The sequence below is a fragment of the [Actinomadura] parvosata subsp. kistnae genome, assembly GCF_900323885.1.
GTDB lineage: Bacteria > Actinomycetota > Actinomycetes > Streptosporangiales > Streptosporangiaceae > Nonomuraea > Nonomuraea composti.
In genome coordinates this window covers 1,165,001-1,278,799 of sequence record NZ_OOHJ01000018.1, presented here as the reverse complement: position 1 = coordinate 1,278,799, position 113,799 = coordinate 1,165,001, and the positions used below count along the sequence as shown (strand labels likewise).

Annotated in this window: 106 protein-coding genes, 2 tRNA genes and 1 pseudogene (1 of these 109 running past the window's edge); 61 read left to right on the top strand and 48 right to left on the bottom strand. The window is 71.3% G+C overall.

The annotated features are described in order from the left end of the window. The 3 genes in view from mshB to KIS93_RS25915 are tightly spaced (at most 11 nt apart) and all read left to right on the top strand, a layout consistent with a single transcriptional unit that may run on beyond the window. Positions 1-459, top strand: partial view of an N-acetyl-1-D-myo-inositol-2-amino-2-deoxy-alpha-D-glucopyranoside deacetylase gene (gene mshB, locus KIS93_RS25925; RefSeq protein ID WP_080045233.1) — the 3' portion only. It extends 447 nt beyond the left edge of the window; the window shows 459 of its 906 coding nt (coding positions 448-906); the start codon falls outside the window, past its left edge; the stop codon is at positions 457-459. An 11-nt stretch (positions 460-470) separates the two neighbouring features. Then, positions 471-896 (top strand): DUF6113 family protein, encoded by a 426-nt coding sequence (locus tag KIS93_RS25920; protein WP_080045234.1) that lies wholly within the window; start codon positions 471-473, stop codon positions 894-896. A gap of 9 nt (positions 897-905) precedes the next feature. After that, the gene (locus KIS93_RS25915) at positions 906-1,400 is read left to right on the top strand and encodes a flavin reductase family protein (protein WP_230465795.1); all 495 of its coding nucleotides are present in this window, start codon (positions 906-908) and stop codon (positions 1,398-1,400) included. A 50-nt stretch (positions 1,401-1,450) separates the two neighbouring features. Here the strand turns inward: KIS93_RS25915 and KIS93_RS25910 are convergent, their stop codons facing one another. Next, positions 1,451-2,371 (bottom strand): hypothetical protein, encoded by a 921-nt coding sequence (locus KIS93_RS25910; RefSeq protein ID WP_155129103.1) that lies wholly within the window; start codon positions 2,369-2,371, stop codon positions 1,451-1,453. A 75-nt stretch (positions 2,372-2,446) separates the two neighbouring features. Between KIS93_RS25910 and KIS93_RS25905 the strand changes: the two genes are divergently transcribed. Then, entirely contained in the window at positions 2,447-2,866 is a 420-nt protein-coding gene (locus KIS93_RS25905) for a hypothetical protein (protein ID WP_080045236.1), read from the top strand. A 37-nt stretch (positions 2,867-2,903) separates the two neighbouring features. On the opposite strand, the gene KIS93_RS25900 is transcribed toward KIS93_RS25905, so the two are convergent. From KIS93_RS25900 to KIS93_RS25865, 8 genes are all read right to left on the bottom strand, one after another. After that, entirely contained in the window at positions 2,904-5,390 is a 2,487-nt protein-coding gene (locus KIS93_RS25900) for a penicillin acylase family protein (protein ID WP_080047498.1), read from the bottom strand. An 85-nt stretch (positions 5,391-5,475) separates the two neighbouring features. Next, complete coding sequence (gene cysS, locus KIS93_RS25895) at positions 5,476-6,840, bottom strand: cysteine--tRNA ligase (RefSeq protein ID WP_080045237.1); 1,365 nt, start codon at positions 6,838-6,840, stop codon at positions 5,476-5,478. Between the two features lie 20 nt (positions 6,841-6,860). Continuing rightward, complete coding sequence (locus KIS93_RS25890) at positions 6,861-8,705, bottom strand: sigma factor-like helix-turn-helix DNA-binding protein (protein WP_080045238.1); 1,845 nt, start codon at positions 8,703-8,705, stop codon at positions 6,861-6,863. Positions 8,706-8,753: 48 nt separating this feature from the next. After that, on the bottom strand, positions 8,754-10,574 hold the full coding sequence (locus tag KIS93_RS25885) for a UvrD-helicase domain-containing protein (protein WP_080045239.1): 1,821 nt from the start codon (positions 10,572-10,574) through the stop codon (positions 8,754-8,756). A gap of 5 nt (positions 10,575-10,579) precedes the next feature. After that, on the bottom strand, positions 10,580-12,745 hold the full coding sequence (locus KIS93_RS25880) for a hypothetical protein (protein WP_080045240.1): 2,166 nt from the start codon (positions 12,743-12,745) through the stop codon (positions 10,580-10,582). 226 nt (positions 12,746-12,971) lie between these two features. Then, a complete protein-coding gene (locus KIS93_RS25875; protein WP_080045241.1) occupies positions 12,972-13,748 on the bottom strand; it encodes a class I SAM-dependent methyltransferase in 777 nt (258 codons plus the stop codon). Positions 13,749-13,915: 167 nt separating this feature from the next. Continuing rightward, the gene (locus KIS93_RS25870) at positions 13,916-14,920 is read right to left on the bottom strand and encodes an ABC transporter substrate-binding protein (protein ID WP_246005367.1); all 1,005 of its coding nucleotides are present in this window, start codon (positions 14,918-14,920) and stop codon (positions 13,916-13,918) included. Between the two features lie 11 nt (positions 14,921-14,931). Then, a complete protein-coding gene (locus tag KIS93_RS25865; RefSeq protein WP_080045242.1) occupies positions 14,932-15,168 on the bottom strand; it encodes a putative acetyltransferase in 237 nt (78 codons plus the stop codon). Positions 15,169-15,274: 106 nt separating this feature from the next. Between KIS93_RS25865 and fdxA the strand changes: the two genes are divergently transcribed. The 3 genes from fdxA (at position 15,275) to KIS93_RS25850 (ending at position 17,547) form a co-directional block, all read left to right on the top strand. Further along, positions 15,275-15,601 (top strand): ferredoxin, encoded by a 327-nt coding sequence (gene fdxA, locus KIS93_RS25860; protein ID WP_080047500.1) that lies wholly within the window; start codon positions 15,275-15,277, stop codon positions 15,599-15,601. A gap of 104 nt (positions 15,602-15,705) precedes the next feature. Further along, positions 15,706-16,776: a succinyldiaminopimelate transaminase gene (gene dapC, locus KIS93_RS25855; RefSeq protein ID WP_080045243.1), complete on the top strand. Its 1,071-nt coding sequence runs from the start codon at positions 15,706-15,708 to the stop codon at positions 16,774-16,776. 111 nt (positions 16,777-16,887) lie between these two features. After that, a complete protein-coding gene (locus tag KIS93_RS25850) occupies positions 16,888-17,547 on the top strand; it encodes a DUF4178 domain-containing protein (protein WP_230465797.1) in 660 nt (219 codons plus the stop codon). Between the two features lie 6 nt (positions 17,548-17,553). Here KIS93_RS25850 and KIS93_RS25845 read toward each other — a convergent pair whose 3' ends face one another. Further along, a complete protein-coding gene (locus tag KIS93_RS25845) occupies positions 17,554-18,408 on the bottom strand; it encodes a hypothetical protein (protein WP_230465798.1) in 855 nt (284 codons plus the stop codon). Between KIS93_RS25845 and KIS93_RS25840 the strand changes: the two genes are divergently transcribed. The 6 genes from KIS93_RS25840 (at position 18,407) to KIS93_RS25815 (ending at position 23,325) form a co-directional block, all read left to right on the top strand. Then, positions 18,407-19,240 carry a 2,3,4,5-tetrahydropyridine-2,6-dicarboxylate N-succinyltransferase gene (locus KIS93_RS25840; RefSeq protein WP_080045244.1) on the top strand — a complete coding sequence of 278 codons (834 nt, stop codon included), beginning with the start codon at positions 18,407-18,409 and terminating at the stop codon, positions 19,238-19,240. The genes KIS93_RS25845 and KIS93_RS25840 overlap by 2 nt on opposite strands. Then, the gene (dapE, locus tag KIS93_RS25835) at positions 19,240-20,295 is read left to right on the top strand and encodes a succinyl-diaminopimelate desuccinylase (RefSeq protein ID WP_080045245.1); all 1,056 of its coding nucleotides are present in this window, start codon (positions 19,240-19,242) and stop codon (positions 20,293-20,295) included. The genes KIS93_RS25840 and dapE overlap by 1 nt, the downstream gene beginning before the upstream one ends. Before the next feature lie 239 nt (positions 20,296-20,534). After that, entirely contained in the window at positions 20,535-21,332 is a 798-nt protein-coding gene (locus tag KIS93_RS25830) for an LOG family protein (protein ID WP_080047503.1), read from the top strand. Between the two features lie 11 nt (positions 21,333-21,343). Then, complete coding sequence (locus KIS93_RS25825; RefSeq protein WP_080045246.1) at positions 21,344-21,928, top strand: LOG family protein; 585 nt, start codon at positions 21,344-21,346, stop codon at positions 21,926-21,928. Positions 21,929-22,021: 93 nt separating this feature from the next. After that, positions 22,022-22,777 (top strand): hypothetical protein, encoded by a 756-nt coding sequence (locus tag KIS93_RS25820; protein WP_080045247.1) that lies wholly within the window; start codon positions 22,022-22,024, stop codon positions 22,775-22,777. Positions 22,778-22,806: 29 nt separating this feature from the next. Then, complete coding sequence (locus KIS93_RS25815; protein ID WP_230466613.1) at positions 22,807-23,325, top strand: DNA-3-methyladenine glycosylase I; 519 nt, start codon at positions 22,807-22,809, stop codon at positions 23,323-23,325. Here the strand turns inward: KIS93_RS25815 and KIS93_RS25810 are convergent. Both KIS93_RS25810 and KIS93_RS25805 read right to left on the bottom strand, forming a co-directional pair. Further along, positions 23,285-25,543, bottom strand: coding sequence for a polysaccharide lyase 8 family protein (locus KIS93_RS25810; RefSeq protein ID WP_222107626.1), 2,259 nt, complete (start codon positions 25,541-25,543; stop codon positions 23,285-23,287). The two genes, KIS93_RS25815 and KIS93_RS25810, sit on opposite strands and share 41 nt — an antisense overlap. Positions 25,544-25,637: 94 nt before the next feature. After that, positions 25,638-26,432, bottom strand: coding sequence for a PaaX family transcriptional regulator (locus KIS93_RS25805; protein WP_230465799.1), 795 nt, complete (start codon positions 26,430-26,432; stop codon positions 25,638-25,640). A 159-nt stretch (positions 26,433-26,591) separates the two neighbouring features. On the opposite strand from KIS93_RS25805, the gene KIS93_RS25800 reads away from it, so the two are divergent. Beyond that, positions 26,592-26,759: a DUF3117 domain-containing protein gene (locus tag KIS93_RS25800; RefSeq protein ID WP_020545024.1), complete on the top strand. Its 168-nt coding sequence runs from the start codon at positions 26,592-26,594 to the stop codon at positions 26,757-26,759. 101 nt (positions 26,760-26,860) lie between these two features. Continuing rightward, positions 26,861-28,264 carry a leucyl aminopeptidase gene (locus KIS93_RS25795; RefSeq protein ID WP_080045250.1) on the top strand — a complete coding sequence of 468 codons (1,404 nt, stop codon included), beginning with the start codon at positions 26,861-26,863 and terminating at the stop codon, positions 28,262-28,264. On the opposite strand, the gene KIS93_RS25790 is transcribed toward KIS93_RS25795, so the two are convergent. Beyond that, positions 28,254-28,892 (bottom strand): O-methyltransferase, encoded by a 639-nt coding sequence (locus tag KIS93_RS25790; RefSeq protein WP_080045251.1) that lies wholly within the window; start codon positions 28,890-28,892, stop codon positions 28,254-28,256. The genes KIS93_RS25795 and KIS93_RS25790 overlap by 11 nt on opposite strands. A gap of 173 nt (positions 28,893-29,065) precedes the next feature. On the opposite strand from KIS93_RS25790, the gene sigE reads away from it, so the two are divergent. From sigE to KIS93_RS25770, 4 genes are all read left to right on the top strand, one after another. Beyond that, on the top strand, positions 29,066-29,698 hold the full coding sequence (sigE, locus tag KIS93_RS25785) for an RNA polymerase sigma factor SigE (protein ID WP_080045252.1): 633 nt from the start codon (positions 29,066-29,068) through the stop codon (positions 29,696-29,698). 1 nt (position 29,699) lies between these two features. Further along, positions 29,700-30,227 carry an anti-sigma factor family protein gene (locus KIS93_RS25780; protein WP_168021482.1) on the top strand — a complete coding sequence of 176 codons (528 nt, stop codon included), beginning with the start codon at positions 29,700-29,702 and terminating at the stop codon, positions 30,225-30,227. A gap of 165 nt (positions 30,228-30,392) precedes the next feature. After that, complete coding sequence (locus KIS93_RS65640; RefSeq protein WP_080045253.1) at positions 30,393-32,306, top strand: S1C family serine protease; 1,914 nt, start codon at positions 30,393-30,395, stop codon at positions 32,304-32,306. 562 nt (positions 32,307-32,868) lie between these two features. Further along, entirely contained in the window at positions 32,869-33,216 is a 348-nt protein-coding gene (locus tag KIS93_RS25770) for a sec-independent translocase (RefSeq protein ID WP_155129106.1), read from the top strand. An 85-nt stretch (positions 33,217-33,301) separates the two neighbouring features. Here the strand turns inward: KIS93_RS25770 and KIS93_RS25765 are convergent, their stop codons facing one another. Further along, positions 33,302-34,438 (bottom strand): Mrp/NBP35 family ATP-binding protein, encoded by a 1,137-nt coding sequence (locus tag KIS93_RS25765; protein ID WP_080045255.1) that lies wholly within the window; start codon positions 34,436-34,438, stop codon positions 33,302-33,304. A 159-nt stretch (positions 34,439-34,597) separates the two neighbouring features. Between KIS93_RS25765 and KIS93_RS25760 the strand changes: the two genes are divergently transcribed. Then, the gene (locus KIS93_RS25760; RefSeq protein ID WP_080045256.1) at positions 34,598-35,080 is read left to right on the top strand and encodes a MarR family winged helix-turn-helix transcriptional regulator; all 483 of its coding nucleotides are present in this window, start codon (positions 34,598-34,600) and stop codon (positions 35,078-35,080) included. Here KIS93_RS25760 and KIS93_RS25755 read toward each other — a convergent pair. Both KIS93_RS25755 and KIS93_RS25750 read right to left on the bottom strand, forming a co-directional pair. Next, positions 35,049-35,531 (bottom strand): DUF1003 domain-containing protein, encoded by a 483-nt coding sequence (locus tag KIS93_RS25755; protein ID WP_080045257.1) that lies wholly within the window; start codon positions 35,529-35,531, stop codon positions 35,049-35,051. The two genes, KIS93_RS25760 and KIS93_RS25755, sit on opposite strands and share 32 nt — an antisense overlap. Further along, the gene (locus KIS93_RS25750; RefSeq protein WP_329607675.1) at positions 35,521-36,732 is read right to left on the bottom strand and encodes a magnesium transporter MgtE N-terminal domain-containing protein; all 1,212 of its coding nucleotides are present in this window, start codon (positions 36,730-36,732) and stop codon (positions 35,521-35,523) included. The genes KIS93_RS25755 and KIS93_RS25750 overlap by 11 nt, the downstream gene beginning before the upstream one ends. 96 nt (positions 36,733-36,828) lie before the next feature. Between KIS93_RS25750 and KIS93_RS25745 the strand changes: the two genes are divergently transcribed. Continuing rightward, positions 36,829-37,776 carry an EamA family transporter gene (locus KIS93_RS25745; RefSeq protein WP_080045258.1) on the top strand — a complete coding sequence of 316 codons (948 nt, stop codon included), beginning with the start codon at positions 36,829-36,831 and terminating at the stop codon, positions 37,774-37,776. Here the strand turns inward: KIS93_RS25745 and KIS93_RS25740 are convergent. Then, the gene (locus KIS93_RS25740; protein ID WP_230465800.1) at positions 37,760-38,128 is read right to left on the bottom strand and encodes a hypothetical protein; all 369 of its coding nucleotides are present in this window, start codon (positions 38,126-38,128) and stop codon (positions 37,760-37,762) included. The two genes, KIS93_RS25745 and KIS93_RS25740, sit on opposite strands and share 17 nt — an antisense overlap. A 38-nt stretch (positions 38,129-38,166) precedes the next feature. On the opposite strand from KIS93_RS25740, the gene KIS93_RS25735 reads away from it, so the two are divergent. Next, a complete protein-coding gene (locus tag KIS93_RS25735; protein WP_080045260.1) occupies positions 38,167-39,099 on the top strand; it encodes an HpcH/HpaI aldolase/citrate lyase family protein in 933 nt (310 codons plus the stop codon). On the opposite strand, the gene KIS93_RS25730 is transcribed toward KIS93_RS25735, so the two are convergent. Then, positions 39,089-39,643 carry a DUF6529 family protein gene (locus KIS93_RS25730; RefSeq protein ID WP_080045261.1) on the bottom strand — a complete coding sequence of 185 codons (555 nt, stop codon included), beginning with the start codon at positions 39,641-39,643 and terminating at the stop codon, positions 39,089-39,091. The two genes, KIS93_RS25735 and KIS93_RS25730, sit on opposite strands and share 11 nt — an antisense overlap. Beyond that, entirely contained in the window at positions 39,640-40,329 is a 690-nt protein-coding gene (locus KIS93_RS25725; protein ID WP_155129109.1) for a hypothetical protein, read from the bottom strand. Before KIS93_RS25725 ends, KIS93_RS25730 begins: the two co-directional genes overlap by 4 nt. A 190-nt stretch (positions 40,330-40,519) precedes the next feature. Here KIS93_RS25725 and KIS93_RS25720 point away from each other — a divergent pair, with 190 nt between their 5' ends. The 3 genes from KIS93_RS25720 to KIS93_RS25710 all read left to right on the top strand — a co-directional run bounded on the left by KIS93_RS25720 (position 40,520) and on the right by KIS93_RS25710 (position 44,873). Next, a complete protein-coding gene (locus KIS93_RS25720; RefSeq protein ID WP_186404437.1) occupies positions 40,520-41,413 on the top strand; it encodes a CPBP family intramembrane glutamic endopeptidase in 894 nt (297 codons plus the stop codon). A 347-nt stretch (positions 41,414-41,760) separates the two neighbouring features. Beyond that, on the top strand, positions 41,761-42,195 hold the full coding sequence (locus tag KIS93_RS25715) for a hypothetical protein (protein ID WP_186404436.1): 435 nt from the start codon (positions 41,761-41,763) through the stop codon (positions 42,193-42,195). Beyond that, positions 42,147-44,873 carry a beta propeller repeat protein gene (locus KIS93_RS25710; RefSeq protein WP_186404435.1) on the top strand — a complete coding sequence of 909 codons (2,727 nt, stop codon included), beginning with the start codon at positions 42,147-42,149 and terminating at the stop codon, positions 44,871-44,873. The genes KIS93_RS25715 and KIS93_RS25710 overlap by 49 nt, the downstream gene beginning before the upstream one ends. Before the next feature lie 55 nt (positions 44,874-44,928). On the opposite strand, the gene KIS93_RS25705 is transcribed toward KIS93_RS25710, so the two are convergent. Next, positions 44,929-45,327 carry an NUDIX hydrolase gene (locus KIS93_RS25705; protein ID WP_080045265.1) on the bottom strand — a complete coding sequence of 133 codons (399 nt, stop codon included), beginning with the start codon at positions 45,325-45,327 and terminating at the stop codon, positions 44,929-44,931. 47 nt (positions 45,328-45,374) lie between these two features. Here KIS93_RS25705 and KIS93_RS25700 point away from each other — a divergent pair, with 47 nt between their 5' ends. The 3 genes from KIS93_RS25700 to KIS93_RS25690 are packed head-to-tail and all read left to right on the top strand — an operon-like array spanning position 45,375 to position 47,695. After that, on the top strand, positions 45,375-46,028 hold the full coding sequence (locus KIS93_RS25700) for a DUF6758 family protein (protein ID WP_335673904.1): 654 nt from the start codon (positions 45,375-45,377) through the stop codon (positions 46,026-46,028). A 40-nt stretch (positions 46,029-46,068) separates the two neighbouring features. Next, the gene (locus tag KIS93_RS25695) at positions 46,069-46,791 is read left to right on the top strand and encodes an MBL fold metallo-hydrolase (protein ID WP_168018438.1); all 723 of its coding nucleotides are present in this window, start codon (positions 46,069-46,071) and stop codon (positions 46,789-46,791) included. 28 nt (positions 46,792-46,819) lie between these two features. Beyond that, entirely contained in the window at positions 46,820-47,695 is an 876-nt protein-coding gene (locus tag KIS93_RS25690) for a RecB family exonuclease (protein WP_080047507.1), read from the top strand. Positions 47,696-47,699: 4 nt separating this feature from the next. On the opposite strand, the gene KIS93_RS25685 is transcribed toward KIS93_RS25690, so the two are convergent. The 3 genes from KIS93_RS25685 to KIS93_RS25675 all read right to left on the bottom strand — a co-directional run bounded on the left by KIS93_RS25685 (position 47,700) and on the right by KIS93_RS25675 (position 51,917). After that, complete coding sequence (locus tag KIS93_RS25685) at positions 47,700-48,599, bottom strand: oxygenase MpaB family protein (protein ID WP_080045267.1); 900 nt, start codon at positions 48,597-48,599, stop codon at positions 47,700-47,702. A 13-nt stretch (positions 48,600-48,612) separates the two neighbouring features. Further along, positions 48,613-49,503 carry an alpha/beta fold hydrolase gene (locus KIS93_RS25680; protein ID WP_080045268.1) on the bottom strand — a complete coding sequence of 297 codons (891 nt, stop codon included), beginning with the start codon at positions 49,501-49,503 and terminating at the stop codon, positions 48,613-48,615. A 476-nt stretch (positions 49,504-49,979) separates the two neighbouring features. After that, entirely contained in the window at positions 49,980-51,917 is a 1,938-nt protein-coding gene (locus KIS93_RS25675; RefSeq protein ID WP_222107625.1) for a DEAD/DEAH box helicase, read from the bottom strand. A gap of 351 nt (positions 51,918-52,268) precedes the next feature. Here KIS93_RS25675 and KIS93_RS25670 point away from each other — a divergent pair, with 351 nt between their 5' ends. Further along, complete coding sequence (locus KIS93_RS25670; protein WP_080045269.1) at positions 52,269-52,913, top strand: ferritin-like fold-containing protein; 645 nt, start codon at positions 52,269-52,271, stop codon at positions 52,911-52,913. Positions 52,914-53,724: 811 nt separating this feature from the next. On the opposite strand, the gene KIS93_RS25665 is transcribed toward KIS93_RS25670, so the two are convergent. From KIS93_RS25665 to ligD (KIS93_RS25645), 5 genes are all read right to left on the bottom strand, one after another. Continuing rightward, entirely contained in the window at positions 53,725-53,958 is a 234-nt protein-coding gene (locus KIS93_RS25665; protein WP_080045270.1) for a DUF3107 domain-containing protein, read from the bottom strand. Positions 53,959-54,046: 88 nt separating this feature from the next. Then, complete coding sequence (locus KIS93_RS25660; RefSeq protein WP_168018435.1) at positions 54,047-54,667, bottom strand: TetR/AcrR family transcriptional regulator; 621 nt, start codon at positions 54,665-54,667, stop codon at positions 54,047-54,049. A gap of 225 nt (positions 54,668-54,892) precedes the next feature. Then, positions 54,893-55,099 carry a hypothetical protein gene (locus KIS93_RS25655; protein WP_080047509.1) on the bottom strand — a complete coding sequence of 69 codons (207 nt, stop codon included), beginning with the start codon at positions 55,097-55,099 and terminating at the stop codon, positions 54,893-54,895. Between the two features lie 43 nt (positions 55,100-55,142). Next, positions 55,143-56,015, bottom strand: a complete 873-nt coding sequence (gene ligD, locus KIS93_RS25650) for a non-homologous end-joining DNA ligase (protein ID WP_080045272.1) — start codon at positions 56,013-56,015, stop codon at positions 55,143-55,145. Continuing rightward, positions 56,012-56,914, bottom strand: a complete 903-nt coding sequence (ligD, locus tag KIS93_RS25645) for a non-homologous end-joining DNA ligase (RefSeq protein ID WP_230465801.1) — start codon at positions 56,912-56,914, stop codon at positions 56,012-56,014. Before ligD (KIS93_RS25645) ends, ligD (KIS93_RS25650) begins: the two co-directional genes overlap by 4 nt. Before the next feature lie 61 nt (positions 56,915-56,975). On the opposite strand from ligD (KIS93_RS25645), the gene ku reads away from it, so the two are divergent. Continuing rightward, entirely contained in the window at positions 56,976-57,875 is a 900-nt protein-coding gene (gene ku / locus KIS93_RS25640) for a non-homologous end joining protein Ku (protein WP_080045274.1), read from the top strand. Between the two features lie 650 nt (positions 57,876-58,525). After that, complete coding sequence (locus KIS93_RS25635; protein WP_080045275.1) at positions 58,526-58,840, top strand: hypothetical protein; 315 nt, start codon at positions 58,526-58,528, stop codon at positions 58,838-58,840. Positions 58,841-59,692: 852 nt separating this feature from the next. Here KIS93_RS25635 and KIS93_RS25630 read toward each other — a convergent pair. Continuing rightward, a complete protein-coding gene (locus tag KIS93_RS25630; protein WP_080045276.1) occupies positions 59,693-59,995 on the bottom strand; it encodes a hypothetical protein in 303 nt (100 codons plus the stop codon). A gap of 426 nt (positions 59,996-60,421) precedes the next feature. After that, positions 60,422-60,763 (bottom strand): hypothetical protein, encoded by a 342-nt coding sequence (locus tag KIS93_RS25625; protein ID WP_186404434.1) that lies wholly within the window; start codon positions 60,761-60,763, stop codon positions 60,422-60,424. A gap of 228 nt (positions 60,764-60,991) precedes the next feature. On the opposite strand from KIS93_RS25625, the gene KIS93_RS67600 reads away from it, so the two are divergent. Further along, entirely contained in the window at positions 60,992-61,114 is a 123-nt protein-coding gene (locus tag KIS93_RS67600) for a hypothetical protein (protein ID WP_268966916.1), read from the top strand. Positions 61,115-61,326: 212 nt separating this feature from the next. Here the strand turns inward: KIS93_RS67600 and KIS93_RS25620 are convergent, their stop codons facing one another. After that, positions 61,327-61,626, bottom strand: coding sequence for a hypothetical protein (locus tag KIS93_RS25620; protein ID WP_080045277.1), 300 nt, complete (start codon positions 61,624-61,626; stop codon positions 61,327-61,329). A gap of 158 nt (positions 61,627-61,784) precedes the next feature. Here KIS93_RS25620 and KIS93_RS25615 point away from each other — a divergent pair, with 158 nt between their 5' ends. From KIS93_RS25615 to KIS93_RS25575, 9 genes are all read left to right on the top strand, one after another. Further along, positions 61,785-62,684 (top strand): alpha/beta fold hydrolase, encoded by a 900-nt coding sequence (locus tag KIS93_RS25615; RefSeq protein ID WP_080045278.1) that lies wholly within the window; start codon positions 61,785-61,787, stop codon positions 62,682-62,684. Between the two features lie 44 nt (positions 62,685-62,728). Continuing rightward, a complete protein-coding gene (moeZ, locus tag KIS93_RS25610) occupies positions 62,729-63,910 on the top strand; it encodes an adenylyltransferase/sulfurtransferase MoeZ (RefSeq protein WP_080045279.1) in 1,182 nt (393 codons plus the stop codon). 38 nt (positions 63,911-63,948) lie between these two features. Further along, positions 63,949-64,668, top strand: coding sequence for a hypothetical protein (locus KIS93_RS25605; RefSeq protein WP_230465802.1), 720 nt, complete (start codon positions 63,949-63,951; stop codon positions 64,666-64,668). Further along, on the top strand, positions 64,662-65,879 hold the full coding sequence (locus KIS93_RS25600) for a S8 family serine peptidase (RefSeq protein ID WP_080045281.1): 1,218 nt from the start codon (positions 64,662-64,664) through the stop codon (positions 65,877-65,879). Before KIS93_RS25605 ends, KIS93_RS25600 begins: the two co-directional genes overlap by 7 nt. A gap of 56 nt (positions 65,880-65,935) precedes the next feature. Continuing rightward, positions 65,936-66,838 (top strand): hypothetical protein, encoded by a 903-nt coding sequence (locus tag KIS93_RS25595; protein ID WP_230465803.1) that lies wholly within the window; start codon positions 65,936-65,938, stop codon positions 66,836-66,838. Continuing rightward, positions 66,832-67,986: a S8 family serine peptidase gene (locus KIS93_RS25590; protein WP_080045283.1), complete on the top strand. Its 1,155-nt coding sequence runs from the start codon at positions 66,832-66,834 to the stop codon at positions 67,984-67,986. Before KIS93_RS25595 ends, KIS93_RS25590 begins: the two co-directional genes overlap by 7 nt. 38 nt (positions 67,987-68,024) lie before the next feature. Beyond that, positions 68,025-68,384, top strand: a complete 360-nt coding sequence (locus KIS93_RS25585) for a hypothetical protein (RefSeq protein ID WP_080045284.1) — start codon at positions 68,025-68,027, stop codon at positions 68,382-68,384. Then, positions 68,372-68,686: an MGMT family protein gene (locus KIS93_RS25580; protein ID WP_080045285.1), complete on the top strand. Its 315-nt coding sequence runs from the start codon at positions 68,372-68,374 to the stop codon at positions 68,684-68,686. Before KIS93_RS25585 ends, KIS93_RS25580 begins: the two co-directional genes overlap by 13 nt. Positions 68,687-68,931: 245 nt before the next feature. Continuing rightward, positions 68,932-71,679 carry a CDP-glycerol glycerophosphotransferase family protein gene (locus tag KIS93_RS25575; RefSeq protein WP_080047510.1) on the top strand — a complete coding sequence of 916 codons (2,748 nt, stop codon included), beginning with the start codon at positions 68,932-68,934 and terminating at the stop codon, positions 71,677-71,679. A gap of 13 nt (positions 71,680-71,692) precedes the next feature. Here the strand turns inward: KIS93_RS25575 and KIS93_RS25570 are convergent, their stop codons facing one another. Both KIS93_RS25570 and KIS93_RS25565 read right to left on the bottom strand, forming a co-directional pair. Next, positions 71,693-72,319 carry an NUDIX domain-containing protein gene (locus KIS93_RS25570; protein WP_080045286.1) on the bottom strand — a complete coding sequence of 209 codons (627 nt, stop codon included), beginning with the start codon at positions 72,317-72,319 and terminating at the stop codon, positions 71,693-71,695. Positions 72,320-72,397: 78 nt separating this feature from the next. After that, the gene (locus tag KIS93_RS25565) at positions 72,398-72,985 is read right to left on the bottom strand and encodes a class I SAM-dependent methyltransferase (RefSeq protein ID WP_268967028.1); all 588 of its coding nucleotides are present in this window, start codon (positions 72,983-72,985) and stop codon (positions 72,398-72,400) included. On the opposite strand from KIS93_RS25565, the gene KIS93_RS25560 reads away from it, so the two are divergent. After that, the gene (locus tag KIS93_RS25560) at positions 72,971-76,207 is read left to right on the top strand and encodes an ATP-dependent helicase (RefSeq protein ID WP_230465804.1); all 3,237 of its coding nucleotides are present in this window, start codon (positions 72,971-72,973) and stop codon (positions 76,205-76,207) included. The genes KIS93_RS25565 and KIS93_RS25560 overlap by 15 nt on opposite strands. Continuing rightward, positions 76,201-79,482, top strand: a complete 3,282-nt coding sequence (locus KIS93_RS25555) for an ATP-dependent helicase (protein WP_080045289.1) — start codon at positions 76,201-76,203, stop codon at positions 79,480-79,482. The genes KIS93_RS25560 and KIS93_RS25555 overlap by 7 nt, the downstream gene beginning before the upstream one ends. On the opposite strand, the gene KIS93_RS25550 is transcribed toward KIS93_RS25555, so the two are convergent. Genes KIS93_RS25550 through KIS93_RS25535 form a run of 4 tightly spaced genes read right to left on the bottom strand, consistent with a single transcriptional unit; the run spans position 79,442 to position 84,766 of the window. Next, entirely contained in the window at positions 79,442-80,509 is a 1,068-nt protein-coding gene (locus KIS93_RS25550) for a type III PLP-dependent enzyme domain-containing protein (protein WP_155129114.1), read from the bottom strand. The two genes, KIS93_RS25555 and KIS93_RS25550, sit on opposite strands and share 41 nt — an antisense overlap. A 26-nt stretch (positions 80,510-80,535) precedes the next feature. Next, positions 80,536-82,152 carry an IucA/IucC family protein gene (locus tag KIS93_RS25545; RefSeq protein ID WP_080045291.1) on the bottom strand — a complete coding sequence of 539 codons (1,617 nt, stop codon included), beginning with the start codon at positions 82,150-82,152 and terminating at the stop codon, positions 80,536-80,538. A gap of 2 nt (positions 82,153-82,154) precedes the next feature. Then, positions 82,155-83,630, bottom strand: coding sequence for an IucA/IucC family protein (locus KIS93_RS25540; RefSeq protein ID WP_080045292.1), 1,476 nt, complete (start codon positions 83,628-83,630; stop codon positions 82,155-82,157). Then, a complete protein-coding gene (locus KIS93_RS25535) occupies positions 83,627-84,766 on the bottom strand; it encodes an ATP-grasp domain-containing protein (RefSeq protein ID WP_080045293.1) in 1,140 nt (379 codons plus the stop codon). Before KIS93_RS25535 ends, KIS93_RS25540 begins: the two co-directional genes overlap by 4 nt. A gap of 148 nt (positions 84,767-84,914) precedes the next feature. On the opposite strand from KIS93_RS25535, the gene nudC reads away from it, so the two are divergent. Beyond that, positions 84,915-85,886 (top strand): NAD(+) diphosphatase, encoded by a 972-nt coding sequence (nudC, locus tag KIS93_RS25530; RefSeq protein WP_080045294.1) that lies wholly within the window; start codon positions 84,915-84,917, stop codon positions 85,884-85,886. Between the two features lie 6 nt (positions 85,887-85,892). On the opposite strand, the gene KIS93_RS25525 is transcribed toward nudC, so the two are convergent. Continuing rightward, complete coding sequence (locus KIS93_RS25525) at positions 85,893-86,141, bottom strand: glutaredoxin family protein (protein ID WP_080045295.1); 249 nt, start codon at positions 86,139-86,141, stop codon at positions 85,893-85,895. A 73-nt stretch (positions 86,142-86,214) separates the two neighbouring features. Next, on the bottom strand, positions 86,215-87,117 hold the full coding sequence (locus KIS93_RS25520; RefSeq protein WP_230465805.1) for an alpha/beta hydrolase: 903 nt from the start codon (positions 87,115-87,117) through the stop codon (positions 86,215-86,217). A gap of 153 nt (positions 87,118-87,270) precedes the next feature. On the opposite strand from KIS93_RS25520, the gene KIS93_RS25515 reads away from it, so the two are divergent. The 4 genes from KIS93_RS25515 (at position 87,271) to KIS93_RS25500 (ending at position 91,077) form a co-directional block, all read left to right on the top strand. Then, complete coding sequence (locus KIS93_RS25515; RefSeq protein ID WP_080045297.1) at positions 87,271-89,319, top strand: ATP-dependent DNA helicase UvrD2; 2,049 nt, start codon at positions 87,271-87,273, stop codon at positions 89,317-89,319. 106 nt (positions 89,320-89,425) lie between these two features. Continuing rightward, a complete protein-coding gene (gene tesB, locus KIS93_RS25510; RefSeq protein WP_186404432.1) occupies positions 89,426-90,295 on the top strand; it encodes an acyl-CoA thioesterase II in 870 nt (289 codons plus the stop codon). 114 nt (positions 90,296-90,409) lie between these two features. Next, positions 90,410-90,676, top strand: a complete 267-nt coding sequence (locus tag KIS93_RS25505; protein ID WP_080045299.1) for a hypothetical protein — start codon at positions 90,410-90,412, stop codon at positions 90,674-90,676. A 131-nt stretch (positions 90,677-90,807) separates the two neighbouring features. Next, on the top strand, positions 90,808-91,077 hold the full coding sequence (locus KIS93_RS25500; protein ID WP_080045300.1) for a WhiB family transcriptional regulator: 270 nt from the start codon (positions 90,808-90,810) through the stop codon (positions 91,075-91,077). 795 nt (positions 91,078-91,872) lie between these two features. Here KIS93_RS25500 and KIS93_RS25495 read toward each other — a convergent pair. Next, positions 91,873-92,466: a hypothetical protein gene (locus tag KIS93_RS25495; RefSeq protein WP_186404431.1), complete on the bottom strand. Its 594-nt coding sequence runs from the start codon at positions 92,464-92,466 to the stop codon at positions 91,873-91,875. A 680-nt stretch (positions 92,467-93,146) separates the two neighbouring features. On the opposite strand from KIS93_RS25495, the gene KIS93_RS25490 reads away from it, so the two are divergent. Then, on the top strand, positions 93,147-93,857 hold the full coding sequence (locus tag KIS93_RS25490) for a TetR/AcrR family transcriptional regulator (protein WP_186404430.1): 711 nt from the start codon (positions 93,147-93,149) through the stop codon (positions 93,855-93,857). Positions 93,858-94,237: 380 nt separating this feature from the next. Here KIS93_RS25490 and KIS93_RS25485 read toward each other — a convergent pair whose 3' ends face one another. From KIS93_RS25485 to KIS93_RS65635, 3 genes and pseudogenes are all read right to left on the bottom strand, one after another. Further along, positions 94,238-95,572, bottom strand: a complete 1,335-nt coding sequence (locus KIS93_RS25485; RefSeq protein WP_080045304.1) for an ABC1 kinase family protein — start codon at positions 95,570-95,572, stop codon at positions 94,238-94,240. Between the two features lie 78 nt (positions 95,573-95,650). Beyond that, positions 95,651-96,148, bottom strand: a complete 498-nt coding sequence (locus KIS93_RS25480) for a hypothetical protein (RefSeq protein ID WP_168018398.1) — start codon at positions 96,146-96,148, stop codon at positions 95,651-95,653. A 966-nt stretch (positions 96,149-97,114) separates the two neighbouring features. Further along, a pseudogene (locus tag KIS93_RS65635) lies at positions 97,115-97,330 on the bottom strand (ThiF family adenylyltransferase); the annotation flags it as partial. A 764-nt stretch (positions 97,331-98,094) separates the two neighbouring features. Between KIS93_RS65635 and KIS93_RS25470 the strand changes: the two are divergent. The 3 genes from KIS93_RS25470 (at position 98,095) to KIS93_RS25460 (ending at position 100,038) form a co-directional block, all read left to right on the top strand. Continuing rightward, positions 98,095-98,874 (top strand): enoyl-CoA hydratase/isomerase family protein, encoded by a 780-nt coding sequence (locus KIS93_RS25470; protein ID WP_080047511.1) that lies wholly within the window; start codon positions 98,095-98,097, stop codon positions 98,872-98,874. 67 nt (positions 98,875-98,941) lie between these two features. Continuing rightward, the gene (locus KIS93_RS25465) at positions 98,942-99,457 is read left to right on the top strand and encodes a M48 metallopeptidase family protein (RefSeq protein ID WP_222107624.1); all 516 of its coding nucleotides are present in this window, start codon (positions 98,942-98,944) and stop codon (positions 99,455-99,457) included. After that, a complete protein-coding gene (locus KIS93_RS25460) occupies positions 99,454-100,038 on the top strand; it encodes a glycosyltransferase family protein (RefSeq protein WP_080045305.1) in 585 nt (194 codons plus the stop codon). Before KIS93_RS25465 ends, KIS93_RS25460 begins: the two co-directional genes overlap by 4 nt. A gap of 147 nt (positions 100,039-100,185) precedes the next feature. On the opposite strand, the gene KIS93_RS25455 is transcribed toward KIS93_RS25460, so the two are convergent. The 3 genes from KIS93_RS25455 to KIS93_RS25445 are packed head-to-tail and all read right to left on the bottom strand — an operon-like array spanning position 100,186 to position 102,969. Continuing rightward, entirely contained in the window at positions 100,186-101,172 is a 987-nt protein-coding gene (locus KIS93_RS25455; RefSeq protein ID WP_080045306.1) for an endonuclease/exonuclease/phosphatase family protein, read from the bottom strand. 31 nt (positions 101,173-101,203) lie between these two features. After that, a complete protein-coding gene (locus KIS93_RS25450) occupies positions 101,204-101,767 on the bottom strand; it encodes an NUDIX hydrolase (protein WP_418113635.1) in 564 nt (187 codons plus the stop codon). Continuing rightward, positions 101,764-102,969, bottom strand: coding sequence for a zinc-dependent metalloprotease (locus KIS93_RS25445; protein ID WP_080045307.1), 1,206 nt, complete (start codon positions 102,967-102,969; stop codon positions 101,764-101,766). The genes KIS93_RS25450 and KIS93_RS25445 overlap by 4 nt, the downstream gene beginning before the upstream one ends. A gap of 133 nt (positions 102,970-103,102) precedes the next feature. On the opposite strand from KIS93_RS25445, the gene KIS93_RS25440 reads away from it, so the two are divergent. The 9 genes from KIS93_RS25440 to KIS93_RS25400 all read left to right on the top strand — a co-directional run bounded on the left by KIS93_RS25440 (position 103,103) and on the right by KIS93_RS25400 (position 112,877). Further along, positions 103,103-104,176 carry an NAD-dependent epimerase/dehydratase family protein gene (locus KIS93_RS25440; protein WP_080047514.1) on the top strand — a complete coding sequence of 358 codons (1,074 nt, stop codon included), beginning with the start codon at positions 103,103-103,105 and terminating at the stop codon, positions 104,174-104,176. Between the two features lie 18 nt (positions 104,177-104,194). Next, positions 104,195-104,620: a molybdenum cofactor biosynthesis protein MoaE gene (locus tag KIS93_RS25435; protein ID WP_080045308.1), complete on the top strand. Its 426-nt coding sequence runs from the start codon at positions 104,195-104,197 to the stop codon at positions 104,618-104,620. A gap of 10 nt (positions 104,621-104,630) precedes the next feature. Continuing rightward, the gene (locus KIS93_RS25430) at positions 104,631-105,677 is read left to right on the top strand and encodes a YlbL family protein (protein ID WP_080045309.1); all 1,047 of its coding nucleotides are present in this window, start codon (positions 104,631-104,633) and stop codon (positions 105,675-105,677) included. 128 nt (positions 105,678-105,805) lie between these two features. Beyond that, on the top strand, positions 105,806-108,769 hold the full coding sequence (locus tag KIS93_RS25425) for a UPF0182 family membrane protein (RefSeq protein ID WP_080045310.1): 2,964 nt from the start codon (positions 105,806-105,808) through the stop codon (positions 108,767-108,769). A gap of 56 nt (positions 108,770-108,825) precedes the next feature. Further along, positions 108,826-108,902 (top strand) — tRNA-Met (locus tag KIS93_RS25420). A gap of 110 nt (positions 108,903-109,012) precedes the next feature. Then, positions 109,013-109,089: transfer RNA gene (locus tag KIS93_RS25415), tRNA-Met, on the top strand. Positions 109,090-109,185: 96 nt separating this feature from the next. After that, positions 109,186-109,653: a group II truncated hemoglobin gene (locus tag KIS93_RS25410; protein WP_186404429.1), complete on the top strand. Its 468-nt coding sequence runs from the start codon at positions 109,186-109,188 to the stop codon at positions 109,651-109,653. Between the two features lie 9 nt (positions 109,654-109,662). Further along, positions 109,663-112,212 (top strand): DUF4118 domain-containing protein, encoded by a 2,550-nt coding sequence (locus tag KIS93_RS25405; RefSeq protein ID WP_186404428.1) that lies wholly within the window; start codon positions 109,663-109,665, stop codon positions 112,210-112,212. After that, on the top strand, positions 112,209-112,877 hold the full coding sequence (locus tag KIS93_RS25400) for a response regulator (RefSeq protein ID WP_080045311.1): 669 nt from the start codon (positions 112,209-112,211) through the stop codon (positions 112,875-112,877). The genes KIS93_RS25405 and KIS93_RS25400 overlap by 4 nt, the downstream gene beginning before the upstream one ends. Positions 112,878-112,887: 10 nt before the next feature. Here the strand turns inward: KIS93_RS25400 and KIS93_RS25395 are convergent, their stop codons facing one another. Together KIS93_RS25395 and KIS93_RS25390 are read right to left on the bottom strand one after the other, a co-directional pair. Further along, positions 112,888-113,061, bottom strand: a complete 174-nt coding sequence (locus tag KIS93_RS25395) for a hypothetical protein (RefSeq protein ID WP_230465807.1) — start codon at positions 113,059-113,061, stop codon at positions 112,888-112,890. Between the two features lie 169 nt (positions 113,062-113,230). Next, positions 113,231-113,629: a hypothetical protein gene (locus tag KIS93_RS25390; protein WP_080047515.1), complete on the bottom strand. Its 399-nt coding sequence runs from the start codon at positions 113,627-113,629 to the stop codon at positions 113,231-113,233. Between the last annotated feature and the right edge of the window lie 170 nt (positions 113,630-113,799).

Genomic DNA, 113,799 nt, shown 5'->3' with positions numbered 1-113,799 from the left:
GCGCACCGGGTTTCGCGCAGGGCGTTCGAGCTGGCGGCGAAGCCGGGCTTCGGCGAGGGTGAGCCGTGGCAGATCGCGAAGTTCTACCACACGGCGGTCGCGCGCTCGGTGCTGCGGCGCGGCGCCGACGCGCTGCGCGAGGCCGACGTCGAGTTCCAGGTGGAGAACGTCGACGACATGCCGTTCGGCAGCCCCGACGAGGACATCACCACCGAGATCGACGCCCGCCCCTGGATCGGCAACAAGGTGGAGGCGCTGCGCGCGCACGCCACGCAGGTCACGGTCCGGCCCCCCTGGTACGCGCTGTCGAACAACATCGGCCAGGAGGTGCTGGGCGTCGAGCACTACACGCTGGCCATCGGCGTCCCCGGGGCGCCGGTGCCGGGCCCGCCGGTGGACGCGGGCGGCCTCGGTGAGCCGCACAACCGCGAGAACGATCTCTTCGCGGGCATCCACTAACCTCATTCGACATGGAACATCGCAGCCAGGCCGAGTCGGCGCTGGGCGGGGCGGCGTACGGCATGCTGTTCGTGCTCGGGGTCGTCATGGCCGTCGTGGGCGGGTTCACGCATCCCACGTGGCAGGTGGGCGTGATCCCGGTGGCCGCGATCGTCTGGGTGCTGCTGCTGTTCGGGGTGTGCCTGGGGGCGGGCAGGCTGATGCGGGCCAGGCTCGGCGCCATGGTGACGGCGCTCGGCTGGCTGCTGGTGACGATGCCGTTCACGCTGGAGCTGGGGATGGGGGACCTGGTGATCGCGTCCGGTCCTCCCGGGTACGTCTACCTGTACGGGGGTTTGCTGGCCCTCGTTGCGGCCTACCTGCTTTCGCCCTCCTCGGGAGGGGGATCGTGGCTTTTGCGGGGGTACCCCTCCGAAAAACCAGACGTAGAGGCATAAAGTAGCTAGGTGCATTTCATCGAGCGGCACGTGGATCCGGGTACGTACCGGAGAGTCATCGGCCGCTTCGCCACCGGTGTCGCGATCGTGACGACCAGGCTGGGCGACGTCGATCACGCGATGACGATCAACTCCTTCACCTCCGTCTCCCTCGACCCGCTGCTCGTGCTGTTCTGCGCGGAGAAGGTGGCGCGCTTCCACGACGCCGTGCTCGAAGCCGGCGTGTGGGGCGTGTCGATCCTGCCGGCCTCCATGGAGGACGCCTCGCGCTTCTTCGCCCACCGGGGGCGGCCGTTGAACGGGCAGCTCGCCCGGTGGCCGCACCACCGGGGGGAGTCGGGGGTGGCGCTGTTCGACGGGGCCATCGCCACCGTGGAGTGCGCGACCACGGCGGTGCACGACGGCGGCGACCACTCGATCGTGGTGGGTGGGGTGACGGCGCTGGGCACGCCGTCGGAGGGGGCGCCGCTCCTCTACCACGACGGCCGCTACAAGTCGTTGTGAGCATGGGCCGGGCCAGGCACGCGGCCTGGCCCGGGTGAGAGGTCGCGGCCCTACTGGGCGGCGGGAGTGCTCGCCGACTCCGACGGCGTGGCCGTCGCGGTGTCGGTGGGAACGCTCGTGTCGGTCGGGGTCGGGGTCGGGGTCTCGTCAGTGGGTGGCTCCACCGGAGTCTCGGACGGCGGCGGACAGGTCGGGATCTCCGAGGGAGTGTCCGTAGGAGTTTCCGTGGGCGACAAGGTGGGCGACACAGTGGGAGACACGGTGGGAGACACAGTGTCGGTGGGGGTCTCGGTGACGGTGGGCGTCGGAGTCGGAGTCGGAGTGGGCTCCACGGACGGGGTGAGGGTGTCCGTCGGCACTCCCGACGGCGGAAGGGTGTCCGTCGGCTCGACGTACGGCTGACAGGTGAACGTCTCCGTGACCGTCGGCCCCGGCTCGGTGACGGTGACCGTGGGACCTGGTTCGGTCACCGTGACCGTCTCGCGGACGGTGACGGTCGGCAGCGGCGCCATGCTGACCCCGGCCTGCCCTTTCTTCTTGTACGTGCCCCGGCCGAGCCGGGTGGTGGCGTTCGCGTCGCCTCCGACGACCATGAGGTCGACGCTCGCGGTCTTGCACGTCCTCCTCTTGCACACGCGCTGGTCGACGTTGAAGAACGCCGCCCCTTCGTAGGTGACCGAGACGGCGAGGTAGGAAACGCCTCTTCTCTTGACCACCCGGGTCTCGGCGGTGTAGTCCCCGTCAGTAGGGGACGGTGTCGCCGTCGGGGTGGTGGTCTCGGTGGGGGTTGGCGACGGCGACGTGGAGGGCGGCGACGTCGAGGGGTCGCCGGCTAACGCTGCCTGCTGTGCGTGGAGAGGAGTGTCGGTGAATCGTAGGGAATCGGTCGCTGACGTCTGGGTGATCGCGACTCCGCCGGCTCCTGCCAGTGCGACGGTGCCGAGCAGCGCGCCCAGGATGGAGAATCTCATAATCCTGCTCTTGTGGGAGATTTCAGGACGGGGATCATTATTCCGACTTGTCAAGATTGGTCAAGACTGAGACGCATGAACAGGCGCTTCCGGTTCCGGCGGGCGGTGAATTACGTCAACCTCTCCACGCCCCTCGGCCTGCTGATCGCGATCGTGGGCGGCGCCTCCAAGGTGCCCGGCCCCAACGGCCTCATCCTGGCCTTCGGCTACCGTTACCGCTTCCCGATCGCGGGGGCGTTCACGGTCGGAAACGTGGTCCTGACCAGGAGAGACACCCTCGACGACCGGCTCGTCGTGCACGAGGGGCGGCACGCCACGCAGTGGGCCTGGTGCCTCGGCCTGCCGATGCTGCCGCTCTATCTGCTCGCCATGCTCGGCTCGGTGATCGTCTGCGGGCACCAGGCTTCGTACAACGTTTTCGAACGCCTGGCCGGTCTGGACGACGGCGGCTATCCGCACCAGCGGCTCTGGTGGCGGCGACGCGGGGGCTCTTGACGGCCTAAAAACCCCCGAATATCGGACGTCCGTAAAGTCAGGGAGTCAGTTTCAGCGTGTGCACGGCGGCCTTCTTGACCGATTCCGGCTTCGTGTACATCGGCAGCATCTCCCCCCGCGCCCACGCCTCGGCCTGGTCCCAGTAGTTGTCGTGGAAGGCGTGCCCGGAGGCTCCCGTGAGGTTGATCCACCGGGACTTGTCCAGGTCCGACAGGTCGACGACCATCCGCATCGACGGCACGGCCGTGACCGCGTAGCCGTTCTGGACGTTCCAGCCCGTGGCGTCCACCGCGTCCTTGCCGCCGCCGACCGGCAGTGGCCCCCGGTTGAACAGCGCCTCCACCGGCGCGATGCCGGACGTGCCGAGCGAGCCGTTGACCAGTTCGAGCTGGTGCAGGTCGCCCCAGCGCCACGCCTTGACGTCCTCGCCGAGCCGCTCGGCGAGCTCCTGGTGGGCCGAGGCCATGGCCTGGCGGAGGATGTCGTCGCGCCGCTCCGTGACGTTCTTCGTGGTGACGTCGTCCCAGAACGGGTCGTCAGGGGTCTCCAGGAGCCGCCTGACGACCTCGTACCAGCGGTCGCCGCCCGTGGGGCGGGCCGCCTCCGGCAGGTCGTCGTCGAACGTCAGCGTGAGCAGGTGCCGCCAGACGGCGTTGAAGTACGCGGCGGGCGCCGAGCCGGCCGGCTGCGTGCCGTCCCACGACCTCAGCAGCTCCCTGGCCTGGACGGACGGGCCCGCCAGGTCCACCTCCATCAGGGCGGGGACGAGCGTCTGCGCGAAGCCGTTGGAGCTGTCGCGCTGGATCTCCTCCATGGTGGCGGCGTCGATCGGGCCCTTCCTGATGGCCTCCTTGATCAGGGTGCGGATGCGTTCGGAGCGGTAGCCGTAGGACCAGTCCTTGGTGAGCAGCGGTTTGTAGCGGTCGGGGGCGATGACGGCGTTGTTGGCGGTGACGATGAAGCCGTCGGCCGGGTCCTCGACCGAGGGGAGCTGGTCGTAGGGGATGGGGGCGGCGTTCCAGTCGTACTCGCCGGTCCAGCCGGGCACGGGCCAGGTGCCGTCGCCGTTCGCGCGCACGGGGATGCGGCCGGGGGCCTGGTAGCCGATCTTTCCGGTGGTGTCGGCGTAGATGAGGTTCTGGGCGGGGACGTCGAACAGGGACGCGGCGGCCTTGAACTCCTGCCAGTCGCCCGCCTTGTTCAGCGCGAAGATCGCGTCGACCGTCCTGCCGGGCGTCAGCGCCGTCCACTGCAGCGCCACCGCGTTGGCCTCGCCGCTGGGCCGGGCGCTGGGGATGACCTCGTTGATCAGGGGGCCGTGCCGGGTGCTCCTGACGGTGATCGTGACGGTCTTGCCGCCGGCCACCTTGATCTTCTCCTGCCGGGTCTCCAGCGGCAGCCGGGAGCCCTTGTAGAGGTAGGTGTCGCCGTCCACCTGCTCAAGGAAGAGGTCGGCCACGTCGGGGCCGAGGTTGGTGAACCCCCACGCGATCTTGTCGGTCTGCCCGATGATCACGCCGGGCACGCCGGAGAAGGTGAACCCGGTCACGTCGTACGGGCACGTCTCGGTGATCTTGCGGCAGTGCAGCCCCGCCTGGTACCAGACGGACGGGAGCTGCGCCGACAGGTGCGGGTCGTTGGCCAGGAGCGGCTTGCCGCTGGTGGTGTACTCGCCGGAGATCACCCACGAGTTCGACCCGAGCCCGGCGCGGTCGGCGGTGCCCAGCGCGTTGGGCACGTCCGCCAGCGTGCCGGCGGCGTCGCGCAGCGCGCGGTTGCCGCGCAGGCGCGGCTCGGCCCGCTGGTCGAAGCGGCCCTGCGCGAGGGCGCCCTCGTTGACGATCGGGAGGTGCCGGTCGAACGGGTAGCCGGGGTAGAGCTGCTCGACCCGCTCCTTGGGCAGCCTGGTCAGCGCCAGGGCGCGGTCGATCTCGTCCTCGACGTTGGAGCGCAGGTCCCACGCCATGGCCTTCAGCCAGGCCACGGAGTCGACCGGCGTCCACTTCTCCGGCGTGCCGCCGCCGCCCTGGAGCTTGAGGATGGAGTACTCGAGGCTGCGGTCGGAGGCGTTGGGGTTGGCGGTGAGCCAGGCGTTGACCCCCTTGGAGTACGCGTCGAGGTAGCCCTGGGTCTCCTCGGCCAGGTCCGGCAGCTCCCGCTCGGCCACCCTGCGCCAGCCCATGGTGCGCAGGGCCTTGTCGTTGTCGAGCGTGGAGGCGCCGAACAGCTCCGACAGGCGCCCGGCGGTCAGGTGGCGGCGGAAGTCCATCTCGAAGAAGCGGTCTTGGGCGTGGACGAAGCCCTGGGCCATGAACAGGTCCGCCGCAGAATCAGCATAAATGTGGGGGATCCCTGATTTATCCCGATAAATCTCGACGTTACCCGTCAGACCTGGGAGCCGCAGCGTCCCGTCCACCTGCGGGAACGACTTCCGCACGGTGTAGACGACAACCCCCGCCAGCACCAGGGCCAATGCGAGAACAACGGTCAACACCCGGGCCGACCACCGCAACGGCCACGGCATCCACGCGTAGGGTCGCACCGCCACCTCCTTCATGCCGAACTGGCATCAAGTCTGGCAGTTCGTGATCACTCCTCCGGACGCCCGCTCAGGCCCACGTCTGCCCCTCCGGCGTGTCGGATACCCGCACCCCCAGCTCGGCCAGCTCGTCGCGCAGCCGGTCGGAGGCGGCGTAGTCCTTCGCCGCGCGCGCCCGCTCCCGCGCCTCCAGCAGCTCGGCGGCGCCCGGCGGCAGCACCTTGGGCCGGCCGATGTCGATCGACAGGTCGAGCCCCAGCACCTGGTCGAGATGCAGGAACGTCTCGAACTTCGCCCCCGGCGCCACCGACTCGTCGCGCTCCAGCTCCCGCAGCACCCGCAGCGCCGCCGGGGTGTCGAGGTCGTCGTCGAAGGCCGCCTCGGCCCGGTCGACGTGCTCCTGCGACAGCGGCGCGCTGACGGACTCGGCCCACTCGGCCACCCGGGAGCGCCACCTGCGCAGCGTGCGGTCGGCGGCCTTCAGAGTGTCCCACGTCAGGTTCATCTGCTGGCGGTAGCGGTGCTCCAGGAACGCCATCCGCACGGCCAGCGGGTCGAGCCCGGCCGCCACGACGTCGGACAGCAGCACCACGTTCCCCGTGGACTTGGCCATCTTCTGGCCGTCGAAGAGCAGGTGCTCGCCGTGCACCCAGTGGTCCACCACCTCGTGGCCGGTGGCCGCGTTCGACTGCGCCCGCTCGTCCTCATGGTGCGGGAAGCGCAGGTCGATGCCGGCCGTGTGAATCTCGAAGCGCGAGCCGAGATAGCGCAGCGACATGGCCGAGCACTCCACGTGCCAGCCGGGGAAGCCGCGCCCCCACGGCGCCTCCCAGGTCAGCTCGCCCTCGCCGGGCTTCCACAGCGCCCAGTCGGCGTGGAAGCGCTTGCGCGCATCGACCGCGTCGATGCGGTGGGCGGGCTTGAGCGCGTCGAGCCGGTTGCCGGAGATCTCCCCGTAGGAGGGGAACGTGCGCACGTCGAAGAACACCGACCCGTCGGGCACGGTGTAGGCGTGGCCCTGCTCGACCAGCTTGGCGATCAGCTCGATCATCAGGTCGACGGTCTCGCTGGCCCTGGGCATGTGCTCGGGCGGCCGGAGGTTGAGCGCGGCCGTGTCGGCCCTGAACGCCTCCTCGTAGTGGCGGGCCAGCTCCAGCGGCGAGCGCCCCTCGGCCCGCGCCCGCAGCAGGACCTTGTCCTCGCCCGCGTCGGCGTCGTCGGTGAGATGGCCGACGTCGGTGATGTTCTGGCAGGCCACGACCCGCACCCGCCGCCGCTCCAGGACCCGTCTGATCAGGTCGGACAGCAGGTACGTGCGCAGGTTGCCCACGTGCGCGTGGCGATAGACCGTGGGCCCGCACGTGTACATCCGCAGCGCGCGCCCGGCGGCGATCTCCTCGACCTGCCTGGCGCGCGTGTCGTAGATCCGCAACATCTGCCGAGCTTAGCCCGGCGTCATCCGCCCAGGAAACCGAGAATGTCGCGGTCGCCGCGCTCGCGCAGCCTGGCCAGGATCTCCTCGCGCGTCGCCGTGTCGGGCAGCCCGATCCTGGCCCCGATCAGCCGCAACCCCTCCATCTCGGAGCTGACGGGCGCGGTGTAGCCGAACAGGTAGAGTGCCCGGTTGATCGGCGGCATGTTGACCGGCGCGGCCGGCAGGTAGCGGGTCAGCAGCTCCCCGCCGTCGGACACGGTCAGGAAGACGTGGTCGCCCTCCTGCGCCTTGTACTCGGCCAGGACGTTGCGGATCGAGCCCATCGTGGGCTGGTTGTGCCAGCTGATCACCACGTCGCCGGACGGCGCGGACGCCGTGAGCTGCCCGCCCGGCGCCATCCCCAGGTACGCCGCGAACCCCGTGGGCAGCGGCGACCCGGAGCCGCGCAGGTGCTCGGCGTTGACGTCCACGCGGTGCCACCAGCGGCCGTCGCGGGAGCGGAAGCTGCGCCGCGTCTCGGAGACGTCCTTGCGCGGCTGGTACGGCTCCGCCTCGCCGCCGGGCGCGGTGCCCGCCACCCTGATCCAGCCCCGCTGCGTGCGCTCGAACCCGGGCCCGCCCGAGTACGCGCGCACCGAGCTCTCGCTCACGTCGTAGCGGGAGGTCAGGTTGGCCACGATCGTGCTCACCGACGCCTCGCCGCCGGCCCGCTCGATCTCCCTGGCGATCATCTCCCTGATCCCCAGGTACTCGTCGCCGCCCCACCTGGTCAGCCCGTACTTGTTGCGGTCGACCCGGCGGAAGCGCTCGTCGGCGGTGAGCTGGTTGCGGATGCCGACCAGGCTGTAGTCCTCGCCGATGCGCTCCTGGATCTCCTCGGGCGACAGCGGCGCGCCCGCCACCGCGAGCACCGCCTCGGCCTTCTCGTTGATGCTGCGCGGCCACGGCACCACGTGCTGGCCCAGCACGCGCAACTGCGGCACGGCCAGGATCCACCGCTCGGCGACGTCCTCGCGCACGCCGAGCTGCGCCACCATGGACACGGCCTCGCCGAGCGGGTGCGGCCCGTCGGCGAAGAGCTGGCGCGTCTTCTCCCTCAGCTCGTCGGCCCCGCCCGCCACGAGCCAGCCGTCGGCCTGCTCGTAGCCGGTCAGCAGCGTCCGCACGAACCGCCACGCGGGGATGCCCAGCGTGCGCAGCTCGGTGCGGTGCCACGGAACGGTGGCCTGGAGGTCGTCGGCCGGGGCCGCGGAGCCCAGCCGGCCGCGCAGCCAGGCGACGTGCGCGACCAGGGCGGCCGCCTCCGGCCTGCTCAGCCAGGACTCCACGTGGTCGCGCAGGTCGCGCTCGATCTGCCTGATCCGCTCCCGCGTCACCGAGAACCGCTGCGCCAGCTCGTCCAGCGTGGCCCGCTGCGTGGCGTACAGGCGGTCGCGGGCGATGGCGCGCTGCCGGTCGTCCAGCGCGCCGAACAGCTCGTCGATCAGCTCGGGCAGCGGCCGGTCGGGCCTGGCCGGGGCGGGCACCGCCTCAGGGGCGGGCTCGAGCAGCCGCTCGAACACGCCGCTGAACAGTTTCTGCACCACGTCCTTGCCCAGCGTCTCCGGGGTCCGCTCGGCCTCGGCGGGGTCGGAGAAGCGCAGCAGCGGCAGGATGTCGCCGAGCATGAGATGCCCCCAGAAGGCCACCGCCAGGTCGGCCAGGTGGCCGGCGACGGCCGGCGCGCCGACGATGGCGCACACGCGGTCGAGGGGGATCGCCTGCCACCAGGCCTCGGGCAGCTGGGGCTCCTCCACGATCGGCGCTATCAGACCAGGGGAGGTCCAGCGCAGGGGTGGCGCGAGGTCGCTCAGGCTGAGGTTCATTGAGGTCCAACCGGCAAAGGGAAGATATCCGCAGTTCAGACTATGTGATCAGAGGGGTAGAAACGGGCTGCCTCTTCCGGAATGGGAGATATAGAGCATCGAACGCGCCCGGGTGCAGGCGACGAACAGTATGCTCCGTTCGCGTTGCAGCGCACGAGCCCGCGCGTACGGCTCGTCCGGCGGCGGCTCGGGCACCACGCCCTCCGCCACCCCGATCAGCGCCACCCGCTCGAACTCCAGGCCCTTCATGTGCTGGAACGTCGACGCCCGCACGTCCAGGCCGCGCAGCGCCCGCTTGGCGTCGCGGACCAGCCGCTGGTTGCGGGCCCCCACGGCGATCTCCCGCGCCGGCACGCCGTCGGCGAGCCAGGCGTCGATCGTGCCGCGCAGCCCCGCCAGCTCCGCCTCAGGCGTGTCGTACGCCCTGACCACCGGCCGCTCGCCATGACGGGTCGCGCTGAAGGCCGACAAGTCGGTCACCCCCGTGACCAGGCCCGGCGAGGGGCCGCCGCCGCGCAGCCGTACCGTGAAGGACAGCAGCTCCTGCGGCAGCCGGTGGGAGCGGTCGAGCGCGTGCTGCGCGGCGGGGATGCCCACCGCGCCGAGCGCCACCTTCGTGTCGGTGACCCGCTGGTGCGGGTCGCCCACGATGAACAGGTCGTCGCGCGCCCGCGGCACGGCCGCCCGCAGCAGCCGCCACTGCGCCGGGCTGACGTCCTGTGCCTCGTCCACAACCATGTGACGGTACGGCTTGCGCCCCGGATCCACATCGTCGAGCAGATCACCTGTCGTGATCGACAGCAACCTGAGCGCGTCGTCCGTGAGCTGAGCCAGCGAGCGCGCCCCCCGGCCCACCAGCGCGGGACGGTGGCCCTCCGCGGCGGCCACGATGCGCACCGCCAGGCGCTCGGCGTTGTCCACCTCGACCCGCTTGCGCACGACCTCGTCCTCGATCAGCACGTCCAGCTTCGCCGACAGCTCCTCCACCAGGCTCTGCGAGAACGTGACCAGCAGCACCGGCCCCGACCCGCGCGCCGCCAGATGGGCCGCCCGGTGCAGCGCGACCATGGTCTTGCCGGTGCCCGCGCCGCCCACGACCAGCACCGGATGCTCGTACCCGGCCGCCCTGGCCAGCCGGTGCTGCGGCGGGTACAGGAACGTGCACCACGCCGGCGCCTCCAGCACCCGGTCCAGCGTCACCTTGTCCGAGACGAACACCGCCCGGTCCGGGCTGCGCAGCAGCGCCGCGTACAGGTCCTCCGTGTCGATCGGGCCCTCGTCCCGGTCCACGGCGCGCCAGGCGTTCAGCTCCCGCCACGCCTCCGACAGCGTCCCGCCCCTGGCCAGCACCGCCAGCGGGACGTACTGGGTGGGCGGCAGCAGCGGCTCCAGCGCGGCCACGTCCGCCTCCGTCGTGATCAGGCGGAACAGCGGCAGCGCGTGCCCGTCGAGGCCCAGCCCCAGCAGATCCCCGTCGCAGATCGGCGCGAACAGCCGACCTGACCTGGCCGAACGCCGTAACGCCGGCTCCACCCGCGCCAGCGCCTCGTCGTCCCACTCCTCGACGACGCCGATCGCCGGGTTCACGCCATAGCGGTGGCGGCGGGCGAACGCCCACGCCTCCGGGTCCGGCAGCAGCGTGCGCAGCCAGTACACGTCCCGCTGCCGCACCACCACCCCGCGATGGCCCTCGGCCAGCCGCAGCGTCGCGACCCGCGGATCCCTGGCGCCCCGCACCCGCTCCGGATGCGGCGCGCCCGACACGTTCAGCAGGAACCGGCGCAGCGCGACCACGGCGTCCCTGCGCACCGGCTGGGCCAGTGCGCTGAGCTCCCTGGGAAACTCAGGGCCGATCGCGAGCCGCGGCACCCGGCTCAGTCCAAGAGCTCTAGCAGGTCGCGATCCCCGCGTTCACGGAGCCTGTCGAGCAGGTCGGGCAGGACGACCGGGCCCGCCATGCCGATCCTCGTGGCGATCACCCTCGCCGCCTGGTCCCTGGTGCCGCCCGGAGCCGTGTACCCCACCAGGCGCAGCGCCTTGGTGATCTTCTCGGCGCCCTGGGCGGCGACCGGGAGGTGCCTGGCCCGCAGCACCCCCTCGTCCGACAGCGTCAGGAACAGGTGGCCGCCCTCACGGGCGCCCACGTCCACCAGCAGCCGCTCGATGCTCAGCAGCGTCGGCCGGCCGTGCCACGTCATCGTCAGCTCGCCCGCGGCGCTGCGCACCGTCCTGCTCTCGCCCGGCGACAACCCCAGGTACGACGCGAACCCCGTCGGCAGCACGCACTCGCCGCCCGCGAGCTGCTCCGCCGTCACGTCGATGCGCAGCCACCAGCGGCCGTCCGGCTGCCTGAAGCAGCGCTGCGTCTGAGAGACGTCCTTCAACGGCTGGTACGGCTGCTCCTGCTCGCCCACCGGCGGCGGCTGCTGGAACGGCTGCTCCTGCTCGCCGTTCACCTCCTGCACCGGCGGCACCACCGGCGTGAACGCCTGGAACTGCGGCGGCCCAGGAGGCGGGGACGGCGTCAGCCCCACCGGGCCGAACGCCGACGGCACCAGCTCCACCGGCGGCTGCGGCTGCTGCTGGTACGGCTTGCGCTGCGGCAGCGGCGGCGGCGGGAGCTCCTGCTGCACGGGCACCGGCACCGGCGGCGGGGGAGGCGGCGGGGCCAGCGTCGTCAGCACGAACTGCCACGCCGGGACCTCCAGCGCCTGGATCTCCACCTTGTGCCAGTCGGCCGCGTCGATCACCTGCTCCTTGGGAGCGTCCGGGCCCAGCGTCCGGACCAGCTCCTCCAGGTGCGCCCGGTACGGGGCCGCCTCGTCGCTGGCCAGCCAGCGGTCCAGGCGGTCGCGCAGCTCGCTCTCCGTGGCGATGATCTCGGCAGGGGGCACGGCGAACAGCTTGGCCAGTTGGTCCACGGCCGACGGCTCGTCTGTGAACACCCGGTTCTGTGCCACGGCCCAGCTCTTGTCGTCGAGCCCGGCGAACGCGGCCTCGATCAGGTCCGGCAGCGACCGCTTCCGCTCTTCCGGCTCCTGCTCGTACGCCGCCTGGACGGCCTCGGCCTCCTCGGCGGCCGGCTCGGGGGCGGGCTCGTCGGCGGCGTCCAGGACCGGCTCGGGCTCCGGCTCGGCCGCCTCGTCGGCCACCGGCTCCGCGTCGGCGTCCAGGACCCGCTCGGCCTCCTCCGGCTCCTCCTCGTCGAGCGTGGCGCTCTCCTGGTGCAGGACGGCCTCGTCCCGCCCGGCGTCCTCGCGCGGCGCGTCCTCGCGCGGCTGGGCCTCGTGCGGCGGCTCGTAGGGCTCGCGGTAGTCCGCGTCGAGCGCGTCACCGGCGTAGGCGGCCTGGGCGGCGCCCTCGGCGCGGTGCTCCGCGACGGGCTCGACCGGCTCGGCGATCTCGGCGGGCTCGACGCCACGCTCCACCTCGCCGACGGCCTCGGCGGCGTGCTCAGCTTCGTCACCGGCCTCGTCGGCCGCCTCGTGGGCGTGCTCGGCTTCGAGCTCGGGGCCGATCTCAGGGTCGGCTTCGGCGGCTTCCGGAGCGGCGTGGTGCTCCTCGGCGGCCTCCTGGGCGTCCTCGGGCTCCCGGGCGGGCTCCTCGGCGCTCTCAGCGCCGTGCTGGGCGGCGACGGGCGGCGGAAGCTCCTCTTCGCCCGCCCCCACGCGTTCCGGCGCGGCAGCGGCCGGCTCAGCCTCGCCGGCGGCGTACAGGGGGGCGGCGGGTGCGGAGGCGGGGTCGCCGTGGGGGTGCGCCAGGCGTACCAGGACGGCGGAGAACAGCGTGTTCAGCACCGGCCGCGCCTGGATGAAGGGCTGGTCCACCAGCTCCCGGCTGGTCAGGGCGAGCAGCCCGGGCCACGACCCGGCGCGGTCGAGCGCGATCGCGACGGCGGGCTCGTCGGCCTCCTCCGGGTCGAGGACGTGCAGGGCCGGCAGGACGTCGCCGACCGCCGCCGCCGGCCAGTGCTCGAGGGCGATCTCCGTCAGCAGCTCGCCCAGGGACTCGGGGCCGATCGCCGCGAGGACGCGCGGCATGGGCAAACTGCGCCACCACGCATCCGGCAGGTCCGGCTGCCCGGTGAGTAGCGTGATCGTCGACGAGTCGCTCCACCTCAACGGTGGTACGAGGTCGCTCAGGCAGAAGTTCATCCCGTTCCGTTCACCAGCCCCTCACGCCGCCGCAGCGGTGCAGCCATAATCTCGCCGCCCACGGAACAGACCATAGTCCGGCAAATCAGCCCTACGCATCATGCTCGACGCATCAACGCCGAACAGCGGCAAAGCGTAGACGCACGTAGTCGGCCATCCAGCCACTCTCCCTGCGAAGTGCGGGCGCGGCCAGTTCGTTCACGCGCCCGAGCAGGGGCTCCACGATCTCGGGGGGAAGCCCTTCGAGCACCGAGGAGGCGAACATGCGCACCCAGTCGGCGGCCCCGCCGGGGCACTCGTCCAGGGGAGTGGGCCGGTCGAAGTACTCCAGCAGCCTGACCACGAACCCCTCCTGCTCGAGACGGCGGGCGTACTCGGCAGGCGTGGGAAAGTACCACGGGAGGTCGGGTTCGCGCAGGCCGTACTCGCGCCAGGCGGTCAGCATCGCGGTGGTCAGCTCGGCGCAGTTGCCGGCCCCGCCCATTTCGGCGACGAAGCGCCCGCCGGGCTTGAGCGCCTCGCGGACGCTGGCGATCACGGCGACGGGGTCGCGGCTCATCCAGTGCAGCGCGGCGTTGGAGAAGACCGCGTCGTACGGGTCCACGACGGTGAAGTCGTGCCCGTCACCGATGATGAAGTTCATGCCCGGATACTGGGCGAGCGCCTTCTCGATCATGGCGGCGGAGCCGTCGATGCCGAGGACGTCGGCGCCTCTGAAGGCGATCTGCGCGGTCAGCACCCCGGTGCCGCAGCCGAGGTCGAGCACGCGCTCGCCGGGCCGCGGGTCCAGCAGGTCGACCAGTGGCGCGCCCTGCGTCGAGACGTAGCCGAAGCTGCTGTCGTAGGCGCGACTGTTCCACCGCTCCAAGCTCGGTGTGTCGTATCGCAAGACGATCAGCTCACATTCGATCAGACATCGGGCCCCCGTGGCCGTGCTGTCTGCTCACTTTAGAGCCTGATCGTCCCTACGACATATCAAGTCACTTCGGACTCATCCCACGCTCTTCGCCCATTCCTTCTTGATGTACGCCTTCGCGGCGTCGGCCTGGGGGATCGTCATGAGCACGGGCGGCCCGGGGCCTTGGGGAGTTTGGCGGCCTGCTCGGCGTCGAGCGTGCCCTTCATGAGCATCGCCTCGCCGCGCGCGGGTCGGGCGAAGCCCTTCTGGAGCAGGTTCTGGCCCTCGTCGGAGAACAGGAACTCCTGCCAGAGCCGGGCGGCGGCGGGGTGCGGGGCCGCCTTGCTGACGGCCTGCACGTGGTAGCCGCCGAGCGCGGAGTCGCGCGGGATGGTGACCTTCCACGCCTCGGGGTGGTGGGCGCCGCGGGCGGCGTTCAGGTGGTCCCAGGCGACGATCACGTTGGCCTTGGCCGGGTCGGTGAGCCGGCCTTCCTGCTTGAGCTTGGCGAACAGGGCCACTCCCTGGTCGGGCTTGGGCACGCCGGCGCGCAGCGAGGCCGCCATGACGCCGTCGAACGCGGCGGCCGAGCGCAGGGGGTCGCCGTCGAGCGCCACGCGGTAGCCGGGCTTGAGCAGGTCGGCGAAGGTGGCGGGCGGCTTGACGGCGCGCGGGTCGTACCCGATGGACATGTAGCCGCCGTAGGCGGCGTACCAGGCGCCGGCGGGGTCCTTGACGTGGTCGGGCAGGTCCTGCCAGCCCTGCACCTTGTACGGGGCGAAGCGGTCGGCCCGGGAGACGGCGACGTCCATGGTGAGGTCGAACACGTCGGGCCTGAGCTTCGGGGCGATGTCCAGCTCCCGCGCGCTGCTGGCGCCGGGTTCGAGCTGGTTGACCTTGATGTCGTACTTGTCGGCGAAGGTGTCGATGACCTCGCCGAAGTTGACCCAGTCGCGGGGCAGGCCGATCACGTTCAGCTCGCCCTCGCGCCGGGCGGTCTCGGCCAGGCGCTCCATGGTGCCGAAGCCGGCCTTCATCGAGGTGGCCTGGGCGTTGACGGGCGGCAGGTTCCTGGTCTCGGTGGTGCTGGAGCCGGTGGACGACGCGCCGCATCCGGCGCTGGCGAGGATGGCTGCTGCGGCGGCGCAGGTACGTACAGTCACACAACGAATACTTACTGTTGCATTCGCCCAGGTCGAGGAGGCGCGGCCGGAACCACCTTGGCGGCCACGAGGCTCTCTTCGGGGATCGTCACCACGGTGCCGTCCTTCTTGCGAACTTCGAGCACTCCGTCCGCCCACGACACGAGGATTCCCACGGCGTCCCGGAACCCGCCGGGAACCCTTCTTCGCGTGGTGATCCGTGCGCCGATGTCCTGGCTTGTAACGGCGATCACGAGGCGTGCGACCACGAGTTTGCCACCCTCCGTTTCGGCCAGCCAGCAAGCACGGCAATACTAGGGCGTAGCAAACCGCGGTCAGAGTCATGCCATGGTGCTGGAGAAGAAGGAGCTCGAGGTGACCTACGTCATCGCGCAGCCTTGCGTGGACGTCCTGGACAAGGCGTGCATCGAGGAGTGCCCCGTCGATTGCATCTACGAGGGCGAGCGCATGCTTTACATTCACCCCGACGAGTGCGTGGACTGCGGCGCGTGCGAGCCTGTGTGCCCCGTCGAGGCGATTTTCTACGAGGACGACCTTCCCGAGCAGTGGAAGGACTTCTACAAGGCGAACGTGGACTTCTTCGAGGACCTCGGCTCGCCCGGCGGGGCCTCCAAGGTCGGCAAGATCGACAAGGACCACCCGGTCGTGGCGGCGCTGCCGCCGCAGGGCGAGGACCACTAAGGCAGTCCCGATCGACGCCGTGCACGGGGGCATCCGGCGGATGCGCCCCGTCCGCACGGTCGCGCCCGCGCCCCTCGTACGGCGACGCAACACCCTGGAGAATCGTGAACAAGCTGCCTGACTTCCCCTGGGATCGGCTGGAGCCGTACAAGGAGCGCGCGCTGGCACATCCCGACGGCATCGTCGATCTGTCGATCGGCACGCCCGTCGACCCCGTGCCCAGGATCGTCCAGGACGCGCTGGCCCAGGCGGCCGACAGCCCCGGCTATCCCTTCACCCACGGCACCAAGGCGCTGCGCGAGGCCGCCGCCGGGTGGCTGCGCCGCCGGCACGGTGTCACGGTCGAGCAGCAGGACGTGCTGCCGCTGATCGGCTCCAAGGAGTTCGTGGCCTGGCTGCCGACCTACCTGGGCGCGAAGCGGGTGGTCTTCCCCGAGCTGGCCTACCCGACGTACGACGTGGGCGCCCGGCTGGCGGGGGCGGTCGGCACGGCCTCCGACAGCACGCTGGCGCTCGGCCCCGAGCCGGTCGACCTCGTCTGGGTCAACTCTCCCGGTAACCCGACGGGGCGCGTGCTGCCCGCCGAGCACCTGCGCAAGGTCGTGGCCTGGGCCCGCGAGCGCGGCGCGGTCGTGGCCTCCGACGAGTGCTACATCGAGCTGGGCTGGGAGGAGCAGCCGATCTCGATCCTGCACCCCGACGTCTGCGGCGGCTCCCACGAGGGGCTGCTGGCCGTGCACTCGCTGTCCAAGCGCTCCAACCTGGCCGGCTACCGCGCCGGGTTCGTGACCGGCGACCCCGTCCTGGTCAAGCGGCTGCTGGAGACGCGCAAGCACGCGGGCATGCTGATGCCGCAGCCCGTGCAGGCGGCCATGACGGTCGCGCTGTCCGACGACGAGCACGCCGACCGGCAGCGCGAGGTGTACGCCGCCCGCCGCGCCCTGCTGCGCCCGGCGCTGGAGAAGGCCGGCTGGAGCATCGACCACTCGACGGCGGGCCTGTACTTCTGGGCGTCCAACGGCGAGAGCGCCTGGGACCAAGTGGGCAAGCTCTCCGAAATCGGCATTTTGGTCGCGCCGGGCGAGTTCTACGGATCGGCAGGTGGACGCCACATCCGCATTGCCGTCACCGCCACGGACGAACGGATCGGTGCGGCGGTGCGCCGCCTCCAGTAGGATCGCCCGTCATAACGGGCCGGATCCCGATCCGTCCGCTTATCCATGAATGAGCGTATACATCAATAAGGGCTGACGCCGAGGCAGACCGCGAGTGGAGCGAGCTGATCGATGAGCATGACCTCCATGGTCGTACTCGGGCTGAGCATCGCCACCGTCCTGCTGCTGCTCGGGGCCTTCTGGGCCACGTTGCGGCAAGACAGGAAGGGCCGCCGTACGAGCGCGCCGCCTGCCGAGGTCGCTGCGATCGAGACCCCGCTGGCGGCGCCGGTGAGCGCCCCTGGCCATGTCGGCACCGACTACACCGACCCTCGCACGATCCGGATCGGCGACCGGATCGAAGTGCTCGGAGCTCCGCAGCGCGTGCTCGGCGCCATGCACATCTCCTGGCAGGGGCAGCAGTGGACGGAGTTCCTGCTGCGTGACGGCTCGCGGCGGCTCCAGTGGCTCTCGGTCGAGGTGCGCGCGGGCGACCCGCCGCACCTGGAGGTGCAGCTCTGGAACGACGTCCCCACGCAGGGCATGGTGCCGGCCAAGAGCATGCTCATCATGGAGGGCGTGGAGTTCTTCCCGATGGACCGGGGCACGGCCGCCTTCCGCAGCGAGGGCGACACGGGCAACCCCGACAGGGGGCTGCTCGACTTCGCCGACTACCGGGCCTCCGACGGGCGGCTGCTGTCGTTCGAGCGCATCCAGGGCGGCTCGTGGACGGCGAGCTACGCGCAGCCGCTGCCGCCGGGCTCCATCTCGATCATCCGCCGCGCCTCCTGAATCCGGCTACGCCAGCTCCACCTTGCGGGCGCCGGCCGCGCCGCCCTGCCGCCAGCCGACGGCCTCGAAGTCGTTGACCCAGGTGGCGCCGTTGTAGCCGACCTTGGTGAGCGCGTACTTCTCGGCGTGCGCCACCGACCAGGCGGCCACCAGCCAGCCGCGCTTCTTCGTGGTGATCGCCGTGCTGCCCAGCGCCCGGGCGAGCTGCTTGCGGGCCTCGGCGGTCTTCGGCTGCGGGACGGGCGACTTGCCCGGCGGGTACCAGCAGTGCACGGCCTTGGGCACCCGCCCGGTGAAGGCGGCGGCGAGGATCTTCGCGTCCGTCTCGTGCGGCGCGTACGCGTAACCGCCCGCCGAGCGCTGCACCGCCTGCGCCGCCTCCGCCAGCGGGATCTTCCGGTAGTTCTTGACCTTGACCAGCGCGGCGAAGAACTTGTTCGTGGCGTAGACCGGGTCCATCAGCTGCTTCTTGGTGCCCCAGCCCTGCGATGAGCGCTGCTGGAACACGCCGACCGAGTCGCGGTCGCCGAACTCGAGGTTCTGGATCTTCGACTCCTGCATGGCGGTGGCGTAGGCGATCACCACGGCCCGCTCGGGCAGCTCGCGGCGCGCCGCGACGGCCGCGATGGTGGCGGCGATCTGCGCCTGCTCGGGCAGCAGCGTGCGGACGCCGTCGGGGGTGGTCACCGAGCAGAACGCCTCGGGCGGCTGGGCCAGGGGCGTGCGCTTCAGCAGTTGGTACAGGCCCACGGAAACGCCCACGGCGAGCACGACGACGATGATCGCGATGGTGATGACTCCACGGGAGAAGCGCAGGCGCACCCTGAAGAACCTACCCGGCCGGATAAGCTCCGAGGCCATGAGTCAAGTGAGCACCTCGTCACCGATCCCCTCCGTGGTGGACGAGTTGTGGGAGCGCCGCGCGGAGCTGACCCCGGCCGACGCCGAGGCGCGGCACCTGGTGGTCGCCGCGGTCGACCTGCTCGACAAGGGCGAGGCCAGGGTCGCCACGATCGTGGACGACGAGGTCGTCGTGGACGAGCGGGCCAAGCGCGCCATCCTGCTCAGCTTCACGGTGCTGGGCCTGGCACGTTCCCAGGTGGGCGACTTCCAGCACCACGACAGGCATCCGCTGAAGAGCTCGTTCGACGGCGTGCGGGTGGTGCCGGGGGCGATCGCGCGGTGGGGGTCGTACCTGGCGCCGGGCGTGGTGCTCATGCCGTCGTTCACGAACATCGGCGCGTACGTGGACGAGGGGACGATGGTGGACACCTGGGCCACGGTCGGCTCCTGCGCCCAGATCGGGAAGAACGTGCACCTGTCCGGGGGCGTGGGCATCGGCGGCGTGCTGGAGCCGCCCAACGCCGTGCCCGTCGTGATCGAGGACGACGTGCTCGTCGGCAGCCGGTCGATGGTCGTCGACGGCGCCAGGATCGGGCGGGGCGCGGTGGTCGGCGCGGGCACGATCCTGTCCGCGTCCATGCCGGTGATCGACACCGAGACGGGCGAGGAGCTCGGCCGCGGCCGGATCCCCCCGTGGTGCGTGGCCGTGACGGGCACGCGGATGAAGGAGTTCCCCGGAGGCACGTTCGGCCTGCCGTGCGTGCTGGTGATCAAGCGGCTGGAGCCGGGGCGGCGGCACGACAAGGCGGCGATCAACGAGACGCTGCGCGCACATGGAGTGAACACCTGATGCTCGACCTGACCCAGGACGTACGCGACCTGACCGCCGCCATCGTGGACATCGAGTCGGTGAGCGGCGCCGAGAAGGCGCTGGCCGACGAGGTCGAGCGGGCCCTGTCGGCGCTGCCGCACCTCACGGTGACCCGCTCGGGCGAGACGGTCGTGGCCCGCACCGAGCAGGGGCGCCCCGAGCGGGTGCTGATCGCCGGCCACCTCGACACCGTCCCCACCGCCGGAAACCTGCCGAGCAGGGTCGAGGGCGACCTGCTGTACGGGTGCGGCACCTCCGACATGAAGGCCGGCGTCGCGGTCGCGCTCAAGCTGGCCGCGACCGTGCCCGCGCCCAACAGGGACGTCACCTACGTCTTCTACGACTGCGAGGAGGTCGAGGCCGAGCGCAACGGCCTGACCAGGGTCGCCAGAGACCACGCCGGGTGGCTGGCGGCCGACTTCGCGGTGCTGATGGAGCCCACCGACGGCGTGATCGAGGGCGGCTGCCAGGGCACGCTGCGCGCCGAGGTCACGGTGACCGGCAAGCGGGCGCACAGCGCGCGCTCCTGGTTCGGGGTCAACGCCATCCACGGCATCGAGCCGGTGCTGGCCAGGCTGAACGCGTACGAGCCGCGCCGGCCGATGGTCGACGGGCTGGAGTACCACGAGGGGCTCAACGCGGTCGGCGTGCGGGGCGGGGTCGCCGGCAACGTCATCCCCGACCTGTGCGTGGTCACGGTCAACTACCGCTTCGCGCCCGACCTGTCGATCGAGGACGCCCAGGAGCACGTGCGCGAGGTGTTCGACGGGTTCGCGGTGAGCTTCGTGGACGCCGCCCCCGCCGCCAGGCCGGGGCTCACGCATCCGGTGGCGGCGGCCTTCACCGCGGCCGTCGGCGGCACCCCGCGCGCCAAGCTGGGCTGGACGGACGTCGCCCGCTTCTCCGCGCTGGGCGTCCCCGCCGTCAACTACGGGCCCGGGGATCCGAATCTGGCGCACCAGCAGGGCGAGTACGTGTCGCTGCCGAAGATCGTCGAGAGCGAGCGGGCGCTGCTGCACTGGCTGACAAAATGAAAGTGGCCCTCCTCGCCGGCCATTTGGCGGGGAAGACCACTTTCAGTCCCGAGCAGCACCCTCATGCGGTTAGACGCGAGGGAGTCGAAATTCGGTTCCACGTATTTTTCAAGATTTTTTAGGACCTCGTTTCGCCCGTGCTACCTGCGGTTTCGTCCGGAGGGGGCAGTCTGGGCAGCCGGACGGGCAGGGAGACGGGCGGAAACCGGCCGTACGAGAGAAGGGCTAGCGTGATCGACATGGAACAGAACCGCCGGGAACGCCGTCAGGGCCAGGCCGTCGTCCGGGGCAGTCTCGTCCCCACCTCCACCCACGACCAGCGGCTGCTGGCCCGGCAGGGGTCCTCCGACTGGGTGCACATGGACCCGTGGCGGGTGCTGCGCATCCAGGCGGAGTTCGTCGAGGGCTTCGGCCAGCTCGCCGAGCTGCCGCAGGCCGTGACCGTCTTCGGCTCCGCCCGTACCAGGCCCGACTCGCCCGAGTACAAGATGGGCAGGGAGCTGGGCAGCGCGCTGGCCGAGGCGGGCTACGCCGTGATCACCGGCGGCGGCCCCGGCGTGATGGAGGCGGCCAACCGGGGGGCGCGCGACGTCGAGGGCGCCGTGTCCGTCGGGCTCGGCATCGAGCTGCCCTTCGAGCAGCGCATGAACGACTACGTCGACCTCGGCATCGAGTTCCGCTACTTCTTCGTGCGCAAGACGATGTTCGTCAAGTACTCCTGCGGCTTCATCGCGCTGCCCGGCGGCTTCGGCACGCTCGACGAGCTGTTCGAGGCGCTGACGCTGGTGCAGACCCACAAGGTCACCTCGTTCCCCGTGGTGCTGATGGGCTCGGAGTTCTGGGGCGGGCTGCTCGACTGGATCAAGGGCTCGCTGCTGAGCACCGGCAAGATCGCGCCCCAAGACCTCGACCTGATCAGCGTCACCGACGACGTGGACGAGGCCGTCCGCATCATCGTCGACGCCGACCTGGCCCGCTCCAAGCAGCGCGAGGAGGAGATCGAGGCCGCCGCGGCCCAGACCGCCGAGCCCCAATAGGGTTTGCCGACGTGAACATCTGCGTCTTCTGTGCCTCCAGCCTGACCATCGACAAGAAGTACATCGAGCTGGCCGCGACCGTGGGCACCGAGCTCGCCAAGCGCGGCCACACGCTGGTGAGCGGCGGCGGCTCGATCTCCTGCATGGGCGCGGTCACGGCGGCGGCCCGCGCCGCCGGCGGCCGCACGGTCGGCGTGATCCCGCAGGTCCTGGTCGACATGGAAGTGGCCGACGAGGAGTCGGACGAGCTGATCGTCACCGAGGACATGCGCGAGCGCAAGGGCGTCATGGACGCCCGCTCCGACGCGTTCCTCGTGCTGCCCGGCGGCATCGGCACGCTGGAGGAGCTGTTCGAGATCTGGACGGCGCGCGTCCTCGGCATCCACGAGCGCCCCCTGGTGCTGCTCGACCCGTGGGGCCTGTACGACCCGCTGAAGCGGCTCGTCGAAGGCATGTACGACGAGGGCTTCACCCGTCCCGACGTCTTCGACGCGATCTCCTGGACCTCGACCGTCGACGAGGCGTTCGCCGCGCTCGAATCGCGCACGCAGCCGGTGCGGCCGAGCGTCGCCGAGCTCGGCGAGGCCACCGGCTGACCTGGGCGGGGGCCACGCGCAGGCGGTAAGCGCGAAATGCACGACTTGCGGTGGACCGCAGAATGCGGTCCATCGTGTGAGTACGATGCCAATGTGCTGGTCATACTCGCCATCGCCGCCATCGCCATCCTGGCCTGCGTGGTCCTGGTCTCCCTGGGCAGGGGCGGTGAGCTGACCGAGTTCCCGCCCGACGTGCCGCCGCTCGACCTGCCCGACGCCGGTCATCTCACGGCGGTCGACTTCATGGCGCTGCAACTGCCGGTCAACCTGGTCGGCTACCACACGCAGAGCGTCGACGAGACCCTGCGCCGCGCCGCCGGGGCGATCAGCGCCCGCGACACCCGCATCGCGGTGCTGGAGCAACGCGTCTCCGAGCTGCTGTCCAGCCGGCTGCACGCGCGCCAGGAGATCTACGCCGCGCCCGGCGCGGGGCCGCGCACCGAGCACCAGCCGGAGCCGCCCGCCGTGCCGCGCGAGCTGCCCGATTCGGGCGACCCGGTGTCGGTGAGCGGCACGTCCGTCGACTGGGAGGGCGGCGGCGCGGAGCTGACGCACCTGCCGGAGGAGCCGGAGTGGCGCCTCCCGCGGACGGACGCCGAGCCGGCGCCGAACGGCAAGGCCGCGGCCGAGCCCAAGTCCGAGGATGAGCCCAAGTCCGGGGATGAGCCCAAGGATCAGGACGAGCCCCAGGACGAACCTGAGGCCGAGCCCAAGGACCAGCCCGAAGACCAGCCCGAAGACCAGTCCGAAGACCGGGACGAGCCCAAGGCGGAGGAGTCCGACGGCGGCTCCGCGACCGATGACGAGCGGCCCGCCGTGACCGCCAAGGAGGGTGACGAGCGCCCGTGACCGAGCCGATCCGCTGCACCTGGGCGGGCATGGCCGACCCCATGTACCTGGCCTACCACGACGAGGAGTGGGGCCGCCCGGTCAAGGGCGACGACGCCGTCTTCGAGCGCGTGTCGCTGGAGGCGTTCCAGTCGGGCCTGTCGTGGCTGACGATCCTGCGCAAGCGGGAGAACTTCCGCGCCGCCTTCGACCGCTTCTCGATCCCGAAGGTGGCCGCGTACACGGAGGCGGACGTCGAGCGGCTGCTCGCCGACGCCGGCATCATCCGCAACCGCGCCAAGATCGAGGCCGTGATCGGCAACGCCAGGGCCGCCCTCGACCTGCCCGGCGGCCTGTCGGAGCTGGTGTGGCGGCACGCCGACCCGGGCGCGCCGGTGCCGCGCACGATGGCCGACGTGCCCGCCGTGACGCCCGGCTCGAAGGCGCTGGCCAAGGAGCTGAAGCGGCACGGCTTCAGGTTCGTCGGCCCGACCACGGCCTACGCGCTGATGCAGGCGATCGGCCTGGTCAACGATCATCTCGAGGGCTGCGTGGCCCGTAGTCGCTGAGCTCCACGCTGTGCGAGCGCCCGAGTGACCCGCCGACCTTCACCGCGATGACGGGTTTCTTGCCGGTGCGCACCGTGACGGTGTCGTCGGCGCGGATGACCCCGCCCTGTGAGCGGCTCAGCGTGAGCGTGATGACGTCCGCCGTCCTGGTCGGGTCGGCCACGGCCAGCACGAGCCGCCCGCTCGACCGGCGCGCCATGACCACGCACGGCTGGTCCACCTCCACGATCCAGGCGCTGCCCGCGGCCCAGAAGGTGGCGCCGAACATCGAGCGCGTCTGCACGGCCTGCAGCTCCGGCGTGTTGGACAGCACCCGCACCGGGCGGGCCCCGCGGAAGTTGCGGGTGCGGCCGCGGGTGGCGCCCGGCAGCAGCGCGTACGCGTAGCGGGCGGCCACGGGGTCGACGCCGTGGTCGAACCAGAACGTCACGTAGCGCCGCGTGACGGGCTCGAAGGAGCCCGCGGTGTCGTCGCCGGTGTTGATGTCGCGCCAGCGGCCCGTACGCGTCTCCACGAGCATCCTGGCGCCCTCGAACACGTATCCGCCGACCCCGGCCAGGTGCACCCAGCCGTCGCCGATGTACGGCTCGTCCTCGATGGCGCGGTTCTCGATCACGGTCTCGACCGTGCGGCCGTCGGTGGCGGTGATGCCGCTGCCGAGCGCGAGCACGGCCGATTCGAGGAAGAACCACGACTTGCGGGCGCGCAGGCTCACGCCGTCGCCGATCAGCTCCATGGCGCTGACGCCGTGCCGGCCGCTGAGCACCACGCCGCCCGCCCAGGGGGTCGGCGGGCGGTGGACGCGGAAGTCGAGGTCGTCCCGGGGGCGGGGGTCCACCGTGATGCCGGGCAGCCGGTACGGGTCCACCGTCGGCCAGAAGTCGTGCCCGTAGTGGCCGAGGTCGCCGGTGTAGAGGGAGGTCATGCCGTCGCCGGTGTACCAGCCGTGCCGGTTCTCGCCGTTGATGGCCTCGTACGCGGCGGTCCGCTCCGAGGACATGCTGATCGCCACCGACCAGCCGGACCGCCGGTGCACGACCCGGTCCATCTCGGGGAACACGAAGTGCCCCTCCGTGGCGGGCACGGCCTCGACGCTCTTGTCGTCGAGCACGGCGATCGCCCGCCGGGTCTCCGCCACGCTCGCGTGCTCCAGGTAACGCAGGGACTCGCCGCGCTGGATCCACCCCTTGGCCAGGCCCCTGAACCTCCCGCGGTACGGCTCCGGCGCGCTGTCGGCCAGTAGCAGCACCGCCCCGATCGCCCGGTGCCCCGCCACGCTGTCGGGGAAGGCCTGCCGGCTGGTGGCGCGGCCCCTGACGGTGTCCATGAGCAGGCCGTCGTGGATGAACGGCGCGAAGGAACGCTCCACGGCGTCGAGCACCACCCGCCGTCCCGGATCGGAGATCGCCCACGGCGAGCCGTGCAGCAGCGCCAGGGTCTCGGCGACCGCGATGAGCAGCGACAGGCCGTACGAGCCCGTGTAGGCCACCACGTCGTGCTGGATGAACGAGCCGTCGCGGCGGAAGCCGTCGCCCGATTCGGCGTAGCCGAACACGCTGTGCCGCCCGCCGTCGCGTACGTCGGACAGCCCGTCGCGGGCGAGGGCCAGCTTGCCCGCGTCGCGGCCCGCCACGCCGCGGAAGGCGACGATCGCGGCCTTGTCGGCCCGGTTGGCGCCGCTCTCGCTGGCCTCCGGCCAGCCGGCGCGCCGGTCGGCGTCGGGGCAGAACCGGTCGATCGCCCCCAGGTAGGCGCGCAGCCTGCCCGCGTCGAGCCGGTCGCCGAGCAGCACGCACGCGCGGCTCAGCTCGGCGGGCGTGCCGATCTCCCAGAACCACCAGTTGCCGGTCTCGGGCAGCCGCTCGTTGTAGTGCCCCTCGTACAGCAGGTCGAGCGCCTCGATCACCTTCGACGCCACGGCGTCGTCGCCGTGCTGGGCGGTGCCGGGCGTGGCCCACGCGGTCACGATGGCCCGCAGCCGCCCGTAGCTGCCGGTCACGTTGCCCGGACGGCCTTCGAGCGGGAGGTCGGGCCAGATCAGGCCGGGCACCATCTCGGCCAGCCAGGTGGCGGCCCGTTCGCTGAGCGCGGCCAGCGGCCGCTTGTAGGACGGGTCGGTGACGTCGAGGTCCCCGCCGGTGAGCAGGGTCACGGCGGTGGAGCGGAGGGCCTCGAAGTCGTGCGGGGCCGGCGAGCCCGAGGCGTCGGAAGAGCGCATGCCGCTAGCTTGGCCCATGGAAGCGTGGTTGATCAGTTACTCAGCGTTGAATGTCGGCATCTCTTTTCGGCGGCATCTCTTTTCGGCGGAGCGCTCACAGCTCCTTGTCCACGAACGCGGCCGCGGCGGGCAGAAGCCTCGCCGCCTCCTGCTCGAAGAACGCCCTGGCCTTCTCGCCCGGCCAGCCCGCGGGCAGCAGCTCGGGCGGCAGCCCCGGGTCGCGGAACAGGAAGTTGCGCCAGCCGTGCACCAGCCGGCTGCGCGTGGCGAACACCTGGTCGTCGGGCGCGCCCTCCGGCAGGCTGCTGACCAGCGTGACCGCTTCGGCGTGCCACTGCTCGTACGCCTCCCCGATGGCGGACAGGTCCCAAGCCCTGGCGACCAGCTCGCGCGGGTCGCCCTCCAGCGCCGCGTCGAACCGGTCGGCCCGCACCCCCTCGCCTTCGAGCAGGTTGTCCAGCTCGATCGACGAGCGCGGGCCGATCCAGGTGGTCTCCGACAGCGACGCGTACCCGAGGAACGTCAGGTCGGCCCTCAGCCGCTCCCGGCGCGGCCGCTCCTTCGCCGGCTCGAAGACGATCACGTGCCAGCGGCCGTGCCAGGTGAGTGTCCCGGCTCGGTAAATTCTGAGCGCGGCCTCATCAAGCCGCCTGACGCACTTGGGAGTCAGCCCGTAGCCCGCCCCCTGGGGCAGCCGCAGCGGCCGCAACCACCCCTGGCGCACCATGCGCGAAACCGCCGTGCGCACGGCGGGAGCCGCGATTTCCAGGGGTTTCATCAGCCGGACGAGCGCGGCGACGGACGCCTGGCCACCGCGCGAGCGCAGATGGTCTCCGTAGAGGTCGAACAGAGCGGCGCGAGCGTGCACGAAGTCCAGTTTGGACGTCATCGCACGCCTCGACAACGCATTCTGGGAGGAGATCGTTACCCATGAGGGCTCTCGATGCGGGAGAATAGGACATCACAGAAGACGTGAATGCGCCGACCACCCCCTCGGGAGGTCGGAAATCGCGGGCCGCGGGAGCCCAAGGCAGGAAGGGATGCACGCATGGCGGCGATGAAGCCGCGGACCGGCGATGGTCCGCTCGAGGTCACCAAGGAAGGGCGCGGCATTGTCATGCGGGTCCCCCTGGAGGGTGGCGGCCGGCTCGTCGTGGAGATCTCCGCCGACGAGGCAAAGGCGCTCGGCGAGGCGTTGAAGAACGTCGTGGGCTGAGAGCTCCCGAAAGACAACTCGTGTTCCACGACCCTGGCGTATGACCGGCGCCAGGGTCGCTGACGTTTCAGCGGTCGCCGACGTTCCGAGGAGAGATTCCCGTGCCGATTGAGACCACTGCGACGGTGGTCGCCGACGTTCCCGCCGACGCCGAGCTGCTGGCCGTGCCCTACGACGCCGATCTCAGCCCACGGGTCGAGCTGCCCCTGCCGGCGCCCGGCCTGCTGGCGCACTACGAGGCCAAGGGCGAGGCGGGCGAGATCGTCGAGGTTCCGGTGGCACGTGACGGCGCGGTGGGGCGGATCCTGCTGTACGGCGTGGGCGACGGCTCGCCCAAGGCGCTGCGCACCGCCGCCGCGGCGCTCACCAGGAAGGTCAAGGGCCGCGACACCCTCACCGTGATGGTGCCGGGCGGCGATGTCACCCCGTTCGTGGAGGCGGCGCTGCTGGCGGCGTACACGTTCAGGATCGGCGGCGCGGGCAGGAAGCCCGTGCGGGCGCTGGCGTTCGCGGGGGCGGACGAGGAGCAGGTGCGGCGGGCCGAGACGGTCGCGCGGGCGGTCGCGCTCGCCCGCGACCTGGCCAACACGCCCGCCTCCGTCAAGAACCCCGCGTGGCTGGCCGAGCGGGCCGCCGAGAGCGGCGTGCCGACCAAGGTGTGGGACGAAGAGGAGCTGCGGGCCGACGGGTTCGGCGGCATCCTCGCGGTGGGCAGGGGCTCGGCCAGCCCGCCCCGCCTCATCCAGCTCTCCTACACGCCCGAGGGGCCGGCCGAGCGGCACGTCGTGCTGGTCGGCAAGGGCATCACGTTCGACTCCGGCGGCCTGTCGCTCAAGCCGACCGCCAACATGAAGCTGCAGAAGACCGACATGGCCGGCGGGGCCGTCGTCATCGCCGTGCTCGGCGCGCTGGCCGCGCTCAAGGCGCCCGTACGCGTCACCGGCCTGGTCGCGGCAGCCGAGAACATGCCGTCCGGCACCGCCCAGCGGCCCAGCGACGTGATCACCCACTACGGCGGGCGCACCGTCGAGGTGCTCAACACCGACGCCGAGGGCCGCCTGGTGCTGGCCGACGCGCTCGCCTACGCCGACGCCCGGCTCGACCCCGACGCGGTCGTGGACATCGCCACGCTCACCGGCGCCATCACGGTGGCGCTCGGGCCCCACGTCGGCGCCGTCTACTCCTCCGACGACGTGCTGGCCAAGCAGCTCGTCGAGGCCGGGCAGGCCGCCGACGACCGGCTGTGGCGGATGCCGCTGGTGGAGGACTACACGCCCGCGCTGGAGTCGCCGATCGCCGACCTCGCCAACGTCGAGGCCGGGTCCACGTTCGGGGCGGGCTCGATCACCGCGGCGCTGTTCCTGCGCGAGTTCGCCGGCGACCGGCCGTGGGCGCACCTCGACATCGCCGGGGTCGGCCGCAGCACCGTGGACGACGGCGTGCTCACCAAGGGCGCCACGGGCTTCGGCGTCCGCGTGCTGCTGGAGTGGCTGACTAAGAGCTGATCTTGACGGCGGCCAGCAGGCCGTCGCCCAGCGGCATCAGCACCGAGCGCAGCCGCTCGTCCGACTGCACCAGCTTGCCCACCTCGCGCAGCGCCACCGTCTCCGAGTCGCGTTGCGCGGGGTCGGCCACCCGGTTGTGCCACAACATGTTGTCGAAGGCCACGATGCCGCCCACGCGCAGCAGGCGCACCGCCTCGGCCAGGTAGTCGGCGTACTCGTAGGTGGCGCCGTCGGCGAACACCATGTCGTAGCCGCCGTCGGACAGCCGCGGCAGCACGTCGAGCGCGCGGCCCGAGATCAGCCGCACCCGGCTGCCGGAGAAGCCGGCCTCCGTGAACGCCTGCCTGGCCAGCCGCTGATGCTCGGGCTCGACGTCCACGCTCGTCAGCGTGCCGTCCGTACGCATGCCGCGCAGCAGCCACAGCCCCGAGACGCCGCACCCCGTGCCGACCTCGACGACGGACTTGGCGTTGACGGCGGTCGCGAGGAAGCACAACGCCGCCCCTGCGCCGGGAAGGATGGGCGTCGCACCCATCTCCAGCCCGCGCTGCCGCGCCGCGTGCAGGATCTCATCCTCGTGATGGAACTGCTCCGCATAGGCCAGAGTGGCCTCCACCGGAGTGGTCATCGGCCTCCTCCCCCCACTTTCGTGCGATTGGTCCGCGAGATTGGCACCGATCGCAGCCTAGGGGAGACACGCCAGGACGGGAACTCAGGAGGGACCTAAGGCGTTGCAGGTTTAAACGGGCTTTGCCGGTCCGGAAGGCAGGCAGTGCGCACGAAGGGACGAAACCAGGCACTATGGCGGTAGCGGTGGTCCCAGAGAGAGGAGTTCTGGTGGACGAAAGCGACCACCAGACTGATACTCCCGTGTCGTCTGATTGGACTCCCCCCACGTGGGAGGAGGTCGTGCGGACGCACTCCGCACGTGTGTATCGGCTGGCGTACCGGCTGACCGGCAATGTCCACGATGCCGAAGACCTCACGCAGGAGGTCTTCGTCCGGGTTTTCAGGTCGCTGTCGAGCTACACCCCCGGCACGTTCGAGGGGTGGCTGCACCGGATCACGACGAACCTGTTCCTCGACATGGCGCGGCGCAAGCAGCGCATCAGGTTCGAGGGTCTCGCGGACGACGCGGCCGAGCGGCTGCGCGGTCGTGAGCCGTCCCCGGCGCAGGCGTTCGACGACGCCCACCTGGAGCCCGACATCCAGGCCGCCCTCGACGCGCTCGCCCCCGAGTTCCGGGCCGCGATCGTGCTGTGTGACATCGAGGGCCTGTCTTACGAGGAGATCGCGGCCACGCTCGGCGTCAAGCTGGGTACGGTCCGAAGCCGTATTCACCGTGGCCGGGCGCAGTTGCGGGAGGCGCTCGACCATCGGGCCCCCCGTAATACTCAACTCCCCCCGACCGTGATCCGTGGGGAGGAAGTCTGATATGTCCCATCTTGGAGAGCGTGTTTCCGCGCTGGTGGACGGAGAGCTCAGCCACACCGAGCGCGAACGCGCGCTCGCGCACCTGACTTTCTGCGCTGACTGCAGGCGGGAGGTCGAGTCGGTACGCGCGCTCAAGACGCGCCTGCGCTCGCTCGACGGCCCCGCCATGCCGACCGACCTGACGATGTCCCTGCTCCGGATGGCGGAGCCGGGCGGGCCGCTGCCCCCGAGGGAGCGCCCTTTCCCCACCCGTACGTTCGGGGGAGTGCCCATCCCTGGGCCGCACACCATCGCGCCCCTCGACAACCGCCCGCGCCGGGACGCCACCGGTGGGGCCTCGGGCCCTGGCCGCGGTGGTAGGCGGCGCTCGGCCTACGTGGCGGTCGGGGTCGTCTCGGCCGCCGTGGCGATCGGCACCTTCTTCGCCACCACCGGCATCGGCCAGAACAACCCGGCGCCGCCGGTTGAACTGTTCCAGCAGCAGGCCCGTACTACGCCTACGAACGGCTCGTCGACCGCCACGCCTTGACCCGGTCATGCCGGGGAGCAAACGGTTGGCGTAGTCGGCGGCGCGCGGGGCATACGATCTGGGTTCGGGAATTGTCACAAGCAAGTCCTGACAAAAGCTTTATAGCCCTCGTATGCCGCAAGAGCGAGGATTGCGGTGGCCGAGCCAAGGAGTGGTGAGACTTAGATGACCGACGAGACGCGGTCCACCGAAGGACGCACACCGTCGGACTCCCCCGAGCCACAGGGGCGGCCGGACTTCCTACCCGCTGACGACAGGCCCGAACACGACGGCAGGCGGCCCGAGCCGCCCGCCTCGTTCGGCACCACGTGGGGCGACCCGTCCGGGCGCCCCGAGGGTCAGGGCTCGCCGCCGCAGGAGTCACGCCCGTACGAGCCGTCGTACGGGCCTTCTTACGGCACCCCCGGCCCCGCGCAGACCGGCCCTCAGCCCGGCCCTCAGACCGGCCCGCAGTCCGGCCCGCCGTCGCCGGGCGCACCGTCGTTCGGCCCGCCACCCAGCGGCGGCACCCGCCCCTCCTTCGGCCCGCCAACACCTTCGTACGACAACACCGGCACCGGCCCTTCCTTCGGGTCGCCTGCGTCTCCTTACGACAACAACGGCGGCAGCGGCTCTTCGTTCGGCCCGCCGGACGGCACTCCGACGCGCTCGTACGACAACAACAACGGCGGCAGCGGCCCGTCGTTCGGCCCGCCTGACGGGACGACCCGCGCATACGACAGCCCGTCGTTCGGCCCGCCGGACGGGACGACCCGCGCATACGACAGCCCGTTCTTCGGCTCGCCCGACAGCGGGGCCCGCTCCTACGAGGGCCCGCCGTTCGGCGGCTCACCCACGTACGGAAGCGGCAGCGGAGGCGGCCCCGCTCAGCCGCCACCCCCTCGCCAGGCACTCGGGATGGGCCCCGGCTGGGCGCCACCCCCTCCCGGCGGCACCGGCGCCGCCAAGCGCGGGCCCGGCACCGGCCTGCTCATCTCGATGGCCGTGGTCATCGCCCTGGTGGCCTCGGTGCTCGGCAGCGTGGGCACGTACCTGCTGACCAAGCCCAGCAGCGGCAACGACCCGTCCTACAGCCTCGGCCCGCTCCCCACCGGAGCCACCAGCCGCGAGCCCGACTCGGTGGCGGGCGTGGCCGCGCGGGTGCTGCCCAGCGTGGTCTCGCTGGAGGTCGGCAACGGCAGCAACACCGAAGGCGCCACCGGCTCCGGCTTCCTCATCAAGAACGGCTACGTGGTCACCAACAACCACGTGGTCTCGCTGGCGGCCAACGGCGGCGAGATCCGGATCATGTTCAACAACCGCAAGACCACCACGGCCCGCATCGTCGGCCGCGACCCGGGCTCGGACCTGGCGGTGGTGAAGCCGGAGGAGACGTTCGGCACGCCGGAGATCACCCTCGGCAACTCCGACCAGGTCGTCGTCGGCGACCCCGTGATCGCCATCGGCTCCCCGCTCGGCCTGACCGGCACCGTGACCACCGGCATCGTCAGCTCGCTCAACCGCCCCGTCATCGCCGGCGACGAGACGGGCACCAGCTCGGAGGAGCCCGCCTACATCAGCGCCATCCAGACCGACGCCGCCATCAACCCGGGCAACTCCGGCGGCCCCCTCGTCAACGGCAGGGGCGAGGTCGTCGGCGTCAACTCGGCCATCGCCACCCTGGGCCGCTCGGTGAGCAGCCAGAGCGGCAGCATCGGCCTCGGCTTCGCCATCCCCGTCAACCAGACGCGACGGGTCGCCGAAGAGCTCATCACCACCGGCAAGGCCAAGCGCCCCAAGATCGGCATCGTCCTCGACAAGGACTACCGGGGCCAGGGCGTCCGCATCGCCTCCGAACCGGCCGGCGGCCAGCAGCCCGTCACCAAGGGCGGCCCCGCCGACCAGGCCGGCCTCCAGGCCGGCGACGTGATCCTGGAAATCGACGGGCTGGCCCTCCAGGACGGGAACGAGCTGATCGCCCTGATCCGCAGCAAGACGCCCGGCTCCAAAATCAACATCAAGTACCAGCGCGCCGGCCAGGAACGCACCGCCACCCTCACGGTGGTAGCCGAAGACGAACCCACCCCCACCCCCTCCTGACCCCTACCTGCTCTTCCGCCTGTCCGCGCCGCAGCGGGGCCCTTGTGCCCGGCTGCGGCGCGGCCCGCTTTCCAGGCGGTTTCACCACCGCGCCCCCCGCCTAACCTCACGCCCACCGCGCCTGCACCCGGCCCCGCGCCCCTCGCGCCCCCGCGCTTGCGCCCCGCGCCGTGGGTCTCGGCTGAGCGCGGTTTGCGTTGCGCCGGGCTCCGCCGTACGGCGCCTCGCCGACCCGGCGCTCGGCGGCGGCGCGTCGTGCGTCGCATCGCGCCCAGTCCTCGCGCCCCAGTCCTCGCGCCTAGGCACCCGCGCCTAGGTACCCGTGCGCGGGCCCTCTCGCCCCGGCCCCTCGCCGCGGCTCCCGCGCCCAGGCCCCGCGGGCGCGTGTCTCGGGTGTTGGGCTGTACTCGCGCCAAAGGGTGGTCGGGGGAGGTGTGGGGGTGATATGACCCGGGGGAGACGACCGACCTACCCGATGGAGCCCTTAGTCTGTGGATAGGCCGGGGTTGTCCTCGGAGAGGTTTGACTGCGGTAGGAGCTCACGGTGTTCGGACTCGGGTGGATGGAGATCGGGGCGCTGATCGTGATCGCGCTGCTCGTCTTCGGTCCGGAAAGACTGCCGCAGGCCGCCGCGCAGGCGGGCAAGACGCTGCGGAACCTGCGCCGGATGGCCAACAACGCGCGGGACGACCTGAGGGCGGGCCTGGGGCCGGAGTTTCAGAACTTCGATCCGGCCGACCTGAATCCGCGGAACTTCGTTCGCAAGCATCTTCTCGACGATCTCGAGGACGACTGGAACGACAACAAGCGGCGCGAGCTGGAGCCGGTCGCGGCGGCCCCGTACGCGCCTGAGCCGGTCGATGAGCTCGGGTTCGGGGAGTTGCCGCCCTACGACTCCGAGGCGACCTGACAGCGCCTCATGCGGCGTCCTGCAAGCCCCTGAAGCCGACGAGCCCCCTCCCGGGAAGGGAGGGGGCTCGTGGCGTGAAGAGGGGTCAGCGGCGCGGGGCGAGGCCGAGTTGGAGGCCCTTCAGGCTGGAGGAGCGCTTGCTCAGGCCGGAGGCGATCTTCCTGAGCTCGGCGGCGGCCGGCGAGTCGGGGTCGGTGAGGACCAGCGGCTTGCCTTCGTCGCCGCCCTCGCGCAGCCGCATGTCGATCGGCACCTGGCCGAGCAGCGGGACGCGGGCGCCGAGGGTGCGGGTGAGGGCGTCGGCGACGGTCTGGCCGCCGCCCTCGCCGAAGACGGCGATGCGTTCGTCGCAGTGGGGGCAGGGGAGCCAGGCCATGTTCTCGATGACGCCGGCGACCTGCTGGTGGGTCTGGGCGGCGATGGAGCCGGCGCGTTCGGCGACCTCGGCGGCGGCCATCTGCGGGGTGGTGACGACGAGGATCTCCGCTCCGGGCAGCCGCTGGGCGACGGAGATGGCGATGTCGCCGGTGCCGGGGGGCAGGTCGAGGAGGAGGACGTCGAGGTCGCCCCAGTAGACGTCGGCGAGGAACTGGTGCAGGGCCCGGTCGAGCATGGGGCCGCGCCAGACGACGGGCGTGTTGCCCGGCGGCTTGAACATGCCCACCGAGATGACCTTGATGTCGTGGGCCACCGGCGGCATGATCATGTCCTCGACCTTGGTGGGCCGCTCGGCGGCGCCCAGCATGCGAGGGATGCTGTGGCCGTAGATGTCGGCGTCGACGATGCCCACCTTGAGGCCGCTGGAGGCCATGGCGGCGGCGAGGTTGACCGTGACGGAGGACTTGCCGACCCCGCCCTTGCCGCTGGCCACCGCGAACACGCGGGTGAGCGACCCCGGCTGGTTGAACGGGATCTCCTTCTCCGGCCCGCGGTCGCCGCGCAGCTTGGTCTGCAGCGTCTTGCGCTGCTCGGCGCTCATGACGTCGAGCTCGATCTGGACGCCGGTCACACCTTCGACCTTGGAGACCGCGGTGGTGACGTCGCGGCTGATGGTGTCCTTCATGGGACATCCGGCCACGGTGAGGTAGACGCCTACGCGCACCGCCCCGTCGGGAGCGATCTCGATGTTCTTGACCATGTCGAGGTCCGTGATCGGGCGACGGATCTCGGGGTCGATGACGGTGGCGAGTGCCGCCGTCACGAGTTCCTGGGTTGGTGCCATCGAAGTCTCGGCACGAGGGAGTGCCGTCCCTCCTTTGTCGGTATATGTGTGACAGGCGCTGGACGCCAGCGAGGATGCCCCTCCATGGTATGAACCGAAGCCCGCGCTGGGTTAATCCGCACTGTTAGATGTCTGTGCAACAACGTCTAAGGTTACTCCGTGAGTCTTCTGCGCGACGAGAGCCTGACCGCCGAGGAGCTGGCGGTCTGGCGCATGTTGCAGCGTGCGCAGGTGCGCATCACGCGCCACCTGGAGAGCGAGCTGCTCGTCGCGCACGATCTGCCGCTGGCCTCGTACGAGGTGCTCGTGCAGCTCGCGGAGTCGCCGCGGCGGCGGCTGCGCATGAACGACCTGGCCGACCGGGTGCTGCTCTCGCGCAGCGGCCTGACCAGGCTCATCGACCGGTTGCAGCGTGACGGGCTGGTGGCGCGCGAGGCGTGCGCCGACGACGCGCGCGGCCTGTTCGCGGTGCTGACCGAGGCGGGCGCGGCCCGGCTGGCGGAGGCGACGCCGACGTACCTGCGCGGCATCAGGCGGCAGTTCCTCGACATGCTGGACGCGGGGGAGATCGCGCGGGTGCGCGTGATGCTCGCGAAGCTCGGGGACGAGGTCAGCGGCCCGGCTCCGGCCCGGTCCCCTTGAGCTCCTCCAGCAGCCGGCCCAGTTCCGAGCGCAGGTAGTCGCGGGTGGCGACGTCGTTCAGTGCCAGGCGCAGGCCGGCGATCTCGCGCGTCAGGTACTCGATCTCCGCCTGGTTGCGCTCGGCGGCCTCGCGGTCCTGCTCGTACTGGATGCGGTCGCGGTCGTCCTGCCGGTTCTGGGCGAGCAGGATGAGCGGCGCGGCGTAGCTGGCCTGCAGCGACAGCATCAGCGTGAGGAAGATGAACGGGTACGGGTCGAACTTCCAGCCGGCCGGCGCGGCCACGTTCCAGATGACCCAGACCGCGACGAACACGGTCATGTAGACGATGAACCGGGCGGTGCCGAGGAAACGGGCGATCTGCTCCGACAGGCGGCCGAACGCCTCGGGGTCGTAGTGGGGGCGCAGCGTGCGGCGCAGCTCCCTGGGTTGGTCGAGGCGGTCAGTCGTCATGCTCGTCGGCCCTCTCGCGCCAGTCCTCGGGAAGCATGTGGTCGAGCACGTCGTCGACCGTGACGGCGCCGACGAGGTGGCCCAGCTCGTCCACGACGGGGGCGGCGACGAGGTTGTAGTTGGCCAGGTAGTAGGTGACCTGCCGGAGCGTGAAGTGCGGCCTGATCGGGTCGATGGAGGGGTCGAGCACGGCGCCGAGCAGCGTGGACGGCGGCTCGCGCAGCAGCCGCTGGAAGTGCGTGACCCCGAGGTAGGCCCCGGTGGGCGTCTCGGTGGGCGGCCGGGTGACGTAGACCTGGGCGGCCACGGCGGGTGTCAGGTCCTGCTGCCTGATGTGGGCGAGCGCCTCGGCGACGGTGGCGGTGGGCGGCAGGATGACGGGCTCGCTGGTCATCACGCCGCCGGCGCTGGTCTCGGGGTAGGTGAGCAGCCGTCGTACGGGCGCGGCCTCGCCGGGCTCCATCAGCGCCAGCAGCTCGGCCGCCTGGTCCGCGGGCAGGTCGTGCAGGAGGTCGGCGGCGTCGTCGGGGCCCATCTCCTCCAGGACGTCGGCGGCCCGCTCGGGCTCCAGCGTGCCGAGGATGCCGATCTGGTCGGCGGGCGGCAGCTCCTCCAGGACGTCGGCCAGCCGGTCGTCGTGCAGCGCGCGGGCGATCTCGATGCGCCGCTTGCTGGGCAGGTCGTGCAGCGCGCTGGCCATGTCGGCGGCGCGCAGCGACTCGAACGCGGCGATCAGCCCGGCCGCCCCCTGGTCCTGCTGCAGCGTGTCGAAGCCCGACACCTCGCCCCAGTCGACCGTGCGCGGCTCGCGGCGCCGCTCCTTGTGGACGGCGACCTTGGTGATCTCCCAGGTGGACGGCTTCATCTCCTCCATCGCCACGTCGTAGACCGTCACGGGCTCGTCGCCGACGCGTACGGTCAGGTCGAGCATCTGGCCGATGACCAGCGTCTCGGTGGCGCGTTGCTCGAACCTGCGCATGTTGAGCCGCCCGGTGAAGACGACGGACCCGGCCTCGATGCGGCGTACCCGGGTGATGGGCAGGAACACCCGGCGGCGCGGCTGCACCTCGACCACGAGGCCGTGCACCTGGGGGCGGCGGCCGATGCGCAGCCCGACCACCACGTCTCTGACCCGGCCGATCTGGTCGCCGGCCGGGTCGAAGACCGGGGTCCCGGGGAGCCGGGCCACGAAGATCTTCACGTGGCCAGGCTAACAGCGCCACCCCGTTGCACCCCGAACGCCCGGCGTGTCAGTATCAAACCTGCTTAATGGTGATTACGTATCAGGCGGTGTGCGATGAGGTATGCGGGGCTCGCGCTGGCGTTCGTGTCGTCGTGCTGTTTCGCGTTCTCCGGGCCCATGGCGAAGTACCTCATCGCCGCCGGGCTGGCGCCGATCGAGGCCGTGTGGACGCGGATGGCGGGCGCGGGGCTGCTGCTCCTCGCCGTGCTGGCCGTCGTCCGGCCGCGGGCGCTGCGGATCCCCAGGTCCAGGTTGCCGTTCTTCGCCCTGTACGCGATCATGGCGGTGGCCGGCGTACAGGCGCTGTACTTCGTGGCGATCACCCGGCTGCCGGTGGGGGTGGCGCTGCTGCTGGAGTTCATGGCGCCGGTGATGGTGGTGGCCTGGGTGCGGCTCATCCGCAAGGTACGCCTCGCCCGCGCCGCGTACCTTGGCGCCGTCATCGCGGTCGTCGGGCTCGCGATCGTCGTCGAGGCGTGGCAGGGCCTGCGGCTGGACGCGCTGGGCCTGCTGCTCGGCCTGCTCGCCGGAGCGTGCTGCGCCGGATATTTCCTGATGAACGATAGCTTCGGCGACGACGTCGACCCCCTCGGCCTGATCGCCTGGGGCATGGCCGGCGCGGCCCTGGTGCTGATCCCGTTCGCCCGGCCGTGGAACATCCCGTGGGACGCCTTCACCGTCACCGCCGCCCCCGAGGGCGGGCTGCGGCTGCCGGTGCTGGGGGCGTACCTGTGGATGGTGCTGATCGCCACCGTGATCGCGTACATCCTGGGCGTCAACGCCGTGCGGCGGCTGTCGGCCGCGGTGGGGGCCACCGTCGCCTCGCTGGAGGTCATCGGCGGCGCCGTCGTGGCGTGGGCGCTGGTCGGCGAGACGCTGGGCGTCTTCCAGATCGTCGGCGGCCTGCTCGTGCTGTCGGGCGCGCTGCTCGCCCAGACCGCCACCTCCAGCGCTCAGCCCGCCGTGATCGAGGAGCCCCAGGCCGTCACCGCCGCGGGGTGAGCCGCCAGACGGTGGACTCGCGGGCCCAGCGCTCGGTCAGGTGCTCGCTGTCGCGGGCGTTGAGCCGCTCCTTGGCCAGCACCGCCACGGCGTCGGCCGCCGCGGCCTGGTCGACGGCCGACACCGCGGCCTCGAACTCCACCAGCCTGGCCCCGTTGTCCTTGCTGCGCAGCGTCACGTGCACCCGGTCGAGGCCGTCGAGCCCGGGCAGCCGCTGCTCCTCGCCGCCGGTCACCAGGTAGATAGCGCCGTCGTGCCAGGCGTGCCACGCCAGGCGGGGGCGGTCGAGGGTGAGCCAGAGGATGCCGGACTTCTTGGCGCCCTCCTCGATGGCCGTCATGTCGTCGCTCACGGATCCGACTGTAACCGGCGGCCCAGTAGCGTGTCCGCATGCGCTCACGACGTTCTGTGCTCGCCGTGCCAGGCAGCAACCCCCGGTTCCTGGAGAAGGCCCAGACCCTGCCCGTGGACGAGGTCTTCCTCGACCTGGAGGACTCCGTCGCGCCGCTGGCGAAGGAGGAGGCGCGGGCCAACATCGTGGCCGCGCTGCGCGAGGGCGACTGGTCCGGCAAGACCCGCGTGGTCAGGGTGAACGACCTGACCACCCAATGGACGTACCGGGACGTGATCGAGATCGTGGAGGGGGCGGGCGCGTACCTCGACTGCGTGATGCTGCCCAAGGTGCAGGACCCGACCGAGGTCGTCTGGCTCGACACGCTGCTGACGCAGATCGAGAAGACCATGGGGTACGAGGTGGGCCGCATCGGCATCGAGGCGCAGATCGAGAACGCCCGCGGCCTGGTCAACGCCGACGCCATCGCCGGCTCGTCGAAGCGGCTGGAGACGCTCGTGTTCGGCCCCGCCGACTTCATGGCCTCGATCAACATGCGCACGCTGGTCGTCGGCGAGCAGCCGCCCGGCTACGTCGAGGGCGACGCCTACCACTACATCCTCATGCGCCTGCTCATGGCGGCCAGGATGCACGACCTGCAAGTGATCGACGGCCCCTACCTGCAGATCAAGGACGTCGAGGGCTTCCGCAGGGTCGCCCAGCGGGCCGCGGCGCTCGGGTTCGACGGCAAGTGGGTGCTGCACCCGTCGCAGGTGGACGCGGCCAACGAGGTGTTCTCGCCGGCGCAGGAGGACTATGACCACGCCGAGCTCATCCTGGAGGCGTACGAGTACTACACCACGGTGGAGAAGCGCGGCGCGGTCATGCTGGGCGACGAGATGATCGACGAGGCGTCCAGGAAGATGGCGCTCGTCGTGGCCGCCAAGGGGCGGGCGGCCGGGCTGAGCCGGACGAAGAGCTTCACACCTTGATGCCGATGGCGGTGAAGAACCAGAACGCCGACGTCAGCCAGATCCCCACCAGCGCCGTGAACGTCAGCCCGCCGAGCACCGGCAGCGTCCAGCCCGGCGTGTCGCGCTTGGGCAGGGCCAGCATCTTCGCGGTGAACACGCCGTAGAAGAAGCAGCCGAGCAGCGAGTGCGCGAGCACGCGCGGCACGTCGTACTGGAGGCCGAGGGCGTACAGGCAGTGGAAGGCGACGGGGATCGTGAGCACGAACGCCAGCCGCCCCGACCAGCGGTGCACGGCGGGCGGGATCGTGATCCCGAGCTTGCCCCACATCGACAGGGCGGAGACCACCTGCACGATCGCCAGCACGAACGCGCCGGTGGTCAGCCACGCCTTCATGGGCAGGGCGGCGGAGAAGCCGGCCACGCCGACGGCGTAACCGGTGGGCGTGTGCGCGCGCCCGTACACGCCGAGGGCGAGCACGACGAGGCCGCCGGCGAGCAGCGGCACGAGGAGCGGGACCAGGCTCGGGGGACGATGCTGCTGTTGCTGGTGGATGGCGGTCATTGCATCTCCTCGATGAAGCCGTCGACGTCCTCCGGGCTGACGGTGGTGCCGTCCACGGTCACGGGGGCGGTGGGCCGCTCGCTGTCGAGCCGCGGGATGGCGACCTGCTGCTCGCCGAGCGCGGCGGCGCCGACCTGGTAGTAGCCGCCGTCCGGGTTCTTGATCACGATCCAGCCGGCGCGCAGCTTGGCGCCCCTGACCAGGGCGGTGGCCCGGTACAGGCCCGACGGTTTGACCACCGTGGGCGCCACGAAGTCCCACTTCCTGCCGCCGACGGACACCCAGCCCTTGGCCCGGCCGCCGCCCAGCTCGGCCGTCACCTTGGCGCCGGCGTTCGCGACGCCCTTGAGCTGGAGCTCGCCGCCGGACTCCGAGCCCTTGAACCAGGCTTCGCTCCTGCCGTCGCAGAAGTAGCCGACGGCCTTGCCGTTCCTGATGGAGATGGCGATGAGGGCGCCGTTGCCCTTGACCCGGCCGCCGTAGTCGGCCTTGGCGATCTTCTCGGGCTCCGTCTTGGACGGGGAGGGCGAGGCCGCCGCGCTGCTCTCCTCCGACGGGGGTGCTTGGGCGGCGGTGCCCGCGGCCGTTTCCTCGGCCGCCGGTGTCGCGATGGTGCTGGCGACACCGAGCCCCACGGCGAGCACTGCTCCCGCCGCGAGGGTGATGACAGGTCCCAGCCTTGACATGGACTGCTCCCAGGGTCGAATTGCCGTACGACTCCGAGCATCCGCCTAAAACGGCGGGCCGTCTGTGAACTAATGCGCATCAAGCGGACAGAATGGAGCCATGCAGGAAAATCCGGGGTCTCCATTTCCGCACGGTACGCCGGCGGCCGAGTATCCGTATCCAGCGCAACCGCCGTCCTGGTTCGTGGCCGTGCCGCGCGGGGTCACGTTCGACCGTCTCGCCGCGATCTCGGGGGTGCGGCCGTGGCGCGCGATCGTCGGCACGCTGATCGTCGCCGCCGGGTTCCTGGGGATCGGCGTCGTGGTCGTGGTCGCCTTCATGCTGGGGACGGAGCTCTTCGGCCTGCCCGAGGCGGTGGACCAGGCCGGGATACCGAGGGGCAACGCGTACGGGCTGGCCATGACGCTGCTGTCCATCGCGCCCGTGCTGCTGCTCGTGCTCGGCACCGCCGCGCTCGTCCAGCGGCGCCGGCCGGGGACGGTCTCGTCCGTGGCCGGGCGGCTGCGCTGGTCGTGGATGGGGCAGTGCGCGGCGGTGGCCGTGGTGGCGCTCGTGCTCGGGCAGGCGGCGCAGTGGCTGGCGCTGTCGGCCGCCGGGCTGGACTCCGGGATGTTCGGCTGGGGCGGATGGGCGGCCTTCCTGCCGCTGCTCATCGTGATCCTGCTGCTGGTGCCGTTCCAGGCCGCGGCCGAGGAGTACGTCTTCCGCGGCTGGTTCATGCAGGCCGTCGGGGCGCACGTGCGCAATCCCGTGTGGGGGATACTGATCGGGTCCGCGTTGTTCGCCTCGCTGCACGGGTATTCATGGGCGGGGCTGGTCGACGTGTTCTCGTTCGGGGCGGTGATGGCGTGGCTGGCGGTGCGCACCGGAGGGCTGGAGGCGCCGATCGCGCTGCACGTGGTCAACAACGTCGTGGCCTTCGGCATCAGCGCGGCGGCGGGCGATCTCCAGGACGCGCTGGACCAGGGGAAGTCGCCGGTGCCGTGGCAGGCGTTGGCGGGGACCGTGGTGCAGCTCGGGGTGTATGCGTTTGGTGTGATGTATCTAGCCAAAAAGCAGTCAATCAAGACTATTTCGGAATAAATCCGGCGCGAGGTGCGGGGAATCTCCCTAGAGAGGTCTCGTAATTCCGGCTGAGACATGCTGGTCTGGATGCTGTCGGGACGGCGCGGCCACCCCCCTGCCGCCCCTGGAACGGTCCGCGCACGCGGCCCTCGAACCACCTGTACGACGAGCTCGACTAGGAGGTACGGCGCGTGGCCTCCGGCCCCAGCGAACCCCCGCCACGGCGACCGCCTGAAGACGACGACCCTCGCTCCGAGGGCAGGTCGGACCCCCAAACCCCGCCAGAAGAGCCCAGGATCAGCCACTCGCCGCCCGGCCCCACCGACGACCGGGCCAGAGGCTTACCGCTGTCCTCCCCTTGGGGCATGCCGCCGTTCGCCGCCCCCATCCCCGGCGACGAGCCGCAGGAGCCGCCCAAGGGGCGCCGGCCGTACGCGTCGCCGACGGGGGAGCCCGAGGACGAGCCGCGCCGCCGGCCCCGCCGCATCGTCAACCGGCCCGACAAACTGGTCGCCGGCGGCCCACCCCGCCCCGACCCTTCCGCCCCGCAGGAGCCCCGGCCCGGCCCGGTCCCTTCCGCTTCGGACGAGCCCCGGCCCGACGCCGCCGTCCCGGGCGAGCCCCGGCCCGACGCCGCCGTCCCGGGCGAGCCCGGCCCGACCCCGCCGTCCCGGGCGAACGCCGGCCGGACGCCGGCGAGGTGCCCCCGCCCCGCCGCGAGGCCGCCGCCGCACAGGCGGAGGTGCCCCACGTGCCCCGGCCGCGGCCCGAGGGCGACGCGGCCCCGCCTCCCGCCGTGACACCCGGCCAGAACGCCGGAACGCCCGGCGAGAACACGGGGACGCCCGGCCAGGACGCGGGGACGCCCGGCCAGGACGCCGGCACGCCTGACCAGGACGCCACGATCCCGGCCCAGGGCGCCGGACCCGGCAACGGGGAGCGCCGGGATCGCATCCCGCCGTACCGGCTCGTGTATCCCCGGCCGACCGGCGAGAAGACGCACGAAGAGACCGGCCAGGACGAGGGCGACGGCGATGACGACGGCGACGGCGACGGCGAGTGGCGGGACGAGCCCGAGGTGCGGCGCGTCGGACGGCCGCCCGCCGGCCGCCCCACCAGGCCCGACCTCCTGGTGGCGGGGAGCGACGCGGCCGGCCAGGGCGCCGGAGGCAGGCACCACCGAGGCCCCGCCCCGGCCGCCGTCCGCAGGTCCAGCCCCGTCCGCAGGCGCACGAGGGCGATCCCGATCGTGCTGACCGTGGCCGCCGCCGTCCTGGTGGCGACCGGCGTGCTCGTCTGGCGCTGGAGCGACGACGAGGGCGCGGGCCTGCGCCTGGAGGCGGGCACCGGACGTTCGGGTGACGAGCTGTTCACGATCCCCGCCGCCGGCGTCGGCACCGACCAGAAGCTCAACGACATGACCTCGGTGGGCCGCGCGGTGGTGGCGGTCGGCAGCGACACGACCAGCCCGACCCCGCGCCCGCTCTTCCTGTTCTCCCCGAACGGCGGCAAGACGTGGCAGCTCGGCCAGGTGAACGGCGCGTCGTCGGCGATCGTGCGGCGCGTGGTCGGCGGCGAGGGCAGGTGGCTGGCCAGCGGCGGCGACGAGGCGACCGGCGAGCGCGGCCTGTGGACCAGCACGGATGGTTACAGCTGGACGGCGGTGCCGCCGTCGGGGCTGGCCGCGTTCCGCACGGGTGACCGGATCGAGGACATCGCGCGGACGGGCTCGGGGTTCGTCGCGGTCGGCAGCACGGCGGGAGCCGACGGCGGCACGGGCCCGGCGGCCTGGCGCTCGGACGACGGCCGGGCCTGGGAGCGCGTCGAGACCAGGGAGCTGGGAGTACGTGAGCTGAAGGCCGTGGTGGCCAAGGGCGACACGGCCGTGGCCATCGGAGTACCCGCGGACGGCGAGGGATCGCGGGTGCTGCGCTCGGCCAACGGCGGGCGCGCCTGGCAGGCGACCGGCTTCCAGCTCCCCGAGGCGACGGATCCGCGCGCGGGGACGGTGGCGGTGCTGCCGAAGAGGTTCGTGCTGGTGCCGATGCGGCGGCGGACGCCGGAGGGCGACGTGCGCGTCTACTGCTCGCCGACCGGGGCGCAGTGGTCGCAGTGCGGCTCCATCGGCGGCCTCGCGCCCGAGAGCGTCGGCGTGGAGACGATGATCTCCTACCCGTCGGGCGTGGCCGCGATCAGCCCGGTCGGGATGGGCGCGTACACGGTGCTGACCACCACCGACGGCCGCTCGTGGACGAAGCGCGCCGATCTCGGCAACCTGACGGGCGCGACGCTGCGCGGGTTCACGATCTCCGACGGCGGCACGCTGTTCGCCGGCGGCGACCGCGCGGCCTCCGACGTGGACAACCAGCTCGTGCTCATGGCCGCGCCGCCGCGCGGCACCGCCTCGCGCGTGCCGCTCGGCAACGTCGAGGGCCTGACCAGGATCGCGCGCGAGACGAACGCGCTGACCAGCCACGGCGGCCGGTACGTGGCCGTCGGCTCCGCCTCGGGCGACGCCGGCCTGTGGACGATCAGGAACTGGCAGAGCTGGAAGTCCATGAGCCTCGGCGGCACGGGCAGGCAGACGCTGGAGGACGTCACGTACGGCAGCCGCGGCTGGCTGGCGGTCGGCGGCACCGAGCCGAACGCCGGCGTCACCGACCCCCTCCTCGTCACCTCCACCGACGGCGAGAACTGGAAGCGGGTGGACGTCACGGGCGACCTGGCCCGCCGCCCCGACCAGCTCTACCTGCGCACCGACGTGGTGACGGCGGGCAAGAAGGGGTACGTGCTGGCCGGCGAGTCGCGGGACCAGTCGGGCGCGACCGGCGCCGCCATGTGGTTCACGCCCGACACGCGCAAGTACACCCGCTCCGGCAAGCTGCCGCAGGGCGGCGCGGGCGTGCGCGTGCACGACGTGGCCGCGGTCGGCGACGGGTACGTGGCCGTGGGCGGCTCCGGCGGCGCCGACCAGGAGCGGACCGTGGTCTGGTACTCCGAGGACGGTGTGAACTGGACGGCCCGCGACGCCGTGTCCCCGCCGGACGCGACGTCGGCCGGGCTGCGGCGGGTGGCGGCGTACCAGGGCAAGCTGGTCGCCATCGGCACGGCCATGACGAACGGGGCGCGGCGCGCGTTCGCCGCCGTCTCCGGCGACGACGGCCAGAGCTGGGAGACGGCGTGGCTGCCCACCGACCAGGCGGCGGCCGTGTACGACCTGGCGGCGGCCCAGGAGGGGCTGGTGGCGGTCGGCTGGCACGGCGTGCCGGGCGAGGGCGACAGCGCGGCCTGGACCTCGCAGGACGGGCTGTCGTGGAACCGCGTGGCGCTCACCAAGGACCGCCTGGCGGGCCAGGGGACGCAGTGGTTGTCGGCGGTGGCGGTGGACGGGTCGGAGGTCGTGGCGCTCGGCCGCTCCACGACGTACAACGCGGACCACCTGATCCTGTGGACGTCCAGCCTGACGTCGAGCAGGTAGCCGCCGCGGGTGGACGGGCCCGAGCGGCGCCGCCGCCGTGCTCCGGAGGCAGCCGTCATGCGTGCGGGAGCGCGCCCCACTCCGTGAGGCAGTCCAGCAGGCCCTCGGTCAGCGGCAGCCGCGCCAGGTCGGAGCGGTCGCACCAGCGCAGGGCCGCCGCGTCGTCCCCGGCGGCGGCCGTCCCCCCGGACACGGTCGCGAGGTAGTCGCGGATCACGTACGTGACGCCGCCGGGCCCGGGCCTGTGCACCGTGCCGGCCAGCCGGCCGACCGCCACCCGCAGCCCGGTCTCCTCCAGCACCTCACGCCGCAGCCCGGCCTCGTCGCTCTCACCGGGCTCCAGCCGCCCGCCGGGGACGGACCACAACCCCAGGCCGGGCGCGTGTCCCCGCTGGACGAGAAGAAGCCGGCCGAAGGCGTCGAAAATGATCGCGCCGACACAATTTACGCGCACATGACCAAGATTACGACGGGATAACGGGCACCGGCCTTGACGCGGCCGTGCCGGAGAAAGCACCGTGGGTAGTTGTGAGAGCGGCTCCAACCTGTCCACGGTGCTTTGGCCCGCTTCACGGGCCGAGCGCCTGGTCGAGTGCGTACCGATGCGGGACGCACGGCGATGTCCTGCCGTATCAGCCTCCGTGGCCGCCGACCAGCACCGCGCTTGAGGCGATACGCAAAAGCTCCGTCGTGCCCGTGTGGCTGCCCTGGCCGTTGCCCGCCGGCTGGCTGGTGACCGGCTTCGGCGAGGTGGGCGACCAGCGCACCGGCGCGCGTGCCAGCCTGGTCGCGCTGACCGGGCCGTCGCTGACGGAAGGGCCGGCGGACCTGCTGCTGATCGCGGAGGAACCGGGCATCGGGCTGGGTGCGGCGTTCGCCGGGCTCGACGGGCCCGACCCGGGCGAGGGGTTCGACTCGGGCCCGCCGAACGCGAAGATCGCCGTGCTGGGCCATCCGACCGCGCTGTGGTGCGTGGACGGCCAGACCGACCGGGCCGTCTACGCGGGCGAGGCGATGGGCAACTGGCTGTGGGCGATCGCCTGGCCGGCCGACGCCGGGTGCGTGATCGCGCTGGCCGAGCTGTCGCTGGTGGACGCCCGCGACCACGAGCTCGACGTGCCGTTCGGCGCCTTTTCTCCCAGACTCGAAGATTAACGATTCGCGCTGTCAGGGGAACGGACTAGAGTTCGGAGGCGTGACAGCGCGTATCGAGCGAGTGGTGACCGAGGGTGTCGTCGACATCGACGGCATCGAGCACAAGGTCGAGAACAACACCTGGATCGTGGGTGACGACGACGAGGTGATCGTCATCGACGCCTCGCGTGACGCCGACAAGATTCTCGAGCAGGTCGGCGAGCGGGAGGTGCTGGCCGTCATCTGCACGGCGGGCCTGCCCGACCACGTCGGCGCCGCCATCGAGGTGGCCAGCAGAGACGAGGCGGTCGTCGCCCTGCACCCCAAGGACAAGCCCCTGTGGCGGGAGACCTGGCGCGAGACCTGGCCCGACATCGACATGGAGGACGACGGCATCTTCGGCGTGGCCGACGTCCAGCTCGACGTCATGGAGACGCCCGGCGTCACCCCCGGCGGCGTGTCGCTCTACTGCGAGGCGCTCGGGGCCGTGTTCACCGGCAAGGCCCTGCAGGCCGACGGCCCCGGCAAGCTGGGCGGCGAATACCCTGCCCTGGCCGACCAGCTCACCTCCATCGGCGGGCGGCTGTTCACGCTTCCCGGCGACACGCGGGTGCTGGCCGCGCACGGCGACGAGGTCACGATCGGCGACCTCGAGCCGCACTTCGACGACTGGGTCTCCGGCTCGCTCACCCGCACCGACACCGAGACGGGCACCGGGGCCGGCGGCGAGGGCCCGCTGACCGACGGCACCAGGATCTCCGGGATCAAGCTGGGCGACGAATAAGGTGCAGGGCCAGCTTCCGCTGGAAGGGATGCCGCGGCGGCTCTACTCGTGCACGCCGTCGCGGTTGAACACCTGGCTCGACTGCCGCCGCCGCTACCGGTTCACCTACCTCGATCGGCCGCAGCCGTCCAAGGGGCCCGCCTGGGCGCACAACAGCGTGGGCGCGAGCGTCCACAACGCGCTGGCGGGCTGGTGGCGGGAGCCGTACGAGCGGCGCACTCCGCTGACGGCGGCCATCCTGCTCACGAACGGCTGGATCACCGAGGGGTTCAGGGACGCCGAGCAGTCGGGGCGCTGGCTGGGCCGCGCCCGCGACCTGGTGTCCGGATACGTCGCGACTCTTGACCCGTCCGACGACCCCGTCGGCGTCGAGCGCACGGTCGCCACCCGCACCAAGGTCATCGCCCTGTCGGGCCGCATCGACCGGCTCGACCGGCGCGGCGACGAGCTGGTCGTGGTCGACTACAAGACCGGCCGCCGCCCGCTCACCCAGGACGACGCCCGCTCCTCGCTCGCCCTGGCCGTGTACGCCGTCGCGGCCTCGTCCATGATGCGCACCCCGTGCCGCACGGTCGAGCTGCACCACCTGCCCACCGGCGAGGTCATCGAGTGGCGGCACACCGAGGAGTCGCTGGCCCGGCACATCGCCCGGGCCGAAGAGGTCGCCATGGAGGCGTCCGAGGCCGACGACCGCTACCGCGCCGCCGTGTCCGGCCGCTCCGGGCCGCGCCGCCCGCCGGGCGAGCGCCAGACGATCGGCCCGCCGCAGGTGCCCGACGAGGTCGACAAGCTGTTCGCGCCCAGCCCCGGGCCCATCTGCTCCTGGTGCGACTTCCGCCGCCACTGCCCCGAGGGCCAGGCGGCCGGCCCCGAACGCCAGCCTTGGGATGGCCTGGCCGAGTGAGCCGTCACCGGCCCGCCCGGGGCCAGCGGCGCGGATCGGTCAGGCCCTTGAGCCCCTTGCCGACGTCGTAGCCCGCGGCGCCCAGCCGTTCTCTCGACGCCTGGAGCATCTGCCGGGTGGCGGGCATGAAAGCGCGGTCGTGCAGGGGCTCGGGCAGGGAGTTCAGGCCCAGCCTGAACGCCTTGAGCGCCGCCGTGACCGCCGCCTGCGGCACCTCGGGCAGCACGCCGTACATGCGTCTGGCCCAGCCCGGCAGCGTGTAGTAGCACAGCGCGCCGAACGGGAAGTAGAGCGGCTTGCCCGGCGACAGCGCGCGCAGCTCGCGCGGCAGCCGCGGCCACAGCAGGAACCGCACCGTCGAGACCGCCTCCGGCGTCACGCGCAGGCTGGGGCGCACCTGCTTGAAGTAGGCGTCCATCTCGGCGCACGAGCCGGGCACGTCGTCGAGGTGCAGGCCGACGTAGGTGGCGCTCCTGCGCTGCTCGTACAGGTAGCGGTCGGCCTGGCGCTCGCTGAGCCCCAGCCCGCCGCGCCTGGCCACCTCCAGGTACGACGACACCTCCGCGCAGTGCACCCACAGCAGCAGCTCGGGATCGTCGACCCGGTGCGTCCGGCCGGTCTCGGGGTCGCGGACGCGCAGCGCCCTGTGGATGCCGCGCACCCGCCTGCCGATCTCGTCGGCCTCCTCAGGGCTGCCGAACGTCACCCGCCCCACGAAGTCGGCCGTGCGGCGCAGGCGGCCGAACGGGTCCTCCTGGAAGTTGGAGTTCTGCCAGACGCCCAGCATGGCCAGCGGGTGCAGCGCCTGCAGCATGAGGCCGCGCACCCCGCCCACCCACATCGTGCGGTCGAGGTGCACCTGCCAGGTCGCGCTCTGAGGCGGCTGGACGACGATGTCTTCCATAGTAAGTACATGGTTACACCGCATTGGACCTGATGTCCAAAAAGTGTTTCTCGGCGGCGTTCCAGAACCGCACCAGCGCCGCCGCCGTCGTCTCCGGCGCCTCGACGGCGGGGGAGTGCACCGCGCCCGGCACCACCACGCAGTCGGCCCCGAGCCTGGCCGCCATCTCCGACTGCGCCTCGGGCGGCCAGCCGTCGTCGTGCTCGCCGTACAGGACGAGCGTGGGCACCTCGATCTGGCGCAGCTCGTCGGTACGGTCGTGCATCGACAGCACCTGCTCGGCCATGCACGACAAACCCGTGGGGGAGTTGGCCAGCAGGCGCTTGTGCAGGAACTCCATGATCTCGTCCGGCACGTCCTGCGCCAGCACCTCCGGCTCGAACCTGGAGTGCCAGACCGCCTCCAGGCCCAGCGCCGGCACCTCCTCCATGATCTTCCTGCCGGCCCGCGCCCGCCTGCCCTCGATCGCGCCCGGCCCCGAGCCCATCAGCGTGAACGAGGCGAACCGCGTGCGCCCGTCGATCACCGCCTCCCGGCCCACCAGCCCGCCGAACGAGTGACCCACCAGATGAACGGGGTCACCGCCGCCGATCACCTGCGACAACGCATCCACGTCGGCGCCGAGCGCCGCGCACGTGTAGGCCGCCGGATCGTCGGGGCCCGGAGTCTCGTACTGGCCGCGCAGATCGATCGCCACCACCCGGCGGCCCGACTGGGCCAGGGTCATCAGGACCGCGATGAAGTCCTCCTTGCTGCCCGTCAGGCCGGGGACCAGGATCGCGGGCCAGCGCTCAACCACACCACTGACCGGAATGGCCTCCAGGGCCGCGAACGTGCCCTGTGGCGTCTCGATCTTCTGCGGGGTGACGCCAGGAGGCAGGTCGAGGAATCGCGGCGTACTCACGTGGGGCAACAATACCCAGAGGTCAGCGCCTCGACACCGGCATGGCTCCTACGCTGGTGCGAGTTCTGAGGAGTTGCCGGGTATGCGTGATCTCCCGATCCCGCCCGCCACCTCCTTGGACGCCTCACGCGCGGCCCTGGGGCCCCGTGAGGGTGTTCCGGATGCCGGAGCGGGTGAATTCCGGCTCACCCCGCCGCCGCCCTCCGGAGGCTCGCACAGGGGGCCGTGGACGGCGCTGAGCGCGCGCCTGCCGTCCCCGCGCCCCCGCCGGGCACACCGGGAGGGGGCAGCAGGCCCGCCGCCGCCTCAGGCCACCACGGCCGTTCCGTCGCCCTGCGACCCCGTCCTGCTGCCTGGGACCCACCCATGGCCCCGTCCTGCTGCCTGAGGCCCGCTCACGGTCCCTGGGAATGCGGAAGGCGCGCACCCTCGCAAGGGTGCGCGCCTTCACACGTACGGCCGGTGTCGCCGGAGGGTCAGCCGGCGCGGCGGCGGTTGCCGCCACCGCCGCCACCCCGCGACTGGCGCCGCTGCTGCTTGCGCTCCGTCGCCGCCGACGGCGCGATGTCGTCGTCGTCCGTCGCCAGGTCCGGCGACTGGAAGATCACCGTGAACGGGCTGGGCGGGATGATCCGCTCAGGCTCCCGGCGCGCCGGCGGAGGCGGCGTCGACAGGAAGCTCGGCTCCGGCACCGGCGCGGGCTGGACCGGGGCCGACTGAGCCCGGGCGGGCTGAGCCGGTGCGGCGGCCTGGTGCTCCCGCTCCGTGACCGTCGTGGTGGCCGTCTCCACCGCGTCCGTCGTGGCCTCGACCTGGGTCTCGGCCTCGGCGGGGGCAGCAGCCCGGCGCGTCCGCGTGCGCTTGGCCGGCGCCTGCGCGACCTCCTCCTCGGAGGTCGTACGGGCGGTGGCGGCCGGCGCCTCGGCGGGCTCCTCAGCCGCGGCCTTGCGCGAGCGGGTGCGCTTCACCGGCGCCTCAGGGGCGTCGGCGAGCGCCTGCTCGATGGCCGAGGAAGCGGCGCCCCTGCGCGTACGGGTGCGCCTGGGCTCACCCGCCGCCTGGATCTCGTCCGCAGTGAAGATCGCCGGAGTCTCCTCCGTCTTGGCATCCACGAGCTCGACCTCCGGCCTCTCGACGGGTGCGGTCTCCGCCAGCTCCTTCCCGCCGCGGGTGCGGCGGCGCTGGCGGGGCGTACGGGCAGGGCGCTCCTCGCGCTCGTCACGGCGGCGCCCGCCACGGGTGCGGGTGCGGCCGGTCTCGCCGAGGTCCTCGATGCGCTCGGCCGACAGGCCGGCACGGGAGCGCGCGGCGTGCGGCAGGACGCCCTTGGTGCCCTCGGGGATGCTCAGCTCCGAGTAGACGTGCGGCGAGGTGGAGTAGGTCTCCTCCGGCTCGGCGAAGTCGAGCCCGAGCATCTGGTTGATCATCTTCCAGCGGGTCAGCTCCTCCCACTCCACGAACGTGACCGCGATCCCCGTGCGCCCGGCCCGGCCGGTGCGGCCGATGCGGTGCACGTAGGTCTTGTCCTCCGTGGGGCAGTCGTAGTTGACCACGTGGGTGACGTCGTCGATGTCGATGCCGCGGGCGGCCACGTCGGTGGCCACCAGCACGTCGATCTTGCCGTTGCGGAACGCGCGCAGCGCCTGCTCGCGCTGGCCCTGGCCGAGGTCGCCGTGCACGGCCGCGACCGCGAAACCACGCGTGTCGAGCTGCTCGGCGACCATGTCGCAGGCCCGCTTGGTCTCGCAGAAGACCATGGTGAGCCCGCGGCCGTCGGCCTGCAGCAGCCGCGCGAGGATCTCGATCTTGTCCATGCGGTGCGTACGCCACACGATCTGGCGCACCTGCGGCGTGGCCTCGCCCTCGCCGCTCTCGTGCTCGGCCCGCACGTGCGTGGGCCGGTTGAGGTACTTCCGGGACAGCGCGACGATCTCGCCCGGCATCGTCGCCGAGAACAACATCGTCTGCCGCTCCGCCGGGATCAGCTTGAAGATCCGCTCGATGTCGGGCAGGAAGCCCAGGTCGAGCATGCGGTCGGCCTCGTCGAGCACGAGCGAGGTGATCTGGCTCAGGTCGAGGTGCTTCTGCTTGACCAGGTCGAGCAGGCGGCCCGGGGTGCCGACGATGACGTCGACCCCGGCCTTGAGCGCCTCGATCTGCGGCTCGTACGCGCGCCCGCCGTACACGGTGAGAACCCGCGAGCCGAGCTTGCCGGCGGCGGTCACGAGGTCCTCGCTGACCTGCGTGGCCAGCTCACGGGTCGGCACGATGACGAGCCCGCGGGGCTTCTTGCGGTTCTTGCGCGGCTTGCCGATGCTCTGCAGCATCGCGATGCCGAACGCGTAGGTCTTGCCCGTGCCGGTGCGTGCCTGGCCGATCAGGTCCTGGCCGCTCAGCGCGAGCGGGAGTGCCATCTCCTGGATGGGGAACGGTGTGACGATACCCTCGGTCTCGAGGGCATCGGCGATCTCTGGTGTGACTCCGAGGTCTCGGAAAGTCGTCAGCGTGGCCTGCCTCAGTCTCAAATGAAGGCGGGCCTGCCGGGACCGACGGGCGGAAAACAGCCCCGTGTCGTGGGTCCTCGCGGTAGAGCCAGCCCTCTCGCGTCATCAGCGACCGCGCACCCGGGGAATCGGGGGGTAATCGGGGGATTCCCCCGAATTAACACAGTGCGGTCGCACTTTCACAGAGCAGTGTACTCGATACCACAACGCTGACCGAGCTTGCGTATGTTCCCGAAGTTTCTCCGAAGTACGCTGCCTTCCATGAAGGAGTCCCCTGGAGTCGTCGACCTGCTCGGTGTGCTGGCCTACGCGGAGCTCAGCGCGTACGCGCGGATGACCGAGGACGCGGCCACGCTCGCGCCCTCCCTGGCCGACCGGGCGGCGCTGAGCGAGCTGGCCGTCACCGAGTACGCCCACTTCCGCCTCCTGCGCGACCGGCTCGCCGAACTCGGCGCCGACCCCGACGCGGCGATGACGCCGTTCGTCGGCGCGCTGGACGCCTGGCACGCGCAGACGAGGCCGACCGACTGGCTCCAGGCGCTGGTCAAGACGTACGTGGGCGACGGCATCGCCCTCGACTTCTACCGCGAGGCGGCCCGGCTCCTCGACCCGTCGATCGCCAAGCTCGTCGACGAGGTGCTCGTGGACGAGGGCCGCTCCCAGTTCGCCGTCGAACGCGTCAGGGCCGCCATCGAGGCCCACCCCGCCGAGGCCGGCCGCCTCGCACTGTGGGCGCGGCGCCTCGTCGGCGAAGCCCTCAGCCAGGGCCAGCAGGTCGCCTCCGCCCGCCCCGAGCTGGCCCTGCTCCTGATGGAGTCGCAGCAGGAGGGCCACACGGACATCTCCCGCCTGTTCGCCAAACTGACGGAGGCGCACAACAAGCGCATGGCCGCGATGGGCATCTGACCGGTGGCAACGGCATGGGATCGTGGCGACGACGGGCACCCGCATCTTCGCAACGGGCACCTGATCGCGGCGACGACGGGCACCTGTGTGCTGGCGATGGTCACCTGATCGTCTCGCCATCGGGCGGCGCGTGGCACGGAACGGTTGTAGCGTGCCAACATGAGGGCCTCGCGCCGCTACGGCAGTTCCTTGACGAGATGTGGGCCGAATCGCTGGGCTACGCGCGCCGTACTGCGAAGGGAGAGCGCGCGCTGCCCGGCCTCCGACCCAAGGTGCGCCACCATCCTCCGCGCCCGGCACCCCCGCGGCTGCCTCCTCCCACACCCCCACCGCCAGCCCTGACCCGGCCGCTCCGAAGCGCGCCCGCCGCGCCGCCGTGGCCGGCCCAGCCCCTTACGGCGCCGGCTCGGCGTGCTGCCGGGGCGCGCTCGCCTGCAGCGCCGCCTTGGCGAGCCCCGCGCCTGGCACCGGCCCCGCATGGTGCAGTGGCGCGCCACCCCCGCCACGCGCTGCGGCGGGCTCCGCTCCCGGCGCCGGCGGCCGGGTACCGGTAGCTGGCTACCGATGGCGCTCACGCCCGTCATGTCGAGGCGCGGAGGCGCACGCCCAGCGCTTCGCACCAAGCGTCGAGCTGTGAGGCCGGCGGGCTGCTGTGTCGCGCCGAGGTGCCCGCTCGCAGCGGGTGAGCGGCGGAGTGTCTCGTGGGCTGGCGCGTCAGGCGGCGACGCAGGCAGGCGGGCCGGGGCTCGTGAGAGGTACGGCGTGGCGGGCCGTACCCCCCGCCCCAGCTCAACCGCTGGAGCTGAGCTTGCTAGAGCGTGCCGCCGAAGCCGACCGGCCGGGCTTCGTCCTCGCCGATTTCGACGAAGCCGAGCGCGGCCACCGGCACCACGACCCGCCTGCCCTTCACGTCGGTGATGGCGAACACGCCGCCGCGATCGACGGACAGGGCGTTTCTGATCTCCTCTTCGACTTGCTCGGCGCTGAGGTCGGTCTCGACAACGAGCTCGCGGTGTACGGAGCGTACGCCGATCTTGACTTCCATGGTGGCTCCCTAGTCGACGGGCTGGCTCTCTCCCATCGTCGCCGGTCGGAGCTCGCAGCGGGGCGAATGATCGCGCCGAGCGAACGGGTTATGCCGTACGCGGAAAACCGCTGATGCCTCGCCAGGCCAGCCGGGCCATGAGTTGCTCGGCCGCGTCCTTCGGGATCGAGCCGTGCGTGGTCACCCAGTAGCGGGCGCTCACCTCGGCCATGCCGACGAGGCCGACCCCGAGCAGGTGCGCCTCGTCACTGGTGCAGCCGGTGTCCTCCTGGATGAGCTCGCTGACCATTTCGGCGCACTCGCGCAGCGAGCGCTCCACGCGCTGGCGCACGGGCGCGACGTTGCGCAGGTCGGACTCGAAGACCAGGCGGAACGCCTCGCCCTGGCTGGAGACGAAGTCGAAGAACGCGCTGAAGGTGGCTTGTACGCGCAGTTTGTTCTCGTGGGTGGAGGCCAGCGCCTCGCGGCAGCGGTTGACCATGTCGTCGACGTGGAGGTCGAGCAGCGCGAGGTAGAGCTCCAGCTTGCCGGGGAAGTGCTGGTAGAGCACCGGCTTGCTGACCCCGGCCCGCTCGGCGATCTCGTCCATGGCGGCCGCGTGATAGCCGTTCTCCACGAACACTTCCTGCGCGGCGCTCAGAAGCTGCCGGCGTCGGGCCAGTCGGGGCAGCCGGGTGCCCCGGGGCTTGGCATCCGGGGTTGCGGTCACGCGGGTCTCCATTGGTCTCTCAGGCGGGCTGTGCGTGCTGCGCGTACGCACACAGTGATGCTATGCGCGCACATCCTACGTGCGGGCGGGCCACCTGCCGGCGGCAGCCGCCGCCAGGTGGGCCGCCTCTGCGCAGGTCACCGCCACCCTGCCGATCACCAGGCCCGAGGCCGGGCCCGCCACCGCGTCGATGGCGAGCCGGCGTCGCGTCGGAACCGGCCGGGGTCAGCGGTAGTCGTCGTCGTCGAGATCGACCACGCGGTCCTGGTCGGCGGCGTCGGCCGGGTCGGCGTCGAACGGCACCTCGCGGCGCAGCCGCCCCACGCTCTGGAGCACCTCGCGCTGCTGCTCGGCCGCGTCGGCCTCCGGTGTCTCGATCGACCTCTCCCCCTCCTCTTCGGCGTAAGGGCCTTCGTCCCCGCGTATGTCCATCTCCGACATGTTCAGGTCCCCTCTCGGTACGGACGGATCCAGCCTACGCCCGGCCGAAAAGGTCGCCGCGCTTCTCCACCCTGGCCAGGGCGTCAGGCGCGGTGAACACCAGGTCGTCGGGGTGTTCACAGCTCTCGACCTCCTTCCACGTGAGCGGGGTCGAGACCGTGGGCTGGTCCTTGGCCCGCAGGGAGTAGGGGGCGACGGTGGTCTTGGCCGGGTTGTTCTGGCTCCAGTCGATGAACACCTTGCCAGGTCGCAGCTTCTTCGTCATCACGCTGACGATCTGGTCGGGGTGCTCCTTCTCCAGGAGTTGGGCGAGCCTCTTGGCGTACGCGGACGGCTCCTCGCGGCAGTCCCAGTCCGCGTACAGCTGCATGCCCTTGCTCCCGCTGGTCTTCGGCAGGGCTTTCAGCCCTTCCTGCTTCAGTACGTCGCGCAGCAGGAGCGCCACGCGCGTGCACTCGACGATCGTCGCAGGTGCCCCGGGGTCGAGGTCGAACACGAGCGTGTCGGGTGGCAGCGCCCGGCCGTCCTCGTCCACCCGCCACTGCGGCACGTGGAGCTCCAGGGCGGCCAGGTTCGCGTAGTAGACGAGCGTGGGCAGGTCCTCCACGACGGCGAAGTCGATGGTCTCGCGGTTCTTGGTGCTGCCCGGGGCGGGCAGGTTCACGCGCCGGACCCAGTCGGGGGTGTGGTCGGGGGCGTTCTTCTCGAAGAAGGACTGTCCGGTGACGCCGTTCGGGTAGCGCTTGACGGTCAGGGGGCGGCCGCGCAGGTGGGGCAGCAGGACGGGGGCGATGCGGCTGTAGTAGTCGATGACCTCGGCCTTCGTGAAGCCGTAGTCCGGGTAGAGCACCTTGTCGAGGTTGCTCAGGGTCAGCTCGCGGCCGTCCACCTTGACCGGCACCTTCACAGCGTCACCTCCGCGGGGAGCTTGTCGGGGCGCAGACCGCGCCACACGGGGTGCCGCAGCCGTTGCTCGTCGGTCCACATCGTGTAGGCCACCTCCCCGACGAGATCGGGCCTAACCCACCGATTCCGCCACGGCACCTGGTTGCGGAACGGGCTGCGCGGGATCTCCAGCGGTCGCAGCAACGCGTACAGCTCGTCCAGCACCGTGTCGGTGAACCCCGTGCCGACGTGGCCGACGTACGTCAGCCCCTCGTCCGTGAACACGCCCAGCACCAGCGAGCCGACCCCGCCCGAACGCCGGCCCTTGCCGGGTTTCCAGCCGCCGATGACGACCTCCCGCGTGGTGAGGTTCTTGACCTTGATCCACCAGGGGGTCCGGACGCCCGAGCGGTAGGGGGAGTCGAGCCGCTTGGCGACCACGCCTTCCAGGCCCTGCTCGTACGTGGCGGAGAGCAGGTCGGACTCGCCGGGGAAGTACGGGGGCGCGCCGATGTCCAGCTCGTCCAGCAGCGCCCTGCGGTCCCGGTACGACAGGTCGAACAGCGGCGTGCCGTCGAGATACAGCAGGTCGAACGGCACGTACGTGATCGGGTACAGCTCCAGCATGGCCGGCTCGGGATCGGTCAGGTGCATGCGCCGCTGGAGCCGCAGGAAGCTGGGCCGGCCGTGCTGGTCGAGCGCCACGAGCTCACCGTCCAGGACCGCGCTCTTCAGCCCGAACCCGGAAATTTCCGGATAGCGCCGCGTGTAGTCGGCCCCGTGCCTCCCCGTCACTCTCATCCCGCCGTCCAGATGGACGAGGGCGCGGATGCCGTCCCACTTGACCTCCAGGCCGTACTGCTCGCGATCGGAGGGTAGTTCCCCAGGTACGGCCAGCATCGGTTCGACCGGGTATGGCATTGGTTGCCCCATGAGGGGTATGTGCCCATTGCCGGGCCGGTTGAGAGCTGAGGGGTGCCCTATGCGCAGCATCTGGAAAGGTGCGATCTCCTTCGGGCTGGTGACGATCCCCGTCAAGCTCTACTCGGCCACCGAGCAGAAAGACGTGTCGTTCCACCAGGTCCACCGCGCCGACGGCGGCCGCATCCGCTACAAGCGGGTCTGCACGCAGGACGGCGAAGAAGTCCCCTACGCCGACATCGCCAAGGGCTACGAGCTGGCCTCCGGCGAGATGGTCGTGCTCACCGACGAGGACTTCGAGGACCTGCCGCTCAGCACGTCCCGCCGGATCGACGTGCTGCAGTTCACGCCGGCCGAGCAGATCGACCCCATCTACTTCGCCAAGTCGTACTACCTGGAGCCCGACGCCCAAGGGGCCAAGCCGTACGTGCTGCTGCGCAACGCGCTGGAGAGCTCCGGGCAGGTCGCCGTCGTCAAGGTGGCGCTGCGGCAACGCGAGTCGCTGGCCACGCTGCGCGTCCGGGACGGGGTGTTCGTCCTGGAGACCATGCTCTGGCCGGACGAGATCCGCACGCCCGACTTCGCGTTCCTGGAGGAGGACATCGAGGTCCGCGCCCAGGAGCTCAAGATGGCCGAATCCCTCATCACCACCATGGAGTCCGACTTCGACCCCGCCGAGTACCACGACACCTACCGCGAGGCGTTGCAGCAGGTGATCGAGGCGAAGGTGGCGGGCAAGGAGGTCATCCCCGCCCGCGAGGAGGAAGAGGCCGGACCGGCCGTCGACCTCATGGCGGCGCTGCGGGCGAGCGTGGAGGCCGCCAAGCGCGAACGCGGGGGCGGCGAGCCCGCCAGGCCGAAGAAGGCGGCGGGCAAGGCGGCGAAGGACTCCAAGGACACCAAGGAGTCCAAGGACGAGGAGAAGGCCGCCCCCAAGCGGAAGACCCGCAAGTCCGCCTAAGTTCCCCGCCTGCCGCACCTGGGACGTGCGTTGGGGTGACCCATGCGTGCGCAGCAGGTTGTGCGCCTGCTTGCACGGCGAGCCCTGGGCGCAGGTGCGCCACCGGTGCCCAGCGCGCATGCGCGCCACGGGGCACTGTGCGCGTGCTTGCATAGCGGACCCTGCACGCATGCGTGCCATCGGGCCCCTGCGCGCGTGTGTACAAAGCCGGCCCTGCACGCATGCGTGCCACCGGGCACTGTGCACGTGTGTGCAAAGCGGACCCTGTGCGCGTGCGTCCACGGCTGGCTCTGTCCACATGTGTGCGCAGCGGGCCCAATGCGCATCCGGCGTGCACTGCGGGCTCTGTGCGCCGCCATACGCGTTCTGACCGTGCCAGGTGCCTCGCCGCCCGCGAACGTTCGCCGCTGCCGGGGACGGCTGTGTCGCCGTCGGGACGCGGCCCCTTCGGGAAAGGGACATATCCGGATAATTAGCGTTTTTTCATTGGATACACCTTTAAGGCGAGCAATAAGATTCTTAATGCAGAGCAAAAAGGAGTCGTGCCTGTTTGCCCGTGCATCCGCCGGAAATGACACATCGTGGATGCGTTTCCGGGTTATCCGGAAACCGCGAGAACGGGGCAATCGATCCTTTAGGGGGAAAACGCAATGCCCAAGCTCAAAAGTGTCCTCGCCGGCCTCGCCATCAGCACCGCGCTGACCGGTGGTGTGGTGAGCGCGGGTGCCGCCACCACCATGGCCACCGCCGACGCCGCCACCCAGGTCGGCACCGGTGCCTCCGTCCTTGCCGGCAACCACTGCGGGTGGGGCTGGCGCCGCTGCGGCGGAGGCTGGGGCTGGGGCCACCGGCGTCACCACCACCGCATGCACGTGAAGATCAAGGTCTTCAACAACAACTACAACCGCAACCACCACTCGCGGTCGGACAAGAATGACGACAAGACGGACGACACCAAGGACTGATACGACCGGGCGTTGACGGCGTAGGGTTTCTCCTCGTCTCATGGCGCTTTCGGCGGGGGCTCTCCGGCATTTGCCCGGAGGGTCCCCGTTGCGTTTCCGGCGCCTTTTACATGACGACCTCCGGAGGTAAAGGCCGGCGGGCCGAGCGCTAGGAGTTGTCCGCGGCTCCCCCAGACGCCCGGCGTGCGCCATCCCCTTGGCGCACGCCGCGCCCTGTGTCTCGGCCGCGCCTCGCCCGCTGCCCATGCCGCCTGCCGCGTGCCCCCTCGCCCGCCTGCCGCGAAGGCGGTGCACATGTGGGGGAGCGGCGCACATCCCGAGGGCGATGCTCAGCGCAACGGAGTGGCGCCCGGTGCGAGCAGCGGGCGTGACGAGAGGGGTGGCGCCGAGTGCGAGGAGTGGGCATCGCGCGGGGAGGTGGAGCTGAGTGCGAGGAGTGGGGGCGTGCCGTGAGCGGTGCGCCGCTTGCGAGCAGCGGGGCGTTGTGCGAGAGGGGCCGGCGCTGAGTGCGAGCGGTGAGAGCGGGCCGTGAGGGGGTGCGCCAAGTGCGAGAAGCGAAAGCGTGGCGCGAGGGGGCGGCGCTGAGCGCGAGCGGTGGGGTGTGGCGCGAGGGAGTGGCGCTCAGGGCGAGGAGCGGCGCGCGGCCATATGAAGGGAGCGGCGAGCGGGGGTGTGAAGGGAGGGGCGAGCGCTTCGGGCCGTACCGGCCCGGGCGTGCGGAGTGCCCGCGTCCCCCGGGTGTGACGTCCGTTCTTGGTGAGAGGGCGGATGTCGTTCCCCGGCGAACGCGGGCACTCACGTGAGGTACGGCCCGAGCTCATCGCCCAGCGGCGGGCTCGTCAGCCAGAGGTTCTACCACCGATCACGGTGATGACCGTTGTTGTTGTAGTTCCTGTTGACGATGACGATCCTGATCCGGCCGTGGCCGTGGTGACGGTGGCCCCACCTCTTCCAGCGGTTCCACCCCCAGCCCCAGCCTCCGCAGCGGCGCCAGCCCCACCCGCAGTGGTTGCCGGCGAGGACGGACGTGCCGGTGGTGACCTGTGTGGCGGCGTCAGCGCTGGCGGCGGTGGTGGCGGCCCCCGCGCTCACCACGCCGCCGGTCAGCGCGGTGCTGATGGCGAGACCTGCGATAACACTTTTGAGCTTGGGCATTGCGTTTTCCCCCTAAAGGATTCGATTGCCCCGTTACGGATGACGACTAGCAAGCCATCCGCACAGTGCATATTTCCGACCTAAAGGGCGACAAACCGGAATTGTCCGTTTTTGTCCAACACGAGGGCAGCACATGAACAGTGCACAAGGAACCGCGCCCGCGGCACCCCTGGACGCCGAAATCAAGGAACCGTGTCCGCGGCAGCCCCGGACGCCGAAATCAAGGGACCGCGCCCGCGACACCCCCCGGACGCCGAAATCCCGGCCCGCGAACGAGCCGGGAAATGACGTAGCGAGGGCCCCCCGGCCGATGCCGGGGGAGCCCTCACCCATGGTTGCCGTGAAGACGAGGAGAAATGAACCTCAGGCCCAGCCGCGACGGTTAATCAGGCCGCCCCGAGAACTCCTTGCGCCATTGACGCACGGTTACTTGTCGTCGCCGTTGTCGTGGTGGCTGGGCCCGTTGTCGTTGTGGTTGTTGTTGCGGATGACGATGCACACCTGACCACGGTGGTGACGCCGGCCGCCCCAGCCCCAGCCCCAGCCGCCGCCGTGGTGGTGGCCCCGGCCGCAGCGGTGGTTGTGGTGACGGTGGTGGTGGTGGTGACGACGGCCCCAGCCCCAGCCGTCGTCCGTGCGAAGGGACGTGCCGGTGCTGAACTGGGTGGTCGCGCCGGCCGCGGACGTCGCCGCGCCCGCGCCCACCATGCCGCCGGTCAGCGCCGTGCTGATGGCGAGGCCTGCGATAACACTCTTGAGCTTGGGCATTGTGTTTCCCCCTAAAGGATCGATTGCCCCGTTCTCGGCGTTTCCGGATTGCCAGGAAACAGATCTTGGACGGCTGCTGAAGGCTCATCCACCGAAAGACATTTCCGGGGCGGTGCACGGGCAAACAGATACGACTCCATTTTGCTCTGCATTAACAATCTTATTGCTCGCATTAAACATTTATCAAATGAAATGAGAGGATATGTCCGATTGTGTCGCATATGGAAGGTGAGCGCGCGCGTCATTGAGCGGCTCACCGGCCGTGTCCGCGTGCTGCCGGCGATAGTGGTGACGGAATGGTGGTGCGATGCGCATGCGGCAGCCCGGCGCTTTCCGGCCTGGAATTCGTGAGGCGAAAAGAAATGCCCGGACTTCCCGTACGGTAATTGCTCGGGCCATCACGATATGGGGGCGGAAAAAGGCGCCCCCGGTGATGTCTGCCGCATCGTCGTGACCGCGCCGTCAACGGTGGCGGCGAAGTCTGTCACGACTCGTGCTCGAATGATTTCCCAGAGTGACGGCCACAAACGATCAGGAACGACTTTTGCCCCGCTCTTGACCTGCTACCGCCTGCCGATCTTCTTCAGGTACCGCCCGAAGGCGAAGCCTCTACGCCCGATCTCCGTCCCGTGGACCCGCCGCCACTTCCCGTGCTTCTTGCAACTGCCCCACGTGCGGTCGCCCGGGTACAGCTTGTCCACGATCCGCCCGCGCGGCTCCATCCGGATGTTGAGCCGCGTCTTCACCCGCACGACCCGGTACGTGCATCCGGGCCGCGCCTCGGCGCTCGCCGCGGTGGCGACGAGCCCGGCTGCCGCCAGCGACACGGCGACGAGGAAGGCGGCGATACGGGTGGTGAGCATGGCGGTACCCCCTGTACACATTCGAGACGTATGTCCCGTGCTGCCAGGAAAGTTCGGTAAATAACCCCTCTGTACGGAATCCAGACCCCTCCTGGGGGCGATGGTTATCGTTGATGGAAGGGGAAGAGACGTTCGATGGTCGACAAGGAGGAGACCGCATGACCGCGGAGCCGATCCCACACTGGCCAGGGCGAATGATCGGCTCGGTGCACGTCCGGTCCACCCCCGAGGGCCCCGCCGAGCAGGCGGTGTTCGTGCACGGGCTGGCCGGATCGGCCACCAACTGGACCGACCTCATGGACGAGCTCAAGGACGAGGTCACCGGCCACGCCATCGACCTGCCGGGCGCCGGCTTCTCGCCCGCGCCGGCCGACGGCGACTACTCGGTGGAGGGCCACTCCCGGGCCGTCATCGGGCTGCTGGAGCACACGGGCCCGGCCCACCTGTTCGGCAACTCGCTCGGCGGCGCCGTCGCCGTCAGGGTCGCCGCCGCCCGTCCGGAGCTGGTCCGCTCGCTCACGCTCATCTCGCCGGCCCTGCCGGACCTGCTGCCCCGCTACGGCCCGCTGCGCGTGGCCGCCGCGGCCATCCCCGTGCTGGGCGAATGGGTGGCGTCCAGGCTGACGCTGCTCCCGGCGGAGCAGCGCATCACCGCCTCCATGGCCGTGGTCTGGGCCAACATGGACGCGGTGCACCCCGTACGCCTGCGTGACGCCATCGAGGAGCAGCGCAGGCGCGACGGCCTCCCGTACGCGGGGGAGGCCATGATCGGCTCGGCGCGCGGCATCGTGGCGGAGTACTTCCGCCGGGGGAAAGACTCCCTGTGGCACCAGGCGGAGAAGGTGCGGGCACGCACCCTGATCATTCACGGGCGCCACGACCGGCTGGTCCGCCCGGCCATGGCCAGGAAGGCGTACCGTACGTTCCGGCAGGTCAGGCTCGTGCTGCTGCCGACCGCGGGGCACGTGGCGATGATGGAGATGCCGCAGGTCGTGGCGGCCGAAGCACGCCGTCTGATCGGTGAGACTCGATTGGGGAATGCCCCACTGCCCAGCTAGGTTTCACTGTGAGATGAGACCCCCTGAAACGGGAGCGTAGAAAAGTGTCGTTGCCACCGCTGGTCGAGCCGGCCGATGAGCTGACCGTCGACGAAGTGCGCCGCTACTCACGCCACCTGATCATTCCCGACGTGGGCATGGCGGGGCAGAAGCGGCTGAAGAACGCCAAGGTGCTGTGTGTGGGCGCCGGGGGCCTGGGCTCGCCCGCGCTGATGTACCTCGCGGCGGCGGGCGTCGGCACCCTCGGCATCATCGACTTCGACGTGGTCGATGAGTCCAACCTGCAGCGCCAGATCATCCACGGTCAGTCCGACGTGGGCCGGCTGAAGGCCGAGAGCGCCGCGGCGTCGGTGCGTGAGATCAACCCGCTGGTCGAGGTCGTGATCCACAACACGGCGCTGACCACCGAGAACGTCATGGAGATCTTCTCCGGCTACGACCTGATCGTTGACGGCACCGACAACTTCGCCACGCGTTACATGGTGAACGACGCGGCGGTGCTGCTCGGCAAGCCGTACGTCTGGGGCTCGATCTACCGCTTCGACGGCCAGGCGAGCGTCTTCTGGGCCGAGCACGGGCCTTGCTACCGCTGCCTCTACCCGGAGCCCCCGCCTCCCGGCATGGTGCCGTCGTGCGCCGAGGGCGGCGTGCTCGGCGTGCTGTGCGCGTCGATCGGCTCGATCCAGGTGAACGAGGCCATCAAGCTGCTCACCGGCATCGGCGACCCGCTGGTCGGCCGGCTGATGATCTACGACGCCCTCGAGATGAAGTACCGCGACGTCAAGGTCCGCAAGGACCCTGAGTGCGTGCTGTGCGGCAAGAACCCGACGGTCACCGAGCTGCTGGAGGACTACGAGGCGTTCTGCGGCGCGATCTCCGACGAGGCCGCGGAGGCCGCCAGCGGCTCCACGATCACCGCGCTCGAGCTCAAGGGCATGATGGACCGCGGCGAGAACATCTTCGTCGTCGACGTCCGCGAGCCCAACGAGTACGAGATCGTCTCGATCCCCGGCGCCACGCTGATCCCGAAGGGCGAGTTCCTCAACGGCTCGGCCCTGGAGAAGCTGCCCCAGGACAAGAAGATCGTCCTGCACTGCAAGTCCGGTGCCCGCTCCGCCGAGGCGCTCGCGGTCGTCAAGAGCGCGGGCTTCTCCGACGCCGTGCACGTCGGCGGCGGCGTGCTGAGCTGGGTCAAGACCGTCGACCCGAGCCTGCCCAGCTATTAAGGGGTTTTGGCCGGGACGTCCCGGTTAAGGTCGATGCCGTGAATTCCGCCCGCCCGTGGCCGACACTCGTGGTGGCCTCCGCGCTGACGCTGATCTGCGCGGTGGCCGCCGGGGTGGCCGGCAGCGCGGCGGGCACGGAGCTGACCCGTGGCCCCACGGCGGCCGAACTGCGGGCCGCGGCCGAGCGCGAGGTCGCCGACCGCTGGCGTACCTGGCCCACCGGCCGTATCTTCCCCGCCACACTGCCGTACTCGGCCGAGCAGGGCGGGCGGGAACGTGCCAGCAGGATCGGCATCTCGCCGCGCACCTCCTGCGGCGACTCCGTCGACACCCCCGCGGTGCCGGCCCTGCGCGAGGCGGGCTGCCGGGGCGTGCTGCGGGCCACCTACATCGACGCCCTGCGCGGCGTGCTCGTCACCATCGGCGTGGTCGCGCTGCGCGACGAGCTGAACGCGGTGCGCGCCAAGTCCGCCTTCGCCGACACCGGCAAACCCTCACCTGGGCTGCGCCCGCTGGCCTTCCGCGGGACGCTGGCCGACCGGTTCACCGCCGCCGTGCGGCAGGCGGGATCGGTCCGGCAGGCAGGCCCGTACCTCGTGCTGACCACCGCCGGGCAGGTGGACGGGCGGCCCGCCGACGCGGCGGGCGAGCCGCGCCCGGCCATCTTCGCCTTCGCCACCGAGCTGTCCGAGCACGTGCTGACCGAGCTGAGCACGCCCAGGATGCCCGACTGCGGCTCCCAGGAGTGGCAGTGCTGAGAGCGGGCCGGCGGGGGGCGGCGGTCGCGCTGATCGGGGCGCTGCTGTTCGCGGCGCCCGCCGCGCGGGCCGACGACGTCCGCGGCGGGCAGAAGGCCGTGATCAGGACGCTCGCGCTGCCCGAGGCGTGGCGCACCAGCACGGGCGCCGGGGTGACCGTGGCCGTGCTCGACTCCGGCGTCGATCCCCGCCACCGCGACCTGGCCGGCTCGGTCCGCGAGGGAAGGGATTTCACCGCGGGCGCGAACCCGCCGGGCACGCCTCCGAGCAGGTTGCACGGCACGTACATGGCCTCGCTGATCGCCGGGCACGGGCACGGGCCGGGACGAAAGCGCGGGATCATCGGCGTCGCGCCCGGCGCGGACGTACTGTCTGTAAGGGTCATCCTCGAGGACGAGGAGCCGGGTTTCCGCGCGTTCAACTCGGCCGAGCGCTTCGAGAACGTGGTGGCCCGGGGCATCCGCTACGCGGTGGACGAGGGGGCGGACGTGATCAACATGTCGATCTCCAAAGAGCTGGCGACCAGGGAGGAGCGGGCGGCCATCCGCTACGCCATCTCCAAGGGCGTCGTGCTCGTGGCCGCCGCGGGCAACGACGGCGACCGGCGGATCGACGGCGAGTTCGCGCCCTACTCCTATCCCGCCGCCTTCCCCGGAGTGGTCTCGGTGGGGGCGACCGACCGGCGGCTGCGGCGGGCCTCGTTCTCCAACTGGAACTCCTCGGTGCTGGTGGCCGCGCCCGGCGTGGACATCATGGGGGCGGGCCCCGGCGACGAGTACTGGGTCGGCAGGGGCACCTCGCAGGCGACCGCGCTGGTGTCCGGGGTCGCCGCCCTCATTAAGTCCAAATATCCGGACATGTCGCCGCCGCTCGTGGCGCGCGCCCTGGCCGCCGGCGCCACCGACCGGCCTCCCGGCGGCTACGACACCGCCACCGGCTTCGGCGTCGTCAACGCCGCCAGGGCCCTGACCGAGGCGTCCAGGCTGGCCGGCCACACCGAGACCGCCACCGGCGCCCAGGCCCAGGATCCCGCCCGCCCGGTCGCGGCCGGGCGCGCCGGCCCCGTCAAGGTCGTCCAGAGGGACGAGCGGCGGGTCACGGTGTACGCGGCGATCGCCGGCGGAGCCGCCGCCGGTTCACTGCTCGCCTTGACTGTCATATTCGTCCTGGTCAGACGCGTACGGCGGGCCCACATCTCACAACAGGCATGATCCGCCCCCTTAGGGGGACGAAATAGACACGAAGCGAATGCGGGAACGAGGCGGTGGTGAAGGCACGTAGGTCGACCTCAGGGCTACCGCGCGCCGGGGGAGAAGCACCGCAGGAGCGGAGGAACCCGCTCGGCAACGCCACCGGCCGCCGCTCGCGCGTGCGCTCGTGGCCCGCGGCGGACTCCCGCAGGCGCACGGCGGCCAAGGAACGCGCGGAGCTGCTCGCGCTGCGGCAGGGCATGCGCTACCGGCGCATGTTCGTGGCGCTGCTGGGCGTCATCATCGCCGTCTCGGCCGTCGTGGTGCTGCTCGGCACCGTCGGCCTGTTCTCCGAGACCCGCTCGCGCCCGCTGACGCCCGACGAGCAGAACCAGTACAAGCAGGAGGAGATCGCCCGCCGCTGGCAGGCGTGGCCGGCCACGGGCGTCTTCCCCGAAGAGGTGAAGTACCTCGGGCTCGACCGCGCCCAGCAGTACGCCAGGCGGGTCGGCATCGCCCCCGAGACCGACTGCGCCAAGGCCGCGGACGCCTCCGTGGCCGGGGTGCTCCAGAGCCACGGCTGCGTCACGATGCTGCGGGCCACGTACATGGACCAGACGGCCTCCTTCGTCTTCACCGTCGGCGTGGCCGTGCTGAAGGACGAGGCGTCGCGCATCTCGGCCGGCGAGGAGCTGACCCAGGACGACCGCGTCGGCGTGCTGCCGGTGGCCTTCCCCGGCACGGTCAGCGAGCGCTTCGGGCCCGACCAGCGCCAGCGCACCGGCTGGGTGGGCGCGGGGCCGTACCTCGTGTTCTCGACCGGCGGCTACGCCGACGGGCGCACCAGGGCCGCGATCCCGCCCGAGGAGATCCTGCACAGCGAGCTGTGGCCGGCCGCCAAGTCCATCGGCAACCAGATCGCCTACTTCCTGGCGGACCCGCCCAAGGTGCCGCCCTGTACCCAGGGGAACGTGTGCTGACCGCCGTACGCGTGCTCACGGCCGCGGTGCTCGCCTTCTCGGGCACGGCCGCCGCTCCCGTCAGGGACCAGCAGCAATGGGTCCTCGACGCGCTCAACGTCGAGCAGGCCTGGACGGTCACCAAGGGCAAGGGCGTCACCGTCGCCGTCGTCGACAGCGCCGTGGACACCGGCGTCAAGGAGCTCAAGGGCCGCGTCACCAACGGTCCCGACATGACGTCGGGCACGATCGAGCGCGCGCTGCCGCCCGGCCGGCACGGCACCGCCATGGCGGGCCTGATCGCCGCCTCCGGCGCCGACGGCGGCCTCATCGGCGTGGCGCCGGACGCGCGCATCCTGTCGCTGCCCATGGTGATCGACGACGAGCCGGCCTTCGCCGTGCCGCCGGTGCAGGAGGAGGGGGTCGCGCCGGAGAGCCCGCTGGCCCGCGCGCTGCGGTACGCCGCCAACCACGGCGCCCAGGTCGTCAGCATGTCGATCGGCTCGTACGGGCCGCTGCGCTCGGAGCGCGAGGCCGTCTCGTACGCGCTGAGCAAGGGCGTCGTGCTCGTGGCGGCCGTGGGCAACGACGGCCAGACCCCGTACGCCAAGGAGAAGGGCACCTCCTACTGGAGCTTCCCCGCGGGATACCCGGGCGTGATCGGCGTGGCGGCCACCGACAAGCAGGGCAGGCGGGCCACGTTCAGCAGCGACAACCTGTCGGTGCTGGTCGCGGCGCCCGGCGTCGAGGTGCCCGTGCTCAAGCGGGACGGCGGCTACGAGCTGTCGGAGGGCACCAGCTCCGCCGCCGCGCTGGTGGCGGGCGTGGCCGCGCTGATCAAGTCGCGCTATCCGGACCTGCGGCCCGAGCAGGTGGCGCAGGCGCTGGCGTCCAGCGCCAGAGGCCGGCCCGCGGCCGGGTACGACGACCAGACCGGTTTCGGGGTCGTGGACGCCGCCGCCGCGCTGAACGCCGCCGACCGGCTGACCGGCGCCAAGCAGAGCGTGGCGCCCGGCATGGAGCACTTCGGCAGGGGCGAGGACTCTCCCGTGCCGACCCGGCCCGGGCCCGACCCGCTGCGCCTGTGGCTGTACGGGGGCGGGGTGCTGGTGGCGCTGGTCGCCTTCTGCGGCGCGATCATCGTGCTCAACCAGCGCAAGGAGGAGTGATTCTCGTTGGGGTGGAAGATCCGCTATGGTCCCGCTCCATGGGATACGAGCTGCGGGTGGTGCGTGAGTCGCCACTCGCCTTCGCGGAGCTAGCGAAGGCCATCGCGCCGGCCGGTTTCGAGCTGCGCGGATCCGAGGAGATCGTGACCGGTCACGGGGGCGGCACGCACGCCGTGGCCCGGTGGCAGGGCCAGCTCGTCGGCGAGCCGGGCTCCGACTGGCAGGTGGCCCAGCTCCTGCGCCTGTCCACCGCGCTCGGCGGCCGGCTGGTGGGCGAGGACGGCGAGGAGTACCTGCTGAACGACGGCGTCATCGAGGTCTCGGCGGCCGGCGGCGTGGTCGCGATCGGCAAGTTCGAGGAGATCATCGACGCGGGTCCGGCGGCATGGAGCCCCTGACCCCGTTCGCCGAGCAGGTGCTCGACCTCGTCGAGCGCATCCCGCCCGGCAAGGTGATGGCGTACGGCGACATCGCCGAGTACCTCGGCGAGGGCGGCCCCCGCCAGGTCGGCAAGGTCATGAGCACGTGGGGAGGCGGCGTGCCGTGGTGGCGCGTCGTCCATGCGGACGGCACCGCCGCCGCCCCCGACCACCTGCGACGATGCCTGTCCCACTGGCGCGAGGAAGGCACTCCGCTGCGCGGCGAGCGGGTGGACATGCGGCTGGCCCGCTGGGACGGGCGCTCGGGCGACGGCCCGTAGCCGGCCGCCGCCCGGCAATTCAGCCGATTTTCAGTAACCCCTCTGACCTGCGGTTTCGTCGAACGGGCGATTCTGTGACATGTGACTCCCATTACCATGGGCAGAACACTGATGGCGGCCCGAAAGGCGGTGCCTCCCCTATGGCCACCGGCGTCACAGCCCAGCGCCAGGGCGGCGATTCGCTCGCCGACCGCCTGAAGGCTGTCCAGGATCTGTGTGATCGTGGCGAGCCTCTCGAAGCGGTCATGCGAGCGGTCGGCCCCGGCGGTCGCGACGCGGCGTTCGACACCGAGGTGCTGAGCGGTCCCCTCGGGGCCCGCATCGACCTCGCGGTCAAGCGCGGCGCCCCGCGACGCAGGGAAATGCTCGACCTCGTGCGCCCTTACCTCAAGGGCGTCGACGCGCGCGTCAAACGCGACCTGCCGGTCGCGCGCCGCGTCATCTGTTATCTGATCGAGCACCGTCCCGACGACGAGCTCGTCGAGGGCGACACCCTCACCAAGGTGGTCACGGCGGCGGCCGAGCCGTCCAAGCGCATCCGCAAGGGCCTGAGCTGGTACGCCGACCTGCCCTTCCGTGACGAGCTGCCCCCCGACCTCTATCGCCTGCGCCGCTCCGACCTGGTGCCGGTGACCCACATCGACGACATCGTGTGGGTCGACGGCAAGCTGCGCGTCAGCGGCTTCGCCTACCTGGCGGGCCTGTCGGTGCGCAGCCGCAGGTTCAACCGGGCGACCGTGGTGCTGCGCGGCCCGCGCTGGCTGCCGCCGATCCGCATGCGCACCCGCCGCGTCCTGGCCCCCGAGGCCACGCACGGCGCGCGCGAGCCCGGCTGCAACTACGACTGGTCCGGCTTCACCGCCGAGCTGAGCCCGTGGCCGCTGCGCTGGCGCGGCGCCGTCCGGGGTCTGGTGCACGGCGTGCGCCGCCGCATGCGCCACCGTCCCGGCGTGCCCGACGCCACCACGTGGCGGGCCGAGATCGTGTTCTGGAGCCGGGGCGCGCGGGCCACGGGCCTGCTGCGCGGCTCCTCCATCGGCCGGCCCGAGCGGCCCGCCGGGCTGAAGCTCAAGCCCGGCTGGTGGGTGCGGCCCGTCTGGACGTCCGACCGGGCGCTCCAGGTCGTGCTCCAGCCCAACAGGGCCGAGCTGACCGGCGTGCGGCTCGACGGCGACCAGCTGGAGCTGAAGATCTTCCTGCCCGGCCGGCAGGTCACCAAGGGCCACGCCCGGCTGGGCGGCCACCGCATCGCCGCCGACTTCACGCCGTCCGGCGACGGCACCCAGGTCGTGGTCACGCTCGCCGTGCCCGCCCTGCTGCAGGAGAAGGACGGCCGGCGGCTCTGGGTCGAGCCCAAGGGCGACCCGGCGGCCTCCGTCATGCTGGCCGACCTCGTCGAGACCCGCACCCCCGTGGGCGACCGCGAGATCACCGTGCTCGGCGACCGCCGCGACCGCGTCGTCGTCTCCGCCCACCGCATCCGCCCCGTGATCACCTCGGCGGTCTGGGAGGGGCCGGCGCTGGTCCTGCGCGGCCACTACCCCGACGCGCCCGGCCCCCGCACGCTGACGCTGCGCCACCGCTCCGGGCTGTCCTACCTGCTGCCGATGGAGCGCTCCGGTGCGGAGTTCTCCGTACGCGTGGAGCCCGCGTCGATGGACCGCTTCGGCGAGCCCGTGCCGCTGGCCTCCGGCACCTGGAACATGTCGCTGCGGCACCCGTCCGGCGAGATCGTCCCGCTGCGCATGGACCACGCGGCCCTGCCCGGCCTCGACGAGGAGCCGCGCACGCTCGGCGGCCACGTCTTCCGCATGGTCTCCACCCGCTTCGACGTGCCGGTGATCACCGTGGAGGAGGCCAGGCCCGCCGAGGAGCGCGGCGTGGCCGGCACCCACGTCCTGCGCCGCGTCTTCTACCCGGCGCAGCGCACCGAGCCGCTGCGCGAGTCCACCGTCTACGTCGTCAACGACGGCCGCCACTACTCCGACAGCGTGCGCGCCATCTACGAGGAGCGGCTGCGCAGGGGCGACGACCGCGAGCACATCTGGATCGTCAAGGACGGCGCGTTCGTGCCGCCCGGCGGCGCCACCGTCGTGCGCGCCGGCAGCCGCGAGCACCACGAGGCCCTGGCCCGCTCGCGGCACATCGTCACCAACGCGTTCCTGCCCGCCTGGTTCCGCGCCCGCGAAGACCAGGTGGTGCTGCAGACCTGGCACGGCACCCCCGCCAAGCTCATCGGCAACGACCAGCCCCACATGCGGCGCGACCCGAGGCCGCCCATCTGGCACCGCCAGGCGGCCGAGGTGCGCGGCTGGGACCTGCTGCTGTCGCAGTCGCCGTGGGCCACGCCGGTGCTGCGCAAGGCGTTCGGCTACAAGGGCGAGATCCTGGAGAGCGGCCTGCCCCGCAACGACGTGCTCAACTCACCCGACCGCGAGGCCCGCGCGGCCGCGGTGCGCGAGCGGCTGGGGCTGGCCGAGGGCAAGCGCGTCGTCCTGTACGCGCCCACGTGGCGCGACTACGACCGCAAGAACGCCATGGTGAAGCTCGACCTCGCCAAGGCCCGCGAGGCGCTGGGCGCCGACCACGAGATCCTGGTCCGCGCCCACCCGATGCAGGCCATGCCCGCCGTCCCCGACATCGCCCGCGACGTCACCACCTATCCCGACATCGCCGATCTCCTGCTGGTGGCCGACGTCCTGGTGACCGACTACTCCTCGGTCATGTTCGACTTCGCCTGCACCGGCAAGCCGATCGTCCTCTACGGCTACGACCTGGCCAAATACTCGTCGAAGCGCGGCCTCTACATCGACCTGCCCGAGCAGGCGCCGGGGCCGCTGCTGTCGACGTCGGCCGAGGTGGTGGAGGCGCTGCGGTCGATCGACGAGGTGGCGGCGGCGCACGCCGACCGCTACGACGCCTTCCGTGCCACGTTCGCGCCCCGCGACGACGGCAAGGCGACCGCCCGCGTCGTCGACCGCCTCTTCTCCTGAGCGCGCCGGTGGCTCAGAGCAGGTCGGGCAGGTTGCCGGGCAGCGGATAGACCCTGCCGGGGTCGTAGTCGTACAGGAAGCTCAGCTCAGGGCCCTGTGGCGGGACGGCCTCCGGCAGGCTCTCGACGAGCGTGTGCAGCAACGCCGAGATGCTGGTGCCGCAGACGATGTCGCCGGTCGCGACGAGCTTGCGGACGGTGGCGAACGGCACCCACTCGACCCGCTCCGCCTCCCAGGGGTGCGCCGGCGGCCCCACGTGCACGGCGGAGTCGGCCCGGTAGACGTGGTTGAGCCCGTCGGAGAACCCGTTGCCGGGCTGCACGGCCAGCAGCGGCCGCAGCGGCCCCGGCCGCCAGCCGGTCTCCTCCTCGACCTCCCTGGCCGCCGCCGCGATGGGCGGCTCGCCGTCGTCCACCTGCCCGAGCGGGATCTCCCACCCCCAGCTGTCGGTGATGAACCGGTGCCGCCAGATCAGCAGCACCCGGTCATCGGCGTCGGTGACGACCGCCCCCGCCCCCGGCGCCGTCCGGATGAGGCGGTGGTCGATATGGCGGCCGTCGGGCAGCTCCACGTCCGCGATCCGCACGTCGAGCCACGGGTCGAGGTAGACGGACTTCTCGGAGTGGACCTGCCAGCGCATGTGATCGACCCCCGCGCGAGGGAATGTTGACCCAACGTTACAATCCCGCACGCTCCGTATGCTCCCGAATCGCCGAACTCACTTCCGCAACTCCACCTCCAGCGCCATCGGCGTCTGCCTGACCTCGTACGAGCCGAACCCCGCCTTCGAGACCAGCGCCTCGAACCCGGCCTTCGTGTAGGCCCGCCTGGGCAGGAACCAGCGCAGCGCGAACGTGGTGAACGCCCCGGCCACCGCCCCCATCCCCATGCGGGCCACGTCCTGCTCGACGGCCCCCTTGGAGACGTCCCTGCGCAGGTCGACGATGAGCCCCGACCCGCCGTCGCGCAGCACCCGCCGCATCTCGCGCAGCGCCCCCGCCGGGTCGGCGAAGTTCTTGAACGCGGCGCAGCAGATGAGGAAGTCGAAGGCGCCGTCGGCGAACGGCATGTCCGAGGCGTTCCCGTGCCGGAAGTCCACGCTTGTGGCGAACAAAGTGTCCGGCGTGTCGCGAGAAAATCTGACTTTTGCCCCGATACGGTAGGCGGATCTCTGAGGGAGACCGGGCAAGTCGGCACGATCTACCCCTGTGGTCTGGTGGAATCTAGTGCTGTGAGTGCTCAGACCTGGCGGTTGGTGCGGAGAGGTAGCGGGGGGCGCGATGTGCCTCCTGTGCTCGATGAGCATCAGCGTGCCGTCGTGGAGCATCGCGGCGGCCCGCTCCTCGTTCTCGCAGGTCCGGGCACCGGCAAGACGACCACGATCGTCGAGAGCGTGGTCGAGCGCATCGAGCGGCGCGGCGTCGATCCCGAGCGCGTGCTCATCCTCACCTACAGCCGCAAGGCCGCCGAGGAGCTGCGCCGCCGGGTCACCGGCCGGCTGCGCCGCACCACGCGCACGCCGCTGGCCATGACCTTCCACTCCTACGCCTACGCGCTGCTGCGCCGCGAGAGCGTGCTGGCGGGCAAGGCGCCGCCGCGCCTGCTCACCGGCCCCGAGCAGCTGCTGGAGATCCGGCGGCTGCTGCACGGCGAGCTGGAGAACGGCGCCCCCGACTGGCCCCAGTCGCTGCGCGAGCCGCTCAAGACACGCGGGTTCGCCGAGGAGCTGCGCGACTTCCTGTCCCGTGCGAACGAGCGCGGGCTCGACGCCGAGCGGCTGATCGCCCTCGGCCGGATCCACGGGCGCCCCGACTGGGTGGCGGCCGGCCGGTTCTCCGAGCGCTACCAGGACCGCTTCGACCTCGCCCCCGAGGAGACCTACGACTACGCCGAGCTGGTCGGCGCCGCCACCGCGCTGCTGGCCGGCCCTGAGGTGCGCGAGCGCGAGCGGGCCGCGCACGACGTGGTGTTCGTCGACGAGTACCAGGACACCGACCCGGCCCAGGAGTTGCTGCTGTCCCAGCTCGCCGGCGACGGCCGCGACCTGGTCGCGGTGGGCGACCCCGACCAGTCGATCTACGGCTTCCGCGGCGCCGACGTGCAGGGCATCATGAAGTTCCCCGAGCGGTTCAAGACGTTCGACGGCCGCGAGGCGCCGGTGCTGGCGCTGCGCGTGTGCCGCAGGAGCGGGGCCGACCTGCTGGAGGCGTCCCGGCGGGTGGCGGCCAGGCTGCCCGTCGCCCCCGCGCCCACGCAGGAGCCCGGGCAAGATCCTGACGACTGGCCCGACCACCGGCCCGACCATCGGCACGGCCACCGCGATCTCGTCCCGGCCCCTGACGCCGATCCCGGTGAGGTGCGCGTGCTGCTGGCCGACAGCACCAGCCAGGAGGCCGCGATCGTGGCCGACACGCTGCGCCGCGCGCACCTGATCGACGGGGTGCCGTGGAGCCGGATGGCCGTGCTGGTCCGCTCGGCCAGGCGGCAGGTGCCGCTGCTGCGGCGGGCGCTGACCAACGCGGGCGTGCCCACCATGATCGCCGGTGACGAGGTGCCGATCGCGCAGGAGCCGGGCGTGCGCCCGCTGCTCACGATGCTGCGGGTGGCGCTGGATCCGTCCCAGCTCGATGAGGGCACCGCTGAGGAGCTGCTGACCGGCCCGCTCGGGGGCACCGACATGATCGGGGTACGCCGCCTGCGCCGCGCACTCAAGATCGCCGAGAACGAGGCGATGGGGGTGGCCGCCAGCGAAGCCACCAGCGAGATCGCCGACCCCGCTGATGACCCCGCTGGTGACACTGCCGAGGAGGTCGACGGGCTGCCGTTCAAGGCGCGCTCGTCCGGCGAGCTGCTGGTCGCCGCCATCAAGGACGTGCGCGAGCTGATCCGCGTCGAGCCCCACGTCGCGCTCCCCGCCGAACGGGTGGCCAAGCTCCTGGCCGCCGCCCGCGAGGCCGTCCACCAGGGCGGCACCGCCGAAGACCTGCTGTGGACGATCTGGGACCAGAGCGGCCTGGCCCCCCGCTGGAGCGAGCTGAGCCTGGCGGGCGGCCCCAGGGGCGCGCAGGCCGACCGCGACCTCGACGCCGTGGTGGCGCTGTTCGACCACGCGGCCAGGTTCGTGGACCGGATGCCGATGGCGGGTCCCGAGGTGTTCATCGACGACCTGGCGGCGCAGGAGATCCCCGGCGACACGCTGGCCGACCGCGCCCCCGACGGCGACGCCGTGCGCGTGCTGACCGCCCACCGCTCCAAGGGCCTCGAATGGGACGTCGTGGTCGTGGCCGGCGTCCAGGAGGGCGTCTGGCCTGACCTGCGGCTGCGCGGGTCGCTGCTGGGCATCGAAGACCTCATCGAGACGGTGGAGGGCGGCGAGCCGAACAAGACGTCGCTGGTGTCGAAGATGCTGGCGGAGGAGCGCCGGCTGTTCTACGTGGCCGCGACCAGGGCCAGGCGCAGGCTGGTGGTGACGGCCGTGGGCGGCGAGGACACCGACGAGCGGCCGTCGAGGTTCCTGTCGGAGCTGATGCCGGGCGCGGTCGAGTCGGCCACGGTCGACGACCGGGCCCGCTGGCTCAACCTGTCGGCCCTGGTGGCCGACCTGCGCAGCGCGGTGACCGACCCGACGAAGCCGCGCCGGGTCCGGCACGAGGCGGCCCGGCAGCTCGCCCGGCTGGCCGCCGCCGGGGTGCAGGGCGCCCACCCCAACGACTGGTACGCGCTCACCCCGATCTCCGACGACCGCCCGCTGAGCTGGCCCGACGGCGTGGTGAGCATCTCGCCGTCGGCGGTGGAGAGCTTCACGAAGTGCGGCCTGCGCTGGCTGCTGGAGACGGCGGTGGGCGCGGCGGGCACGAGCACCGCGCAGGGCCTGGGCAACATCATCCACGCGCTGGCCGTGCTGGCGGCCACCGACCTGCCCAGCGAAGACCTGCTGGGCGAGCGCCTCGACCAGATCTGGAACGACCTCGACTTCGGCGGCGTCTGGTACAACCGCAAGCAGCGCCAGGTGGCCGAGCAGATGATCGGCAAGTTCCTGCGCTGGCACAAGGAGAACCCGCGCGAGCTGGTGGCTTTGGAGGAGGCGTTCACGGCGATGGTGTCGGAGGGCGTCCAGATCAAGGGCCGCGTCGACCGGGTCGAGCGCGACTCCGACAACCGCGCGGTGATCATCGACCTCAAGACGGGCGGCTCGAAGCCGAAGGCGGGCGATTTGGAGCGGCATCCGCAGCTCGGCGTCTACCAGCTCGCCGCGCTGCTCGGCGCGTTCGCCCGGCACGGCATGACGGAGCCGGGCGGCGCGGCGCTGGTGCAGCTCGGCAAGGCCGCGGGCAAGAACGACGCGCTGGAGCAGACGCAGGGCGCGCTGGCCGACGACAAGAACCCGGGCTGGGCGAAAGACCTGGTCGACACCGTGGCGATCGGCATGTCGGGCCCGTTCTTCCAGGCCAAGGTGAACGACGGCTGCCGCACGTGCGCGGCCAGGGCGAGCTGCCCGGTCAACGACAACGGGGGCCAGGTGTGCTGACCCCCGCCGAACTCGCCGGCAAGCTCGGCATCCTCCCGCCCACCCCTGAGCAGGCGACGGTCATCGAGGCCCCGCTGGAGCCGATGGTGGTCATGGCGGGCGCCGGCTCGGGCAAGAGCGAGACCATGGCGGGCCGCGTGGTCTGGCTGGTGGCCAACGGCCTGGTCAAGCCGGAGAACGTGCTGGGCCTGACGTTCACCCGCAAGGCCGCCGCCGAGCTGGCCACCAGGGTGAGGGAGCGGCTCAACGGCCTGGCCGAGGCGGGGCTGGTCGAGCCGGGCGCGCTCGACAACGAGCCGACCGTGTCCACCTACCACGCCTACGCCGCCCGCCTGGTCACCGACCACGCGCTGCGCGAGGGCCTGGAGCCCACGATGCGCCTGGTCACGCCCGCCGTGTCGTGGCAGCTCGCCTCGCGGGTGGTGGCGATGTACGACGGGCCGATGGACAAGATCGAGCTGGGCCCGCCCTCGGTCACGGCCGCGCTGCTGGAGCTGGCCGGCGAGCTGTCGGAGCACCTGCGCTCGCCCGCCGACGTGCGGCGGGTGGGGGAGTGGCTGCGGGAGCGGCACGCCGTGCTGCCCGGCCGCACCACGCTGGCCCAGCGCAAGCCGCTGAGCGTGCAGGCGGCCAGGGAGCAGCTTCTCCCCCTCGTGGAGCGCTACGAACGGCTCAAGCGCGCCCGCGAGGTCATCGACTACGGCGACCAGATGTCGCTGGCCGCCCGCATCGCCGCCAACCACAAGGAGGTCGGCGAGATCGAGCGGGGCCGCTACTCCGTGGTCCTGCTCGACGAGTACCAGGACACCAGCCACGCCCAGCTCGTCCTGCTGCGCTCGCTCTACGGCGGCGGCCATCCGGTCACCGCCGTGGGCGACCCGTGCCAGTCGATCTACGGCTGGCGCGGCGCGTCGGCGGGCAACCTGCGCCGCTTCCCTCAAGACTTCCGCACGGCCGCCGGCGACCCGGCCCCGGTCCGCCAGCTCAGCGTCAGCTTCCGCAACGGCGACCGGGTGCTCGACGTCGCCGCCCGCGTCCAGCTGCCGCTGCGCATGGAGGCCCGCGAGGTGCCCGTGCTGGTCCCCGGCCCGAACCGGGTCGATCGCGGCCGCGTCACCTGCGCCTTCCACGAGACCGCCGCCGACGAGGCGAAGTGGATCGCCGACGGCATCGCCAGGCTGCTCGGCCAGGAGACGGCCCCCGACGGCCTGCCGTGGGGCGAGAAGGAGCGCAAGAAGACGCTCGCCCTGCAACCCCAGGACGTCGCCATCCTGGCCCGCAAGCGCTCGCAGTTCCCCGCGATCCGCAGGGCGCTGGAGGAGCGGGACATCCCGGTCGAGGTGGTCGGCCTGGGCGGCCTGCTGACCGTGCCCGAGGTGAGCGACATCGTGGCCACCCTGCGCGTCCTGTACGACGCCACGGCGGGCGACGCGCTGGCCAGGCTGCTGGCCGGGCCCCGCTGGCGGATCGGTCCGGCCGACCTGCGGGTGCTGGGCGAGCACGCCCGTACCCTCGCCAGGGAGCTGAGCGAGAGCCACCGCGAGGACGACCCGCTCGACCAGGTGGTGGCCGACCTGGCCGAGGAGCGCGGCAGCCTGGTCGACGCCCTCGACGAGCTGCCCGACAGGGAGGAGTGGCTGGAGTCGTTCTCGCCGCTGGCCCGCACGAGGCTGGTGGCGCTCGCGCACGAGCTGCGCCACCTGCGCGCGCACACCGCGCAGCCGCTGCCCGACCTGATCAGCGAGGTCGAGCGCAGGCTCGGCCTCGACATCGAGGTGGCGGCGCGCAGCGGCACGGTCGGCGCGTTCGCGGCGCGGGCCGACCTCGACGCGTTCCTCGACGCGGCCTCCCGCTTCGCCGGCGACGCCGAGGATCCCACGCTGGGGGCGTTCCTCGCCTACCTCCAGGCGGCCGAGAGCGAGGAGTTCGGCCTGGAGGCCGGCCGGGTCGGCGAGAGCAACAGCGTCAAGCTGATGACCGTGCACGCCTCCAAGGGCCTGGAGTGGCCCGTCGTGGTCGTGCCGGGCCTGTCGCAGCTCGTCAGCTCGAAGGGCACGATCGCGACCGGCAGCATCTTCCCCGCCACGCCGGTGATGAACAGCCGCTGGACGGAGAACCCGCGCAAGCTCCCCTACGCGCTGCGCGGCGACGCGGCCGACCTGCCCCGGCTGGGCGGGCTGAGCAAGGAGGAGCTGGCCGCGTTCGACGAGCACTGCCGCGAGCGCGACCTCATGGAGGAGCGCAGGCTCGCCTACGTGGCCGTGACCCGCGCCCACTACCACCTGATCGCCTCCGGCTACCGGTGGGGCAGCGCGACCAAGCCGCTGGAGCCGTCCGACTTCCTGCTGGAGATCCGCGACACCGCCGACCGTATCTCCGTGTGGGCCGACGATCTCGAAGAGGGCGCCACCAACCCGCTGCTGGCCGAGCCCGCCGAGGCCACCTGGCCGGTCGAGCCCGAGGGGCTGCGCTACGAGTCCGTGCTCGACGGCGCCCGGCTCGTCGAGGACGCGCTGGCGGGCACGCTGGGGCCGTACGAGGACGAGCCGATCAAGGCGTACGAGGAGGAGCGGCTGCGGGCCTGGCAGCGCGACACCGACCTGCTGCTGCGCGAGCGGGAGCTGCACCGGCGCAGGCCCGCCACCACGGTCGAGCTGCCGACGAAGCTGACCGTGTCCGCGCTGGTCACGCTGGCCGCCGACCCGCGCGAGCTGGCCCGCAGGATCCGCCGGCCGGTCCCGGTCAAGCCCGCGCCGCTGGCCCGCCGCGGCACCTCCTTCCACAAGTGGCTGGAGACGCGCTGGGACCAGCAGCGGCTCATCGACGATCTGGAGCTGTACGACGAGGAGCTCGAAGAGGCCGACGTGCGGCTGGCGGAGCTGCAGGAGCGCTTCGAGCAGAGCGAGTGGGCCGACCGGCGGCCGGTCGACCTGGAGGTCCCGTTCGAGACCATGATCGCCGACCGGCTGGTGCGCGGGCGCATGGACGCCGTGTTCGAGCGGGCCGGCGGCGGCTACGAGGTCGTCGACTGGAAGACCGGGCAGCCGCCGCGGGGCAAGAAGGCCGCCAAGGCCGCCTCCGTGCAGCTCGCCGCGTACCGGCTGGCCTGGTCGCACCTGGCGGAGGTGCCGCTGGAGCAGGTCGGCGCGGCCTTCCACTACGTGCGCGCCAACCGCACCGTACGCCCGGTGGACCTGCTCGACGCCGACGGCCTCGTGGCGCTGATCGAGGGCGTCAGGCTCGTAGATGATGAAAGGCCGGCTTCGGGTGCATGAGGAAGTCGTGGTGGGAGATGTTCCAGGCGTAGGCGCCGGCCATCGCGAACACCACGGTGTCCCCGACGCCCACCGACGTCACGATGTTCCTGGCCAGGACGTCTTTCGGGGTGCAGAGCTGGCCGACGATCGTGACCGGCTCGTCGCAGACGTCCGGCCTGCCTGACGGCAGCACCGTGAACGGCTGGTCGTGGCCCTTCGTCGCGGGCGTCCGCAGGTGGTGGGTGCCGCCCAGCACGATCGCGTACGCCCGGCCGCGCACCCACTTCACGTCCACCACCCTCGTCACGTAGTAGCCGCAGTAGACGGTCAGCGCCCGGCCCGGCTCGACGCGCAGCCGCCTGCCCCGCCCGAGCCCGGCCAGCCCCGCGCCGTACGCCTGCCAGTCGAAGCGCGCCTGCGGCGACGCGTACGACACCGCCATCCCGCCCCCGAGGTTGACCTCCTCGTACGGGTGCTCCAGCAGCCGCCGCGCCAGCCCCAGCAGCCGCCCCGCGTCGAGGCCGCTGGCCAGGTGCGTGTGCAGGCCGCGCAGCCGTACGCGGTCGCCGAACAGCGGCAGGCAGCGGGCGAGGTCGTCCTCGTCCATCCCGAACGGCCCGCTCATCGTCAGCGCCGCGCCCTCGACCGGCAGGTCCGGGTTGAGCCTGAGCAGCACGTCCGCCTCCAGGCCCGTGGCGAGCAGGCGGCGCAGCTCGTTCGGCGACTCGACGTGGATGCGGTGGTGCGGCAGGCGCAGCTCGGCGTCGGTCTTGCCGGGCCCGCCCAGCGCCACCCGCGCGCCCGGGAACAGGCCGGTGACGTGCGCGTGCTCGCCCGCCGACGACACCTCGAACCCGTCCACGTGCCCGGCCAGCACCCGCAGCACCTCGGCGTCGGGGTTGGCCTTGACCGCGTAGTACAGCTCGACCGGCCCCAGGGCGCGCCGTACGGCCGCGACGTGCTCGTCCAGCGCCGGCAGGTCATAGAGGTAGGCGGGGACCCGGGGGAGCGCCGTGGCGGCCGTCAGGACGCGATCGGGAATCATGCGAGCGGGTTCCGAGGGATGCGGGATCATGCGAGCGGGTTCGCGATCGGGACGTAACCGGCGGCGCGGTCGGCGGCCCTGGCCCAGCGCACGCCCAGGTTCGCCTTGGCCGGCAGCGGCGCGCCGGCCAGCAGGTCCGACAGCGGCAGCGGCCGGCCCAGCCCGCCGGCCTGCCGCTCGAACAGGCTCCTGGCCGCCCGCCACAGCTCGCGCAGCAGGTGGTCGTCGGTGCCCGCGAGCGTCGCGGCGATCTCGGTGAGGTGGTTGACGAGCAGGCAGTAGGCCACGCGGGCCCAGCCGCGCTCGGCGTCGTAGGTGAGCGCGCGGGCCACCTCGGGGTGCAGCCCGCCGAGGTCGTGGCGATCCGCGACGAGCTTGGTGCCCTCCAGGTCGCGGAAGACGGCCTGCACGGGCATGCCGTCGCCGTCCAGCCCGACCAGCACGTTCTGCAGGTGGGGCTCCAGCACCACGCCGTGCGCGAAGTACAGCTCCAGGACGGGCAGCGCGACCACCGTCACGTACGAGCGCCACCAGGCGAGCGGGTCGGGCGCCTTGACGTCCAGGGCCAGGGCGCCGGCCAGGATCGGCGTGACGCCGGGGGAGCAGGCGGCCCACGGGCTCCGCCGGACGATCACACCCAGCCCTTCGTGCGGCCTGCTCCCGGCCGCCACCGACCGGTATCCCGGCTCGGGCAGCCAGCGGGTAGCGGGGTGCTTCGCCGTCACCTCGTCGAAGATCGGCGCGAGCCGTTCCGTCAGCTCCACCGCGCCGGCCAGCTCGTACCAGGCGTTCTTGCGCACGCAGTTGGTGATCCGCACGTCGAGGGAGAACTTCAGGCAGGCGTCCACCTCCGGGACGTACACCGTCCGCACGGACGAGGTCGGCACCGCCATCGGCCCCGGCCCGAGATCGATCAGCCCGGGCACCGGGCCCAGCAGGCCGAGCTGCCACGGATGCGCCGGCAGCACCCGGTAACCGTCGGGCCCGCGCCCCATGGCGTCCAGCACCGACACGTCGCCGCCCTCGGCCAGCGCGTCCTCCGGCACGCCGAGCAGCCGGACGGGGAAGCGGGCGTGCACCTCGGGCGCGTACGCCAGCCAGCCCTCCCCGCCCCGCGCCTTGGGGCTGGGATGGAACGGATGCCCGTACACGAGCGCCTGCTCCGAGGCCAGCCACGGATCGGCGGGCGGCACGGCCTGCGCCCTGGCCCGCAGGATGGCCGCCACCGCATCCCTGCTGGCCGCCACCTGCCCGGCGAACTCGCCGTTGCGTCCGCGTAGCTCGCCCTCCACCTGCCCGGCGAACTCGCCGTCGCGTCCGCCCAGCCCGCCCGCCACCTGAGCGGCGAACTCGCCGTTGCGTCCGCGCAGCTCGCCCTCCACGAGCCGGATCAGCTCGTCGGTGGTCAGCGGCCGCCACGCGCCTGCCTCCAGCCGCTCGGGCGGGCCGTCGAAGCGCAGCGCCGCCCCGCCGTGCGTACGGGCCCGCAGCAGCACGCCCGCCACCCGCAGCAGCAGGTACGGCGGCGCCGGCCACACCAGCCCGCGCGGCCCGGCCACCTCCCGCACGCAGCAGCGCAGCAGGGCCGCCAGCGTCGCCTGCTCGGCCGGGCCGGAAGGCGCGTCGATGGCCGGTCCGTGCATGTTCAGGCTCTCCTCAGGTAGTTCGGCCCGCTGGTGCCGTAGAACTTGTTGACGTCGCGCGCGCCGGAACGTTCCTTGGAGACGAGCGTGCCAGCGGTGATCATGGACTTGCCGGTCAGCCTGGCCGCGTCGAGCGTCCTGGCGCGCAGGAGCCTGGCCATGGGGTCGCCGCCGTACTCGCCGAGGGCGTCGGCCAGCGTGTCGCGCAGCAGCGCCGCCGCCCGGTCGTGCGGCAGCGCCCCGAACGCCACGGCGGCGGAGGCCAGGTGCAGGGTGATGGTCACGAAGACGTCGGCCAGGGCGTGCGGGTCGTCGTTCAGCATGCGCCCGTCGGCGAACTCCGGCACCGCGACCCCGGCGGCCCGCAGCCTCGACGGGGAGGCGAGCAGCCCGTCGTTGTCCTTGACCAGCAGCTTGAGCCGGTCGCCCTGGAAGAGCAGGGCCAGGTTCTGCTGGTGCGCTTCGAGGGCGACGCCGTAGCGGACGAAGAGCCGCACGTTCCAGCGCAGCAGCAGCCGCAGGTAGGCGGGCAGGACGTCGCCCAGCTCGTCCAGGACGCCCGGGGCGGTCAGCGCGGCGACCGGCACGATCCGGCCTTCGGGCAGCCGCCGCACCATCCAGGCGAGGTATTCGTGCCCGGCGTGCGCGTACGTCTGCTCGTCGGCGAGCACCACGTCCGGGTCGGCCAGCTCGCGCAGCAGCAGCTCGGCCCGGGCGCCGTCCTCCAGCGTGCCCGGCTTGATCGAGCGCCGGTTCCTGGCGCCCAGGGTGCTGATCGGCAGGGGCAGCTTGAGGTGCAGGCGCGAGCCGAGCTCGACGGTCCGCATGGACAGCGTGGGCCGCACCCGCACGCCCGCCCGCTCCAGCACCCGCACCCCGTCGATCTTGCGCACCTCGTCCAGGGCCAGCGGATGCACGGGGAACAACGCCTCATCGGCCGCCGCGTGCTCGCGCGCCCAGTCCGGCGCCACGTCGGCCGGCAGATGGGCCGAGGAGCCCGGCACCACCGCCCAGCGCAGCTCGAACGAGCCGCCGAACTCCGGCGCGTAGGCCAGCAGCTCGGCCTCCGACAGCCCTGCCCGGGCGCGCGAGGTCGGGTAGACGGGATGATCGACGGAGGCGGCCAGCGCCTCGTAGGACGGCTTCACCTCGGGCGCCCGCTCGTCGTACAACTCCAGCGCCGTCAGCGCCGCCACGCACTCCTCGAAGAAGGCCGCCACCCCTTCGGCGTCCTCCGGCGGCGCGACCTCCACCAGCGTCTCCAGCACCTGCTCCAGCCCGATCCGCTCGTCGGCGGCCACCACGAAGTCCTGGAACAGCACGCCGGGGGAGAGCCGCACCCACCGCCCGTCAGCGAGCAGCAGCCCCACCCCGTCCTTGGTCCGGGTGACGCGGCCGGCCAGCCCGCCGTAGTCCTCGCGCAGCAGGGCGTTCAGCACCCGGGCGGCCAGGTACGCCTCCCGGGACGTGCCGCTCATCCGACCACCCACGGCCGCGCGGCCCGGTACTCCTCGATCGCGGCGTCCACCCGCTGCGGTGACGGCCCGACGGCCCGCAGCACGCCGAGGTAGTCCCGATTGGTATGGGTGAGGGTGACGACCTCGCCCACGGCCCGCAGGGGCCGGTGCCACAGCCGTACGTCACCGAGCTCGACGGACTCGGGCCCCGGCGCGTCCTTGATGACCCCGGCCCGGTCGGCGACCAGGCTGACCGCGGCCCCGAATCGGGATATTTCCGGGACGGCGGGTACTGATGCTCCGAGATGCACCCCCAGGATCCACTCGAAGATCGGCACCCCGAGCACGTCCCCGAGCAGGAAGTCGCAATGGTCCCCGATCACCCGGTAGTTCACCTCGACGATGCGAGGCCCGGCGGCGGTGACGACGTACTCGGTGTGGCACGCCCCGAACCCCACCCCCAGCGCCCGCAACGCCACCAGCACGTGCTCGTGGGACTCATCGGCGGGCGCCCAGTCGAGCCGCTCCTCGACGAAGTACGGCAACGCCCCCAGCGTCGTCCTGAACCCGCCGAGCACCCGCGGCCCGCCGGCGTCCCCCAGCGTCTCCAGCGTGCGCAGCGGCCCTTCGAGGTACTCCTCCACGACCAGCGCCTCGCCCGGCCGCCGCCGCCTGACCTCGGCCACGGCCCGCTCCAGGCCGCTCTCGACGAGCAGCACGTCCTCGCTGGCCACCCCTTCGCGCGGCTTCAGCACCACGGGGTACGGCACCTCGGCGGGCACGGGATCGAGCGGCCCGAGCCGTACGGAGAAGACCTGTTCGACCCCCGCCTCCTGGAGCCGGCGGCGCATCAGGAACTTGTTCTTGGCCGCCGCGCAGGCCCGCCAGTCCTTGCCGGGCAGCCCGAAGTAGGCGGCGGCCAGCGCGGTCTCGGTCTGGAGGTGGTCGGAGTTGGAGAAGATCGCGTCCGGCCTGCCGAGGTGCTCGACGGTGTCGATGAGCGCGCGCGGATCCCGTACGTCGCACCGCACCGCCGACGGATGCTCGTCCGGCCGGTCGGTGAGGATCGTCACCTCGCACCCGAGCGCCCGCGCCGCCGGCAGGAAGCCGTCCGTCACGGAATCGGTCGGTTTGAGCGCGGTCAGGTAGAGCCGCAACGCGAACGCACCCCCGCAGGATCAGGTAAGGCTAACCTAACCCGTCGAATCCTAGCCCCACAGAGATCACCACGGAGCCCGGATACCGTAATCGGCGGCTAACTGCGAGGTCATAGGATGACATGGGACTCGGGAGGGGGCGGCACCAGTGGAGACCGCGGAAGAGCAACTCATCGGCCCGCTACTGCTTGCGCGGGGCACCATCGACCGCTCGTCGGCGCTGCGCGCGGACGAGCGGTGGCTGGAGCGGGCCTGGGCCGATCCCGCGACGAAGGTGCTGGTGATCGACGACGGCCACACGCTCGTGCGGCGGTCGGGTGACGAGGTGCACGCGGTGCTGTTCCCGCCCGCCGACGCGCCCGCCGGAGAGCGCTACCTGCTCGGCGTCGAAGACGGCGTCGCCTACTTCGCGGTGGCCGCGCCGCTGCCCGGCCTGCCGAGGAGCGAGGTCAACGGCCGCGTGACGATCCCGATGTCCCTGCGCGACACGCCCGAGGGCGAGCCGGTCGCCGCCGGGCTGCGCCAGGTGGGCGGCCTGCTCGGCGACCGCGACGCGGGCCTGCTGGTCTACGCCGTGGCGCTGGAGGCGTGGCATGCCACCCACGAGTTCTGCCCGCGCTGCGGCACGCGCACGGTCGTGCAGGCCGGCGGCCACATCCGCGTCTGCCCGCACGACTCCAGCCAGCACTTCCCGCGCGTCGACCCGGCCGTCATCATGCTCGTACGCGACGAGGCCGACCGGTGCCTGCTGGCCCGCGGGCCGCAGTGGCCGGAGGGGCGGCTGTCGATCCTGGCGGGGTTCGTGGAGCCGGGGGAGTCGCTGGAGGCGGCCGTCGTGCGCGAGGTGGCCGAGGAGGTCGGCATCGCCGTCACCAACCCGCGTTACCTCGGCAGCCAGCCCTGGCCGTTCCCGCGCAGCCTCATGCTGGGCTTCTTCGCCGAGGCCGTCACCACCACGCTCACGCCCGACGCCGAGGAGATCGCCGAGGCGCACTGGTTCTCCCGGGAGGAGCTGACGCGCGCCCTGGAGTCGGGCGAGCTGCGCCTGCCGCCTCCCGTGTCGATCGCCCGCCGCCTCATCGAAACCTGGTACGGCGGCGAGCTGACCGGCGACTGGTAAACCTGATCAGGCGGCTCCGAGCAGGGCCTTGACCTCGAGGGCGGAGGGGTTCGTCCGCACGACGCGCCCCTTCGGCGTCTCGATCACCACGGTCGGCACGACCTGGTTGCCGTTGTTGACGCTCATCACGAACTCGGCGGCCGACGGGTCACGCTCGATGTCGATCTCGTCGAAGCTGATGCCCTCGCGCGTGAGCTGGGCCTTGAGCCGCTTACAGGGGCCGCACCACGTGGTGCTGTAGACCGTGAGCGCCATCTTCGGACATCCCTCCAAGGTCAGGAAATCGGGCGATCCGTGCAACAACGCGCATCGCCCGTCTAATCCCGCCCTACCCGATCCGGGAGGCGATCCACGCCTGCACCCGCTCGGCCACGCCCGGCTCCCGGTAGAGCGGCGAGCTGTGGTTGGTGCCCGGCTGCGTGAACACCGACACCTGCACCCCCACCTGCCCGAGCATCTGCTTGAGCAGCTCGCTCTGCACCGGCGGCACGAACTCGTTCTCGGAGTGGATCGTCAGCATCGGAGCGTCCTTGCGGCTGGCGTGCCAGGCCACCTCCATGCTCGCCCACACGCGCGAGCACTTGCCCTTCGGCGGGCAACCGCCGGCCAGCTTGATCGCCGCCGAGCGCAGCCGGCGCTTGTTGGCGTCGGTCGTCTTCTCCCCGTCGGCGTACGCGCGCAGCGGCGAGATGATCGGCGACAGCCCCACCACGCCCTTCAGCCCGCCGATGCCGTCGCCGTAGGTGCCCACGGCCGCCGCGATGTGCCCACCGGCGGAGAAGCCCACCAGCACGTAGTTGTTCGGGTCGAACGCGTACCGGTCGGCGTGCTTGCGCGCCGTGGCGATGGCGGTCAGCGCGTCGGTGCGCTGCGCGGGCCAGGCCGCCTCGCCCGACAGGCGGTAGTTGAGGTTGAAGACGGTGTAGCCCAGCTCCGCGTAACCGCGGGTGATCTCCTTCATGTACTTCTTGTCGCCGCTGGACCACCAGCCACCGTGGATGAGGAAGATCCCCGGCCGCTGCTGACCGTCGGGAGTCCACCACACGTCCATGCTCTGGCGCTTGTGCGGGCCGTACTGGACGGTCTCCACGGACAACCCGCCGATCCCCTCGGCGTCCACAGGGGTGTCCACGGTGGGGGCGGGTGTCGGCTCCATGGACGCGCTCGCGGCGACAGGTGTGAGCGCGACGGCAGCGAGCGCGAGAGCGCTCACGAAAACCGCTGTTCGCACGGCCTTCCTTTCCCCCATGCACATGGTCGGGCCCCATTGTGGGGGAAAAGACCAGTCCTTTGCATCTTGATGACGCAGGCTTTGCGAGCATACGTCGGCCCGCATGTTGCCAGAATAAAGTGGTTCTCCGCCAGCGGCTGGGAGGATACACAGGTGAACGACGCGGACGACGTACTGACCGGGCTCGACCCCGAGCAGCGTGCTGTCGCCGAGGCCGTGCGCGGGCCGGTGTGCGTGCTGGCCGGCGCGGGCACCGGCAAGACCAGGGCCATCACCCACCGCATCGCGTACGCGGTGCGCAGCGGGGTGGTCGACGCGCAGAGCGTCCTCGCTGTGACGTTCACCACGCGCGCGGCGGGGGAGCTGCGCCAGCGGCTGCGCGCGCTCGGCGCGCCCGGCGTGCAGGCCCGCACGTTCCACGCCGCCGCGCTGCGCCAGCTCACCTTCTTCTGGCCGCGCGTGATCGGCGGCGCGGCCCCGTCGGTCATCGAGTCGAAGCTGCCCGTGCTCGGCGAGGCGTGCCGCAGCCTGCGCCTCACCCCCGAACGCTCCGAGCTGCGCGACATCGCCTCCGAGGTCGAATGGGCCAAGGTCACCCAGATCGGCCCGGAAGACTACGTGGCCGCCGCCACGAAGTACCACCGCACGCCGCCCATCCCGGCCGAGCAGGTCAGCCGCGTCTACGAGGCGTACGAGCGGATCAGGCGCGAGCGCCACCTGGTCGACTTCGAGACCATCCTCGAGCTCACCGCGGCCGTCATGACCGAGCACCAGGAGGTCGCGGCGCAGATCCGCCAGCAGTACCGCTACTTCGTCGTCGACGAGTACCAGGACGTCAACCCGCTGCAGAAGCTGCTGCTCGACACCTGGCTCGGCGGCCGCGACGACATCTGCGTGGTCGGCGACCCCAACCAGACCATCTACTCCTTCACCGGCGCCAGCCCCCGCTACCTGACCGGGTTCGGGGTCGAGCATCCCGACGCGGCCGTCATCAAGCTGGTGCGCGACTACCGCTCCACCCCCCAGGTGGTGAACCTGGCCAACCTCGTGATCGCCAAGGGCCGCTCGCCGCACCGCCTGGAGCTGGTCGCCCAGCGGCCCGACGGCCCCAAGCCGGCCTTCACCGAGTACGACGACGAGCCCGCCGAGGCCGCCGGCGTCGCCCGGGGCATCAGGAAGCTGCTCGACAAGGGGGTCCCGGCACGTGAGATCGCCGTGCTGTTCCGGGTCAACTCCCAGTCGGAGGCGTACGAAGAGGCCCTGACCAAGGCGGAGATCCCGTACGTGCTGCGTGGCGCCGAGCGGTTCTTCGAGCGGCCGGAGGTCCGGCAGGCGGTCGTGCTGCTGCGCGGCGCGGCCCGCTCCGCCGCCGGCGAGCCCCTCGCCTCCGAGGTCCACCACATCCTGAGCGGCATCGGCCTGACCCCGGCGCCGCCCGGCGGCGGCAAGGCGCGGGAGAAGTGGGAGTCGCTCAAGGCCCTGGCGGACCTGGCCGAGGACATGGCGGCCGAGGGCGCCGACCTGCCCGCGTTCGTCGCCGAGCTGGAGCGGCGCGCCTCCGAGCAGCACGCGCCGCCCGTCGAGGGCGTCACCCTGGCCTCGCTGCACGCCGCCAAGGGTCTGGAGTGGGACGCCGTGTTCCTCGTCGGGGTCACCGACGGCATGCTGCCGATCATCTACGCCGAGACGCCCGACCAGATCGAGGAGGAGCGCCGGCTCCTGTACGTCGGCGTCACCCGGGCCAGGGAGCACCTGTCGATCTCGTGGGCGCTGGCCCGCGCGCCGGGGGGCCGCAAGAGCCGCCGCCCGTCCCGCTTCCTCGACGGCCTCACCGGCCGCGCCTCGGCCCCGCCGCGCATGGCGCCGTCCGCCTCGCGCGAGCGCCGCCAGGTGGCCACGCCGGTGAGCTGCCGCGTGTGCGCCAAGACGCTGGTCAACGCCACCGAGCAGAAGCTGGGCCGGTGCTCCACCTGCCCCGCCGACTACGACGAGGCGCTGCTCGAACGCCTCAAGGCGTGGCGCACGGCCACGGCCAAAGAGACGAAGGTGCCGCCGTACGTCATCTTCACCGACGTGACGCTGCAGGCCATCGCCGAGCGCGCGCCGGTCACCGAGCAGGAGCTGCTGTCGATCGCGGGGGTCGGCCGGGTCAAGCTCGACCGGTACGGCGAGGCCGTCCTGGAGTTGTGCCGAGGGTCATAACGCCTGGGGGCACTACCAGGCCCCCATATGGGGTGAAATGGGCGACACGTCAAACTTGTCCCAGAGACCAGTCTGGGGGACTGGCGACCACGGAGGGGATGGACACGTGAACTCGGCGCTGAAGGAGCTCCTTGACCTGCTCGACCTGGAGCAGATCGAGCTCGACATCTTCCGCGGCAGGAGCCCGGAAGAGCGCATCCAGCGCGTCTTCGGCGGCCAGGTGGCGGCGCAGGCCCTGGTCGCGGCCGGCCGCACGGTCCCCAAAGACCGGAACGTGCACTCGCTGCACGCCTACTTCATCCGCCCCGGCGACCCGTCCATCCCGATCGTCTACAACGTCGAGCGCTTGCGCGACGGCCGCTCGTTCACCACGCGGCGGGTCGTGGCCGTGCAGCACGGCAAGGCCATCTTCACGATGTCCGCCTCGTTCCACGTCTTCGAGGAGGGCGTCTCGCACCAGGCGTCGGTGATGCCGTCGGTGCCCGACCCCGAGACGCTGCCGACGTTCCAGGACCGCATGTACGAGCTCGTCGGCGACCAGCCGGAGCTGCGCGAGTGGTTCACCCGCCCCCGGCCCGTGGACGCGCGCTATGCCTCGCCGCTCACGTGGGAGGCCTTCCAGAACCCCGAGCTGCGCAGCGCCCAGACGAACGTGTGGTTCCGCTACCACGCCGAGCTGCCCGACGACCCGCTCCTGCACGTGGTGCTGGCCGCCTACGCCTCCGACTTCACGCTGGTCGACACCATCCTGCTGGCCCACGGCATGGCCTGGGGCGCCTCCAACGTCATGGGAGCCTCGCTCGACCACGCCATGTGGTTCCACCGCCCCTTCAGGGCCGACGACTGGTTGCTCTATGCTCAGGAGTCACCGTGGTCGGCGGGGGCGCGAGGGCTCGCGCGGGGTGAGATGTACACCGCGTCGGGTGACCTCGTGGTCTCAGTCGTCCAGGAAGCCATGATTCGCCTCACGAAATAGGCGAAATCGCAGGTAGAAAATATGTTGCCCCTTCCCGGCCTCCCGGTTTAGGGTCATGGTCAAGCGAGTCGGACGGCTTTGTTCCGACGATCCAGAGAGTGGAGGTGAGTCCCGGTGATCAGCATTCAGATGTCGGCCACGCAGTGGCTCGCCTTCGCATGCCGTGACTCGGTGAGGCTCGCCGATGGGCCCGCCAAGCTGCGGCAGGAGAAGTCTGCCCGTAGCCAGGCCGCCGCCTTCTCCGCGCGCGCCCATGTCGCCGTGGCCGCCGCACCAGGCGCTCCTGTCTACATGGCACGTATCGAACTGCCGGCCAACCAGCTCACCAAGGGTGGACTGTGCGGTCCGCAACCCTGGAGGGATGCTCCGGTCATAACCTGACCGGCACATAGCAGCCCCCAGGCCGCGGATCCGCACACAGGATCCGCGGCCTTCTTGTTTGTCCGCGATCCCCGACCACCTACGAGGTGCCCGACCCAACAGATCAAAAGATCGATCGAAGGAGAAAGCAGATGGGGGCGAAGACGATCATGGACCTGATCGACGAAGCCAAGATCCCCTGTCGTACCGACCCTGACCTGTGGTTCGCCGAGTCGCCGGAGGACGTCGAGTTCGCCAAGGCACTCTGCGGCGGCTGCCCGATCCAGAAGGCCTGCCTGGCCCGCGCGCTCGAGCGCGAGGAGCCGTGGGGCGTCTGGGGCGGCGAGCTGATCCTCAGGGGAACGATCGTTCCCCGCAAGCGTCCGCGCGGCCGTCCCCGCAAGCACCCGGTCGCCGCCTGACCACCACCACAACCGCTACGCACCAACGAACCAGAAAGCGAACCAAAACGATGACCACTCGACCGAGCAGGAGCCTCGCAGTGCCGGATCTTATTCATGACCTGGTCAACGACCGAATACAAACCCTCCACCGAGAGGCGGAGGAAGCGCGTCTCATCCTGCGCGTCACCCGCGTGCAGCGGGCGCGACGGGAGGTCAAGCGGGCGAACGACCGTCTCCGCCAGGCCCTGAGCCGCCAGATCTGATCGGGGAGGTCCTGCCGCCGGCGCAGGATCTCCCCGTCAGATCCGTCACATGGAAGAGCCGGGCGCATCTTGCGCCCGGCTCTTCCCTTTGCCACCCTCGCGCAGTGGCGACGGCACCTCACTTTGCGAGAACGCCCCTCGCCCCTCGCCTTCACACAGTCGGGACGGCCCTCGCCCCGGCTCGGCTCCTTGGCTCCTTGGCTTCTTGGCTCAGCCGTCGTGCCAGCCGCTACCTCACCCCTCGCTCCTTCGGCCCACTTTGGGACACGGCCCGATCCTCACCTCCACCGAATAGGGACAGCACCTGGCCCCCGCCTCCACCGAGTAGGCACAGCACCTGCTCCTCGCTCCACCGAGTAGGCACAGCACCTGCTCCCTGCCTCCACTCAGTAGGGACAGCACCTCGTCCCCACCTTCACATCCACTCAGCGGGGACATGACTCCCCGCGATCCCCACTTCACTCGGTGGAGACAGCCAGCCCCATCCACTCGGCGGGCACCAGGCCTTCACTCACCTTGCCCAACCGCCATCACCCTTGCCTAACCGCCATCACCCTTGCCCAACCGCCATCACCGGCGCCTTCTCTGCCTCCGCTTTGGCCGCCGCCCAGAGCCGCACCGCCATCCAGGCGACCCCGACCCCCGCCGCCACCAGCCCACCCAGATAGACCGGCTCCGGCACCAGATTCCTGAGCGACCCCGGCACCATGCCCACCGCGTAGAGCACCACGCCCACGACCGGCATGACCCCACTCCTGCCCGCCGCCACCGCGAAGGTCAGCACCCCCACCAGCAGCACGACCGACGTCACCAGGAACGCCCGCCCGGTCCCACCCGCCAGCAGCCCGCGCACGGTCCCGCTCCCGAGGTAGGGAAAGACGAAGTGCAGCGTGTACTCGACCGCGAACGCCCCAGCCAGCCCGGCCGAGTTGAGCACGTACCCCACCAGTCCCAGCACCCCGGCCCGCTCCCGAATGAGCAGGTAGATCCCGGTGATCGCCAGCAGCCCGGTGAGCGCCGCGAACGGCGCGATGGCATGCGTGAACGCCGTCTCAGGAACTAACCCACCCCGCCGCCCCGCATTGACGACGAGTAACACGGCACACCCGAACCCCGCCACAGCAGCAACTCGCTGAACACCCATGAACGATCCCTTTCCTGATTGATCGGCGACGCACCCATCGCACCCCGCCACCTGCCTTGCCCCCGCTCGCCCTGCCCCCATCAACACCCGCCCCCGCTCCGCCCTCCTCCCTCACGCCTCATCGCTCATCCGCGCGCTTCGTCCCCGCGCTTCGCTCCCGCACCCCGCCACCTGCCTTGCCCAGCTCGCCCTGCCCCATCAACACCGCCCCCGCTCCGCCCTCCTCCCTCACGCCTCATCACCTGTCCCCGCGCTTCGCTCCCGCGCTTCGCTCCCGCGCTTCGCTCCCGCGCTTCGCTCCCGCGCTTCGCTCCCGCGCTCCCTTCGGCTCACTTCGCCGCCCGCTCGCCCGCCCTTCGCTTCGCCGCCTCCGCCACCCGCCTCGTTACCCGCCTCCCACACCCGGCCGTCTTACGCCGCCCGCCTTGCTCCGCCCCCTCGGTTCGCCCATCTCCCTTGCGCCACCCATCCCCCTACGCGCGCTTCGCCCTGCCCCTTTGCTTCGCTCACTATCCGCTCGCTCACCGCCCGTCCTTCCTCGCCTTCGCTCGCAGCCCTTCTTCCTGTGCTCTGCCTTGCCCTTCACTCCGCCTCACCTCGTATGCCCTTGGTCTCCTCACCCCGCCAAGCCCGCGATAACGCTTGTTATGATGCTCGTTATCGCCCGATAAAGTGAGAGTGTGCCGAGAGCCGTAAGCACCTCGAAAGAACTCGGCGCACTGCGCCAGGACCTCTTGGACGCCGCCATGCGCGTCCTACGCGAACAAGGCGCCCCCTACCTCACCCTGCGCCGCGTGGCAGACGCCGCCGCCACCTCCACCATGGGCATCTACACCTGCTTCGGCAGCCGCGCCGGCCTCCTGGAAGCGATCTACGAGCACGGCTTCCACCTCCTCCACGAGGCGATGACCAGCTCCCTGAACGGCCACACGGACCCGAGGGCCAGGATCATGGCGGTGGCGTACGGCTACAGGCGGTTCGCCCTGACCGACCCGGCCCTGTACGCGCTGATGTTCGAGCGCCCGCTCCCCGACTTCGACCCGTCACCGGAGCAACGCCACGAGGCCCTCCACCACTGCTTCGGCCTGCTCACCGAAGCCACGGCCGCAGCCGCCCAGGCTGGCCTCATCCAATCGTCGAACCCGCAGCGCTCGGCGTACCTCATCTGGACCACGATCCACGGCCTGGTGAGCATCGAGCTCACCTGCTCGCTCCGCACCCCACTACCAGGCTGGTTCCTGAACTCCCGCGAGGAGGGCGAACGCATCCTCACCGAAGGCGTCCAGTCCCTCCTCGGGGCCTCACCTGATCAACCCCTGTCGGGCCTCGCACTCTACGCGTCGCCCGCCCCTTGCGCGCCGGTGCACTGCCCGAGCCTTGACGACGCGTAAGCGTCGCCCTCATGCCTGCTGCGCCTGCACATAGACGCAGGCGTACGCACTACCGCGCACGCCTGCGTCTCGTACTTCCCCTAGCGCGAGGACCGTGCCTCGTACTCGCCGCCTCTCGCGCGCCGTGTCTCAGATTCGCGCCATCTCCGACGCGACGCACCTCGCGCCCGCACTACCCCTTCGCCGTTCCTCGTTTTGCCCTCTCGGAGCCGATTCGTCTGTTGACAGCGCAGCCGAGGGCTATGGCTGCCCGGCGATGCGTGTGCGTCTGTCCCCGCCGCGGGTGTCATCTCGCGACAGGGCGTGCGCGGTGGCATGCCCCGGCGTGGTTGAGTGCGTCCGCGAATCAAGAAGGGCGGGTGTCCGAGGCGGTGATAGGGCTAGCCGATCGGTAGTGGTTGGTCGTCGGGGTCGTCGGCGAAGCCGGGGACCCAGCGGATCACCTCGTCTCGGAAGCGGGCGGTGGTGCCGAGCTGGCAGAGCACGCCGACGCCGGCCGCGTGCACGCGGTGGATGAGGACGTATGACGGTGGGAGGTTGAGCTGGCGGACGACGTTGGTGGGGCGGAGATCGGCGACGCGGGCCGCCTGGGCCTGGAGCCACTCGCGGCTGAACGTGAACTCCTCCACCGCCGTCGGCTCCACGTACGGGGCGAGGAAGGCGCGCAGCGCGTCGGGGTCGATGTCGATGTCCTGGCGGATGAACCCCTCCTGGCGCAGGCCCGCCATGACGGTTTCCATGTCGCCCTGGTTGAAGATGCGGGTGAGCTGGCCGAACGCCTTGGGGTAGCCGTCGGGCAGGCGGTTGACGGCGCCGAAGTCGAGGATGCCGAGCTTGCCGTTGGGGAGCATGCGGAAGTTGCCGGGGTGCGGGTCGGCGTGCAGCATCCCGACGCGGGCGGGGGAGCAGAACAGGAAGCGGACGAAGAGCAGGCCCGCGTGATCGCGCTCCTCCTTGGTACCGTCGGAGATGATGCGCGACAGCGGGGTGCCTTCCATCCACTCGGTGACCAGCACCATCTCGTTGGCCGCGACCACGTCGGGGACGTGGAAGTCGGGGTCTTCGTCGAACTCGAGGGCGAAGGCGTGCTGGGCCTCCGCCTCTCGCAGGTAGTCGAGCTCTTCCGCGATGCGCTCGCGCAGCTCGCTCAGCAGGGACTTCATGTCGAGCCCCGGCAGCAGGACGCCGAACAGCTTGCCCAGCCGCGCGAGCTGCGAGAAGTCGCCGAGCAGCGCCTTGCCGGCCCCCGGGTACTGGATCTTGACGGCCACCTCCCGGCCGTCGTGCCACACCGCCTTGTGCACCTGGCCGATGGAGGCCGCCGCCGTCGGCTGGTCGTCGAACGACAGGAAGTGCTCCCGCCAGTCGTCGCCCAGCTGCTCGGTCAGGACCTTGTGGACGGTCGACACGGGCAGCGGCGGTGCGGCCTCCTGGAGCTTCGTCAGCGTGGCGCGATAGGGACCGGCGATCTCCTGCGGCAGCGCCGCCTCAAAGATGGACAGCGCCTGCCCCAGCTTCATGGCGCCGCCCTTGAGCTCGCCGAGCACCTTGAACACCTGCTCGGCGGTGCGCTGCTGAACCTCCTGCGCCACCATCTCCGCCGACTTGCCCCCGATGCGTTTGCCCAGGCCGAGGGCGGCGCGACCGGCGAAACCGAGTGGAAGGGTGGCCAGCTTGGCCGAACGCGTGACAGCACGGCGCGGAAGATCGCTCACACTGATGCGCGGAACCTCGGCGAGATACCGCTTCCCCCCTTCGTGGTCGCTCTGACCTTCGTGGTCGTTCTGAGCACGTCAGTCGCGGTCAGGTGCCATGACCATTCTTAGCGAATATGGATTGTTTCGCATACAACGACATTGGGGGTGGGCCTTCCACGACCGCCTCTTCCAGCGCCAATCAGGGGTTACGTCCATTGTGCCGTTGGTCACAGGGGGCTCCTTGCCGTCGAGAAAAGCAAGCGCATGACCGACCACCTGGGCCGCGACGGCCGCCGACAGAGCCACGTCACAGGCGATCTCCCCTGGTGGATACCCACCCAGACGCGCCCTGACGATGGGCCAGCGGGGATCGTGATCCCGCCGCGTCAGATCGATGCAGTGCAGGCACGCCGTGTCACCGGGCAGGACCAGCGGGCCCACGGTGCCGTGGCCCTCGAAGGCGGACACGAGGAGGTGGGGGATGCGCAGGAAGGTGAGGTCGTCGACCAGCAACATGTCGAGCGGGGTGACCGGGGCCAGGATGACGAGGTCCGGCAGGTCCGACTTGTCCCCAAGGGGCGTCCCACCGGCCACCGCCTTGACCGTCGGCCGGCACTGATCCTCCGCCTCGCCGGCCTCACGCTTCCTTGTCCTCCTTCCTTTCTCGGTCTTGTCCGGGGCCGGCTCCGTTGTGCGCTTCCTCTCCCGAGGTGATTCGGCAGCATGACTCCTCTGCGCGGATGGCTCGACAGCATGGCTCCTCTGCGCGGATGGCTCGACAGCGTGGTTTCTCTGCCGGGATGGGTCGGCAGCGCGCGGGGTGGAGAGGGGGACGGCCTCCCGCGACGGGGTCCGCGAGAAGGCACCGCTGCCGCTGGTGTCACGGGAAGGAGTCGCGCCAGGGCCTGGCCTGGAGGAGGGGGGAGAGGCCGGCAGAGCCTTTGCGCGCGCATTTGGCATGGCGCCTGCACGGGCGTCCGGCGATGCGCCTGCGTGCGCGTTCGAGGGGGTGCCTGCGTGCGCGTTCGGCGGAGTGCCCGCGGGCGTGCTCGATGGAGGACCGGCGTGCGGGCCCTCCGACGGGGGACCGGTGCGCGTGCTTGGCGCGGGATTGGTGCGGGAGTTCGGCGGTGCCGGCGACGAGATGGCGGGCCGGGCGCGGGAAGAGGGGTCGCCGCCGTTGCCGCGCGCAGGCGTGGGAAGGCGAGCCCCGGTGTTCCTGGTCGCTCCTGTGCCAATGCCTCCGGTCGCTCCTGTGCCGGCGCTCCTGGTTACGCCTGCGCCAGTGCCCCCGGTCGCTCCCGTGCCGGTGCTTCTGGGCGCACCTGCGCTGGTGCCCCTGGTCGCCCCGGTGCCAGTGCCCCTGGCTGCTGATGTGCCGGTGGCTCGCGTGGGGGGTGGTCCGCCCATGCGGTATCTGGAGGATCTGGGGGCTCCTGGGGCGTCGCGGGGGTCGATGGGGTCGGGGGGTAGGCCGGCGGCGTCGAAGGCCGCCTTGATCTCGGCGGCCGTGGGCTCGTCGGGCTCCACGGGGGTGCGGCCGGCTGAGGTGAGTCTCCTGGCCACGGCCACGGCGCCGACCTCGCGTGGCATGCCTACCTCTGCCCACGTGAGACCTCCGGGTGTGAGGTCCTGCGGGCGGGTTTCCTCTGGGTCGAGGACGCGGATGTGGCCCACGCCGGCGGCGGCCAGCAGGGCGACGACCTGGGCTCCGACGCGGCCGGCGCCGTAGACGCGCACGCGTGAACCGCGGCGGCGCTCGAAGAGGGCGATCATGCCGTCGGGAGCGGTGGAGCCGAGGTCGAGGGCGTTGAGGTCGGGTTTGAGGCGGTCTCTTTCCGCCAGCGGCAGCTCGCGCAGGGAACCGGGGCCGGTGGAGGCGTCGTGCAGGGCGCCCTGGGCGGCGAGCTGTTCGAGCAGGGAACGGGCGCGGAGTTCGTCGAGGCCCGCCAAGGCCGCCTCGCGCAGGACCGTCTCCAGATCGCGAGTGCCGTCGAGGCCCTCGACCCACTCGCGGACGGGTGGGGTCAGGCCGCTCAGCGTGACCGCACGAAGGGGGTGTGCGCCGAGCTGCAGGGTGCGCTCATCGCGGAGGATGCGTCGCAGGGTGGGCTTCACACGTGGCCTCATGGCGGGAAGGTTTCCATGCCGGAGCAAGATCCCGAGAGGGTTCGGTGTCGGCTGTGGATAACTTCCGCCAACGTCTCTCCGCCTTGTGGAAACTCCCGCCCGGTGGTTATGACCCTCGCCACGCAAGCCGGCGTGCAGCCCGGCGACGCAACCGGGCGACGCAACTAGGCCAGGTAACTGGCTGGGCGCCTGGATGGCGACCTGGGTGACGCGGCTGGGCATGCTGACTGCACGATGCGGCTGGGCGATCCCGCTGGGCGATGCGACGGGTGATCCGGCCGCGCACTCCGCGCGGGTGCACTCAGCTGAGCATTCCGGTTTGGCGGACCGGCTGGATGTCGCAGCTGGGAGCGCGGCCGGGCGCCCCGGCTAAGCGGTCCAGCCAGACAGCCCGCTATACGCTTCCCCGCATGAACGAGCTCTCAGTTGATCGCAAAGACGACGGAGTAGTACTCATCACCCTCAACCGCCCCGACCTCCGCAACGCCATGACCGACACCATGACGGCCGAATGGCGGGCGACCATGACGGACCTGGCCTCGGACCGCGACGCCCGATGCCTGGTGGTGACGGGTGCGGGGACGGCCTTCTCCTCCGGAGGCGATCTGTCGTGGATCGGGGAACGCGGCGCGGAGCCCGTGCCGCGGCTGCGGGAGCGGATGCTGGCCTTCTACCGGACCTGGCTGATGATCACGGAGCTCGAGATCCCGACGGTCGCCGCCGTCAACGGGCCGGCGGTGGGTGCGGGGCTGTGTGTGGCGCTGGCCTGCGACCTCGTGTACGCCGCCGACGACGCCAAGCTGCTGGCCCCGTTCACCTCCCTGGGGCTGCATCCGGGGATGGCGGCCACGTACCTCCTGCCGAGGAGGGCGCCCGCGCTGGCGCGGGAGATGCTGCTGACGGGCCGCACGGTGTCGGGGGCGGAAGCGGCGGATAAAGGGCTGGTAAATCAGAGTTTCCCGAAAAATGACCTAATGTCGGAAGTAGCCGGCATCGCGGCGAAGATCGCTCAGAACGCTCCCATTGCCACAAGACTCACCAAAGTCGCCCTCAACCAAGACCATCAAGACCTGGAAGCCGCTCTGAGGTGGGAATCCTTGGCCCAGCCCGTGACCATGGCCTCCGCCGACATGATGGAGGGCCTGGCCGCACATCGGGAAAGGCGCATGCCCAAATTCACCGGCTCTTAATCATCTGACCAGCAGAAACAACGTCCACCCTCTGTGGAATTTCGTCAGTCTCGGCTACCGTGCATATGTGCCCCCCGAGACAGTCGAGGTTCGTCGCAGTTCTCGTCGCCGGCGTACGGTGTCCGCATACCGCGACGGCGACAAGACCATCGTGCTCCTGCCCGCCTGGCTGAGCGGCGAAGACGCGGATGAATGGGTGAGCCGGATGCTGGATCGGCTGGCCGCCAAGGAGCGTCGGCGAAGGCCGACCGACGAGGCGCTGCTCGAACGGGCCAAAGAGCTGTCGGCGAAGTATCTGGACGGCGAGCCGCAGCCCGTGAGCGTGCGCTGGGTCGACAACCAGCAGCACCGCTGGGGTTCGTGCACGCCGGAGACCGGTACCATCCGCATCTCCACCAGGCTCAAGGGCCTGCCCGAGTGGGTCATCAACTATGTGATCATCCATGAGCTGGTGCACCTGCTGGTGCCCAGCCACGGGGCCAAGTTCTGGGCGCTGGTAGAACAGTATCCGAAGGCGGAGCGGGCCCGCGGGTTCCTGGAGGGGTTCTCCGCCGCGGCCCACACGGCACCGGAGGAGTGTTGACGCGCATCGCCGCCGTCCTGGTACGACAGCACATGGCGCAGGCCGCGCCCCCTGGCATCGACCCCGACGAGTTCCTGGAGGCGATGGCCGAAGACACGTACGAGATCGTCGCGGGCCTGGAGCTCGTCACCCCCGTGCTGGTCACCAGCGTCCCCGGCCTCGACGAGATCGTCTGGCCGGGCACCGAGGTGATCACGATCGGCGAGGACGAGCCGCTGAAGGACGTACTGGCACGTCTGGAGGGCGATCAGGTCGCGGTCGTCAGCGCCGACGCGCCCGATCTGCCGCCGCTGCTCATCGGCAAGCTGTTCAGGGAGCTGGGCCGGGCCGAGATCACGGTCTGCCCGGCGGAGGGCGGCGGCGCCGTGGCCATGGCCTGCGCCCTGCCCGCCCCGGCCTGGGCGGCCCCCGACCTCGACGCGTACGACGCCGTCAAAGACCTGCGCGCTCAGGCGCCCGGCCCCCGCCGGGTGGCCACCACCCCGGGCTGGCACCGCCTGCGCACGCCCCAGGACGTCGAGCGCCTCGACCCCGGCCTCGAAGGCTGGGACAACACAAGGGCCCTGGTCACCGCACGGTGAGCGAAGACGCGAGAGCCCTGGTCAATGAGCGAAGACACGAGGGCCCTGGTTGCCGCACGTTGAGCCAGGACGCGAGAGCCCTGGTCAATGAGCGAAGACACGAGGGCCCTGGTCGCCGCACGTTGAGCCAGGACACGAGAGCCCTGGTCACGGCACGGTGAGCTCGGCCAGCACGGCCCGATGGTCGGTGCCGGGCACGTCACGCACGCTGACCTCCCGCACCCCCACCCGCTGATCCACCAGCACGTGGTCGATGGTGATGAGCGGCGGCACCCGCTTGTTCGCCGGCCACGTGGGGATCAGCCCGGCCCCCACCTGGTCGGCCGCGTCCTTGTAGCCCCGCGACAGCAGCCCCCGCATGGCGGCGTGGTCGAGCGAGGCGTTGAAGTCGCCGGCGATGATCCTGATCCGGTCGGCCGAGGCGGAGGGGAAGGCCGCGAGTGCCGCGTTCCAGTCGCCGACCTGCGGCCCCAGCGGCGGGAACGGGTGCGCGTCGATGAACTCGATCGCCTTGCCGCCGGGCAGCGAGATCGTCGCCGCGGGCATCTGGTGCCCGACGGGCGGCATGACGTCCCAGAGCGCCTGCGCGGGATGCCTGGAGTAGAGCCCGCTGCCGCCGGCGCTCCATTCGTCCTGGAGCACCCGGTACGGCATGATCTCCTTGAGCCCGGCCGCGTCGAGGTCGGCGACCGCGCCCGGCGTCAGCTCCTGGGTGCTCAGCACGTCAGGCTGGAACTCCCGCACCAGCTTCATGATCGTCGCGATGTCGGCCCTGCCGAACAGCATGTTGATCGTCATGACCTTGAACGGCCGGCCCGCGGTGGCCTCGGCGGTGCCCAGCGCCCTGGGCAGCACGCTGAAGCCGAGCGCCGTGGCCGACAGCAGCGCGACGGCGGTCGCGGCCCGCCTGCGCCCGACCGCGGCGATCAGCAGGGGGATGAGCGAGCCCGCCGCCGCGTACGGGGTGGCCGTCATGAGCTGCGTGGGCAGCGACCCGCGCTCCAGCCCGGCGACCCTGACCACCGCCCAGGCGGCGAACGGGGTCACCGCGGCCCAGGTCAGCGCCGTTGCGGGGAACTTCCTGCGTTTGCGTACGGGTGTCACGATCGTGCCGCCGACGGCAGAAGTCTCCACGCAGCCCCCTTTTGGAACGACACAAAAGACTCTAGCCAAGCATGCGCGAGCCCGAGCCGAGCGCCGCTTGTCCGCGAGCGGCCAATCTCCGTGTCGCCTCGTCGGACAGCTCGGGGATCTCGTCGACGGGGAACCAGCGCAGGTCGAGCGACTCCTCGCTCATCACGGCCTCGGCCCCGGCCGGCGCCACGGCGGCGTACTCGACGTCGAGGTGCCAGCTGCGCGGCGGATGGCACCACACGGCGTGCTTGTCGACCGCGAGCGGCCCCGGCAGCAGCTCCAGGCCGGAGATCCCCGACTCCTCCCACGCCTCGCGCAGCGCGGCCGCCGCGAGTGACGTGTCGGAGATCTCGCAATGACCCCCCATCGGCAGCCACATCTTGGCCTTGGGGTGCAGCGTGAGCAGCACCTTGGAGCCGTCGTGCGAGAGCACCGCCGTGGTCGCCGTCAGATGCCCGGGCACGCATTCGCGCAGCATGGCGTCGTCGTGCGTGCGCAGGTGCTCCAGGAACTCGGCGCGCAGCGCCTCTTCCTCGGGAGTCGGCGCCGTCCAGGAGGACAGCACCTCCACCGCGTCGTCGTGCAGCAGGCTCAACCTTCGTCGCCCTTGTCGTCAGGGCCTTCGTCGAGCTGGGAGATGTCCCACGTGGCGTCGCCGCGGAGGAACGCGTCGGGGTCGTCGAGGTCGTCGGCCGTCGGCATCAGGTCGGGGTGGCCCCACAGCGCGTCGCGCCCGTCGAGCCCGCGCTCGTTCTGCAGCGCCTGCCATAGTGCGGCGGCCTCGCGCAGCCGCCTGGGCCGCAGCTCCAGCCCGACCAGGGTGCCGAACGTGAGCTCGGCCGGCCCGCCGGTGGCCCGCCGCCGGCGTACGGTCTCGCCGAGCGCGACGGCGGAGGGCAGCTTGCCCTGCGCGGCCTGGTCGACCACGGTGGCGACCCACCCCTCGACCAGGGCGAGCATCGTCTCCAACCGCGCCAGCGCGGCCTTCTGACGCTCGGTCTCCTCGGGCTTGAGCAGGTTTCCCCCGCTCAGCGCCTCTTGGATGGCCTGGGGGTTGTTGATGTCGAGCCCGCGGATCTGCTCTTCGAGGGCGGACGTGTCGACCGTGATGCCCTTGGCGTACTCCTCGACGGCGCCCAGCAGGTGCGAGCGCAGCCACGGCACGTGCTGGAACAGCCGGTGGTGCGCGGCCTCGCGCAGCGCGAGATAGAGCCTGATCTCGTCGGCGGGGATCTCCAGGCCGTCGCTGAAGTGGGCGATGCCGCCGGGCAGCAGCGCGGCCGTGTCGGACAGGGGCAGCCCGATGTCGGTCGTGCCGATGACCTCGCGGGCCAGCGAGCCGAGCGCCTGCCCGATCTGCTGGCCGACCATCATGCCGCCCATCTGCTTCAGCATGCCCATCAGCGGCCCGGCCATCTGCTGGGCCTCGGGGGGCAGCCCCGAGCCGCCGAGCGCGCCGCCCATGGTGTCGACCATGCGCTCCGCGATCGGCTCGCAAAGCTTTCGCCAAATCGGGATCGTGTTCTCGATCCACTCCGAGCGGCTCCAGGCCTGCGGGGCCGACACGCCGCTGGGCAGCGTCGTCGCCTCGTTGAGCCAAAGGTCGGCCAGGCTGAGCGCGTCGACGATCTGGCGGCGCTCGCCTTCCATGACACTGGGGTCGCCCTCGGCGACCACGGCGTGCCTGGCGATGTTCTTCGCCATGTCCCAGTTGACGGGGCCGGAGCCCTGCGGCGCCGACAACATGTCGGCGAACTGGCGCATGGCCTGGGCCATCTGCTCGGGGTTGCCGAACATGGCGAACGGGTTCTCGTTAGGGTCGTTTTCGCGACCTGGCAGGTCAGTCACCGGTCTACCTCATGCAGGATGGAGGAGGAATCCACATCCGCCACGTTAGTCGTCCGACGGCGGATCAGTGCAAAGTGAGGACCTGGTGCCTACCTCGAAACGCCCGCGTCAACCCGTCGTCGCCGTCACGGGTGCGGCCTCCGGCCTGGGCCGGGAAGTGCTCGCGAAACTCGTGACCTCCGCGGATTTCCGCAGAGTGGTGGCCATCGACGAAGAACGCGGCGACGTCCAGGAAGCCACGTGGAGAGTGATCGACGTACGAGATCCGCTCTTGGCGAACCGGATCTCCGACATCGACGTCCTGGTCCATCTGGCCGGTGACTACGCCGTCGACTCCGACCCGGCCGAGCGGCGGGCGTACAACCTGCGCGCCGCCCAGACGGTGCTGACGGCCTGCGCCGCCGCGCGCGTGCGGCGGGTGGTGCTGGTCACGAGCGCGATGGTGTACGGGGCCGCGCCCGACAACGAGGTGCCGCTGCCGGAGGACGCCCCCGTGGCGGCCGAGCCGGACACGGGCGTCGTGGGCGACTTCCTGGAGATCGAGTCCCTGGTACGCCGCTCGCTGCGCAGCCACCCCGGCCTGGAGGTGACCGTGCTGCGTCCGGCGGCCGTCGTCGGCCCCGGCGTCGACACGGTGATCACCCGCCACTTCGAGTCGCCGAGGCTGCTCACCGTCAAGGGCTGCAGCCCGCACTGGCAGTTCTGCCACATCGACGACCTGGTCTCAGCGCTGGAGCTGGCGGCGCGCGGCCTGGTCAGCGGCGTGGTGGCGGTCGGCTGCGACGGCTGGCTGGAGCAGGAGCAGGTCGAGGAGCTGTCCGGCATCAGGAGCCTGGAGCTCCCGGCGGGCCTGACGTTCGGCACGGCGCAGCGCCTGCACCGCCTCGGCATCACCCCGGCCCCCGCGACCGATCTGCACTATGTCGTCTACCCGTGGGTGGTCGACTGCGCGGCGCTGCGCGAGGCCGGCTGGAAGCCGTCGTGGACGAACGAGGCCGCCTTCGAGCAGCTCCTGGAGCTGCGGGAGAACCGTACGACGGTGGTCGGCAGGCGCCTGCCCGTCAAGGAGGCCACGCTCACCGCCGCCGGCGCCACGGTGGCCGTGATCGGCACCGCCGCGATCGTCCGTCAGGTACGTAAGAAGCGGCGCGGATGAACGGTTAGAGTCTTTCCCGTGGACGTCATCCGCTTGCTCGGCATTCGCGACACCTCGCTCTCGGTCGACGAGGTGCTGGCAGCCGTGGCCGATCACGCCGCGGGCGGCACCGCGTTCTTCGTGGGCACCGTCCGTGAGCAAGACCATGGGAAGCCGGTGACCAGGCTCTCCTACTCGGCCCACCCCTCGGCGGAGGCCGAGCTGCGGCGGGTCGCCGAAAAGGTGGCGGCCGACTTCCCCGTCACGGCGGTCGCCGCCGTGCACCGGGTGGGCGAGCTGGAGCTGGGCGACATCGCCGTGGTCGTCGCCGTGGCCGCGCCGCACAGGGGTGAGGCGTTCGAGGCGGCCCGCCGCCTGATCGACGATCTCAAGGCGCAGGTCCCCATCTGGAAGCACCAGGTGTTCGCCGACGGCGAGACCGAGTGGGTCGGCGCCGGCGAATAAGCTCATCGACATGTCACGACGCGCCCTGACCCTGCTGATCGCGGGTTTCCTCGTGCTCGCGCTCGGGGTGATCGGCGCGTTCCGCCCGGTCCCGTACGTCGTGCTGAGCCCGGGCCCCACGGAGAACACGATCGGCGAGGTCGACAAGAAGCCCGTGATCTCCATCAAGGGCAGGCAGACCTACCCGACCAGCGGCGCGCTGAACCTGGTGACGGTGGCCTACCAGGGCGGCCCGGCCGCCCAGATCGACCTGCTGACGGCGCTGCGCGGCTGGCTCGACCCGACGGTGGCGGTGGTGCCGCAGGAGGCGATCTTCGCTCCCGGCCGCGACGCGGAGGAGGTCGAGGAGGAGAACGTCGTCGAGATGTCGAACTCCCAAGACTCCGCGACCGCCGCCGCGCTGACCGAGCTGAAGATCCCCTACTCGGTGGGCGTGGGGGTGCTGTCCACGGAGAAGGGCAAGCCGGCCGACGGCAAGGTGCAGAAGGACGACGAGATCACCGCCGTCGACGGCAAGCCGACGAAGGATTCCGACGCCGTCCAGCAGGCGGTCAAGGCGCACAAGCCGGGCGAGAGCGTCGTGCTGGGCATCGTGCGCGGCGGCAAGAAGCTCGACGTCACCCTGCAGACCGTGGCCGGGCCCAAGGGGCAGACGATCGTCGGCCTGACCATGGGCCCCAAGTTCAAGTTCCCGTTCGACGTCGACATCAACGTCGGCGACGTCGGCGGGCCCAGCGCGGGGCTGATGTTCTCCCTCGGCATACTCGACAAGCTGACGCCGGGCGAGCTGACCGGCGGCAAGAAGATCGCCGGCACCGGCACCATCCAGCCGACGGGCGAGGTGGGCGCGATCGGCGGCATCGCGCAGAAGATGATCGGTGCCAAAGACTCCGGCGCCACCGTCTTCCTGACCCCGCCGGGCAACTGCGCGGAGGCGCTCAACGCCGTCCCCGACGGCCTGCGGCTGGTCAGGGCCGACACGCTGCACCAGGCGGTGCTCGCGCTCGACGCGCTGCGCACGGGCAAGGGCGAAGTGCCCTCGTGCGAGGCCGGATGAAACTTCTGGCGATCGTCGTGCGTTAGCCGTACGGCTGGCACAGCGGTGTAGGTTGCCAGACACGGACCGTTTTTCATTACGACGAGGGGTTGGCCTTGAGCTTCCGGACCCCAGGAGCCGGTAGGGCGATGCGCTTGCCCCGCCGACCGCGACTGCTTCTGCCTGTGGCGATCGCTCTCGTGGCGATCGTGGCGCTGTTCTTCCTATTTTCCGGCATTTATACCGATTATCTGTGGTACGACTCGACCGGCTTCACCGCGGTCTTCAGCGGCATGGTGCTGACCCAGATCGTGCTGTTCGTGGTCGGAGCGCTGCTGATGGTCGGCATCGCCGGCGGCAACATGTTGCTGGCGTTCAAGACGCGGCCCATGTTCGGGCCGGCGATCTTCGGTGGTGGCAGCGGAGCCGACCGCTATCGCATGGCGCTCGACCCCCACCGAAAGCTGATCTTCATTGTCGGCATGGGGCTGCTCGCCATCTTCTCCGGCTCCTCCTTCGCGGGCCAGTGGAAGACGTGGCTCGAGTTCAGCAACGGCGCCTCGTTCGGCAAGACGGACAAGTTGTTCGGGATGGACATCTCGTTCTTCATGTTCGACTATCCGTTCATCCGGATGGTGCTGAACTTCCTGTTCACCGCCGTGATCATCTCGATCGTCCTGGCGGCGATCACCCACTACCTGTACGGCGGCTTCCGGCTGCAGTCGCCCGGCGTGCACGCCTCCAAGGCGGCCCGCATCCACCTGTCGGTCCTGCTGGGCATCTTCGTGCTGCTCAAGGCCATCGCCTACTGGGTCGACCGGTTCGGCCTGGTCTTCTCCGACCGCGGCTACGTGCACGGCGCCTCCTACACCGACGTCAACGCCGTCCTGCCGGCCAAGACCATCCTCGCGATCATCGCGCTGATCTGCGCCGCGCTGTTCTTCGCCGGCGTGTTCCGGCCCGGCGGCATGCTGCCCGGCGTCTCCTTCGGCCTGCTCGTGCTCTCGGCCATCCTGATCGGCGGCGTCTACCCGGCGCTGGTCGAGCAGTTCCAGGTCAAGCCCAACCAGCAGGGCAAGGAGTCGGCCTACATCCAGCGCAACATCCAGGCCACGCGCGAGGCGTACAACATCGACAAGGTCGAGGTCGAGACCTACAACGCGCAGGCCGACCCGGCCAAGGTGCAGGCCAACGGCGACACCTCCGTCTCCGGCGTGCGCCTGCTCGACCCGGCGCTGCTCGGCTCCACCTACGAGCAGACGCAGCGCATCAGAGGCTTCTACAGCTTCGCCGACCCGCTCGACGTCGACCGCTACCCCGACAGCTCCGGCAAGCCCGTCGACCACATCGTCGGCGTGCGCGAGCTGACCGGGCCGCCCACCGAGCAGAACAACTGGATCAACCGCGTCCTGAAGTACACCCACGGCTACGGCTTCGTCGCCGCGCCGGGCAACCAGGTCGACTCCAGCGGTCTGCCCGCGTACGACGCCAAGGACATGCCGGTCACCGGCCCGCTGGTCGACAGCACCAAGCTCAAGGAATCGCGCATCTACTTCGGCGAGAACGAGTCGGCCTCCGAGTACGTGATCGCGGGCGGCGACCCCAATAACCCGCAGGAGCTCGACTACCCGGAGACCGGCGGCACGGGCCAGAAGAACACCACCTACACCGGCAAGGGCGGCGTGCCCGTCGGCTCGTTCTTCAACCGGCTCCTGTACGCGGCCAAGTACAGCGAGGCGAACATCGTCCTGTCGGGCGACATCAACGACGCCTCCAAGATCCTGTACGTGCGCAACCCGCGTGACCGGGTCGAGAAGGTCGCGCCGTTCCTCACGCTCGACGGCAACCCCTACCCGGCGATCGTCGACGGCCGGATCCAGTGGATCGTCGACGGGTACACGACGTCGAACGACTACCCGTACGCGCAGAGCCAGAGCCTCGGCGACATGACGCGCGACACCTCCACCGACCGCCGCGTCATCGCGCAGCAGCCGAGCGACAAGATCAACTACATCCGCAACAGCGTCAAGGCCACGGTCGACGCCTACGACGGCACGGTCAAGCTGTACGCGTGGGACGCCAACGACCCGCTGCTCAAGACCTGGAGCAGCGCCTTCCCCGGCGTCATCAGCCCGGCCTCCGAGATGAGCGCCGACCTGCGCCAGCACGTGCGCTACCCGGAAGACCTGTTCAAGGTGCAGCGCTTCACGCTGTCGCGCTACCACATCACCGACCCGGGCGCCTTCTACGGCGGCCAGGACGTCTGGAACGTCCCCGGCGACCCGACCCAGGGCGACAAGAACATCAAGCAGCCGCCCTACTACCTGACCACCACGATGCCGGGCACCAACACGCCGGCGTTCTCGCTGACCACGACGTTCGTGCCCCGGCAGGGCCCGAACCTGGCGGCGTTCATGGCGGTCAACTCGACGGCCGGGCCCGAGTACGGCCGGATGCGCATCCTGCGGATGCCGCCGTCCGCCACTCCCATCCCCGGCCCCGGTCAGGCCCAGAACGCGTTCCAGAGCCGCTTCGCCGGTGAGCTGAACCTGCTGGGCGTGGGCGCCTCGTCGGTCCGTTACGGAAACCTGCTCACGCTCCCGTACGCGGGCGGCCTGGTCTACATCGAGCCGGTGTACATCCAGGTGACCGCGGGCGGCGGGCAGGAGCCGTACCCGATCCTGCAGCGGGTCCTGGTGTCGTTCGGCAGCAAGATCGGTGTGGCCCGCACGCTGGAGGAGGCGCTCGCCGAGGTCTTCGGCGGCGAGCAACAGCAGCAACAACCGAGCGATCAGCAACAGGCCCAGCCCAACACGTCCAACTCGGCCCTCAACACGGCGATCTCCAACGCCAAGAAGGCCTACGCGGACGCGCAGAAGGCGCTGCAGGCCAGCCCGCCCGACTGGGACGCCTACGGCGACGCCCAGAAGCGGCTGGAGGAGGCGCTGCAGGCGCTGGAGGGGGCGAACGCGCAGCAGCCGGCTGCGACGCCGTCACCGTCCGCCTCGCCCAGCGCTTCGCCGTCGGCATCGCCCTCAGCGTCGGCGTCACCGTCGGCGTCACCGTCGGCGTCACAGTCGGCGTCGCCATCGCCTACGAGCACGACCTCTTGACGCTTTCGATTTGCGCTCGCCCCGCGCCGCCCGGTAGCCTACAAAGGCACAAGCGACGCGGGGTGGAGCAGTTCGGTAGCTCGCTGGGCTCATAACCCAGAGGTCGCAGGTTCAAATCCTGCCCCCGCTACCAGGTAGAGGCCCGGGAATCCGGAAACGGAGACCCGGGCTTTCGCTTGTGGTGGGCGGATGACTGGTTCGCGCACTGCTCGACAGCCTGTATAGTAAGTACTGACACACCGACGCGGGGTGGAGCAGTTCGGTAGCTCGCTGGGCTCATAACCCAGAGGTCGCAGGTTCAAATCCTGTCCCCGCTACCAAGGAAAGTCCCCGGTCGCCGGTTCATCCGGCGGCCGGGGACTTTTTCGTATGTCATCGGGCTTGTCGGCCGCAGCAGCGGCTGATTACATGATTACATGACGGATGAGGCAGTGCCGACGCTGTACGAGTGGGCGGGCGGCACCGAGGCTTTCCAGCGGCTGACCGAGGTGTTCTACCGCAGCGTCGTCAAGGACGACCTGATCGGGCCGCTGTTCGCGCACATGGACCCGGATCACCCGCGGCACGTCGCGATGTGGCTGAGCGAGGTCTTCGGCGGCCCCGACAGCTACACGACCGAACGCGGCGGCTACCCCAACATGCTCCGCCACCACCTCGGCAAGGCGATCACCGAGCCGCAGCGCCGCCGATGGGTGAGCCTGCTCATGGACGCCGCCGACGAGGCGGGGTTGCCCGACGATCCCGAGTTCCGGGCCGCGTTCGTCAGCTACATCGAATGGGGCACCAAGCTGGCCGTGCACAACTCGCAGCCAGGGGCGACGCCGCCGCAGGAGGCCCCGGTGCCGCGCTGGGGGTGGGGGGTCGCGCCGCCGTACCAGCCGTAACCTGGAGGAATGAGAGGGCGGCTGCGCGTCTACCTGGGTGCGGCGCCCGGGGTGGGCAAGACGTACGCCATGCTGAGCGAGGCGCGGCGCGCCCGCGAGCGGGGCAAGGACGTGGTCGTGGGCTTCGTCGAGACCCACGGCCGCGCCCGCACCGCCGCCCTCCTCGACGGGCTGGAGATCGTGCCGCGGCGCGGCATGACGTACCGCGGCACGACGTTCACCGAGCTCGACCCCGACGCCGTCATCGCGCGCGCACCCGCGCTCGCCCTCATCGACGAGCTCGCCCACACGAACGTCCCCGGCTCCCGCAACGCCAAGCGCTGGCAGGACGTCGAGGAGATCCTCGACGCCGGCATCGACGTCGTCTCCACCGTCAACATCCAGCACCTCGAATCGCTGAACGACGTCGTCGAGCGGATCACCGGGGTGCCGCAGCGCGAGACCGTGCCCGACGAGGTGGTGCGCGGGGCCGACCAGATCGAGCTGGTCGACATGGCGCCCGAGGCGCTGCGCCGCCGGCTGGCGCACGGCAACGTCTACCTGCCCGAACGCGTCGACGCCGCGCTCGCCAACTACTTCCGCGTCGGCAACCTGACCGCTCTGCGGGAGCTCGCCCTGCTCTGGGTGGCGGACAAGGTGGACGAACAGCTCGGCCGCTACCGCACCGACCACGCCATCGCCGGCACGTGGGAGGCGCGCGAGCGCGTGGTCGTCGCGCTGACGGGCGGTCCCGAGGGCGACACGCTCGTCCGGCGGGCCGCGCGCATCGCGGCCAGAGGCAAGGGCGCCGACCTGCTCGCCGTGCACATCACCAGCGCCGACGGCCTGACCACCAAGGCAGACCCGGCCCATCTGGTACGCCAGCGTGCCCTCGTCGAGGGCCTGGGCGGGACGTACCACCAGGTGGTCGGGCACGACGTGCCGCGGGCGCTGCTCGAGTTCGCCCGTGGCGCGAACGCCACCCAGCTCGTCCTCGGCGCCTCCCGCAGACGCCGGCCCCTCACACGAGGCGTGGGGGTGACGACGGCCGCACTCGCGGGCTCGATCGACGTGCACATCGTGCCGCACGAGGCGATCGCGAAGGGCCGCGACCGGGCGCGGTCCGGCGCCGCGCTGACGGGCCGGCGCCGGCTGTCCGGCTGGGCGCTGGCGCTGCTCGGGATGCCGCTGCTCACGGCCGCCGTCCGGCCGGCGGGCCTGACGCTGCCCAGCGAGATCCTGCTCTTCCTGCTGCTCGTCGTGGCGGTGGCGCTGACGGGCGGCATGTGGCCGGCGCTGACCGCGGCGGTGCTCGGGTTCGGGCTGCTCAACTGGTTCTTCACGCCGCCGCTGCACACCCTGACGATCGCCGAGCCGGAGAACGTGCTCGCGCTGGCCATCTTCGTGCTGGTGGCGGCCATGGTGAGCACGGTCGTCGACCTGGCGGCCCGGCGCAGCAGGGAGGCGGCGCGGTCGCGGGCCGACGCCGAGGTGCTGTCCACGCTGGCGGGCCACGTGCTGCGCGGCGAGTCGGCGCTGCCGTCGCTGCTGGCGCGCATGCGCGAGACGTTCGGGCTGTCCGCGGTGACCCTGCTGGAACGAGGCCCGGAACCCGAACGGGGCTCGGAGCTTGAACGGGACCCGGAGCCTCAGCGGGGCTTGGACGAAGCGGGATCGTCCGGCGACTGGCGGGTCGTGGCGACTTCGGGGGGAATGCCCGCCACGAGCCCCGGCACGGCCGACCACGACGTGGTGATCGACGACCGGCTGGTGCTGGCGGCGCGCGGGCGCCCGCTGGAGGTGAGCGACCGGCGGGTGCTGGAGGCGTTCGCGGCGGAGGCGGCGGTCGCGCTGCGGCAACAGCGGCTGCGGGAGGCCGCCGACCGCGCTGGGCCGCTGGCCGAGGCCGACCGCATGCGGACGGCGCTGCTCGCCGCCGTGGGCCACGACCTGCGCACTCCGCTCGCCTCCGCCCGAGCGGCGGTGGAGAGCCTGCGCAGCACCGACGTCACCTGGTCGGACGAGGACCGCGCCGAGCTGCTCGCCACCGCCGACGAATCGCTGATCAAGCTGAGCCGGCTGGTGTCGAACCTGCTCGACATGAGCCGCCTCCAGGCCGGCGTCCTCGGCGTCACCCTCGAACCCGTCGCCATCGAGGACGTCCTCCCGCACGCCGTGGACGACCTCGGCCCGCCGCCCGGCCGTGTCGTGACTGAGATCCCGCCCGGCACGCCCGAGGTCATGGCCGACCCCGCGCTCCTGGAGCGGGTGCTCGTCAACCTGGTCGCCAACGCCGTCCGCCACAGCCCGGCCGGCCGTCCCGTACGGGTCGGGGCGAGCTGGCACGGCGACCGCGTCGAGATCCGCGTCATCGACAGGGGCCCCGGCATACCGCCCGAGGCGCATGAAAGGGTGTTCCTGCCGTTCCAGCGGCTCGGGGATCGCGACAACCACACGGGAGTCGGGCTGGGCCTGGCGCTCTCGCGCGGCCTGACCGAGGCGATGGGCGGCACGCTCGTCCCTGAGGACACGCCCGGAGGAGGACTCACCATGACCGTCTCGCTGCGGCGGGCCACGTGACCCGCGTGCTCGTGGTGGACGACGAGCCCCAGATCCTGCGCGCCCTGCGGGTCAACCTCGCGGCGCGCCAGTACGAGGTCGCGGTCGCCCCCGACGGCGGCACGGCGCTGCGCCAGGCCGCCGACTGGCACCCCGACCTCGTCATCCTCGACTTGGGGCTGCCCGATCTCGACGGGGTGGAGGTCATCCAGGGGCTGCGCGGCTGGACCTCGATCCCGATCATCGTGCTGTCCGGCCGGGCCGACAGCACCGACAAGGTGGACGCGCTCGACGCCGGCGCCGACGACTACGTGACCAAGCCCTTCAGCATCGACGAGCTTCTCGCGCGCGTGCGCGCCGTGACCCGCCGCACGGGGCAACACGACGAGGAGAGCGCGACGGTGCAGGTGGGCGAGCACGTCGTCGACCTCCGCAGCAAGACGATCTCCGGCGGGGTACGCCTGACGCCCACCGAGTGGCACTTCCTGGAGATCCTGCTGCGCAACCCCGGCAAGCTGATCAGCCAGCGCCAGCTCCTGACCGAGGTCTGGGGGGACGCCTACCTGAAGGAGACGCACTACCTGCGCCAGTACATGGCCCAGCTACGGCGCAAGCTCGAACGGGACCCGGCGCACCCGGTGCATCTGCTGACCGAGCCGGGGATGGGGTACCGGTTCCAGCCCTAGGGGCGGCGGTTCATGCCTTGCTGAGCAGGGTGACCGCTTTGCGTACGGACCAGGCGAGCAGGAACAGGCCGAAGATGACCTGGACGATGCGCATCCAGAGCGGTGAGCCCTGGTCGGCATAAATCACTATGCCGACCCACATCACGCCGAATATCCCGACCACGACGATTGCCGTCCAGTTCATCCCCCGCTGCCACATATGCGGAGTCTTACAGGCGGCCCGCCAAGGGTGGGTATGCCCGAAGTTGTCGCGACGTCAGCGTGCGGAAACTTTGTCCCGCTTGTTCGCGCCGTCGGGCCGATCGCTAAGGCGGCGGGCCGGGCGGGCCGATCGATGAGGCGGCGGGTCCGGCTCAGCGGGGGAGCCGGCGGCCGGTGCCGACGCAGCGCCGCAGGCGCATCTCCCGGGGACGCGGCTTCGGCGTCGCCTCCAAGTAGGCCAGCAACGCGGCCGCCGTGCGCGCGTCGGACAGGATCTGCTGCACCGCCTCGCCGTCCTCAGGCAGCTGCCCCCGATCGGTCAGCTCCTGCCTGAGGAACGCCAGGGGGTCAGGCAGGTCCGCCATCTCGGCCGCGACCGTGGCCCGCGCCGCCGTCAGCAGGCGCAGGTAGTGGGTACGCAGGACGGCCTCACGCGTGCGAGCGTGTTCCAGGTCGTCGATCAGAGTCCTGGCGACTCGAAGCAGGTCTTCAGCGTGCGTCGCCTCGTCGGCGAGGAACGCGCGAATGTCGTCGAACTCCGACCGTGTCATGTCGGCCACCTCCGTGAGCGCAGACTGCTCGTACGTACTTCGTACCGAGGGACGATTGCGGATGACTTGCCGACGGCTTGCCTCTGGCTGTCGATCCGTGGAGGCGTTGGCGAGGTTTGAGGGTCAGGTGGGGAGGGAAGAACCTCCTGATTACCTGAGTGGGCCTGAGT

Coding starts and splice junctions, on each gene's coding strand:
- KIS93_RS25575 (WP_080047510.1), top strand. CDS start 68,932: ATGCGAGCGGTCGGCCCCGGCGGTCGCGACGCGGCGTTCGACACCGAG.
- KIS93_RS25630 (WP_080045276.1), bottom strand. CDS start 59,995: ATGCCCAAGCTCAAAAGTGTTATCGCAGGTCTCGCCATCAGCACCGCG.
- KIS93_RS25900 (WP_080047498.1), bottom strand. CDS start 5,390: ATGCCGTGGCCGTTGCGGTGGTCGGCCCGGGTGTTGACCGTTGTTCTC.
- KIS93_RS25815 (WP_230466613.1), top strand. CDS start 22,807: ATGGCCGACCCCATGTACCTGGCCTACCACGACGAGGAGTGGGGCCGC.
- KIS93_RS25585 (WP_080045284.1), top strand. CDS start 68,025: ATGGGATACGAGCTGCGGGTGGTGCGTGAGTCGCCACTCGCCTTCGCG.
- KIS93_RS25665 (WP_080045270.1), bottom strand. CDS start 53,958: ATGGAAGTCAAGATCGGCGTACGCTCCGTACACCGCGAGCTCGTTGTC.
- sigE (WP_080045252.1), top strand. CDS start 29,066: ATGGCGGTAGCGGTGGTCCCAGAGAGAGGAGTTCTGGTGGACGAAAGC.
- ku (WP_080045274.1), top strand. CDS start 56,976: ATGCGCAGCATCTGGAAAGGTGCGATCTCCTTCGGGCTGGTGACGATC.
- KIS93_RS25910 (WP_155129103.1), bottom strand. CDS start 2,371: ATGAGATTCTCCATCCTGGGCGCGCTGCTCGGCACCGTCGCACTGGCA.
- KIS93_RS25615 (WP_080045278.1), top strand. CDS start 61,785: ATGACCGCGGAGCCGATCCCACACTGGCCAGGGCGAATGATCGGCTCG.
- KIS93_RS25525 (WP_080045295.1), bottom strand. CDS start 86,141: ATGGCGCTCACGGTCTACAGCACCACGTGGTGCGGCCCCTGTAAGCGG.
- KIS93_RS25545 (WP_080045291.1), bottom strand. CDS start 82,152: ATGCACGGACCGGCCATCGACGCGCCTTCCGGCCCGGCCGAGCAGGCG.
- cysS (WP_080045237.1), bottom strand. CDS start 6,840: ATGTTGCGGATCTACGACACGCGCGCCAGGCAGGTCGAGGAGATCGCC.
- KIS93_RS25405 (WP_186404428.1), top strand. CDS start 109,663: ATGAGAGGGCGGCTGCGCGTCTACCTGGGTGCGGCGCCCGGGGTGGGC.
- KIS93_RS25675 (WP_222107625.1), bottom strand. CDS start 51,917: ATGGCACTCCCGCTCGCGCTGAGCGGCCAGGACCTGATCGGCCAGGCA.
- KIS93_RS25850 (WP_230465797.1), top strand. CDS start 16,888: ATGAGCATGACCTCCATGGTCGTACTCGGGCTGAGCATCGCCACCGTC.
- KIS93_RS25620 (WP_080045277.1), bottom strand. CDS start 61,626: ATGCTCACCACCCGTATCGCCGCCTTCCTCGTCGCCGTGTCGCTGGCG.
- KIS93_RS25805 (WP_230465799.1), bottom strand. CDS start 26,432: ATGACGTCCAAACTGGACTTCGTGCACGCTCGCGCCGCTCTGTTCGAC.
- KIS93_RS25670 (WP_080045269.1), top strand. CDS start 52,269: ATGAAGGAGTCCCCTGGAGTCGTCGACCTGCTCGGTGTGCTGGCCTAC.
- KIS93_RS25725 (WP_155129109.1), bottom strand. CDS start 40,329: ATGTCAAGGCTGGGACCTGTCATCACCCTCGCGGCGGGAGCAGTGCTC.
- KIS93_RS25765 (WP_080045255.1), bottom strand. CDS start 34,438: ATGGCACCAACCCAGGAACTCGTGACGGCGGCACTCGCCACCGTCATC.
- KIS93_RS25410 (WP_186404429.1), top strand. CDS start 109,186: ATGACGGATGAGGCAGTGCCGACGCTGTACGAGTGGGCGGGCGGCACC.
- KIS93_RS25390 (WP_080047515.1), bottom strand. CDS start 113,629: ATGACACGGTCGGAGTTCGACGACATTCGCGCGTTCCTCGCCGACGAG.
- KIS93_RS25920 (WP_080045234.1), top strand. CDS start 471: ATGGAACATCGCAGCCAGGCCGAGTCGGCGCTGGGCGGGGCGGCGTAC.
- dapE (WP_080045245.1), top strand. CDS start 19,240: ATGCTCGACCTGACCCAGGACGTACGCGACCTGACCGCCGCCATCGTG.
- KIS93_RS25425 (WP_080045310.1), top strand. CDS start 105,806: ATGCGCTTGCCCCGCCGACCGCGACTGCTTCTGCCTGTGGCGATCGCT.
- KIS93_RS25780 (WP_168021482.1), top strand. CDS start 29,700: ATGTCCCATCTTGGAGAGCGTGTTTCCGCGCTGGTGGACGGAGAGCTC.
- KIS93_RS25565 (WP_268967028.1), bottom strand. CDS start 72,985: ATGCTCATCGAGCACAGGAGGCACATCGCGCCCCCCGCTACCTCTCCG.
- KIS93_RS25655 (WP_080047509.1), bottom strand. CDS start 55,099: ATGGACATACGCGGGGACGAAGGCCCTTACGCCGAAGAGGAGGGGGAG.
- KIS93_RS25500 (WP_080045300.1), top strand. CDS start 90,808: ATGGGGGCGAAGACGATCATGGACCTGATCGACGAAGCCAAGATCCCC.
- KIS93_RS25625 (WP_186404434.1), bottom strand. CDS start 60,763: ATGCCCAAGCTCAAGAGTGTTATCGCAGGCCTCGCCATCAGCACGGCG.
- KIS93_RS25715 (WP_186404436.1), top strand. CDS start 41,761: ATGCCGCCGTTCGCCGCCCCCATCCCCGGCGACGAGCCGCAGGAGCCG.
- KIS93_RS25790 (WP_080045251.1), bottom strand. CDS start 28,892: ATGACCACTCCGGTGGAGGCCACTCTGGCCTATGCGGAGCAGTTCCAT.
- KIS93_RS25570 (WP_080045286.1), bottom strand. CDS start 72,319: ATGCGCTGGCAGGTCCACTCCGAGAAGTCCGTCTACCTCGACCCGTGG.
- KIS93_RS25685 (WP_080045267.1), bottom strand. CDS start 48,599: ATGGAAGACATCGTCGTCCAGCCGCCTCAGAGCGCGACCTGGCAGGTG.
- KIS93_RS25800 (WP_020545024.1), top strand. CDS start 26,592: ATGGCGGCGATGAAGCCGCGGACCGGCGATGGTCCGCTCGAGGTCACC.
- KIS93_RS25735 (WP_080045260.1), top strand. CDS start 38,167: ATGCGCTCACGACGTTCTGTGCTCGCCGTGCCAGGCAGCAACCCCCGG.
- KIS93_RS25745 (WP_080045258.1), top strand. CDS start 36,829: ATGAGGTATGCGGGGCTCGCGCTGGCGTTCGTGTCGTCGTGCTGTTTC.
- KIS93_RS25550 (WP_155129114.1), bottom strand. CDS start 80,509: ATGATTCCCGATCGCGTCCTGACGGCCGCCACGGCGCTCCCCCGGGTC.
- KIS93_RS65640 (WP_080045253.1), top strand. CDS start 30,393: ATGACCGACGAGACGCGGTCCACCGAAGGACGCACACCGTCGGACTCC.
- KIS93_RS25755 (WP_080045257.1), bottom strand. CDS start 35,531: ATGACGACTGACCGCCTCGACCAACCCAGGGAGCTGCGCCGCACGCTG.
- KIS93_RS25470 (WP_080047511.1), top strand. CDS start 98,095: ATGAACGAGCTCTCAGTTGATCGCAAAGACGACGGAGTAGTACTCATC.
- KIS93_RS25540 (WP_080045292.1), bottom strand. CDS start 83,630: ATGAGCGGCACGTCCCGGGAGGCGTACCTGGCCGCCCGGGTGCTGAAC.
- KIS93_RS25810 (WP_222107626.1), bottom strand. CDS start 25,543: ATGCGCTCTTCCGACGCCTCGGGCTCGCCGGCCCCGCACGACTTCGAG.
- KIS93_RS25830 (WP_080047503.1), top strand. CDS start 20,535: ATGGAACAGAACCGCCGGGAACGCCGTCAGGGCCAGGCCGTCGTCCGG.
- KIS93_RS25730 (WP_080045261.1), bottom strand. CDS start 39,643: ATGACCGCCATCCACCAGCAACAGCAGCATCGTCCCCCGAGCCTGGTC.
- KIS93_RS25890 (WP_080045238.1), bottom strand. CDS start 8,705: ATGAACCTCAGCCTGAGCGACCTCGCGCCACCCCTGCGCTGGACCTCC.
- KIS93_RS25430 (WP_080045309.1), top strand. CDS start 104,631: ATGTCACGACGCGCCCTGACCCTGCTGATCGCGGGTTTCCTCGTGCTC.
- KIS93_RS25445 (WP_080045307.1), bottom strand. CDS start 102,969: ATGTTCGGCAACCCCGAGCAGATGGCCCAGGCCATGCGCCAGTTCGCC.
- ligD (WP_230465801.1), bottom strand. CDS start 56,914: ATGCCATACCCGGTCGAACCGATGCTGGCCGTACCTGGGGAACTACCC.
- KIS93_RS25395 (WP_230465807.1), bottom strand. CDS start 113,061: ATGAACTGGACGGCAATCGTCGTGGTCGGGATATTCGGCGTGATGTGG.
- KIS93_RS25845 (WP_230465798.1), bottom strand. CDS start 18,408: ATGGCCTCGGAGCTTATCCGGCCGGGTAGGTTCTTCAGGGTGCGCCTG.
- KIS93_RS25580 (WP_080045285.1), top strand. CDS start 68,372: ATGGAGCCCCTGACCCCGTTCGCCGAGCAGGTGCTCGACCTCGTCGAG.
- KIS93_RS25840 (WP_080045244.1), top strand. CDS start 18,407: ATGAGTCAAGTGAGCACCTCGTCACCGATCCCCTCCGTGGTGGACGAG.
- KIS93_RS25905 (WP_080045236.1), top strand. CDS start 2,447: ATGAACAGGCGCTTCCGGTTCCGGCGGGCGGTGAATTACGTCAACCTC.
- KIS93_RS25880 (WP_080045240.1), bottom strand. CDS start 12,745: ATGCCGCGCGTCCTCGCGGCGATCGGCCCCGAGTCCCTGGGCGAGCTG.
- KIS93_RS25690 (WP_080047507.1), top strand. CDS start 46,820: ATGCCGCGGCGGCTCTACTCGTGCACGCCGTCGCGGTTGAACACCTGG.
- KIS93_RS25770 (WP_155129106.1), top strand. CDS start 32,869: ATGGAGATCGGGGCGCTGATCGTGATCGCGCTGCTCGTCTTCGGTCCG.
- KIS93_RS25495 (WP_186404431.1), bottom strand. CDS start 92,466: ATGGGTGTTCAGCGAGTTGCTGCTGTGGCGGGGTTCGGGTGTGCCGTG.
- KIS93_RS25635 (WP_080045275.1), top strand. CDS start 58,526: ATGCCCAAGCTCAAAAGTGTCCTCGCCGGCCTCGCCATCAGCACCGCG.